This window comes from Pseudomonas sp. DWP3-1-2 (genome assembly GCF_049896285.1).
Classification (GTDB): domain Bacteria; phylum Pseudomonadota; class Gammaproteobacteria; order Pseudomonadales; family Pseudomonadaceae; genus Aquipseudomonas.
Genome location: NZ_JAFCTZ010000006.1, coordinates 115343 through 230685 on the forward strand (window position 1 = coordinate 115343; position 115343 = coordinate 230685).

The following is a 115343-nucleotide window of genomic DNA, read 5'->3' on the forward strand; positions in this document are numbered from 1 at the left end:
AGAAGCGCGACCTGAACAGGTCGTAGGGAAATTCTGAAGGAGGGGGCTGAAGGATCTGTAAGACCCGCTTTCAACAACTGCACATGAAACCTAGGTCCCACAAGGTCAACTATGTGCTGATCGGCGCCTCTCGGTTCTGAAGCCGACCCCATCAAACACCCATAACCCTGAACTGATCAGGATTCGTGGGACCGGCTTTAGCCGGGAAGAGGCCAGGACAATGGCCACACAGGCCAGAATCTGTAGGAAGCGTCTGGCGCTTTTGCGGGACGTTTCTGTGCGCACATAACGTGGTTGGGCGCTAAACACGTCATCCACTGGCCGGTTTTATATAGAGAGCGTAGGAGAAAGTATTGGAGAATATTTATATGGGCTCTAAGTCATGAGCGATATACCGCTGGGGCTCGTTTCGTGTTTTATATTACTCCCGTTGATCATGACTGATAGTTGGCTGATTTACATGATTTGCAACTATACGGAAAAAGCCGAATCCTTTCTGCCCAACAGCAGCTTTGTAGAAGCGAATAGGTTGGCCTACTCTCAGGCGGGGCTTATTGGTAAAGCGATGCGTAACGGTTTTTTGACCGTGGTTTTGATGTTGCCTGAGAGGTGCGCTAAACGAGGGATATTGGATATTTCGGAGGCGAAAAACTTTCCGAAAAAATTGAAGAGAATGTTTTTCCTGTCGTGGGGGCTGAACGGGTTTTTTCTAATTGCCGGGATAGGGGTGGGTATTTATATCAAGCATTTTAGAGGTGTGGCAGTTTGAAGTGCATAAGGTGGTGTGTTGTGGATCAAGAGAGGAACCGTGCAGGAAAGAAGTAAGTTTCAAGGCTCTGGCGAACTTTAGATTCAAGATAAGGGAACTTGAGGGTGGACGAGTTGGCCGCTTTGTTTCGGGATTTCCCGGTGGCGGTCCTGGCGCACTGGCTTCTTTGAACGTTTTAGCCCGCTTCTGTGGGAGCGCCTACGGCGACGTTCCCACAGGAGCTACTGCTATCAAACCCTGAACTTACTCACCAACACCTGCAAATGATTACCCAGTCGCGCCAGTTCGACGCTGGAGGCGGCGGTTTCTTCGCTGGCGGCGGAGGTTTGTTCGGAGACGTCGCGAACATTCAGGATGCTGCGGTTGATCTCCTCGGCGGTGGCGCTCTGTTCCTCGGCGGCGGCGGCAATTTGCTGGTTCATTGCCTGGATGGCCGACACGGTGCGGGTGATGTTTTCCAGCGAGCTGCCCGCACGACGGGTCAGTTCGACGCTGCTGACGGTGAGTTCGCGGCTGTTGTCCATGATGGTTGCCACTTGTTGCGTGCCGCTTTGCAGACCGGAAATCAGTTGCTCGATTTCTTCGGTGGATTTCTGCGTGCGCTGGGCCAAGCTGCGCACTTCGTCGGCCACGACAGCAAATCCACGGCCCGCTTCACCCGCGCGTGCGGCCTCGATGGCGGCGTTCAGGGCCAGCAGGTTGGTTTGCTGTGCCACAGACTTGATCACGTCCAGCACGCTGCCGATCTTGTCGCTTTCGCGTTTGAGTTCGCCCATGGCCTCGGTGGAGTTACCCACTTCCGCTGCCAGACGCTCGATCTGAGCGATGGCTTCGTTGACCACCCGATCGCCTTCGCGGGCTTGCTGATCGGCGGCCACCGCGGCTTCAGACGCTTCTTCGGCGTTGCGGGCAACCTCCTGAACCGTGGCGGTCATTTCGTGCATGGCCGTGGCGACCTGGTCGGTTTCGCTTTTCTGGCTGTTGACCCCGGCGCTGGTTTGTTCGGTGACGGCCGACAGTTGCTCGGCCGCGCTGGCGATTTGTGTGACGCCATCGCGGATGCCGCCAATCAGTTCCCGCAGGCTGACGGTCATGCGCTGGATGCTGCCCTGCAGCCTGCCCAGTTCATCCTTGCGGTCCACCGTCAGGTTGTTGCTCAAGTCACCGGAGGCGACGCGTTCGACAATGTTCAGTGTTTGCAGCAAAGGCGCAACGATTTGACGTGTGATGACCCAGGCGGCTATTACACCAAACAGCAAGGCCAGGACGGTGACGATCGTCAGCATCGATTGGGCTTGCTGACTGTCAGCCTTGCGTTTGGCGTATTGATCGGTGGTCAGCTTTTCGCTGGTATCCAACAGGTCCTCGCCTTCCTTGGTCATGATTGCCAAGGCTTCCTTGCTGGCCTGTTGTGCGTCACGGTATTGCGCCACGGCTGCCTGATAGGCTTTGAGGCCAGCAATGGCGGTTTGCAACTGCCCCAGGTAGACCGGCGGGACACTGCCCGCGAGGGTATTGATGCCGACCAGTGCCTGCTCAATTCCAGCGTTAGCGTTTTTTTCGAACTCGGCTTTGCCGCTGTAGGTGTACCCGCGCACCTGATAACGCGCCTGCTGGATCAGTTTGCTGACCTCGACCGCGTTGTTGAATTGAAGCATGTCGTCGCCCTGCAACAGCGACGCCTCGACCTTGTTAATTTCGTTCACGGCTTTGTCGGCGGCATCGCCCATCAAGCTGCGGCTTGCTTCACGAGACTGGATCGCCTGGGTCATTTGCGCAAAGGCAACCCGATAAGCAGCGGCCGATTTGGCCTGATCTTCCAGCCAACCCACGCTTTCCGGGGTTATTAACCCGGCACGGGCCTGCTTCACGGCACTGTCGAGCTGATCCAGCGAGGACGCGACGCCTGCGGCTGTTTCTGCGTTGTACTGTGTTTCATAAGCCAAACGTTGGATGCGCAGATTCAGCGTCTGTTCACTGACCTTAGAGATCATCGCCAGCTTGTCGCCGCGCTCGATCAGGGACGTGACACTCAGCCAACCGGTAATCGTGATCAGTACGGTCAATAACAGCACCAAACCGAAGCCCAGTGCGAGCTTGAGGCTGACGCTCATATTTCCTAGAGCTTGGGTTAACCAGCGGGGCATGGCGCATCTCCTGACGCAGTTGTTGTAGGCGTATTCCTACATCGGCGGTCAGGAGTGAAACTGAAGGCGCTTACCCTCAAATGAGGGATTAGAAAAGGCGTGCGAGAAGGGCGGTCACAGCGGTCTCAACCCGAAGAATACGCTCGCCAAGCTGTACGGGCTGCAATCCGGCCTTGTGCAGCAGGTCGATTTCGTAAGGAATCCAGCCTCCTTCAGGACCAATCGCAAGTGTTACAGGTTGTTGCGCTACCCTCGGGCAAGGGGGGAACTGACCCGGGTGGCCCACCAGACCGAGCGTGCCTTCTACCCGTTGCGGCAGACGATCCTCCACGAACGGCTTGAAGCGCTTCTCGATGATGACCTCCGGCAAGACGGTGTCACGAGCCTGTTCCAGACCGAGGATCAGTTGTTCGCGAATGGCGGCGGGTTCCAGAAACGGGGTTTGCCAGAAGCTCTTCTCGACACGGTAGCTGTTGAGCAGGATGACTCTCGGCACGCCCATGGTCGCGATGGTCTGGAATACCCGGCGCAGCATCTTGGGCCGGGGCAGGGCCAACAGCAACGTCAAGGGCAGTTTTTCAGGTGGCGGGGTGTCAAGGCTGACCCGCAACTCGGCTTCGTGTCCTTCCAGGCGCAGCAACTCGGCGTTACCCATCAAGCCGCCCACACGGCCCACCCGCAGACTGTCGCCCACCACGGCACGATGCACCTCCTGCATGTGCGTGAGACGTCGGTCGCGCAGGATGACCCGATCAGCCGCAATGAAATCGGCTTCTTCAAGCAGCAGCAGATTCAAGGCTGAGTCGCAGGCGGCTGGTCTTGCTTGTCTTCGTCGGCGGGCTGATCTTCCGGGTGATCACCGCGCTTGGTAATCATCGCGCTGCACAGCACGCCGATTTCGAACAGCAGCCACATCGGCACCGCAAGCAGGGTCTGGGAGAAGATATCCGGCGGGGTAAGGATCATCCCGACCACAAAGCAACCGATGATCACGTAAGGGCGGATCTTGCGCAGGTATTTCACGTCGACGATGCCGATCCATACCAGCAACACCACGGCCACCGGGATCTCGAACGCCACGCCAAAGGCGAAGAACAGCGTCATGACAAAGTCCAGGTAGCTGGCGATGTCCGTCATCATCGACACGCCTTCGGGCGTCACGCTGGCGAAGAAGTGGAAGATCAGCGGGAAAACCAGGTAATACGCAAAGGCCATACCCGAATAAAACAGAATGATGCTCGACACCAGTAGCGGCACGGCGACGCGTTTTTCGTGCTTGTACAAGCCCGGCGCGATGAACCCCCAAATCTGATGCAGGATCACCGGCATGGCCAGAAACAGCGCCACCATCATGGTCAGCTTGAACGGCGTGATGAACGGTGAGGCCACATCGGTGGCAATCATCGTTGCACCTTCGGGCAGGAACACGCGAAGGGGCGCTGACACGAAGGTGTAGATCTTCTGGGTGAAATAAAACAGGCAGGCGAAGATGACGAATACCGCCAGGACGCACCGCAGCAGGCGCGAACGGAGTTCTGTGAGGTGCGAAACCAGCGGCATTTGCTGGTCGTTTTCCGGAATATCGCTCATGGGGCTCGCGGGGGCAGTGACGAATCGTTGGCGGAAGGCGCGTTGGGGTTCGGCGTCGGTTCAACGTGCGGCAGGGCTTCGGCAGGCCGTGCTTCGACAGGCGCTGCGGGCGCGATTGGCGTGCTGCCAGCCGGTGCCGCAGGCCCAAGCTCGGCCGGTGTCGGCGCGGGAGGCGTAACCGGCACCGTCGAGACGACCGGCTCCTCCGGCGAACTGTTCGCTTCGACTGCGGGCGCGGGGGCTGGCGGTGACATGATTTTGCGGGCTTCCTGTTCCAGCGACAGGATGTGCTCGTTATGCAGCTGCCGACGGATTTCGTCGGCGCCGATTTCGCGTTCAACTTCCTGTTTGATCGCATTGAAGCTGCGTTTCAACCGGCCCACCCAGAGCCCGGCGGTACGCGCAGCACCCGGCAGACGCTCCGGCCCCAGCACCAGCAAGGCGACGAGACCGACGAGCAGCAGTTCAGTGAAGCTGATACCAAACATTCGATACGACCTAGTCTTTACGGATTGGCTCTTCGACTTTGTGCGCCTGCGCGTCGATCGTGTGCGGCTGGTTCAGGGGGGAACCCTGTGGCGCAGCTTGTGGCGGCTGTTGGGGCTGTTGGGGCTGCGCGGGCGGTGGCGTTGAATCGGCTTTTTCTTCATCGCTCATGGCCTTGCGAAAGCCCTTGATCGACTCACCGACGTCAGTGCCCAGCCCCTTGAGTTTCTTGGTGCCGAAAATCAGTACCACGACAACCAGGATGACGACCCAGTGTTTCCAGTCAAAAATACCCATGAAGCATTCCTCGTAGAAGTTTCAGCTCGAAAATTGAAAGTCAGTCGTTCGAGCGTGCGGCTTTTTCCGCATGGCCCGACAGGCCGAAACGGCGGTCCAGTTCATCGAGCACCGCTTGTGGATGCTGGCCCAGCGCAGCGAGCATGACCATGCTGTGAAACCACAGATCGGCGGTTTCATAGATGACATCGCTGCAATCGCCACTGACGGCGGCGTCCTTGGCGGCAATGATGGTTTCCACCGACTCTTCGCCGACCTTTTCCAGAATCTTGTTAAGACCTTTGTGATACAGGCTGGCGACGTAGGAACTGTCGGCAGCGGCGCCTTTGCGCGATTCAAGCACTTGCGCCAGGCGGGACAAGGTATCAGTCATGGTCAGTGCCCTGCGTGGTAAATGGAATCCGGATCTTTCAATACCGGGTCTACGGTTTTCCAGCCTGAATTCTCGTAAACACGGTAGAAACAGCTTTCGCGACCGGTATGGCAAGCGATGCCGCCGATTTGTTCGACCATCATGATGATCACGTCGGCGTCGCAGTCCAGGCGCAGTTCATGCAACTTCTGCACGTGGCCTGATTCTTCGCCTTTGCGCCAGAGTTTGCCACGTGAACGCGACCAATAGATTGCCCGATTTTCGGCGGCGGTAAGGCTCAGGGCCTCACGATTCATCCACGCCATCATCAACACACGCCCGGTCTTGTAATCCTGGGCGATTGCGGGCACGAGGCCTTCGCTGTCCCACTTGATTTCGTCCAGCCAGTCTTTCATATCTACTCCGGCAGCCGGGCTTGAGGTCTCGGCGGGGTGAACAGTGTGCCAGCGGTCAGCGCCGCTGGCTATCGGCGCACGACCAGATACAAACCCGCGACGAGCATGATCCAGGCCGGCCATGCAACGGGGGCCACCAGGTGCGTGCCGTCGGTGACCAGGGTTGAAGCCATGACCGCGCCGCCCGCCAGCAATCCTGCGCCCAGCAGGCGCAAGGCCCAGCCGTCACCGCGTTCGCGCCAGGGCGGCGGCGGGTCGGCAGCGTGAGGCTGGGACATGCGTTCCAGCAGGTCGCGGGTCATGTTGGCCAGATGCGGGATCTGCTCGACCTGGGATTGCAGGTTGTGGAACAACGTTTTGGGGCTGACGCGCTCGCGCATCCAGCGTTCCAGGAACGGCTGGGCCGTCGCCCACAGGTCCAGGTCCGGGTACAACTGGCGGCCCAGCCCTTCGATGTTCAGCAGGGTTTTCTGCAGCAGCACCAGTTGCGGCTGGACTTCCATGTTGAAGCGCCGGGCCGTCTGGAACAGGCGCATCAGCACCTGGCCAAAGGAAATGTCCTTGAGCGGTTTTTCGAAAATCGGCTCGCACACGGTGCGGATCGCGGCTTCGAATTCGTTGAGCTTGGTCTCGGCCGGCACCCAGCCTGAATCAATGTGCAACTGCGCCACGCGCCGATAGTCGCGCTTGAAGAAGGCAAACAGGTTGCGGGCCAGATAATCCTGGTCTTCCGGCGTCAGGCTGCCAACGATCCCGCAGTCGATAGCAATGTATTGCGGGCTCCACGGGCTGACCGTGCTGACGAAGATGTTGCCGGGGTGCATGTCGGCATGGAAAAAACTGTCGCGGAACACTTGGGTGAAGAAAATTTCTACCCCGCGCTCGGCGAGCATCTTCATGTCGGTGCGCTGATCGGCCAACGTCGCCAGATCGGTGACCTGAATGCCGTAGATGCGCTCCATTACCAGCACTTTCGGTCGGCACCAGTCCCAGTAGACTTGCGGCACGTACAGCAACTGCGAACCTTCGAAATTGCGGCGCAACTGACTGGAGTTGGCGGCTTCACGCAGCAGGTCCAGTTCGTCGTAAATGGTTTTTTCGTAGTCAGCGACCACATCCACCGGATGCAGCAGGCGCGCATCGGCGGACATGCGCTCGGCGGTACGGGCCAGAATGAACAGCCAGGCCAGATCCTGACCGATGATCGGCTTCAGACCCGGGCGCACCACTTTGACGACGACTTCTTCGCCGGTCTTGAGCTTGGCGGCGTGCACTTGGGCAACCGACGCCGAGGCAAGCGGCGTGACATCAAAGCGACTGAACACTTCGCTGATTTTCGCGCCCAACTGTTCTTCGATGAGCTTGATGGCCAGTTGTGGGTCGAAAGGTGGCACGCGGTCCTGAAGCAGCATCAACTCGTCGGCAATGTCTTCGGGCAACAGATCGCGGCGCGTGGACAGCAACTGGCCGAACTTAATGAAAATCGGCCCCAGGTCCTGCAGCGCCATGCGCAGGCGCGCCCCTCGCGGCAGCTCCGACACCTTGCGCGGGAACCAGCGCCACGGCATGACAAAGCGCAGGGCGAGCATCCACCAGGGCAGCGGCAGGGCGAACAGCAGGTCATCGAGACGGTAGCGGATCACGACACGCTGGATGCGAAACAGACGGCGGACGGCAAGCAACTTCATGCGTTATCGCTGGAATTAAGGGATTGGTTGAGGCGCTCAAAGCGTGCCTCAAGGCGTTCCAGATCAAGTTTGATCTGATCGAGTTCGGCAAAACGAGCTTCTGCTTCGTGCTTGCCTACCAGTGTGCGCGATTCTTCGCTCAGGTAGTCAGCAAGATTCTGACTCAGGCTGGCGAAGCTTTCGCTGCTCCAACGGGCGCGGCTGCGCAAATGATCGCCCAGCAGGGTGCTGGCAACCGGGCCGAGCCAGCGTGACAGCTCGAACTCCCAGTCCAGCTCCAGATCCTGCAGGATGCCGACCAGTTCCAGCAGCACTGAACTGTCGCCATCGAGTTCGACGTCCGGGCCATGGAGTACGGCGGTCTTGTCCTGGCTCAGCGCCAGACGCATGAGGCTCGCCGCCGGTGCGCGCAAGGTGCAATCGGCCTCGACTTCCCAGTGGGCAGCGAGCAGCAAGCCTTCGTCGCTGGGCAGAATGAACAGTTGCAACGCCGGGTTGCGACAATCAACCGCAATCACCTTGCCGCTCAAACGGGCAAGGCGCGGCAGGGCCGTGCTGTCCAGACGCAACACGCGATTCAGACCGTGCTCGACGCTGGCGAGTATGCCGCGCAGCAGCATCAGGGCTTGATGCCGCGGTGCAGCGCGACAACACCGGCTGTCATGTTGTGATAGGTCACGCGATCAAAGCCCGCTTCGACCATCATCGACTTCAGGGTTTCCTGATTCGGGTGCATGCGGATCGACTCCGCCAGATAGCGGTAGCTTTCCGAATCGTTGGTGACCAGTTTGCCCATCAGCGGCATGAACGCGAACGAGTAAGCGTCGTACGCCTTGGACATCAGCTTGTTGGTCGGTTTGGAGAACTCCAGCACCAGCAGGCGACCGCCGGGCTTGAGCACGCGCAGCATGGAGCGCAGCGCGTCTTCCTTGTGCGTGACGTTACGCAGACCGAACGCGATGGTGACGCAGTCGAAATGGTTGTCAGGGAACGGCAGTTTTTCAGCGTCGGCCTGGACAAACTTGACGTTGCCGGCCACACCCAGGTCCAGCAGACGGTCGCGACCGACCTTGAGCATGGATTCGTTGATGTCGGCCAGCACCACCTCGCCGGTCGGGCCTACCAGGTGCGAGAACTTGCGGGTCAGGTCGCCCGTGCCGCCCGCGATGTCCAGCACACGATTGCCCGTGCGCACACCGGAGAGCTCGATGGCGAAGCGTTTCCAGAGTCGATGCATGCCGCCTGACAACAGGTCGTTCATCAAGTCGTATTTGGCCGCAACGGAGTGGAAAACCTCCGCTACTTTTTCGGCCTTCTGGCTTTCCGGCACATTTTTGTAACCGAAGTGAGTCGTAGGTTCGGCATCGCTGCCTTTGCGCGGATCGTTCATATCACGGTCACCGGAATAAAGTGCGGCCATTCTAATCGCCGGGGCTGGCTTTGTCTTGACAAGGCTCATCGTCAACAGTTTCTTCATTCGGAGCGGCTGGTATAGTTGCGCCACGATTTACCTTGCGATGAAGGAGTCAGGAATGGCCCGAATTACCGTTGAACGGCCGCACGCACTGGGCAAAGAAAAGGCCCGGGAGAAGGCTGAAGTGCTGGTGGAAAAACTGGCGGAAAAATACGGCATTGCCCATGAGTGGAACGGCGACAGCGTGGAGCTCAACGGCAAGGGCGCCAAAGGCACCGTGGATGTCGAAGACGCGCTGGTGCGGGTCAACCTTGAGCTGAACTTCTTTCTGTCCGCCATGAGTGGGCAGATTCAGGCCGAAGTCGAAAAGCAACTGGATAGGGCGTTGCTGGCCTGACGGTTTTTTGTGGATCGGCTTTGGGCGGGAAGAGGTTGTGACAGGCGCAGCGCCTTTGTCGCCCGATCAGCAGCCTTCCCGGCTAAAGCCGGTCCCACGGCCGCCGCGCAATCCTGGCGGCACTGGCCTGCGAGGTCTGACAGGTGAGGCCACCAACCTAGGGTGAGCATTCTAATTTTTGCGCCTACTTTGTACCCATGCCCCCTTCCAACGGGGATGACCCTCCAACATTTCGAACGCGAGGTGCACCATGGCCAAAGTCAGGTTGTTGAAGAAAAAAACCGAAACCGAGCAAGACTCGACGCTTTCCGACGTCAGGCTCTATGCGCGCAAAATCTGGCTCGCCGGTCTGGGCGCCTATTCCTGGGCCGAGCAGGAAGGCAGCGAGTACATCAAGGAACTGATCCGTACCGGTGAGGAAACGGAGAAGAAAGCCAAGCATGTCATCGACGAAAAAGTCGAAGCCGCCAACAGCGAAATCATGGCCTTGACCGATGACGTGGTCGAGGTCGCGGAAGATGTTGAAAACCGACTGGAACGCATCGAAAACGCTTTTGATCGTCGAGTGGCCAGTGCCCTGCATCGCATTGGCATTCCATCCAGACATGACGTCGAGACACTCTCTGCTAAGCTCGATGGGCTGACAGCATTGCTCGAACGTGTTGCAAACAAAAAATAAGGAGAGCGGGATGGCTGGCAAGAAAAAAGTTGAAAAGGAAAGCAGCTCCTGGATGGGGGGAGTCGAAAAATACTCCCGTCAAATCTGGCTGGCTGGCTTGGGTGCTTACTCCAAAATCAGCAATGATGGCAGTAAGCTTTTTGAAACCCTCGTCAAAGATGGCGAGAAGGCCGAGAAAGAAACCAAGGCCGACGTCGACAAGCAGGTTGATGAAGTCAAAGGCAAGGCGAAGTCTCGCGTTGACGATGTCAAAGACCTTGCGATGGGTAAGTGGAGCGAACTGGAAGGGGCTTTCGACAAGCGTCTGAACAGCGCCATTTCCCGCCTGGGTGTGCCCAGCCGCAATGAAGTCAAGGCGCTGCACAACAAGGTTGATCTGCTGACCCGGCAGATCGAAAAGCTGACCGGCGAATCCGTACCGACCGTCACACGTGCAGCGGGGGCCAGACCCAAGGCTACGACGAAACCCTTGGTCAAGGCAGCCGCCAAGACCGTCGCCAAAACCGCCGATAAAGCGGCCAGCAAAACCGCGGCGGCCAAACCTGCAGTAAAAGCTGCCGCGGCCAAACCCGTTGCAGCGGCCAACAAGGCGGCGACGGCCACCGCCAGCAAAGCCAAGTCGGTAGCGGCCAAGGCGTCCACGCCGAAAAAACCTGCGCCTGCAAAGGCAGCGGCACCCAAGGTCACCAAACCGGCCGCTACAGAAAGCGCCACACCGGCTGCCAGCAATACGGCAACCGCCCCGGCAGCGTCTTCCGGTTCGACCGCGTCGACGCCCGCCAGCCAGTCCTGATTCTGGACTGTAAAAAACCCGGCCTGTGCAAGCAGGTCGGGTTTTTTGTGGGTTGAAATAAAGGGATCCTGTAGGAGCGAGCTTGCTCGCGATTGGGTTTGCGATGCAACAGATCAGTCAACTGCCCATCAGCCAGTCCTGATCCTCCAACAGTATGTGTATTTTTTGGCGGAAATTACGCCTCCAGATAATGCATCGCCAGCTGCTGCGCCGCGTCCCGAGAGGCGGGGATAAGGTGTGGTGCCACGAGCATCATGATCTGGTAAACCACGACCTGACTCTCGCCTTCACGGCCCAGGATGTGCTGGTAGTCCAGCGAGAACAGCAACGTCATGGTGATCTGCTCCACCAGTTGGCCCAGGGCCTGGGTGTCACTGACGATTTGACCTTCGGCCTTCAGGCGCGCCAGCAACGAGGCCAGGGTGCGCTTGATGGCGTTGAGCACCTGGCGAATCCCCCGCGCCAGTTTTGGCAGGCGTCCGGAAAGGTTGGACAGGTCCTGAAACAGGAACCGGTAGTACGCCAGCCGCTCGACAATGAGGTGCAGGAACAGCCAGTAATCTTCAGCGACCAGGTGCGCATCTTCCGGCGGGCCCAGCAAGGGCGCCAGTTCGGCCTGAAACCGCTCGAACAGCTCAAGGATGACCGGTTCCTTGCCATGAAAGTGGTAATACAGGTTGCCGGGGCTGATCCCCAGTTCGTTGGCAATTTCCAGGGTTGAAACGTTCGGCTCTCCCTGCTCGTTGAAAAGCGTCAGGGCACATTCAAGTATGCGGTCGCGGGTCTTCATCCGGTCTTCTTGTTTGACGGGTTGGCGTGAGCGGGCGGCGTTCCGACGATGTCGTGCCTAACGCACATGCACATACGTCCCGGGTGCGTCCTCCATGGGGGGGTAATTGGCGTTGCCTAAAGTGGTCAGCGTTTCCCGTTGGGTGCCGGAACGTGCCTTGACCCACTCCAGCCAGGTCGGCCACCAGCTGCCATCGTGACTTTTTGCGTCGTAATACCAGGCCCGGGGGTCGCTGCTCAGCTTTCCGTTCTCGACAAACGTCGCTTTGGTATGGCCCGGCGGATTGAGAATGCTCTGCACGTGGCCACTGCTGGACAGCAGAAAGCGCCGCTCCCCGCCCAGCAGCAAGGTCGAGCGATAGACAGCATCCCACGGTGTGATGTGGTCGTTGATGCCTGCGACGTTGAAGCTGTCGACCGTCACTTTTTGCAGGTCAATGGGCGTCCCGCAGACTTCCAGACCGCCCGGATGGGTCAACGGGTTGTGCTTGAAAAAGTCCAGCAAGTCGCCGTGCAATGCCGCGGGCAAACGGGTGCTGTCGTTGTTCCAGTAGAGAATGTCGAATGCGGGCGGCGATTTACCCAGCAGGTAGTTGTTGATCCAGTAGGCCCAGATCAAATCGTTGGGGCGCATCCAGGCAAATATCTTGGCCATTTCGCGTCCGTCCAGTACGCCCTGTTGATAAGACCGGCGCTTGGCGGCCTCCAGTGTCTGCTCGTCAATGAACAGCGTGGCGGGGCTCTCGATCTGGCTATCCAGCAGGCTGACCATGTACGTGGCGCTGGACACGCGGCGCAGTTGGCGCTTGGCCTGCAGGTGGCCTTGCAGTGCCGCGATGGTCAGGCCGCCAGCGCAGGCCCCCACCAGATTCACTTCCCGCGCACCGGTAATGGCGCGGCAGATATTCAGGGCTTCTTCTGCCGCTTGAACGTAGCTGGAAAGCCCCCACTCGCGATGGCGCACGTCCGGATTGCGCCAACTGATGACGAAAGTTTGCAGGCCGTTTTTGAGGCAGTACTGCACGAAGCTGTTATTCGGGCTGAGGTCGAAGATGTAGTACTTGTTGATCTGCGGCGGCACGATCAGGAGGGGGCGCGCGTACTGCTTTTCGCTCATGGGTTTGTACTGGATCAGCTCCATCAGCTCATTGCGGTACACCACCGAGCCAGAGGTGGTCGCCACGGTACGGCCCACTTCGAATGCGTTTCGGGTGGTCTGACGCGGCAGTCCGTTGTTGTGCAGCATGTCATCGAACAGGTGGCCCAGGCCCTTGAACAGGCTGCTGCCTCCGGTATTGAACAGCTCCTTGATGGCCATGGGGTTGAACAGGGTGTTGGACGGCGAAACAGCGTCGTTGATCAACGAAAAAATGAAGTGCGCCCGGGCCCGGTCGTCTTTCGAGAGATCGCTGTCGTCGATCCAGTGCCTGACCTGATGCTGCCAACTCAAATAGGCTTGCAGGCCGCGCCGGTAGAGCGGGTTGAGGCTCCACGTCGGATCATTGAAGCGGGCATCGCGGGGTGGCAGCGCATAGAGCGTCTCGCCCAGCAGCAAGGCCTGCCCCAACTGGCGCCCGAGTATCAGGGTGTGGCGAGCGCTGCGCAGCGGATGTCGCAAACCCTGGGCGACCACGCTACGCAAGGTTGAAAACAGGTCCCGGCCGCGCAATCCGGTGATCGCGCTTTGCGCGTTGATATAGGTCACCGCCGTAATCTCGGTGTTCCTTACTGGTTTTTCTCGCATGGTGGCAACACTCCTTCGTCGGGCCATCGAACCAATACAGCTGCGCAAGCCCCTGTCCGAGCGGGCTTGCGTCGTTCTGTGCTGTCTGCGCCGTGCGACACTCCGATCCTCGTGCGCAGTCAGTGAAGCGTCTTTCTCTCCGATACCGAGTTCAGCGGGTACTCGAAGCAGGATGTGGATGCATGACGGCACGCTGCCGTTCCTGCTCCAGAAATTTCATGATGATGGGCGCTACGGCTTCAGCCCGGGTGATCAAAAACAAATGACCGTCATCGATTATGTGTAGCTGGGCATTGGGTATACGCCAAGCCAGAAGACGCATATTTATCAGCGGTATCAGGGGATCGTCGTCACCGGCCAGCACCAGGGTGGGCTGATGGATCTTGTGCAGCCAGTGAATGCTCGTCCAGCCCATGCCCGCGAACAACTGCCAGTAGTAACCCAGTTTTCCGGACGAACGCACCTTGGCCGCATGGTTGGCCGCCAGATGCGGGTCACGGCGAAAAGCCCCGCCGTAGATTTCCGGTGCGATGCGGATCACGTGGGACGGCTGAATGTAGCGCCGCGGACTGGCCATCAACCACAGCACGCGCGGTTTGCCCGGCACCATGACTGCGCCTGCCGCTGTCGCCGCCAGGACCAGTTTCTTGCAGCGTTCCGGGTAATCGTAGGCGAACTGTTGGGCCAGCGCGCCACCCCACGAAACGCCAATGGCATTGACCTGGCCATAATCCAGGTAGTCGAGCATCCGCGCGGCCAGCTTCGCCAGACCCGGAAAGCGGTAAGGACGATTGGGCGTCGACGAACCGCCCACACCGGGCACATCGAATGCAATGACCTCCAGGTCCGGGTCCAGCGCATCGACGAATGGAAACACCAGCTCAAGGTTGGCACCGATGCCGTTGAAAATCAGCAGCGGTGTCAAATGGGGTTTGCCTGGGCGCACTGCGGTGCGAATGCTATGACCATTCAAATCAATGGTTCGGAAAATAAACGGTTGCGGCATGCGCGAAGCCCTGTGGGTTAAACCGCTGGGAAAGCTGTCCTGCGCTTCTACCAGAGAGACCGGGGGCTGACCCCGGTGTGTAAGTGTCCAATAATTATGTAACGGCGGCGGCGGGTACTTCCTGACGCCATCCGTCGCCATCGTTTAGCGTTCGTGCACGTAGGTGCCGGGTGCCGCCTCGCCTGCCGGGTAGGCCTTGTTGCCCAGGTGCGCCGGGGTTTTCTTCAGCTTGCCCGAGCGTTCGGTCTGCCAGCCCTGCCAGTACAGCCACCAGGAATCAGTGTGCTTGGTGCCGTTCTCCTGCCAGGCTTTGGCGTCGGTCGGCATATCCGGGTTGGTCATGTAGCGCGACTTGGGGTTGCCCGGCGGGTTGAGAATGCTTTGGATGTGACCACTGCTGGACAGCACGAATTCAGTTTTTCCGCCGAACAGCTGCGCCGATTTGTAGCAGGACATCCAGGGCGTGATGTGATCGTTGGTGCCGGCCAGGGAGAACACATCGCTGGTGACTTGCCTGAGGTCGATGGGTGTGCCGCAAACCTCGAGGGCGTTGGGTCGAATCAGCGGATTGTTCTTGAACATCTCGATCAGGTCGCCATGAAACGCGGCGGGCAGGCGCGTGGTGTCGTTGTTCCAGAACAGGATGTCGAAAACGGGCGGTTCGTTGCCCAGCAGGTAATTGTTGACCCAGTAATTCCAGATCAGATCGTTGGGTCGCATCCAGGCAAATACCTTGGCCATGTCGCGCCCCTCCAGGACGCCCGCCTGATAGGAGTGGCGCTTGGCCGACTCCAGGGTCTGCTCGTCGACGAACAGCGCCACGTCGGTGTCCATCGTGGTGTCGAGCACGCTGACCAGCAACGTCAGGGCATTGACCTTCTGCTCGCCCAGCGCCGCGTAGTGCCCCAGCAGCGCGGTGCAGGTAATGCCGCCGGAGCAGGCGCCCAACATGTTGATGTCTTTACTGCCGGTGATGGCCATGACCACTTCCACCGCGTCTTTAAGAGCGTCGATGTAGGTGGACAGCCCCCATTCACGCTGGGCCTTGGTGGGGTTGCGCCAACTGACGATAAACGTCTGCACCTGACTGCGCAGGCAGAAGCGTGCCAGGCTCTTTTCGGGGCTCAGATCGAACACATAGAACTTGTTGATCTGTGGTGGCACGACCAGCAGCGGCCGTTCGTGTATCTGTTCAGTGATGGGTTTGTACTGGATCAGTTCGAGGACGTCATTGCGATACACCACGGCGCCTTCGGTGGTGCCCAGGCTCTTGCCGACTTCGAAGGCGTCCATGTTGACCTGGCTCGGCATGCCGCCGTTGTGTACCAGGTCCTTGGCCAGATGCGACAGGCCGTCGAGGACGCTTTTGCCTCCGGTCTCGAAGAAGCGTTTGACGGCAGCCGGGTTGGCCGCGCTGTTGGTGGGCGACATGGCTTCGGTCAGCAGGTTGATCACAAAGTGACCACGGCTGATGTCCTGGGGCGAAAGATTGCTGTTGCCCACCCAGTCATGCAGCTCCTTGCGCCAGGCCAGGTAAGTCTGCATGTAACGGCGGTACAGCGGGTTCTGGCTCCAGGCCGGATCGACAAAACGTCGATCATCGCTCTCCGGTTGCAGCGTCGATTTGCCCAACAACACATTCTTGAGTTCAAGGCCGAAATGCGCGACATGCCTGGCACTGTGCCAGGGTTGTTTGAGCGCCTGGCGCAATACGGTCCGGGCTGTGGCCAGTAAGTCCTTGCGGCGCAAGCCCACCACGGGGTTAAGGCCCAGGGTGTGTTCAGAAGCTTGGCTTTGCAGGTCATCGTTGCTTTTGCTACTCATCTACGACGCTCCATTGTCCTGAGACGAGCGCTGACTTCCCTGTGAAAAAACAGCGCCACAGGCCAATGCCAGCACTACTGCTCGGGTTACCGATGATGGCTAAAACCGTATGTTCCAGGGGATCTGCGGACACCACCGTCTTGCGCCTCTGAACTGCTGCGCTCCCTGCGACGGTTACGGAGCACACCCCTTTATGCTGCATGTTTCAATGCAGGGAACTTGCCAGAGTCATTGGTTACGCGAGATTTCAAAAAATCGCAAGCAGCGCCAGTCATTGGCCGCTGCGCGGACCATTGAAACAAAAGGAATTAGAAACTGCGTCCTAAAATGCCCGACGGCCAAGAGCTGCGGACTAGAGCGATTACAGCATCAGCTTGATGACTTGCTCGGAAGGATCACGGGATTTACCGGCTTTTTTCAGCTCCAGCAAATAATCGTCCCACAGGGATTCCTGGCGTTGCGCCAGTTGGTAGAGATATTCCCACGTGAACAATCCGCTGTCATGACCGTCGTCGAAGGTCAGTTTTAGTGCGTACTGACCGGCCGGTTCAACCTTGGTCAGACCCACCCCCAATTTGCCGAATTGCAGGATTGGTTTGCCATGGCCCTGCACCTCGGCAGAGGGCGAATGCACCCGCAGAAATTCAGCCGGCAAATGAAACGCCTCATCAGGCCCGTACTTGAGGGTCAGGGTTTTCGAGGCTTTGTGAAGCTGGATGGCGGTGGGGATTTTGGGCATGAATACAATCCCGGCAGGTGATACATAATGCCTGTAGGAGCTCACGAGCAACGCGAGGCAGCGATAGCGGTTCTCCTGACACACCGCTTCGCGGCCGTCGTTACCTCCGGGCGCTCCTACAGGAAATTCATTTCAATTTAGTAGATCGGTTCCCACCTTGTTCCGTTAAAGAATATACCGCGACAAATCTTCGTCTTTCGCCAATTCACCCAAGTGGCCGTTCACGTACTCGGCATCGATTCTGATCAGCTCTGCACCCGGCGCGCTGGCCAGGTCACCGGCGCTGAACGAAACCTCTTCGAGCAAGCGCTCAAGCAGGGTGTGCAAGCGACGGGCACCGATGTTTTCGGTCTTCTCGTTCACTTGCCAGGCAATCTCGGCGATGCGCTTGATGCCATCGGGCTGGAACTCGATGTTCAAGCCTTCAGTCTTGAGCAGCGCGCAGTATTGCTCGGTCAGCGACGCGTGAGGCTCACTGAGGATGCGTTCGAAGTCCTGAGGTGTCAGGGCCTTGAGTTCCACGCGGATCGGCAGACGGCCTTGCAGCTCGGGCACCAGATCGCTCGGTTTGCTCAGATGGAACGCGCCGGAGGCAATGAACAGGATGTGGTCGGTCTTGACCATGCCCAGCTTGGTGTTCACGGTGCAGCCTTCGATCAGCGGCAGCAGGTCGCGCTGTACACCCTCGCGGGACACATCCACGCCACCGGAATTACCGCGCTTGGCGACCTTGTCGATTTCGTCGATGAACACAATGCCATGCTGCTCGACCGCTTCCAGCGCCTTGGCCTTGAGTTCTTCTTCATTGACCAGCCGCCCGGCTTCTTCTTCGCGCACCAGTTTCAGGGCTTCTTTTACCTTCAACTTGCGGCTTTTCTTCTTGCCCTTGCCCATGTTGGCAAACAGGCTTTGTAACTGATTGGTCATCTCTTCCATGCCCGGTGGCGCGGAAATATCGACGCCCACGGTTTCGCTGATCTCGATCTCGATTTCCTTGTCATCCAGCTGCCCTTCACGCAAGCGCTTGCGGAACAGCTGGCGAGTATTGGAGTCGGTGCTGGTCGCTGCGTCGTCGTTGAAACCCATGCGGGCAGGCGGCAACAAGGCATCAAGAATGCGTTCTTCGGCGGCGTCTTCGGCGCGATGGCGGACCTTGACGATTTCCTGCTCGCGCAGCAGCTTGATGGCGGCATCGGCCAGATCACGGATGATCGACTCGACATCACGGCCTACATAGCCGACTTCGGTGAACTTGGTGGCTTCAACCTTGATGAACGGCGCGTTGGCCAGTTTGGCCAGGCGACGGGCAATTTCGGTCTTGCCGACGCCGGTCGGGCCGATCATCAGAATGTTCTTGGGCGTCACTTCAACGCGCAGCTCTTCCGGCAGTTGCATCCGGCGCCAGCGATTACGCAGGGCGATGGCGACGGCGCGCTTGGCATCGTCCTGGCCGATGATATGGCGATTGAGTTCGTGGACGATTTCGCGGGGAGTCATTGACATGGTAGTTGGCGGTCCTCCAGCTGAATCAAGGGCTACGTGGGCGCTTTTACAAGCGGCCAAGGCCGTCTCATTCAGCGAGGTCCTGCTCCTCAATGGTGATGTTGTGGTTGGTGAACACGCAGATATCGCCAGCGATATGCAATGCGGTTTCGGCGATTTCACGGGCCGAGAGTTCAGTCTTCAGCAGCAGGGCGCGAGCAGCGGCTTGCGCAAACGCGCCGCCGGAACCCATGGCGATCAGGCCATCTTCGGGCTCAACGACGTCGCCGTTACCGGTGATGATCAAGGAGGCATCTTTGTTGGCAACGGCAAGCATGGCCTCAAGACGGCTGAGAGAGCGGTCGGTACGCCATTCTTTGGCGAGTTCGACGGCGGCACGCACCAGATGACCTTGGTGCTTCTCAAGTTGCCCTTCGAAGCGTTCGAAAAGAGTGAACGCATCGGCTGTGGCCCCGGCAAAACCGGCGATCACTTCACCGTGATAGAGGCGACGCACTTTCTTCGCGTTGCCTTTCATGACGGTATTGCCAAGTGAGACCTGGCCGTCGCCAGCCATGACGACTTTGCCGTGGCGGCGCACTGAAACGATGGTGGTCAAGGGAGAGTCTCCACGCAGCGGGGCGAAAATGCCCTGGTGCAAACTCATATGGGGGTGGGGAAGGGTATTTCAACCTTGACGAACGTCGGGGGATGAATGGCGGGACCGGCCAACTCTTTTCGCAAGGCAGGACCTGTAGGAGCGAGCTTGCTCGCGATCGGCTGCGAAGCAGGCGTGAAAATGATGAATTCACCCTTGCTTGAAGGTCGTGCCGACCTTATCGCGAGCAAGCTCGCTCCTACACATCAAACGGTTTTACTTGCTGCGCTGCTGCAACAACAGGTTACTAAATCCGCCGCCTGCCAGTTGCTTCTGGGCGATGGTCAGTTGTTCACGGTTGCTGAACGGTCCGACCAGCACGCGGTACCAGGTTTCTTCCTTGACCGTACCTGACTCAACCCCGGCCGTCTGGCCCAGCAGGATGATCTGCGCCCTGACCTTGTCGGCGTCTTCTTTCTTGCGGAACGAGCCCGCCTGCAGGAAGAACTGCGTGACCGCTGCCGGTTTTGCAACCGGTGGCGCGGGGGGCGGTGTCAGGCCGCTGAGGGCGGCCTGAGCCCGGGCGGTATCAATCTTCGCGGCCTGCTCCGGCGTGACCGGAACCACTGGCGCCACCACAGGCGGCGGGGTTTTTTCCGGTACGGCTTCGTTAGGCACGATGACTTCCGATTCCGGCAGCAGCGTGTAGAAGTCGTACTTGGGCTTCACGGGTGCGGTCGGGCTCGGCGGTGTCTTGTTCGCTTCGGCAATTTTGGCGGCCTTGGCATCGGCCTTGACCCGCTTGATGTCGTCGCCGCCGGGTTCGAGCTTCATCAGAAACACCACGAACGCACCGACGCTCAGGCCGATGACCAGCCACAACCATCCTGGAATCGGCTTCTTCGCGGGTGCCTGATAACGGCTGGCGCCGCGCTTGGGAGCCGGTTTCTTTTTTGCAACTGCCAACTTACATGCGCTCCAGAGTTTCCAGGCCCAAAAGATCCAGGCCTTGCTTGAGGGTGCGGCCGGTCAGGGCAGCCAGGCGCAGGCGGCTTTGTTGTTGCTCCGCATTGTCCGCGCCAAGGATCGGGCAGTTCTCATAAAAGCTGGAGAACAGACCCGCCAGATCATAGATGTAGGCACAGAGTACGTGAGGTGTGCCTTTTTCCGCGACGTTATTCAGGACTTCTCCAAACTGCGCCAGACGCGCCGCCAGTTCGGTTTCCTGCGGGGCCTCAAGTACGATCCGGCCTTTGCTGGCGTCAAACGGCGTGCCGAGCTTGCGGAACACACCCGCCACGCGGGTGTAGGCGTACAGCAGGTACGGCGCGGTGTTGCCTTCGAAGCTGAGCATCTGATCGAAATTGAAGCTGTAGTCGCTGGCGCGGTGTTTGGACAAATCGGCGTATTTCACGGCGCTGATGCCCACGGCCCTGGCAATGTTGCGCAATTCGTCTTCGGCCAGCTCCGGGTTCTTCTCTTTGACCAGTGCGTAGGCGCGCTCCTTGGCTTCATCCAGCAGGTCGATCAGTTTGACAGTGCCGCCGTCGCGAGTCTTGAACGGGCGGCCATCGGCGCCGTTCATGGTGCCAAACCCCATGTGCTCCAGTTGCATGCCGTCGTGAACGAAACCGGCCTTGCGCGCCACTTCGAAGACTTGCTGAAAGTGCAGCGCCTGACGCTGATCGACGAAATACAACGCACGGTCGGCCTTCAGGACGTTGCTGCGGTAGCGAATGGCCGCCAGGTCCGTGGTTGCGTAAAGGTAGCCACCACCGGCCTTTTGCACGATGACCGGCAGCGGCGTGCCTTCGGCGGTCTTGAACTCGTCGAGGAACACGCACTGCGCGCCGTTGCTTTCGACCAGCAGGCCAGCGGTCTTCAGGTCCGAAACCACATTGGCCAGATCATCGTTGTAGGCACTTTCGCCCATCACGTCGGCCGGAGTCAGCTTGACGTTGAGCAGGTCATAGACTTGCTGGCAGTGGGAAAGCGAGATGTCCTTGAAATGGGTCCACAGCTTGAGGCATTCAGCGTCACCCGCTTGCAGCTTGACCACCAGGGCGCGGGCGCGCTCGGCAAACTCTTCGGATTCGTCGAAGCGTTTTTTCGCGGCGCGGTAGAAATTCTCAAGATCGGACAGCTCGTCACTGGCGGTCGGCTGCTCCTGCAGATAGGCCAGCAGCATGCCGAATTGCGTGCCCCAGTCACCGACGTGGTTCTGGCGAATCACGGTGTCGCCCAGAAACTCCAGAACGTTGGCCACGCCATCGCCAATGATGGTCGAGCGCAAATGACCGACGTGCATTTCCTTGGCCAGGTTCGGTGCCGACAGATCGACCACCGTGCGCTGGTTCGCGCCAGCCTTGTGGATTGACAGCTTCGGATCGGCCAGTGCTGCGTCCAGGCGTGCGGCCAGGGCTTGGGTGTTCTGGAAGAAGTTGAGGAAGCCGGGACCGGCGATTTCAACCTTGCTGACCTGCTCGTCGGCGGGCAGCGCAGCGATGATTTTTTCCGCCAGGTCACGCGGTTTCATGCCGGCCGGCTTGGCCAGCATCATCGCGATGTTGCTGGCGAAGTCGCCGTGAGTCTTGTCCTTGGCGTTTTCCACCTGAATCGCCGGCGACAGGCCTTCCGGCAAGACGCCTTCGTTGACGAGTCGGGTCAGTGCTTGTTGGATCAGCTGGCGAATGGTGTCTTTCATGGTGCTCTCTTCGACCGCAAGCGCGGCAGCGCCTGGATGCGCGGGTGGAAAAACTGGGCATTATCCGTTGCCGGAGCCGCATTGCCAACCACTGTTGGAGCGAGCGGGCGGCGCTCCAACGGGCTTTGGCTTCAATACAAATCCACCGGATCCACATCCAGCGACCACCTGACCTGTCTTGCGCTGGGCATTTGTTCCAGTGCCAGCAGCCAGGCGCTGAGCAGGCGATGCAAAGGCGTTCGGGCGCTGGCTTGTACGAGCAGTTGTGCGCGATAGCGTCCGGCGCGGCGTTCCATCGGGGCCGGGACCGGGCCGAGCAGTTCAATGCCGCCCAGGTTCATGTCGATCAACAATTGCTCGGCTTCGGCGCACGCTTCGTCGAGGAAACCTTCAGCCTGCCCCGGTTTATGCGCTTCGGCCCGCAGCAAGGCCAGATGGGAGAACGGCGGCAGGCCAGCGGCCCGGCGTTCGCTCAGCGCTTGCTCGGCAAAAGCGAAGTAACCTTGCTCGGTCAACTGGATCAGCAGCGGGTGTTCGGCCAGGTGCGTCTGGATAATCACCCGGCCAGGCTCTTCGGCGCGCCCTGCACGCCCGGCGACCTGCACGATCAACTGCGCCATGCGCTCGCTGGCGCGGAAGTCGCCGGAGAACAAGCCGCCGTCGGCGTCCAGAATCGACACCAGCGTGACGCGAGGAAAGTGGTGCCCTTTGGCAAGCATTTGCGTGCCCACCAGAATGCACGGCTGGCCGCGCTGAATCGTGGTGAACAGCTGATTCATCGCGTCCTTGCGCGAGGTGCTGTCGCGATCGACCCGCAGCACCGGGTAATCGGGAAACAGAATCGCCAGCCGCTCTTCGGCGCGCTCGGTCCCTGCGCCTACCGGGCGCAAATCCACTTTGCCGCACGAAGGGCACTGGCGCGGCACGCGTTCCACGTGGCCGCAATGGTGGCAGCGCAACTCGCCGGAACGTTGATGCACCGTCATCCGCGCATCGCAGCGGGGGCAGCCGGACAGCCAGCCGCAATCGTGGCACAGCAGGGTCGGCGCAAAGCCACGGCGGTTGAGGAACACCAGCACTTGCTGGCCGGCCGCCAGCGTTTGCCCGATAGCCTGCTGCATCGGGCCGGAAATGCCGCTGTCCAACGGACGACTTTTTACGTCCAGGCGCAGGAATTTCGGCTGTTGCGCGCCGCCAGCCCGCTGGTTGAGGCGCAACAGGCCGTAACGACCGGTGTAGGCGTTGTGCAGGCTTTCCAGTGAAGGCGTAGCAGAGCCGAGCACGATGGGAATGTTTTCCTGCCGGGCGCGCACCAGCGCCAGGTCCCGTGCGTGATAGCGCAAACCTTCCTGCTGTTTATAGGAACCGTCGTGCTCTTCATCGATGATGATCAGGCCGGGGTTCTTCATCGGCGTGAACAGCGCCGAGCGCGTGCCGATAATAATGTCGGCGTCGCCGTCCCGAGCGGCAAGCCAGGTGTCCAGCCGGTCACGGTCGTTGACTGCCGAATGCACCAGGGCAATGCGCGCATTGAAGCGATGCTCGAAGCGCGCCAGGGTTTGCGGACCCAGGTTGATTTCAGGGATGAGCACCAGCGCCTGCTTGCCGGCTTCCAGGGTTTCACGGATCAGTTGTAGATAGACTTCGGTCTTGCCGCTGCCCGTCACCCCGGCCAGCAGGAAGGCATGAAAGCTGTCGAAACCTGCGCGAATGGCTTCATAGGCGGCGCGTTGTTCCGTATTGAGGGGCAATTCCGGCTGGGCCAGCCAGTGCTCGTGGCGCGGCGTGGGGGCATGGCCGCGAACCTCTACCTCCACCAGTCCCTTGGCCAGCAACAGGTTCAGGCTTTCCTTGTTAAGCATCAGCTTGCTGAGCAACTGATGCGCCACACCATGAGGATGTTGAGCCAGTGTGGTCAGGGCTTCGCGTTGCTTGGGTGCCCGGGCGATGCGCGGGTCGTGGACGCTGGCACCGGACGCCACCTGCCAGAAGCGCTCCTGGCGCGACTCGGCGGGCTCACCCTGGCGTAGCAGGACGGGCAGCGCCCAACTCAAGGTGTCGCCGAGGCTGTGCTGGTAATACTGGGACGTCCACAGGCACAGCTTGAACAGCGACGGCGGCAGCGGCGCGTGCTGGTCCAGCAGGGCGATGGCGGGCTTGAGCTTTTCGGCGGGCACTTCGCTGTGGTCGGTCACTTCTATAAGAATGCCGATCATTTCCCGGCGCCCGAACGGCACCCGCACGCGCATGCCGGGCATCAACGCACTGCGCAGCACGCCGGCGGGCGCGCGGTAGTCGAACAGTCGACGCAGTGGCGAGGGCAGGGCGAGGCGCAGTATGGCGTCGGGCACGCGGGGTTTCCCTGTTACGGAGTATGACGGATGCGCGATCTTAGCAGACGACCGGTTTAAACGGCGGCTTGCGTGTTCAGAATTCTCTGGTACTATCCGCAGCCTTATTACGTGCGGTATTCGACAATAGTGTTGGATGGCGGCACGCTAGCCCGAGGAAGTACCGATGAAAGCTGATATCCATCCAGTTTACGAAGCCATTGACGCTACTTGCAGCTGCGGCAATGTCATCAAAACTCGCTCCACACTGGCCAAGCCTCTGAGCCTGGACGTGTGCAACGAATGCCACCCGTTCTACACCGGTAAGCAGAAGACGCTTGACGTCGGCGGTCGTGTTGACAAGTTCAAGTCGCGCTTCGGTGCTTTCGGCGCAACCAAAGCTCCTGCTGCTGCAGAGTAAGGTTGGCCGTTCTGGGATCTCCACTGGATTTCTCCAGGCTGCTTAAAAAGGCGTCCCTCGCGGGCGCCTTTTTTATGTCTGCGATTTGGCTGTCCGGTGCTCAAGCGTTTTGTCCGGTGCCCGCCTCGTTGCCGGTTTTTCAGGTCGAACGGGTAGTCGATGGCGACACGCTGCGCCTGACCGATGGCCGCAGCGTGCGCATGATTGGCTTGAACGCGCCGGAGACCGGCAGGAAAGGCCGGACCGCCGAGCCGTTCGCCGAGGCCGCAAAGCGCCGCCTGCAAGGGCTGGTGGCGGAGAATGACAGCCGGATCGGCCTGCAAGTGGGCCAGGAGGCCCGGGACCGTTACGGCCGAACCCTGGCCAACGTCTATGGGCGCAACGGTGCCAATCTCGAAGCGCAACTGCTGAGCGAGGGGCTCGGTTATCGGGTGGCGGTCTCGCCCAATGTGGCGTTGGTGGAGTGCCAGCAGGCCGCTGAGCGCATCGCGCGCCGGGCCAGGATTGGGGTGTGGCGCAATTCTCCCGTGCAATCTGCGGATCAGATCAACAAAGGCGGGTTCGCCCTTGTCTCGGGGCGCGTCGCGGATGTGCAGCAAAACGGCGGCGGTTTGTGGATCGAACTGCAAGGCGGCGTGGTGTTGCGGATCGCGCCAGCGCTGCTGGATCAGTTCGACGCTGCGGCAGTTCGTCGCATGAAAGGCCAGACAATCGAAGCCCGTGGCTGGGTCATTGATCGCTCGAAACGTGGCGGCCTGAGGTCAGGCCAGGCGCGCTGGATGATGCCGATTACGCATCCGGCGATGTTGGACCTCTAAATCCGCCCGCTCCAACGACTGCCTCGCCAACAAGTTGGCCCATGCAACGCCCTCAATATAAGCGTAAAGTCTTAGCTCCCGCCCCTTGACAGTAGTGACTGGCCAGTCTTGTTAGGACTTTGCATCTTGCGTATCCTCGGCGGTCCGTCTGTCCCACAGTAAAAAAAAGCGGAATGCCCACATGTCTGATTTGAAAACTGCCGCGCTCGAATATCACGCCAACCCGCGTCCAGGGAAATTGAGCGTAGAACTTACCAAGCCCACCGCAACCGCTCGTGATCTGGCCCTGGCTTACAGCCCTGGCGTTGCCGAGCCGGTGCGTGAAATCGCCCGTGATCCTGAGTTGGCCTACAAATACACGGGCAAAGGCAATCTGGTAGCAGTTATTTCCGATGGCACCGCCATTCTCGGTCTGGGTAACCTGGGCCCATTGGCTTCCAAGCCGGTGATGGAAGGCAAGGGTGTTCTGTTCAAGCGTTTCGCTGGCATCGACGTATTCGACATCGAAGTCGACTCGGAAAGCCCGCAGGCGTTCATCGACACCGTTAAGCGCATTTCCATCACCTTCGGTGGCATCAACCTCGAAGACATCAAGGCGCCAGAGTGCTTTGAGATCGAGAAAGCGCTGATCGAACAATGCGACATCCCGGTTTTCCACGATGACCAGCACGGCACCGCCATTGTGACGGCGGCGGGCATGATCAACGCGCTGGAAATCGTCGGCAAGACGCTCGCAGATGCCAAAATTGTCTGCCTGGGCGCTGGCGCTGCGGCCATCTCCTGCATGAAGTTGCTGGTGAGCATGGGCGCGCAGATCGAGAATATCTTCATGGTTGACCGCACTGGCGTTATTCACGCCGAGCGCAGCGACCTGAACCAGTACAAGGCCGTGTTCGCGCACGCCACTGAAAAACGCACGCTGTCTGACGCCCTCGACGGCGCTGACGTGTTCGTGGGTCTGTCCGGTCCGAATCTACTGAGCGCTGAAAACCTGAAGCTGATGGCCAAGGACCCGATCGTGTTTGCCTGCTCGAACCCTGATCCGGAAATCGCCCCGGAGCTGGCGCACGCCACCCGCGATGACGTGATCATGGCGACCGGTCGTTCGGACTACCCGAACCAGGTCAACAACGTGCTGGGCTTCCCGTTCATCTTCCGCGGTGCCCTGGACGTTCGCGCCAAGCGCATCAACGAAGAAATGAAAATCGCTGCCGCCAACGCCTTGCGCCAACTGGCCAAGCTGCCTGTGCCTCAGGAAGTCTGCGACGCTTACGGCGGTATCAAGCTGGAATTCGGTCGTGAGTACATCATTCCGAAACCGATGGATGCTCGCCTGCTGGGCCTGATTGCTGACGCCGTAGCCAAGGCGGCTATCGAGAGTGGCGTTGCAACGCTGCCGTATCCAAAGCACTACCCGCTGACCAGCGTTGATGACGTGTTTAACGGCTAAACGCTGAATCGGAAACACAAAAAACCCTGCAACGATGCAGGGTTTTTTTGTGGGTGCAGTTCATGGCCGCGGGACCGGCTTTAGCCGGGAAGGGGTATTTCGGGCGATGCAGATGCAGCGAACGCCCTGGCCTCTTCCCGGTGCGGCAGGCTCACCGCGTTATCGTTCTTCGCGGCCAAGCCTCGCTCCAACAGATCTGCCTGATCAGAACAAGTCGATAGGTGCCGACTCATCCGCTGGCAGCGGGCTGCCCGGTGCGCTGCCGCCCAGTTCATTGACGCTCGGTGGCGTGTCTTCGCTCTTGAACAGTTCGAAGAACGCATTCGGCGTGCTCGGGGTGGCTGCGCGGCCGCTGATCGGGTCGACTCGCAGGCTGAGGAGGCCCTCCGGTTCTGCCTGCTCATGGGGCGGCTTGTCTTTCAAGGCTGCGCTCATGTACGTCATCCAGATCGGCAGCGCGACGGTCCCGCCAAACTCATGACGGCCCAGGCTTTCCGGTTGGTCAAAGCCGGTCCAGACCGTGGTCACGTAGTCGGCGTTATAACCCGTGAACCACGCATCCTTGGATTCGTTGGTCGTACCGGTCTTGCCCGCGATGTCCGGGCGATTCATCGCCAGGGCGCGACGGCCTGTGCCGCGTTTGATCACGTCTTTCAACATGCTGTTGAGGATGTACGTCGTGCGGCCATCGACAATGCGCTCGGCAACGGCAGGCGCTGCTGGCTCTGCAGGCTGGGTGGTCGGCGGCGGACCTTCGGTGGAGGAAGCCACCAGCGCCGGGCCGTTGGGGACCGCCACCACGTTGGTGTTCGGGGCTGTATGGCTGTCCACGGCTGGCACGGTCGGCGGATTGGCTTCAAACAGCGTGGCGCCGTCGCGGCTCTCGATTTTCTGGATCAGGTAAGGGCTGACTTTGTACCCGCCGTTGGCAAACGTACTCCAGCCGCTGACGATTTCCATCGGCGTCAGCGTTGCGGTGCCCAGCGCCAGGGACAGGTTGCGTGGCAGGTCGTCTTTGTTGAAACCGAATCGCGTGATGTAGTTGATCGCGTTGTCGATGCCCAGTTGCTGCAGCAGGCGAATCGACACCAGGTTGCGGGACTTGTACAGCGCTTCGCGCAGCCGGATCGGGCCCAGGAAGGTGCCGGTATCGTTCTTGGGGCGCCAGACTTTATCGAGGTATTCGTCAACGAATACGATAGGCGCATCGTTCACCAGGCTCGACGCGGTGTAACCGTTGTCCAGTGCCGCGCAGTAAAGGAACGGTTTGAAGCTGGAGCCGGGTTGACGCTTGGCCTGCATGGCGCGGTTGTAGTTGCTCTGCTCGAAGGCAAAACCGCCCACCAGCGCCCGAATCGCACCGTTTTGCGGATCAAGGGACACCAGTGCGCTCTGCGCGACGGGGATCTGGCTGAATTTAAGCGAGTCATTTTCCTGGCGTTGCACGCGAATCAGATCACCTACCTGAGCTACGTCAGCAGGTTGCCTTGGATTTGGCCCCAGACTGTTGGTGTTCAGATAGGGGCGTGCCCATTTCATGGTCGCCCAATCGACGGTTTCTTCTTTTTCACCATTACGGGTCAACACGCGCAGACCGGTTTTGTCGACCTGGGTGACGATGGCCGGCTCAAGGGTGCTGATGGTGCGCTGCTTGATGAGCTCCTTCGCCCAGCTTTCGCGGGTCATGCCCGGGAAACGGCTCTCGGGGCCGCGATAGCCATGGCGCTGGTCGTAGTCGATCAAGCCTTCCTGAACCGCGTTGTTGGCGTGTTCCTGAAGGTCGCTTGGAACAGTAGTGGTGACGCGGAAGCCTTCGGTATAGGCTTCGCTGCCATAACGGCCGACCATTTCGGCGCGGGCCATTTCGGCGATGTACGGGGCGTTCACTTCGGGTGTCGGCACGTGGTAGCTGGCGTTGATCGGCTCGCTGAGGGCGGCCTGATAAGCGTTCTGGTCGATCTTGCCGAGCTTGAACATGCGGCCCAGGATCCAGTCGCGACGTTCTTTGGCGCGAACCGGGTTGGCCAGCGGATTGAAGCGCGAGGGGGCCTTGGGCAGGCCTGCGATCATCGCCATCTGCGCCAGGGTTATGTCACGGATGGATTTCCCGTAATACACCTGTGCGGCCGCCTCGATACCGTAGGCGCGGTTACCCAGGTAGATTTTGTTGACGTAAAGCTCAAGGATTTCATCCTTGGTGAGTTGGCGCTCAATTTGCAGTGCGAGGAGAATCTCGGTGGTTTTGCGCGAGAAGCTGCGTTCGCTGGTCAGGAAGTAGTTTTTCGCCACCTGCATGGTGATGGTGCTGCCGCCGGACTGGATGTGGCCGCTCTTGATCAGTTGTGAGGCGGCGCGCATCAGGCTGCCAGGGTCTACGCCGTAGTGATTGGCGAAATTATCGTCTTCGGCGGACAACAGGGCGTTGATGAAGTTGGGTGGTATCTCAGCGAAACGGATGGGAGTACGGCGCATTTCGCCAAACTCTGCAATCAATTTCCCGTCGCTGCTGTATACACGGAGCGGTATTTGCAGTTGGATACTGCGCAGCGCGTCGACTGACGGCAGGCTAGGGCTCAGATAAAGGAATGCACCGCTTAGACCGAGCAACAGCCCGCAGAATATAGCGACGAGAGACCACCAGAAAAACTTCAGCAGGCGTATCAAGGCTTTTGGATTTCCAGAAAAAAGAATGGGTTAAGCGCAGGCCGTTACAAACGAACACGCCTTGAAGCTTGGTTATACGAAAAAAACGCTGGGCATTATAAGCATTTTTCGTCCCCGAGCGTTATTTGCGCTACTGTCAAGGCTGCCGACAGTGGCTTTGGACAAAAAAATCTCCGTAAGTGACGGAAACTCATAGGAATTAGGTTGTGTTCGAACTCTTCAGTAAGAAGGCCAACACCCTTCTAGGGATCGATATAAGCTCCACCTCGGTAAAACTCCTTGAGTTGAGTCGTTCCGGCAACCGATACAAGGTTGAGTCTTACGCGGTCGAGCCGCTCCCGGCGAATGCCGTGGTCGAAAAAAATATCGCCGAGCTCGAAGGTGTCGGTCAGGCGCTGTCTCGCGTTCTGGTCAAGGCCAAGACCAATGTCCGAGGCGTAGCCCTTGCCGTGGCGGGTTCGGCGGTCATCACCAAGACGATCGAGATGGACGCTGGCCTTTCCGATGACGACATGGAAAACCAGCTCAAGCTCGAAGCGGATCAGTACATTCCTTACCCGCTTGAAGAAGTCGCCATCGATTTCGAAGTCCAGGGCTATTCGGTGCGCAATCCCGAGCGTGTCGAAGTGCTGCTTGCCGCCTGTCGCAAGGAAAACGTCGAAGTCCGCGAAGCGGCTCTGGCGCTGGCCGGGCTCAATGCCAAAGTCGTCGATGTCGAAGCCTACGCGCTGGAGCGTGCCTTCGGCCTGTTGTCTGCTCAGTTGGGCAATGGTCACGACAAATTGACGGTGGCTGTCGTCGATATCGGCGCCACCATGACCACCCTGAGTGTGTTGCACAACGGCCGCATCATCTATACCCGCGAACAACTGTTCGGCGGCCGCCAGCTCACCGAAGAGATTCAGCGTCGGTACGGGCTTTCGATGGAAGAGGCCGGGCTGGCCAAGAAACAGGGCGGCCTGCCGGATGACTACAACACCGAGGTATTGCAGCCGTTCAAGGACGCAGTGGTTCAGCAAGTCACCCGCTCGCTGCAGTTTTTCTTCGCTGCCGGGCAGTACAACACCGTTGACTACATCATGCTGGCCGGCGGCACGGCCTCGATTGCCGGCCTCGATCACCTGATTCAACAGCGCGTCGGCACGCCGACCCTGGTCGCCAACCCGTTTGCTGACATGGCGCTGAGCGCCAAGGTCAACGCCGGTGCCCTGGCCAGTGATGCGCCCGCCTTGATGATTGCCTGCGGTCTGGCCTTGAGGAGTTTCGACTGATGGCCCGGATCAACCTTCTTCCCTGGCGCGAACAGCTTCGCGAAGAGCGCAAGAAACGCTTCCTGACGGCGTTGGTCGGCGTCCTGGTCATCGCAGTGGGCGCGCTGTTGCTGTTCGATCAATACGTCAGCCGGGCTGTGACGCATCAGCTCGCGCGCAATGCTTTCATTCAAAAGGAAATTGTCCAGCTGGATGGCCGCATCAAGGAAATCAGCGAATTGCGTGCGCGCCGCAAGCAGCTACTCGAACGCATGAAAATCATTCAGGACCTGCAAGGTAATCGGCCGATCATCGGTCGCATCTTCGATCAGATGGCGCGGACCTTGCCGGATGGCGTGTATTTTTCCGAAGTGAAAATGGCCGGTCAGTTGATCAGCATCAGCGGGGCGGCAGAGTCCAACAATCGTGTCTCGGACCTGATGCGTAATCTCGATGCGTCCGACTGGCTGGACGCTCCGGTCCTGAACGAGGTCAAAGCCAATGCCGACAGCCCGGTAGATCGAGCCAACGTTTTCCAGTTGACCGTGCGCCAGACGCAACCGGCGATTGAAGGAGACAAGCCATGAATCTTTCTGAATCCCTGGAAGGGTTGCGCCGGATTGATATCAGCGAGCTTGACCTGAACAACATCGGGTCCTGGCCTGCTGCGGTCAAGGGCATTTCCGGGGTGCTCCTGCTGGTGGTGGTGCTGGCCCTGGGGTACTTCTTTTTCATCCAGGACCTGGAAGTGCAGCTCGATGCAGCGCGTGCCAACGAAACCACGCTTAAAGAGCAGTTCACCACCAAGGCATTCCAGGCGGCGAACCTGGCGCCCTACAAGACCCAGATGGCCGAGATGGAAAACACCTTCGGGGCCTTGCTTCGTCAGTTGCCCAGCGACACCGAGGTGCCGGGCCTGCTGGAAGATATCACCCGTACCGGTTTGAGCAGCGGGCTCGAATTCGAAGAGATCAAACTGCTCCCTGAAGAGGCCCAGCAGTTCTATATCGAACTGCCGATACAAATCACCGTGGTCGGTGCGTACCACGACCTGGCATCCTTCGCCAGCGGGGTGGCGAGCCTGCCACGTATCGTCACGCTGCATGATTTCGACATCAAGCCAGTGGACCCCAAGAACCCCACCCGGTTGCGCATGAGCATTCTGGCCAAGACTTACCGCTATAACGATCAAGGGTTGAAGAAATGAGGCCGCCGCGACTGCTGTTCATCGTCACGGTGCTGATAAGCCTGGCCGGTTGCGACGGTAATGATAACTTCACCGACCTGACCGGTTTCATGGACGATGCCCGGGCGCGGCCTTCGGGCACTATCGAGCCGTTGCCCAAGTTTCGCCCTTACGAGGTGTTCACCTACAACGCCGCGAGTTTGCGCAGCCCGTTTCAGCCGCCCCTCAAGATCGATCGGGTCAACCGCCCGAAAGGCTCGCGTCTGGTCAAGCCGGATGAAGCACGGCCCCGGCAGTTTCTTGAAGGATTCAATATCGAGTCGTTCGAAATGGTAGGTACCATGGCCAACGACTCCGGTACCTTTGCGCTGCTCAAGGGCGCCGGAGGTGTTCACCGGGTAAAAGTAGGGGATTATCTCGGGCGTAATAACGGTCGGATCATTTCAATCAACGAATCACAGGTCGATGTCGTTGAAATAGTTCCTGACGGAGAGGGGGCATGGTTGGAAAGGCCGCGCAGTATTTCCCTGAAAGAGCGCTCATGAAGTGGGCAAAGCCAAGCACGCAACAGACCCTTGTGTCAGCAGGACGGAATTGAACATGACTAGGATTCTCTCGATTATCGGCATGTCGCTATGGATTGCGATGACGTCGTCGATTCTCCAGGCGGCCAACCTCAAAACGCTGGACGTCGCTGCGCTGCCGGGAGACCGGGTCGAACTCAAGTTGACGTTCGACGCCCCGGTTCCTGCGCCGCGTGGCTATACCACCGACCAGCCAGCGCGCATCGCCCTGGACCTGCCGGGTGTCACCAGCCAGTTGGCGACCAAGACTCATGACCTGGGCACGGGCAATGCACGCAGCGTGGTGGTCATCGAGGCCAAGGATCGAACCCGCGTCATCATCAACCTGACGACGCTGACGCCTTACAGCTCCCGTGTCGAGGGCAACACCCTGTTCGTGGTCGTGGGCCAGGGCGCTTCGGCTGTCCAGGCGTCCCAGCCTTCCACGGCCCAGGGCGCTACACGGGTGGCTGTCCCGCCCGCCAGCCCTGTCAGGCCCTATGTGCCGGTGGGGAAGGCGATCAAGAGTGTCGATTTTCAGCGCGGCGAGTTGGGTGAAGGCAATGTCGTCATCGAGCTGACAGACCCCGGCATCGCGCCCGATATTCAGGAGCAGGGCGGCAGGATTCGCGTTGAGTTTCCCAAGACTCAGTTACCGGAAAAACTCCGTCTGCGCCTGGACGTGAAGGACTTCGCCACGCCCGTGCAGTTCATCAATTCCAGTGTTTCCGGTGATAAAGCCACCGTCAGTATCGAGCCGTCCGGTGCTTTCGATTATTCGGCTTATCAGACCGAGAACAAGCTGACCATCAGTGTGCGTCCGCTGACCCACGAAGACCTGGACCGTCGCAGCGCTGAAAAACCGGTCTACACCGGTGAAAAGCTGTCACTGAACTTCCAGGACATCGATGTGCGGTCGGTGCTGCAACTGATCGCGGATTTCACCAACCTCAATCTGGTTGCCAGTGACACGGTTCAGGGTGGTATCACCCTGCGCTTGCAGAACGTGCCCTGGGATCAGGCGCTGGATCTGGTGCTGAAAACCAAAGGCCTTGATAAGCGCAAGATCGGTAATGTCCTGCTGGTCGCGCCCGCGGACGAGATCGCGGCCCGGGAGCGGCAGGAAATGGAGTCGCTCAAGCAGATTGCCGAGCTGGCGCCATTGCGTCGTGAAGTCCTGCAGGTGAACTACGCCAAGGCGGCCGACATTGCCAAGCTGTTCCAGTCAGTGACCAACGCCGAGGCCAAGGCAGACGAGCGCGGCTCCATTACCGTCGATGACCGCACCAACAACATCATTGCCTATCAGACTCAGGATCGCCTGGACGAGCTGCGCCGCATTGTGTCGCAGCTGGACATTCCGGTACGCCAGGTCATGATCGAAGCGCGGATCGTCGAGGCCACGGTGGGTTACGACAAAGCCCTTGGCGTGCGTTGGGGTGGTTCGAGCACCAACGGCAACTTCACGACCAGCGGTGGCACGGCCACGTCGTCGACCCAGACCGGCCAGAGCACCAGTTCGCCGTACGTAGACCTGGGTGCCAGCGATGCCACATCCGGGATCGGCATCTCGTTCCTCACCGACAATACCTTGCTTGACCTTGAACTCAGCGCCATGGAGAAGACCGGCAACGGTGAGATAGTTTCTCAGCCCAAGGTCGTCACGTCCGACAAGGAAACGGCCAAAATCCTCAAGGGCACGGAAATTCCCTATCAGGAATCCAGCTCCAGTGGTGCCACGTCGGTCTCTTTCAAGGAGGCTTCCCTGTCACTTGAGGTCACCCCGCAGATCACCCCGGACAACCGCATCATCATGGCGGTCAGGGTCACCAAGGATGAGCCGGACTACCTGAACATGGTCAATAACGTACCCCCGATCAAGAAAAACGAGGTTAATGCCAAGGTACTGGTATCCGACGGCGAGACCATCGTGATCGGTGGTGTGTTCTCCAATACGCAAAGTAAAACCGTCGACAAGGTGCCATTTCTGGGCGATGTGCCGTATGTTGGCCGCCTTTTCCGGCGCGATGTGATTTCGGAGGAAAAAACCGAGCTGTTGGTGTTCCTCACTCCGCGTATCATGAACAACCAGGCGATTGCGGTGAGTCGTTGATTCTGTGCGAAATTTAATTCTTGTGGGACCGATGGGCGCTGGCAAAAGCACCATCGGGCGTTTGCTGGCCAAAGAGCTGAGACTGCCGTTCAAGGACTCCGACAAGGAGATTGAGCTGCGGACCGGCGCGAACATCCCATGGATCTTCGACAAGGAAGGCGAACCCGGCTTTCGCGACCGCGAGCAAGCGATGATTGCCGAGCTGTGCGACAGTGACGGTATTGTCCTGGCGACCGGTGGTGGCGCTGTGATGCGTGCCGAAAACCGCCAGGCGTTGCACGCTGGCGGTCGGGTGGTCTACCTGCACGCGTCGGTCGAGCAGCAAGTCGGACGCACGGCCCGTGATCGCAATCGGCCACTGTTGCGCACGGGTAATCCAGCCCAGGTGCTCAACGATCTGCTGGCGATTCGTGATCCGCTTTACCGGGAAATCGCGGATATCGTGATCGAAACCGACGAGCGGCCACCGCGAATGGTGGTGATTGAGATCCTGGCTCGCCTGGCAGAGCTTTCTCCCCGTTAAAGCGCAGACGGAAATGCGCTATTCTCGACGACCACAGAAACAGGGGCGAGAAAAGGCCTTGTGCCGGTTTTTACGTGAGCGCCAAAATGCGGCGCGAACACTCATTCGGTAATCAATGCGGGGACACATGCAGACACTCAAGGTCGAGCTTGGCGACCGAAGCTACCCGATTCACATTGGCGAAGGCTTGCTGGATAACCCTGAATTGCTGGCGCCGCACATTGTTGGCCGACAGGTCGCCATTGTTTCCAATGCCACCGTTGCGCCCCTTTACCTTGAGCGCCTGACGCACACCCTGAGCGGCTATAACGTGTTGCCGGTTGTGCTTCCCGATGGCGAAGCCTTCAAGAACTGGGAAACCCTGCAGACTATTTTCGATGCGCTGCTCACTGCCCGCCATGATCGCCGCACGACGGTTATCGCGCTGGGCGGCGGTGTCATCGGCGACATGGCGGGCTTTGCAGCCGCCTGCTATCAGCGTGGCGTGAATTTCATCCAGATCCCGACGACGCTGTTGTCGCAAGTGGATTCGTCGGTGGGCGGCAAGACCGGCATCAACCATCCGCTGGGCAAAAACATGGTGGGTGCGTTTTATCAGCCCGGCGTTGTCCTCATCGATACCACGACGCTCAACACCTTGCCCGAGCGCGAGCTTTCGGCGGGGCTGGCTGAAGTCATCAAATATGGCTTGATCTGCGATGAGCCGTTCCTCACCTGGCTCGAAGACAATGTCGACCGGCTGCGCGGCCTGGATCAGGTTGCGTTGACCACCGCGATTGCGCGTTCGTGCGCTGCCAAGGCGTTGGTGGTCGGCGCTGACGAACGTGAATCGGGCGTGCGGGCCACGCTCAATCTTGGCCATACCTTTGGCCACGCCATTGAGACCCACATGGGCTATGGCGTGTGGCTGCACGGTGAAGCCGTTGCGGCGGGTACGGTCATGGCGCTGGAAATGTCCTCGCGCCTGGGCTGGATCACCACGGCTGAGCGTGATCGCGGTATTCGGCTGTTCCAGCGTGCCGGTCTGCCGGTATCGCCGCCTGAAGAAATGACCGAAGACAATTTTCTTGAACACATGGCAATCGACAAAAAAGTGATCGACGGTCGTCTGCGTCTGGTGTTGCTACGCCGGATCGGCGAAGCGGTGATCACCGACGATTATCCGAAAGAAGTATTACAGGCCACGCTGGTTGCGGATTACCGCGCTCTCGTGGATCAGCTCAGAGGTTAATGAAAAATCCATGACTAGTTTGCACGCGGACGAGGCCTTCCTCGGCCATTACCAGTTGAGTCATGACCCCTTTGCAGCGCGGGTGCCTGGCTTCAAGTTTTTCCCTGCCCAGCGCAAGCCGGTGCTGGGGCAGCTCCATCATCTGGCCCGTTACAGCCAGTTGTTGCTGGCCGTGACCGGGCCGCAGGGCAGTGGCAAGACCCTGTTGCGTCAGGCGCTCGTCGCGAGCACCAACAAGCAATCGGTGCAAAGCGTTGTCGTTTCCGCCCGTGGCGCCAGCGACGCTGCCGGGGTGTTGCGACAGGTTGCGCAAGCACTCAGCGTTTCCCAGGCCGAGATGCGCGCCATTCTTTCCCAGATCGTGCAGTTGGCGCTGACGGGGCAGGAAGTCTATTTGTTGGTGGATGATGCCGAACAACTTGGCGAATCCGCACTCGAAGCATTGCTGGGTCTGGCCGAGGGCACGCCTGAAGGTCGTCCTCATGTGTTTCTGTTCGGGGAAGCCTCGCTGATTGACCGCCTGGAACAGCTCTGTGCCGATTCAGAAGTCGAGGGTGAGCGTTTTCACGTCATCGAGCTTGAGCCTTACTCCGAGGACGAAACCCGGGAGTACCTGGCGCAACGGCTCGAAGGCGCCGGACAGGGTATCGAGCTGTTTTCGGCCCAGCAGATCACCGATATTCACGAGCATTCCAATGGTTGGCCTGGTGCGATTAACCAGGTCGCCCGGGATTCAATGATTGAAGCGATGATCGCCAGTCGTACGGCGGTCAAGCGTCCAAGTATGGGGTTCAAGATGCCGAAGAAACACGTATTGGCTTTGGGGGCGGTTGTCGCGGTAGGCGTGTTGGCCGCCGTGCTGATCCCTGGCCGCGGCACCAATACCACCGCGCCTGCTACACCGCCCGCCAATGCCCAGGCACAACTGCCTTTGGGGCAGGGCACTCCCGCCACGCAGCAATCGAACAATGGCGCACCGGCCATTGAGTTTGCCGGCAATTCACAGCCAGTGCCTTTGCCTTTGGGCGGTAATTCGCAACCGGTGATGCGCGGTCCTTTGGCCGAAGCAGCGGGCACAGGTGATGGTGATGATGACGGCGTGCCGGTCTCGTCCGTTGCCCAGCCACCGACGGTTACCACCACTGCGCCACCTGCGGGTGAAGAGGCCACCCCTGCGGCACCGCGTTCTTCCATTACGCCGCCTCCAGCGGCGGCGGCCGCTGTGCCAAAACCGGCTACGCCGGCAGCCAAGCCTGCTGCTCCGGCACCGGCACCAGTACAGGTCGCTACAGCCAAACCTGCCCCCGCCGCTGCCAAGCCAGCCGCTGGCGGCACTTGGTACAGCAGTCAGGCGCCGGGCCATTACGTTGTGCAGATCCTCGGCACCAGTTCTGAAGCCACCGCTCAGGCGTATGTTGCGGAGCATGGCGGTGAGTACCGTTATTTCAAGAAAACACTGCAAGGCAAGCCGTTGTATGTGATCACTTACGGTAACTTTTCTGATCGCGCGGCTGCCCTTGCCGCTATCAAGGTATTGCCAGCCAAGGTTCAGGCTGGTAAACCTTGGCCTCGTACCGTCGCCAGCATCCAACAGGAGCTCGGCGCTACCCGCTGATGTCGCAGCGGCCTTATCCAGGCCGCTCACCCAGCAACCCTGTTTAATGCTCAAGCGTGCTGCCCCAACGGCAGCGCGCGTTGTGCTGTCTGCGTCGCAGATGCATTGATATTTCAGGGTGCCCGGTCAATCTCACAAAAAGATTTTGACTAGCACAACATCTCGCTATAAACCTTCATAAATGCGACATGAATTTTCGACTGTTCGTCGTTAAATTTGTGAGGCTTTGTGTCGGTGTGTACAATGACCTCCCTTTTGCTCCCGCAAAGCTGGCGTACGTCCAGCGCGAGATGTAACGGGTTGAATTGAAAAGAAATTTGCCTCGAACAGAGGCAGCCTGGTGAGAAAGTGTCTATGAAAGCAGGTCTGTACCATCCAGATGAATTCAAGGATAACTGTGGTTTCGGCCTGATCGCCCATATGCAAGGCGAGCCCAGTCATCACCTGTTGCAGACGGCCATCCAGGCCCTGACCTGCATGACCCACCGTGGCGGTATCAACGCTGACGGCAAGACCGGCGACGGCTGCGGGCTGTTGATTCAAAAGCCGGACGCCTTCCTGCGCGCCACTGCCAAAGAGCATTTCGGCAGCGAGTTGCCCGGTCAGTATGCCGTGGGCATGGTCTTCCTCAATCAGGATGACGCCCGGGCCGATGCGGCCCGCGAGAACATGAACCGTGAAATCCTCGCCGCTGGCCTGACGTTGATCGGCTGGCGCCAGGTGCCTGTCGATACCAGCGTACTGGGGCGTCTTGCCCTGGAGCGCCTGCCGAAAATCGAGCAGGTGTTTATTGGCGGTGAAGGCCTGAGCGATCAGGAAATGGCGATCAAGCTGTTCAGCGCCCGTCGCCGCTCGTCGGTGTCCAACGCTGAGGACACCGACCACTACATCTGCAGCTTTTCCCACAAGACCATCATCTATAAAGGTCTGATGATGCCGCGCGACCTGACGGCATTTTTCCCGGACCTGAGCGACGAACGCCTGCAAACCGCGATTTGCGTTTTCCACCAGCGCTTCTCCACCAACACGCTGCCGAAATGGCCGCTGGCGCAGCCGTTCCGCTTTCTCGCCCACAACGGCGAGATCAACACCATTACCGGCAACCGCAACTGGGCTCAGGCCCGTCGCACCAAGTTCGCCAACGATTTGATGCCGGACCTCGACGAGCTGGGCCCACTGGTCAACCGCGTAGGCTCCGACTCGTCGAGCATGGACAACATGCTTGAGCTGATGGTAACCGGCGGCATCGACCTGTTCCGTGGCGTGCGCATGATCATTCCGCCTGCGTGGCAGAACGTCGAGACCATGGACCCCGATCTGCGGGCGTTCTATGAGTACAACTCCATGCACATGGAACCGTGGGACGGCCCGGCGGGCGTCGTGATGACCGAAGGTCGCCACGCGGTCTGCCTGCTGGACCGTAACGGTCTGCGCCCGGCGCGCTGGGTGACCACCAAAAACGGCTACATCACCCTGGCGTCGGAAATCGGCGTGTGGGACTACAAGCCTGAAGACGTCATCGCCAAGGGCCGTGTCGGGCCGGGTCAGATCTTTGCCGTGGACACCGAAACCGGCCAGATTCTGGACACCGACGCCATCGACAACCGCTTGAAGTCGCGTCATCCGTACAAGCAATGGCTGCGCAAGAACGCCTTGCGCATTCAGGCGACCATCGAAGACAACGATCATGGCTCGGCTTTCTACAATGCCGACCAGCTCAAGCAGTACATGAAGATGTACCAGGTCACCTTTGAAGAGCGTGATCAGGTGCTGCGTCCGTTGGGTGAGCAAGGCCAGGAAGCGGTCGGCTCCATGGGCGATGACACGCCAATGGCGGTGCTGTCCCAACGTGTGCGTTCGCCTTACGACTACTTCCGCCAGCAGTTCGCGCAGGTTACCAACCCGCCGATCGACCCGCTGCGTGAAGCCATCGTCATGTCCCTGGAAATCTGCCTCGGTGCCGAGCGCAACATTTTTCAGGAATCGCCCGAGCACGCTTCCCGCGTGATCCTCAGCTCGCCGGTCATTTCCCCGGCCAAGTGGCGCTCGCTCATGACCCTGGAGCGTCCGGGGTTCGAGCGGCAGATCATCGACCTGAACTACGACGAGCACATCGGCCTGGAAGCCGCCGTGCGCAACATCGCTGATCAGGCTGAAGAGGCCGTGCGCGCCGGTCGTACCCAGATCGTTCTGACCGACCGTCATATTGCGCCGGGCAAGTTGCCGGCTCATGCGTCCCTGGCTGTCGGCGCTGTTCACCATCGTCTGGTTGAAAAAGGTCTGCGCTGCGACAGCAACATTCTGGTCGAAACCGCGACGGCTCGCGATCCGCACCATTTCGCCGTGTTGATCGGTTTTGGCGCCTCGGCGGTCTATCCGTTCCTGGCCTACGAAGTGCTGGGCGATCTGATCCGTACCGGTGAAGTGCTGGGCGACCTCTACGAGGTGTTCAAGAACTACCGCAAGGGCATCACCAAAGGTCTGCTCAAGATCCTCTCGAAGATGGGCATCTCGACCATCACGTCGTACCGTGGCGCGCAGCTGTTCGAAGCCATTGGCTTGTCCGAGGCGGTCTGCGACCTGAGTTTCCGTGGCGTGCCAAGTCGCATCAAGGGCGCGCGCTTCGTCGATCTGGAAGCCGAGCAGAAAGCCCTGGCCGCCGAAGCCTGGAGCCCGCGCAAGCCAATCCAGCAAGGCGGCCTGCTCAAGTTCGTGTTCGGCGGCGAATACCACGCCTACAACCCGGACGTGGTGAGCATGCTGCAAGCCGCCGTGCAACAAGGCGACTACAGCAAGTTCAAGGAATACACCGCGCTGGTGGACAACCGTCCGGTGTCGATGATTCGCGACCTGTTTCAGGTCAAGACGCTCGAAACGCCGATGGCCATTGATGAAGTCGAACCGTTGAGTGAAATTCTCAAGCGCTTCGACTCGGCGGGTATCTCGCTGGGGGCGTTGTCGCCGGAAGCTCACGAAGCACTGGCCGAAGCCATGAACCGGTTGGGTGCACGCTCCAACTCTGGTGAGGGCGGCGAAGATCCGGCGCGCTACGGCACCATCCGCAGCTCCAAGATCAAGCAGATCGCGACCGGTCGCTTCGGTGTCACGCCGGAATACCTGGTCAATGCCGATGTCCTGCAGATCAAGGTCGCCCAGGGCGCCAAGCCGGGCGAGGGCGGGCAGCTGCCGGGCGGCAAGGTCAACGGTCTGATCGCCAAGCTGCGCTATGCCGTGCCGGGGGTGACGCTGATTTCGCCGCCGCCGCACCACGACATCTATTCCATCGAAGACTTGTCGCAGCTGATTTTCGACCTCAAGCAGGTCAACCCCGCTGCGCTGGTCTCGGTCAAGCTGGTGGCTGAAGCGGGCGTCGGTACGATTGCGGCGGGTGTGGCCAAGGCTTACGCCGACCTGATCACCATTTCCGGTTATGACGGCGGCACCGGCGCATCGCCATTGTCATCCATCAAGTACGCGGGCGCTCCGTGGGAACTCGGCCTGGCTGAAACCCACCAGACCCTGCGCGGCAACGACCTGCGCGGCAAGGTCCGGGTGCAGACCGACGGTGGTCTGAAAACCGGTCTGGACGTGATCAAGGCGGCGATTCTCGGGGCCGAAAGCTTCGGCTTCGGTACCGCACCGATGATCGCGCTGGGCTGCAAATACCTGCGCATCTGCCACTTGAACAACTGCGCCACCGGTGTTGCCACCCAGAACGAGAAGCTGCGCAAGGATCACTACATCGGCACTGTCGATATGGTGATCAACTTCTTCACCTACGTGGCCGAAGAAACCCGCGAATGGCTGGCCAGGCTGGGCGTGCGTTCCCTGGAAGAGCTGATCGGTCGTACTGATCTGCTGGACATCCTGCCGGGCCAAACCGCCAAGCAGCAGCATCTGGACCTGACGCCCCTGTTGGGCAGTGACCACATTCCCGCTGACAAGCCTCAGTTCAGCCTTGTGGACCGCAACCCGCCGTTCGACAAGGGTTTGATGGCCGAGCGCATGGTGGAAATGGCCAAGCCGGCCATTGAAAGCCTGAGCGGTGGCGAGTTCGCCATGGACATTTGCAACTGCGACCGGTCCATCGGCGCGCGGATTTCCGGTGAAATCGCCAAGCTGCACGGCAACCAGGGCATGAACAAGGCACCGATCACGTTCCGCTTCAAAGGCACGGCAGGGCAGAGCTTCGGCGTGTGGAACGCGGGTGGCCTGAACATGTACCTGGAAGGCGACGCCAACGACTACGTCGGCAAAGGCATGACGGCGGGCAAGCTGGTCATCGTTCCGCCCAAGGGCAGCCCGTTCAAGACTCAGGAAAGCGCCATCATCGGCAACACCTGTTTGTACGGCGCAACCGGCGGCAAGCTGTTCGCGGCCGGTACGGCGGGCGAGCGTTTCGCCGTGCGGAACTCCGGTGCTCACACGATTGTGGAAGGCACGGGGGATCACTGCTGCGAATACATGACTGGCGGTTTCGTCTGCGTCCTGGGCAAGACAGGCTATAACTTCGGCTCCGGCATGACCGGTGGTTTCGCCTACGTGCTGGACCTGGACAACACCTTCGTTGACCGGGTCAACCACGAACTGGTTGAAATCCAGCGCATCAGCGGCGAGTCGATGGAAGCCTATCGCAGCCATCTGGAGCGTGTTCTGGCCGAGTATGTCGAGGAAACCGACAGCGAGTGGGGCCGTAACGTCTGGGAAAATCTGGACGATTACCTGCGCCGCTTCTGGATGGTCAAACCCAAGGCTGCGACGCTGAAATCCTTGCTTTCCAGCACTCGAGCAAATCCGCAGTAACTGCAGCTACCCGCGGCATGTTTCATGCCGCACGTGAACAGCAGCGCGTGATTTGCCTGCGAATATGATTCCTGCAGCTTCAGGTCCAAAGCCTGAAGCTGTCGTGTAGAGGTTCCAGAGAATGGCCGAACGTCTCAGTAACGACTTTCAATTCCTCGATGTCGGGCGCAAAGACCCGAAGAAGAAACTGCTGCGTCAACGCAAGAAAGAGTTCGTGGAAATCTACGAGCCTTTCAAACCTCAGCAGTCTGCCGATCAGGCCCACCGCTGTCTGGGTTGTGGTAACCCGTACTGCGAGTGGAAGTGCCCGGTGCACAACTTCATCCCCAACTGGCTCAAGCTGGTGGCGGAGGGCAACATCCTGGCCGCTGCCGAGCTGTCGCACCAGACCAACACCCTGCCGGAAGTCTGCGGCCGCGTGTGCCCGCAGGACCGCCTGTGCGAGGGTGCCTGTACCCTGAACGACGGTTTCGGTGCAGTGACCATCGGTTCGGTGGAGAAATACATCACGGACACGGCGTTCGCCATGGGCTGGCGTCCGGACATGTCCAAGGTCGTGCGCAACGGCAAGCGCGTCGCCATCATCGGCGCCGGCCCGGCGGGCCTGGGTTGTGCCGACGTGTTGGTGCGCGGCGGCGTGACTCCGGTGGTGTTCGACAAGAACCCGGAAATCGGCGGTCTGCTGACCTTCGGTATCCCGGAGTTCAAGCTGGAAAAAACCGTGCTGAGCAATCGACGTGAAGTCTTCACCGGCATGGGTATCGAGTTCCGCCTCAATACCGAAGTCGGCAAGGACGTGACGATCGAGCAACTGCTGGAAGAATACGATGCCGTGTTCATGGGCATGGGCACCTACACCTACATGAAAGGCGGTTTTGCCGGTGAAGACCTGCCGGGTGTGCACGATGCACTCGACTTCCTCATTGCCAACGTCAATCGCAACCTGGGCTTTGAAAAATCCCCGGAAGACTTCGTCGACATGAAGGGTAAAAAAGTGGTGGTCCTGGGCGGTGGTGACACGGCCATGGACTGCAACCGTACGTCGATTCGCCAGGGCGCCAGGTCGGTGACCTGCGCCTATCGCCGCGACGAAGAAAACATGCCCGGCTCACGCAAGGAAGTGAAGAACGCCAAGGAAGAGGGCGTGAAGTTCCTCTACAACCGGCAGCCGATTGCCATCGTCGGTGAAGACCGGGTCGAAGGCGTCAAAGTGGTCGAGACCCGTCTGGGCGAGCCCGATGCCCGCGGCCGTCGCAGCCCTGAGCCGATTCCGGGTTCCGAAGAGATCATTCCGGCAGATGCCGTGGTCATCGCATTCGGTTTCCGCCCAAGCCCGGCGCCATGGTTCGAGCAGTTCAGCATCCAGACCGACAGCCAGGGCCGCGTCATCGCCCCGGAACAGGCGCAGTTCAAGCATCAGACCAGCAACCCGAAAATCTTCGCCGGTGGCGACATGGTTCGCGGTTCCGATCTGGTGGTCACTGCCATCTTCGAAGGCCGTAATGCGGCGGAAGGGATCCTGGATTACCTGGGCGTGTAAAAGGGCCATCGCAATCTGTTGGAGCGAGACTGTCGTGGCAGAGATGTAACAGTATTGAACGCAAAGCCCGTTGGGGCGCGGCTTGCCCGCGAAGAGGCCGGTGCGGTCAGCCGAGGTTACGGATCATGAATCCCTTCGCGGGCAAGCCTCGCTCCAACAGATCATTCGTGCGTGGACAAACCTCGCTCCAACGTGGGGAAGCTGTCGTAGCAGAGATGTAGCGGTATTGAACGCAAAGCCCGTTGGAGCGTGGCTTGCCCGCGAAGAGGCCGGTGCGGTCAGCCGAGGTTACGGCTGATGAATCCCTTCGCGGGCAAGCCTCGCTCCAACAGATCATTCGTGCGTGGGCAAACCTCGCTCCAACGGGTGAAGTGTTGCTGTTCTTATGCGACAAATCGCCACGATAGATAAAAGGCACGGCTCTTGCCGTGCCTTTTGCGTCCGCGTCTGAGAAAATGCCCGCACTTTTTTTGCGGATGCCGACATGACTGCCTTGAAGAACGACCGTTTCCTTCGTGCCCTGCTCAAGCAACCCGTAGACGTCACACCCGTCTGGATGATGCGTCAGGCCGGCCGCTACCTGCCTGAATACCGGGCCAGCCGCGCCAAGGCCGGGGACTTCATGAGCTTGTGCATGAGCCCGGAGTTCGCCTGCGAGGTCACGCTGCAACCGCTGGAACGCTATCCGCTGGACGCCGCCATTCTGTTTTCCGACATTCTGACCATCCCCGATGCCATGGGGTTGGGCTTGTATTTCGAGACCGGTGAAGGCCCGCGCTTCAAGAAAACCGTCAACACCCTAGCTGAAATCGAAGCCTTGCCCATCCCTGATCCTCAAAAAGACCTGGGTTACGTGATGGATGCCGTCAGCACCATCCGCCGCGAGCTGAACGGCCGCGTACCGTTGATCGGTTTCTCGGGCAGCCCGTGGACGCTGGCCACTTACATGGTCGAAGGCGGCTCCTCGAAAGACCATCGCAAGTCCAAAGCCATGCTCTACGAAAACCCACAGGCCATGCACCTGCTGCTGGACAAGCTGGCGCAATCGGTGACTTCGTACCTCAACGGCCAGATCCTTGCCGGCGCACAGGCCGTGCAGATTTTCGACAGTTGGGGTGGCAGTCTTTCCGATGCGGCGTATCAGGAGTTCTCGCTGGCTTACATGCAGAAGATCGTCAACGGGTTGATCCGCGAAAACGACGGCCGCAAAGTGCCGGTCATCCTGTTCACCAAAGGCGGTGGTCAGTGGCTGGAAAGCATGGCCGACACCGGTGCTGACGCGCTGGGCCTGGACTGGACCACCAACATCGGTGACGCCCGTCGTCGGGTGGGGAGCAAGGTCGCGCTGCAAGGCAACATGGACCCATCGGTGCTGTACGCCAGCCCGCAAGCGATTCGCGCCGAAGTGTCACGCATCCTCGAAAGCTACGGCAGTGGCGACGGTCACGTTTTCAATCTGGGTCACGGCATCACGCCAGAAGTCGATCCGGCTCACGCGGGTGCCTTCATCGAAGCGGTGCACGAGTTGTCGGCGAAGTACCACGGCTAAAAGCGGCCTCGCAGGAGCGAACGTGTTCGCGTGACACGCTTCCTGATGACTCAGGATGACGTGTTCGCGGGCAAGCCTCGCTCCACCGGCTCTCTTAAGCCTGCACCCTCACTGCCAAGGGTGGCAGCTTGGCCAGGCGCAATGCCACGGCCAATGCCACCAGCAACAGCGCGCCGATGAACAGACCGATGCCGTTCCAGCCCCCGTAATGCCAGAACACCCCGCCGCCGGTCCCGGCGATGCTCGAACCCGCGTAATAACTGAACAGATATAACGAAGACGCCTGTCCCCTGGCCTTGAGCGCACGCCGTCCGATCCAGCTGCTGGCCACCGAGTGCGCGCCAAAGAAGCCGAACGTGAACAACAGCACGCCCATGATCACCACCGTCAGTGGCGTGAACATCGTCAGGGCGATGCCGATCAGCATGAGCACGATCACGGCCCACAACACTTTGCGACGACCCAGCCTGTCTGCCAGTGAACCGATTTTCGCCGAGCTGTAGATGCCCGACAGGTACACCACCGAAAACAGCCCGACCACCGCCTGACTCAGGTGATAAGGCTCGGCCAGCAAGCGGTAGCCGATGTAATTGAACAGCGTCACGAAGCTGCCCATCAGCAGAAAGGCTTCGAGGAACAACAGCGGCAAGGCGGCGTCGCGAAACTGCATGACGAACCCTTCCAGCAGGCTGCGCGGATGCAGCGAGCGAGCGCGAAAGTTGCGCGATGGTGGAAGAATCCTCCAGAACACGGCCGCCGCCATCAGCGATAGCCCGCCCACCACCATGATCGCCGCATGCCAACTGATGTAATCGATCAGCACCCCGGTCATCAAACGGCCGCTCATGCCGCCTATGGCATTGCCGCCGATATACAGGCCCATCGCCAGACCGATGTGATCGGGGTGAATTTCTTCACTGAGGTAGGTCATGGCCACCGCCGCCAGCCCACTCAGGGACAGACCCACCAATGCGCGTGTCACCAGCACGCCTTCCCAGTTCGGCATGAGGCCGCTGGCGAGCGTAAAAATGGCGGCACAAAACAGCGACAACACCATGACCGGCTTACGGCCAAGCCGGTCGGAAATCGGCCCGGTGATCAACAGGCCAAAGGCGAGCGTCGCGGTGGACACCGAGAGGATCAGGCTGCTCTGGGCCGCATTGATGGCGAACTCACGGGACAACACCGGCATCATCGGCTGCACGCAGTACAGCAGCGCGAACGTCGCGAAGCCGCCGGCAAACAACGCCAGCACGGTGCGCATGAACATCGGTGTGCCTTTTTCGATGTAGGTGTCGCCCAGCGCAGCGGCCGCCATGACAGGGGGCGTTGTGGTGGCGCAGGTGGCAACAGCAGAATTCACGATGGACCTCGCAGGGCGTTTGATCAGGCAATGAGAAAAAGAATATAGTCCGCCAATCATTCTTTCCAATATATTGTTCGACCTGTTTGATATCTAAAACGACCTAATGGAAAGCCCATGGAATTACGCCATTTGCGCTACTTCATCGCGGTGGCCGAAGAGCTGCATTTCGGTCGCGCCGCGCAGTTGCTGGGCATCTCCCAACCGCCCCTGAGCCAGCAGATTCAGGCGCTGGAGCACGAATTGGGCGCACGACTGTTTGACCGCACCAACCGTCGCGTTGAGCTCAGTGAGGCGGGGCGGTTATTCCTCGATGAGGCGCGATTGGTCCTCGCGCAAGTGGACAAGGCCGCCGACGTGGCCCGGCGTGCGCAGTTAGGCGAGTTGGGGGAACTGAAGATCGGATTCACCACCTCGGCGCCTTTCACCTCGAGCATCCCCCAGGCGATTTTCGCTTTCCGTCAGAGGTTCCCGGCGGTGCATCTGGCCTTGCGGGAAATGAGCAGCAAGGAAGTGGCGGCGGGGCTTGAGGACGAGTCCATGCAGGTCGGCATCATGCGCCCGCTGCCGTTGCCCGAGTCGCTGATTGCCGTCGAGTTGTTGCACGAGCCGTTAGTGGCTATCTTTCGTGCCGATCATCCGTTGGCTCAAGGCAGCGAAAACGGTCTGCACCTGTCGGCACTGGCGGCGGAGCCTTTCGTGTTTTTCCCGCGGTCGTACGGCAGCGGTTTATATGCCCAACTGATGGATCTGGCACGGGCGGCGGGCTTCAGCCCCTTGTTCACTCAGGAAGCGGGGGAAGCCATGACCATCATCGGCCTGGTTGCCGCTGGCCTGGGCGTCACCGTGTTGCCTGCGTCCTATCGGCGCATGCGCATCGACGGGGTGGTCTACCGAACCCTTCTGGATCCCGACGCCACGAGCGCGGTCTGGCTCGTACAGCGCAAGGACCAACAATCGCCCATGGCCAAGGCGTTTGTGGACCTGGTGACGCGCCGGGCGGGGTAAGTGGCCTGCCCCCCAAATCCGGCTAGGTGTCCAACTGCAATCCGTGGGACCGGCTTTAGCCGGGAAGGGGCCGATCCTGGTACTCGCTGAATCAACGCCACCGCTTGAAGATCAACGACGTATTCACCCCACCAAACGCAAAGTTATTGTTCATCACGTACTCGTGGCTCATCACGCGGGGTTCGTTGCGCAGGTAGTCGAGGTCGCCGCATTGGGGGTCGATCTGGTCCAGGTTCATGGTGTGGATGTAGCGGTCGCGGTTGAGCATTTCGATGCAGAACCAGGACTCCAGCGCGCCGCATGCGCCCAGGGTGTGGCCGAGGAAGCTTTTCTGCGAACTGATGGGCATGCGTGAGCCGAACAGGCTGCTGGTGGCGTGGGTTTCGGCGATGTCGCCCTGTTCGGTGGCCGTGCCGTGACCGTTCACGTAACCGATGGCTTCAGGCGGCAGATTGGCGTCTTCCAGGGCCAGTTCCATGGCGCGGCGCATGGTGGATTGCTCCGGGCGGGTGCTGTGGGCGCCGTCGGCGTTGCTGCCGAAACCCACCAGCTCGGCGTGGATGTACGCGCCGCGCGCCAGGGCGTGTTCCAGCTCCTCAAGGACCAACATGCCGCCGCCTTCACCGATCACCAGGCCGTCACGGCCGCTATCATAGGGGCGCGGGCTGGTCTGCGGCGCGTCGTTTTTCAGGCTGGTGGCGTAGAGCGCGTCGAACACCATGGCCTCGGTCGGACACAGCTCTTCGGCACCGCCCGCCAGCATCAACGGCAAGCGCCCGAACTTGATGGATTCATAGGCGTAGCCGATGCCCTGGCTGCCGCTGGTGCAGGCGCTTGAAGTGGGGATCAAACGGCCCGTCAAACCAAAGAAGATGCTGATATTGGCTGCCGTGGTGTGAGGCATCATGCGCACGTAGGAATTGGCGTTCAGGCCTTCTGCCACCGAATTGAGCAGCATGTTGCCGAAGGCCTTGATCTCGTCCGTGCTGCCCGTTGACGAGCCGCACGCGGTGCCCATGCGTCCGTCACGAATGATCGGGTCGTTCAGCAAACCGGCACCGATCAGCGCCTGCTCAGCCGCGCCCACGGCCAGGCGCGAAACCCGGCCCATGCTGCGCAGTTGCTTGCGGGTCCAGTGGGACGGCACCACGAAGTCGTCGATAGGCCCGGCGAGGCGGGTATTCAGCTCCGTGAAGCGATCCCACTCGTCCATGCGCCGAATGCCGCTGCGGTTGGCGTTGAAGTTGGCTTCGATGCTGGCCCAGTCGCTGCCCAGGGACGTAATGCCGGCCATGCCGGTGACGACGACGCGCTTCATCAACACAACCCTCCATTGACGGCCAATACCTGGCGGGTGATGTAGGACGCTTCGGCCGACATCAGGAAATTCACCGCCCCGGCGACTTCCTCCGGGGTGCCCATGCGCTGGGCCGGTATCATTTTCATCAGTTCGTCCACCGGTACGTTTTCATCGAGCATGGCAGTGTCGATCAAGCCCGGCGCGACGCAGTTGACTGTGATCTTGCGTTTGCCCAGTTCAATGGCCAGTGCTTTGGCCGCGCCGATGACACCGGCTTTGGACGCGCTGTAATTGACCTGCCCGCGATTGCCGATCAAGCCGGACACCGACGTGATGCAGACGATACGCCCCGCCGCACGCCGACGAATCATCGGCATCATCACCGGGTGCAGCACGTTGTAAAAACCATCGAGATTGGTGCGCAGCACCACGTCCCAGTCGTCCTCGGTCAGCGCCGGAAACGCGCCGTCCCGGGTCAGGCCCGCATTGAGCACTACGCCGTAATAGGCGCCGTGGGTCTCGACGTCCGCTTCAAGAATGGCTTTGCAGCTGGCGCGGTCGGCCACATCGAATTGCAGAATGCGTGCCTGTTGGCCCAGCGCGATGATTTCCGCCTGCACCGCTTCGGCCTCGGCGCGTCCGCTGCGGCAGTGTAGGATCAGGTCGTAGCCGGCTTGCGCCAGACGCAAGGCGATGGCGCGGCCAATGCCACGGCTGGAGCCGGTGACCAGTATCGAGTCAGTCATGTTGCGGCTCCTTCAGCCAGGTACTTCGCAGGTTGTGGCGGGCAATACACGTTCAGGCGGGCGAACGCCTCTATGTCGGGACCGGTCAGGCGGCACTCGAAAATGCCCATGCCGCTGTCGTCCTGCAGGGAGCGCAGGGCGTGGATGATCAGTTCGCTGCCCGCAGGAAAGCGATCAACGTTGCATTCGAACTTGCGGCTGCCGAGCAGAAAGCCCAGCTCGACCGATTCGCCACGCGTTCGAGCGCGACAACCCGCATAGGCTGCGACACTCTGGGCCATCAGTTCGATGCCGACCCATGCCGGAATGCTGCCGTCCTCGTCATTGAACAGACCGCCGGCACGCACGGTCAGGCGGGTTTGAATCTGCTCCTCATCGAAGCTGACGACCTCATCGATAAGGATCATGTCGCCTGCATGGGGGATCAACTCGGCGAGCGGCCAATGGCTCATGGGGCGTCTCCGATAATCAGGCTGATGTTGTTGCCACCGAATGCGAACGAATTACTCATCAAGTAACGGCCCGCTGTGTGCTCCAGGCAGTCGCCGGCGTTCGTCCAGCGCAGGGCGGGCAATTGCGGGTCGGGCTGCCCGTCCCACAATTGCGGGGGCATGGCATGGGCGGTGTTCTCGGGCGCAAGGCTCAACCAGCAGAACGCCGCTTCCAATGCGCCCGCCGCGCCCAGCGTATGGCCCGTGAGCGGTTTGGTCGAGGAGCACGGCACACCCTCGGGGAAAATCGCGTTGACCGCGAGGCTTTCCATGGCGTCGTTGTGGGGTGTCGCGGTGCCGTGCAGGTTCAGGTAAGCAATCTGTGGCGGCTTGAGCCCGGCGTTATCCAGCGCTTGCTGCATGGCCTGACGTGCGCCGCGTCCGGTGGGTTCCGGGGCGGAAATATGGTGCGCATCGCAACTGGCCCCCGCGCCGAGCAGGGCGATGGCATGGGCGCCGTCGGCCTGGCGGGTCATCAGGAACAACACAGCGGCTTCGCCGATATTGATGCCGTCCCGGTTGCGCGAAAACGGATTGCAGCGCTGGGCAGACATCGCTTCCAGCGCCGAAAAACCGTTCAGCGTGAGTTTGCACAGGCTGTCCACGCCGCCACACAGCACGGCGTCGCACAGCCCTTGATCCAGCGCGCGTCGGGCGCTGAGCAAGGCGCGGGCGCTGGAAGTGCAGGCCGTGGAAATCACGTAGGCCGGGCCACTGAGTTGCAGCCAGTCGGCCAGAAAATTCGCCGGGGCGCTGAGTTCCTGTTGTTGATAATCGTAGCCAGCGGGGAATTGTCGGTCGCGCAGCCAGGCGCCAATGCTGGCACTGGCTTCGTCGATGCCTGAGGTGCTGGTGCCGAGAATCACCCCCATGCGTTCAGGGCCGTACCGGTCGATGGCCTGGCGAATGTCGTCTTCGATTTGAAGGGCTGCCGCCAGCAACAGTTGATTGTTGCGACTGGCGTGGGACGCGAGATGAGCAGGGATGGGCGGCAACGCCGACTGGACGGCACCCACCGGCAAGATCTGCTCGGGCACCCAGCCGCTCTCGCTGCGCATGCCGCTGCCGTCGCCGGCAAACAGCCGTCTGGCGACTTCATGGCGGTCGTTGCCCAGGGCGCAGATCAGGCCCAGGGCGTTGAGGTAGGCAGTCATGGCGCGCTCTCGTTGTTCAGCGGGCTGATGCGGAAGGTCAGCGTGTCTTCAGGTCGGGTGTCGGTGCCGGGTTCAGCCCGCAGTCCAAGGGTGAAGACGTCAGCCGTGCGGTATTCGACACCCCAGCGGTCGCCCAGGCTGCGCCGCAGACCCTGACGCCGCGCCGTCGGGTAAGCGTCGCGCAGTTGGGTGTCCGGCGTGAGCGCAAACAGCAAGGCGGCGAACAACTCCCGGGCCTCGGCATTGGGCGGCAACAAACCATCGGCCTGCCACTGACCATTGATCAGCAATTGCCGCGCCAGCGGAATGCCCAGCGGGTCCATCAACGACCAGCGCAAACCGGTCGATTCCTGTTGAATCACCAGCAACCAGTCCTGGCGTTGTTCGCCCTGCTGACGCTGCACATGCAACTGCATCGGCAGCTGCAGGCGCGGCATGGCGTCAGGCAGCGGTGCCTGGCGGCTGGCGCAGGCGCTCAGGAGCAGGATGCAGGCGATCAGCAAGGCACGAATCATTGCGCTACACCGTTCAAGGGTTTGCGGGCCACGACATTGACCAGCGTTTCTTCGCGCTGGCCGACGGGGGCGGGCTTGCGCAGCTTCAGACGTTCAAGCAGGCCGAAATCCTTGGCGCGACTCCACCACAAATACGGGTACGAGACGTTTTGCGGACCGAACTCAAAACCCTGTTCGCGCAGCATGTCCAGGTATTGCCCGGCACTTTTCTGCACGTGCATGGGGTGGCGGAACAACCAGCGGATCACCCAGGTGTCGATGTACGCTTCGGTGGACTCGGCAAACATCAGGTACCCGCCGGGCTTCAGTACGCGATAGAACTCGGCGAGGGCTTTGTCCTGTTCCACCAGGTGATGGAACGTCTGGTGACAGAACACCAGATCAACGCTGGCGTCCGGGACGTGCAGCGCCGCGCAATCACTGCCGATCAGCTCGACATCAAGGCCCAGCGCACGGGCTTCGGCGCGGCTGGTGGTCAGGCTTTGGGGATCAGCATCCACGCCCAGCAGGCGCGAAGGTGCAAAGACCTGACACAAATGCTGGAACGACTTGCCCTGACCGCAACCGGCATCCAGCAACACCGGCTGGCTCGGCGGCGCGCCGTCGAACAGACGGCGCAGATCGTCGATGGCCACGCGCAGGACGCGGTATTGCCAGGTGTAGCTGCGCAGAAACCACAGACCGAAGCGGGTTTCCTCGACGTAGCTGTCACTCAGGAACGGTCCGCTCATGGTTCCATGCCAGCACAGACTTCAGCCAGCATCCGCAGACGACGCTTGGGTTCGGTGACGAAGGGATTGCGTTCGTCCCAGGCGTAACCGGCCAGGATAGAGCAGATCATGCGGCGGATTTCCGGGGTGCCGCCTGCATAGAAGATCACGTCCTGGAATATGCCGGTGTACCAGCCTTCGACGTAAGCCCGGAACGCATCCACGCCACGCTTGAGCGGTACCGCGAATTCGGCCTCCCAGTCCACCGTCTCGCCTTGCAACTGACGGTGCAACGACGCGGCCGCCATGCTCGCCGAGCGCATTGCAATGGTCACGCCGGACGAAAACACCGGGTCGAGGAATTCAGCCGCGTTGCCCAGCAGCGCAAAGCCTGGCCCGTGCAGGGTTTTGACGTTGGCCGAATAACCACCGATGGCCCGCGCCGGGGTATCCCATACAGCATCCTTGAACAGGCCTTTGAGGTTCGGGGTTTCATCGATGAATGCACGCAGGCAGGCGTCCAGATCCTGAGGCTTGTCCTGAAAGCGCTCGGCCGCAGCCACAACACCCACCGAACAGCGGCCGTTGCTGAACGGGATCGACCAGAACCACACGTCGCGATGCTCCGGGTGGATGCTGACCAGGATCTTCTCGCGGTCAAAGCGCGTGCTGTCGATGTGATCTTCAACATGGGTGAACACGGCCTGACGCACCGGGAAGTTCGACGGCGCTTCAAGGTCCAGGAGTCGCGGCAGCACGCGGCCATAACCGCTGGCATCAAGAACAAACTTCGCCTGCACGCTGTACTCGCTGCCGTCTTCACGGCGGGCGCACAGGACCGGCTCCGGGCCGCTGAAGTCGGCGGCGATGATTTCCTGCTGGTAGCGGATCTCAACGCCCTGCAACTCCGCCTGATCGGCCAGCAGCTTGTCGAACTCGCCACGCTGTACCTGAAACGTTGAAGGCTTGCCGTTGCCGAAGGTCTCGCCGAAGTCGAAGGCACTGTAGCGCTCGCCCCAGGCGAACGCGGCCCCGTTCTTCTTCTGGAATCCGGCCGCTTCGACGGCCTCCAGCATGCCCGCTTCTTCGACAAAATCCAGGCAGTGGGCCAGCAGACTTTCGCCGATGGAAAAACGCGGAAACTGCTGACGTTCGATGATCAGTACGTCATGTCCATTGCGCTTGAGCAATGCAGCCGCGATAGCCCCGGAAGGACCCGCGCCGATGACGACGACCGTGCGACGTTCCTTATCAGTTATTGGCACAAGATTTCCTTACCTGTTCGGCAGTGTTTAGAGGAGGTCGAAAGGGTATGCGGCCCATGCCAGCCAGGGCCGGCAGCAAGGTTGCGATCAGGCCCATCAGCATCAGCGCGAAGTACAGTGCCGCACTGATGAGCTGTTGTTGCAACAGCAGATTGAGAAAAACGATCTCACTCAAGCCGCGAATATTGAGCAGCAGGCTTTCCCGCCATCGGCTGGCACCGGCAAACGAGACAGGCACCCACCGCAGTCCCAGCCAGTTGCCCAGCAGTTTGCTGGCAATCGGCAACACGATCAGTGCGCTCAGTTGCAGCCAACTGAGGCTGGCCACGGCGCTGTGTACGTTGATCTGCACGATACCGAACGTGAGGATCAGCGGAATGGCCAGGTTGTTTTGCAGGCGCTTGAACAGTTCCGGATTCACGGGCGGCACCCAGGCCTGCTTGAGTCGTGCCATGCACAACAGATAACCGATGCCGAAAATCAGCGCGTTAAGCTGGTAGTGCTCCGCCGCCACCAGCAATGCGAAAAAGGTCACGCTGTACACCAGCGGCTGTCGCAACTGCACGGCGCGCAACAGCAATGGCACGCAGGCGCCGAGCAATGGCAGCAGCAGGCTGGAAAGGTGCAGGCTGCCCTGGGCAAGGGCGAACAGGCTCCAGCAGGTCAGATCAATGAAGATGGCCGTTTGCACCAACCGTCGGGTGGCGGCGGGCGGATAGTCGATGTGGCGCAGGTAGAGGTACAGCACCGGAATGGCCGTGATGGCGAATACCAGCCCTATCGCCAGCGAACTGAGCCACGCCTGGTCGGGCAGCAACCACACCGCACAGGCCAGCCCGGCCAAAAACGGCACGCAGAAACTCGGAATCGCAATCTTCAGGCTCTGGCGATCCAGCTTGAGCTCGATCACATCGCTGAGAATATGCCCGAGCACCATGGCGAAACTCAGGCCATACAGGGTTTTCAGCCAGACCGGCGCCACCAGTTGCGCCCCGGTCAGCTGCCAATGGGGTTCTATCCAGAACATCATCAACAGTGGCAGGCCGAACGTCGCCAGCAGCAGTTGGCTGACAATCGGGATCAGGCTCAAGTGTCGACCCAGTCGAGTCGCCAGGGCAAACAACATCAGGGCCGCCAGCCAGAACAGCGCGATCATCATGAGGCTGTCTCGCTGGCGTTGACCGATGGCGCACGCACCGCACGGTTTGCAGCCCAGGGTGCCAGCATGAAGCTGAACGCCAGCCCGAGGCTGACGGACAGGCCAAAGTTGCTGATCGCGGGTGTGCCGGAAACCGCCAGCAGGCCGAATGAGAGCCACGTGGTGGTCGCTGCCAGCAAGGTGCCCAACAGACTCACCGCCGCACCGCCGATTTGCTCGCGCATGAGAATCGCATAATCCACGCTGATGGCCGTCACCAGCAGCAGCCCGAACAGGCTGAACAGCGTCAGCGGTTGGCCCAGCCAACCGAGGCTGGCCAGGCTGCACAGCGCGGCCAGTAAAGGCAGAGCGACAATGCGCAACGCACCGCGCAGCCCGAAGGGCAGGATCAACAGCAGCACGATCAACACACAGGACAGCAGCTTGAGTTCAGCGGCGCTGATCTGGGTGGCGGCAAATACAGTGTTCAGTTCGGCCAGACGGTCCACCAGTTGCACGCCCTCAAGGTCCTCGGTTTGCACGCGCAGCAGTGCAGGGTTGTTCAAACCTTGCAGACTGACCAAGCCGGCGACGCCATCCTCAGTAGCCCCCAGCCAGAGTGTGCGCCAAGGCTCACCGAGTGGCCCGGCCAGCACGGAATCAATGTCCGCGTTCGGCAGCGTTTGCAGGTGACTCAGTTCTGCTTGCAAGGCGCTGGCCGGCACGCCGAGATCGATCAGCGGCTGCCAGTGGTTTGCCAGCTTACCGAGCGCGTCACGGGTTGCGTTCTGATCGGCGGGTGTCGCCATCAACTGGTTCAGGGACAGAAACCCTTGCAGTTTTTCCATGCTGACCAATTGATCCAGGCGTTGACTCAACGCGGTCTGGCGTTCGAGCAGTTGCTGCTGATCCTTGCCGCGCACCAGGAAGAACTGGCTGGTGGGCTGAAAACCGGTGATGCGGGCAATGGCCTGGGCTTCGTCCGTCAGCCGTTGGGGCGCAGCAACCCATTGGCGAATGTCGTTTTTGGTGGTCAGTTGCCATAACCCGGCGGCGCAGAATGCCAGTAACAGCGCCAGGAGAATCGGCGTGCCAATCCTGCGCAGCAGGGCTTCGCGGCAGGCCAGCAAGTGTTCGGCCACATGAAGCGGCCATTGCGCGGGACGTAGCTCGACATTGTTCAGCAGCGCGGGCAGCAGGCAAACGGAGGTCAGGTAAGCACCCACCAATCCGGCCGCCGAGAACACGGCAATCTGGGTCAGGGCCGGGAAGGGCGTCCAGGCCAAGGCCAGATAACCGATGCAACTGGTGGCCAGGCTCAACGTCAGGCCCGGCAGTGTCAGGCGCAACGCGGGCCAGCTTCGCCAAGGGTTGAGGGTCCAGCTTTTGGACAGGTAGTGCAGCGGGTAATCCACGGCCACGCCAATCAGGCTGGCACCGAGCACCAGCGTCATCACGTGCATATGGCCAAATAACGCCACGCACGCCACGGCACCGAACAGCATGCCCACGAGCACCGGGGTGAACGCGAGCAGCACGCGCCAGCGGCGGAACGCCAACAGCAGCAGCAACAGAATCCCGACGGCGGCACCACCGCCGACCCAAGTGATTTCGCGGCTGGCCTGACGCTGACCATCAGCGGCGTAGAGCAAGCCGCTGGCGGCGAGCAATTGAGCGTGAGCCTGAGCGGCCTCTTCGCGAGCGGCACTGAGCAAGTCGGCGACCCGCAACGGCAGTTGCATATCGAAGGCATCGCCGTGGGTCTGGGCGCGCAGCACCGCCCAGCTTTTGTCGTCGGCCGTTGCAATCATGGCGCCGCTGCCGATATCCAGTTGCACCGAGCCGTGTTGCCCGATGCCGTTCTGGATGCGGCCCGTCAGGCCGAGCCAGTCATCCTGGCTGGGCACCAGACTGAAACCGGTGAAAGGGTCGAACAGGCTTTGCACCCGTTGTTGAATGAACGCTTGCGGGTGCTGAATCAACTGCGCGCGATCCGCTAAGGGCAGCATCGCCAGCCGACCTTGCAGCAATTGAGTGCGCAGTGCCGGTAAATCGGTCTGCAGGTTCCATTGCACTTTTTCGAACAAACCGCTGGCTTGCCATTGCTCGCCCAGTCGTTTGGCCAGTTCAACGGCTTGCTGGCGATCCGCATGGCCGACCAGCACCACCATTTGCCGGTTGAGCGGTTCCTGCATGCGTTGTTCAGCGCGCAGCTCCAGCGGATCCGGGCTGGCGCCGGGCACCAGCTCCATGAGGTTCGCCGACAGCGGCGCACCGTCGCGCCATTGCCAACCCGCCAGGGCCAACACCGCCAGCAGAATGATCAGGAAAAAGCGCGGTAACAGACGTTCAGTTGGCAAAGGCTTGGCGCTCCACATCGCTCAGGGCAGGCACGCTTTGGCTGTCGATCATCTTCAACAGAGTGCTGTCGCCTTGGGTTTCCAGCAGTTCGATGCGCTGCACCAGATCGCCGCCATCGATGTTGATTTGCTTGAACACCTGCTGGAGCAGCAGCGAGCGAGGGAGCAGGGTGAGTTGCCAGTCCTTGGCATCGCCTTTGAGTTGCAGCTCGAAATCGCGCTGCAACCCGCTGCTGTCGCCTTGCAGCACCGCAAGGAACAACCGGTTCTGCTCAGCCCCGGCGCTCTTGCCAGGCAGTAATTGCCAACCGCTGTTGGCGCCGGTTTCACGGCGGGCGATGCCGGTCGGGGTGATGCGGTAATCCTGTTTGAGGGGCGTGTCCAGCAGCCACAACAGGCCGAACTCTTTGGCCAGCACAAACTTGCCCTTGCTCACCAACGGCTGGGGCAGCGCGCGCAGGTGCTTCTCCTGAATGAACTGGCCGCGCACCACCACTGGCTTCGCCAATTGGTCGCTCAGTTGTTGCAGGTCGAAAGCCTGCGCCAGGGGCGACAGACAGATCAGTGCCAGCATGCCAAGAACGCGGCGAATGGTCTGTTTGAGCGAGGCTTGTCCGCGAAGAACGATTACGCGGCCTACCTGACATACCGCAGCGAATGATTCGCGGGCAAGCCTCGCTCCAACGGCGTCTACTGCTGCATGGATCGCCGGATTCATGACAACACCCGTGCAACAGCGTCGGTGAAGACTTTCGGCGAAGCCAGCTGCATCTCGCGGCTTTCGATATGCACCGCGACCTGGATCGAGCTGGCGCGGGTCATGCGCTCGCCGGTTTCGGCGTCGCTGATCAGGTAGTTGATCTTCAGGCGATTCTCCCATTCCACGAGGCTGGCCCGCACGATCAGTCGCTGGCCGAACGTGGCACCGCGCACGTAGCGCAATTGCAGGTCGATCACCGGCCAGCCGTAGCCCGATTCGAGCATCTGCGTGTAGTTGTGGCCGAGGCGGTCGAGCAGCGCGCAACGGGCGACTTCGAGGTATTTCACGTAATGGCCGTGCCAGACCACGTTCATCATGTCGATGTCGAAAAACGGCACGACGACTTCGGTGTCCGTATGAATGACGCCTTTACTGCGCATGCAACCTCCAGTGGCGATCCGCGATGCGCTGCAGGCACAGGCGCAGTTCGCCTTCCAGTGCGCGGTCTTCGATGACGGGGGGAAAGTCCGCCGCCAGTTGTTCGTGCATGGCCGCCAATGCAGGCGGCAGCGGTCGCGCATCGGCGGCCTTGCTGCGCAGCCAGACGCCCTGGTTGGCGGCGATCAGTGTCGCGGCGGCGACTTGCTCGGTCAGCTCCAGCACGCGGATGGCGTCACGGGCAGCGATGGTGCCCATGCTGACCTTGTCCTGGTTGTGGCATTCGGTGGAGCGGGAGAACACGCTGGCTGGCATGGTGTTTTTCAGGGCTTCCGCCGTCCAGGCGCTGGTGCCGATCTGCACCGCTTTGAAGCCGTGATTGAGCATCGCCCGCTCGGCGGGTGCGCCGGACAGGTTGCTGGGCAAGCCATGGTTGTAACGTTCGTCCACCAACAGCGCGAGCTGGCGATCCAGCAAATCCGCGACGTTGGCGACCAGGTTTTTCAGGCTGTCCATGGCGAAGGCGATGTGCCCGCCGTAGAAATGCCCGCCGTGCAGCACGCGCTCGGCTTCGGCGTCGATGATCGGGTTGTCATTGGCGCTGTTCAGTTCGATCTCAATGAATGAACGCAGCCAGTTCAGGCTGTCGGCCAGCACGCCCAGGACGTGGGGGGCGCAGCGCAGGGAGTAACGATCCTGCAAGCGATGCAGCGGTGCGGTGGGCGCGTCGATGGCCAGATCCTTGCGCAGCCAGGCGGCGACTTGCATCTGGCCCGGATGCGGTTTGGCGGCGAACAGGCGCTCGTCGAAATGCTCGGGATTGCCTTGCAAGGCCACGACGTTCATCGCCGTGATGCGGGTGGCCAGTTGCAGCAGGTAATCGGCGCGGGCGAAGGCCAGGCACGCCAGGCCGGTCATGACGGCCGTGCCGTTCATCAGCGCCAGGGCTTCCTTGGGGCGCAGCGTCAGCGGCTCCCAGCCCAGTTCGCGATGCACATCAATGGCGTCACGACGTTCGCCGCGGAACATGACCTCGCGTTCGCCGGACAGCGTGGCGGCCACATAGGACAGCGGCGTCAGGTCCCCGCTGGCACCCACCGAACCTTCTTCCGGAATCAGCGGGAGCACGTCCTGATCGAGAAACCCCTGCAAGCGCTCCAGCAGTTCGACCCGTACCCCGGAAACCCCTTGGCACAGTGACTGCAACCGGGCCGCCAGCACGGCGCGGGTGGCTTGCGGGTCCAGCAGTTTGCCCAGCCCGCAGCCATGAAAGGTGTACAGGTGACGCGGCAGGGCTTCGACGTGATGCAGCGGCACCGCCACCACGCAGGAATCGCCGTAACCGGTGGTCACGCCATAAATCACGCCTTCCTTGTCCAGCAGCGAATCGAGAAACTGCGCGCCCTTGGCGATGCGCTGGCGAAAGGCACTGTCGCTTTGCAGCGTCGTGGACACTTGGCGGTTGGCCAGGGCCAGCACGTCTTCAATCTGCAACGCACGTTCGCCAAAGGTAACCGGCTCAGGAACTTGATTCGTCATCGGATTTCCAGAAAGGGTAGAAATTGAACCATTGTTGCGGGGCTTGCAGGCAATAGTGGCTGAGGCGGTCGGCGTAACGCTGGGCCCATTGGGCGATGACGTGCTGGCGATCATTGCGTCGCCATTCGATTGCGTCGGCGAAAGGTTCGAGAATGACTTGATAGCCGTTCGCACCCTTGAGGCAGAAAATCAGATGGATCGGGCATTTCAGCAGCCCGGCCAGCAGCCACGGTCCTTGGGGGAACGCCGCTCTGGCGCCGAGAAAGTCCACTTCGGCATTACGCCCGCCGTGCAGCGCCACGCGATCACCGGCAATGGCTAGCCATTCGCCGCGATCCAGACGCTCGCTCAATTGCAGCATGATCATCGGGGTCAGCTCGCTGACCTGAATCAGTCGCAGGTGGGTGGCCCCGGCTTCGCCCAGCAAACGGTTGAAGCGTTCGGCGTGCTTGGTGTGAACCAGCACGTTCATGGTGACTTTTTCACCCAGCTCGGCCAGCGCACGGCAGACTTCGAGATTGCCCAGATGAGCGCCGACCAACATTTGCCCGCGCTGGCCGCGCAACTGGGTGCGCAGCCCGGCGGGGTCGACGATGTCGATCTGTTCCAGGCGCAGTTTGCCGTTCCACACGTCCAGCTTGTCCAGCAACGAGTCGGCAAAGGCCATGAACTGGCCGAACACCCGACGATGCGTGGGCCGCAAGTCAGGGCGGTGGCTCCAGTCGGCCAGCTGCCGCTGGTAGTGCCAGGCGCTTTTGCGTGCCTGACGACCAAACAGAAAGAAGTACAGGACGATGCCATACAGCAGCGGGCTCAAGACCCTTCGCCCCAGGCGTTTGGCGGCCCAGGCGGTAAGTTGCATCAGCAGGAAACTGCCGCGCTCTTCGTGGTCGGCCCAGTGTTTGTCCGGCGGCTGATTGCTCATGGCAGCCACCGCCGCCAGAGGATTAACGGCAAGCGCGTCAACATGCCGAAGAACAATCGGGTGTGCATTTTCGTAATCAACACGTTGTCGTGGAACAGGCGAAAGTGCGAGACGCCGTCCTGCGGGTAGTGAACCTTGACGGGCAACCACTGCATCGGCAGATTGCGCCACGCCAGACGCACCAGAATGTCCGAGTCAAAATCCATGCGTTTGCCAATGTGTACCGTGTCGATCAGTTGAACCACCGGTTTGAGCGGGTAAACCCGAAAACCGCACATGGAATCCTTTATCTGCAGCGACAGCGTGTTCACCCAGACCCAGAAATGCGTCAGGTAACGGGCATACAAACGGCCCTTCGGTACGCTGGCATCGTATTCCGGGTAGCCGCAGATGACGGCGTCAGGCTGCGCGCGAGAGGTCTCCATGAACAGGCTGATATCCGTCAGGTCGTGCTGGCCATCGGCATCGACCTGCAAGGCGTGACTGAACCCCATGCGCAGGGCTTCGCGAAAACCCGCCATGACCGCGCCGCCCTTGCCCTGATTGACGGGCAGGGTCAGCAGATAGACGTTCTCGGCTTTGGCCAAGTTGCGCAACACCGCTGCACAGGCCGGGGTGCTGGCGTCATCCACCAACACACAGGGCAAACCCGCCGCCAACACTGCCGCAACGACGGCAGAAATGGCGTGTTCATGGTCGAACACCGGGATGATTGCGCAGGGGTTATGCATAAAATGGAGAGCCCGTTGGAGCGAGGCTTGCCCGCGAATGCAGTGCTCTTGATCCGGAAACACTTGTGAATGCACCGGCCCCTTCGCGGGCAAGCCTCGCTCCAACGGGTTTGGGTGATGAGCTGTTATGGGCTCGAACGCCTGAGTCTGTAGGAGCGAGGCTTGCCCGCGAAGACACTGTTTCTGCTTCAAAAAATGCTGTGGATGTACGGGCCCCTTCGCGGGCAAGCTCGCTCCCACAGGTTTTGTTGCGCTTAAACATCCGCCACCTCCAGCACTATCCGTCCGCTGGAGCACGCCGCTTCACCGCTGCGATAGGCGAAGTACAGCTTTCCCCGTTCGCTGTCGAAACGCAGGGTCAGGCTGAGGGTGTCACCGGGGCGGACCAGTTGCTGGAACTTGAGCACTTCCATGCCCGCGAACCTGGGCGGCAGATCCAGCAGGCGCTGGCCCAACGCGATGGCCCATTCCACCTGTACCACGCCGGGCAACACCGGCGCGGACGGGAAGTGACCACTGAAATAGGCAAGGTCAGGCGGCACGTTCAGATCCAGATGCAACACGCCGTCGATCATCTGTTGTGTGAGAACGTCCGGCTGCCGCACGCGCGGAGCCAGAAGCATCGTCTGAACGTCGGCCTGGGGCAGTTTGCCCTGCGGGTTGAGGGGTAACTGAAGCAGAAACCGCCAGCGGCGGGGCAGGGCGATGGCTTCGCAATTGGGGCTCAGGTGCTGACGCAGGGTTTGAGTCAGGCTGCGTCGGCCCTGATTGCGCAATGCATTCAAACCCGCCGCCGTGAGCACGACCAAAGCGCCCAGCGAAGCGCGATTGCCCTGAATGACGCCAAATCGTGCCTCGCTCACCCAAGGGTGAGTGGCCAGAGACTGCTCCAGAAGCGGCAGGGAAATGCGTTTTTCTTCAAGTTTGACGATGCGGTCCAGCCTGCCCAGCAACTGGAAACGATCCCCTTCGCTTATGCGCACGGCATCGGCGGTGTGCTCGATATGGCCCGGTGGCATGTAAGTCGAGCTGATGAGCAATGCGCCGTCCGTATCCTGGTCCAGTCGGACGCCATCGAACGCCTGCCAAAGGTCATCGCCCTGCCGCCAGGCAATGCCGCCGGTTTCCGAACTGCCCAGAATCTCGGTCGGCCATTGCCCGAGCCGTTGGTGCAGGCTCACGGCGGCCTCGGCGGGCAGCGCGCCGCCTGAGGAAAATACCCGACGCACCGCACTCAGGGCGGTCCAGTCCAGGTTGTCGCCCATACGCTTGAGCAGCGCGGGGCTGGCGATCCAGGCAAACGCCGGATGTTCGCGGCTGGCGCGCTGCAAATCTTCCGAGAACGGCAGTTGTTTACGCACAAAGCTACGACCAGCGCTCAACGGCCACAACACCCGAAACAACAGGCCGTAGATGTGCTGGCTCGCCACGCTGCCGATGATGCAGGCCTGGCCCAGTTCAGCGCCCCACAGGTGTTCCAGCGCATGGATTTCGTTGGCCAGTTGGCGCAGACGTTTTTCGATCAGCTTGGGTTCGCCGCTGGAGCCGGAAGTGCACAGGCTCAAACGGCATTCGTCCAGATCAAGCTCGGCGGGCGGCAGCGGCTCGGCCTGTAGATCACCGAAGCGCAAGTCGCCGGGTTGATCGGTCAGCCAGGCATCAACGTGGCTTGCCCAACGTTCACGGGTTTGCGTGTGCAGGTCAGCGGGCAATAGCACGCTCACGCCTGCGCGCCAGGCACCGAACAGCGCGATAGCCAGCTCACCGGCGTCTTCCAGGTGCACCGCCATGCGCTCGATGCCTCGGGCTCGAAGTGCCGCCGCGAGACTCAAGGCCCGGGTGCAGAATTGCGCGTGATCAAGGTCGGGCGACCGGGTCAGCTCCCGTTGCGCATCGGGGTGGAACAGCAGGTGCTCAGGCTTGATCCAGTTGGGTAACATCGGGTTCACGTATTCCATTTGAGTGCGCCGCTTCTGACGTGCCGGCGGACTGCCCATTCGCCTGCAAACAGCAAGCCCATCAATGCGTAGGAAATCAGCCCGGTGTACAGCGTCCACCATGACAACGGCGCCCACAGGGTCAGCGCCGCCGCCATCAGGCCGTTGCCCAGGAAAAACCAGCACCAGACCTGGGTGACCTGGCGGGTGTAGCGAATCGCGACCTCAGGCAAATCCTGTTCACGCATTCGCGCCAGACGCTCGACGACCGGCGGGCCATAGACCAGGCTTGAGCCAAACAGACCCAGCATTGAGGCGCTGATCAGGACCGGATACCAGCGCAGCAACTGCGGGCTGTCGAACAGGGCCAGCAACAGGCAGAAACCGAGGGCAATCAGGGGCGTGATCAGGCCGCCGGGGCGGTTGAGTGTCGTCAGCGCACGGCCCAGCCACAGGCAGCCCAGTAACGCGGCGAACTGCCACGGCGCGAAGTGTTCGGTGCCGTAATACACCGCAAAGGGATACACCACGCCTGCCAGCAGGAGGCCAACGCCGATCAGCCGCTTCATGCGGCGGCGTTGACCAGACGGTAAACCGCCTCAACCACGTCGTCGACGGTTCGCACGGATTTGAACTCTTCGGCGGCAATCTTCTTGCCGGTCTTGCGCTTGATGTGATCAATCAGGTCCACGGCATCGATGCTGTCGATTTCCAGATCCTGATAGAGACTGGCCTGCAGGCTGACGCGCTTCGGCTCAAGTTCGAACAGCTCAACCAGCGCCTCGCGCAGGATGACGAAAATGTCTTCACGAGTTTGCATGTTTATCCCTCAGGCCACGTGTCTGGCGCTGACGAACGCCGCAAGGCTGTCCACGCTGGTGAAATGATTGCGGGTGTCCTTGGCGTCGGCATCTATCTTGATGCCGTAGCGCTTCTGTATAGCCAGACCCAGCTCCAGGGCGTCGACAGAATCCAGTCCAAGGCCTTCGCCGAACAGGATCTGATCGTTGCCGATGTCCTGGGTGCTGATGTCCTCAAGACCCAGTGCGTCGATGATCAGTTGCTTAATGTCCCGGTGTAGATCGCTCATCTGCGGCGAGCTCCTTCATGAAATAGTGATGCAGGTAATCGTTAAGCTTGCGCGAGGCGACAGGCGCCGGCCCAAGCGCAGCAAAGGCTTGTGGGTCTATATCGGGTCCGACGCGCAGGCTGAAATGCACGCGACGCTGGGGGATTCGGTACCAGGGCTCGGCCTTGGTCAAGGTGGTCGGGTTGACCTGGATGACCACCGGGGTGATCACGCGGGCCCCACGCAGGGCGATGGACGCTGCGCCGCGATGAAACTCGGGTGCTTGCCCCGGCTGGGTGCGGGTGCCTTCCGGAAAGATGATCAGCGTCTGGCCAGCGCGCAGGACGTCGGCGGCGTTGTCCAGCATGTCGACATTGCCGTCGTTGCTGATGTATTCGGTGGCGCACACCGGGCCACAGGTAAACGGGTTTTTCCAGAGGCTGCGTTTGACCACGCAGTTGGTGTCGCGAACCAGGCCGATCAGAAACACCACGTCGATCAGCGACGGGTGATTGGCAATGATCATCTGGCCTGGACGCCCCAGCCCTTGCGCGCCCTGAACGTCATACGTCAGGACGCCGAGCCGGGCCATGATGCGAATGAACAGCCAGAACAGCCAGCTGATGGTGCGTCTGGCCCGACGCCTGTGGGTCTGCGCATCACCCGGCAGCCAGCTCAGGAAGGGGAAAACCACCAAACGCAGGCACAGCCCGCCCACCCCGAACAGAGCAAAGGACATTGCCGTGGCCAGTAGACGCCAGTAATAGGCGTCGCGGCCTTTATTCAGCGGCTGCGTTGCCAATTCCATAACCGGTTTTTCCAGGGATGTTGGCAGGCTGCCTGAGCGGTATTAAGGGCGCACAGCAGATTCAGGGCGTGAGGCCATCGGGTGGCGGGAAGCTCGGCGTGATTGGCACTCAATGACAGCTGCCATTCGTCACCCTGGGTCAGCAACAGGCCCACCGCGTAGGGGAACGGCACGTCGTCGATCCAGTCTGCATAGGCTTGTGGCGGTTGCTCCTCGGTCACCACCAGCAATACGGCCGGCGCGCCCTCGGCCAGCAGCGCGGCGGCTTCGAACACGCCGTGCTCCAGGCCATCGCCCGTGGCGGCCAGTGCTGTCATTTCGCTGGTTTCGCCGCGCATGATCGACCAGAGACCAATCACCGAGTTGTGCACCGACAAGCTGAATTGGGTGGGGGACAGCGGCTGTTGAGTGGCCACATCACAGAGGATTTCGAACGTGCGAGGTGTTTCGCCGTGACGGGAAACGAAAACCAGCGGCAAGCGCTCATGACCTTCAGCCAGCGGCCAGCCCACCGCAAATGCCATGCGAGCCATACGTCCCAGCCGCCTGCGCTGCATGGCGGGCAGGAACGACACGTCCGGAGCCTCATCGCTGCCGTGTAATAGCGTCGGTTGCCGGCTCCACTGCTGCCACTGGTTGACGTCCGCCAGGCCAGGGGCCCAGGCGCGCCATTGCGCGATGTTGAACGTGATCAATGATTCTCTTCCCGCCCCTGCGGGCTACTTCTTGCTGCGGTACTACCAGGGATATTGCCGACTGCGTGCGGCACCCGCCGAATGGCTGGCATTATCCGGGGTGATGGTGGTCAGTAGCAATTTGTAAAGTAAGAAATATCCATATGAACTGCGGCTTTTGTCGTATTCACGTGTCTGAAGTGGCGAAGTACTCGCTCTGGTCACATGCATTGCATAGACTCGTCCCATTCATCGGTTTGTCTCATATCTATAAGGAGGTCCGTCCATGCGTCGGGTGGTATTCAATCAGAAGGGCGGCGTTGGCAAGTCCAGCATTGCTTGCAATCTGGCAGCGGTCAGCGCACATCAGGGTTATCGGACGCTTCTGGTCGATCTTGATGCCCAGGCGAACTCTACCCAATACCTGACCGGCCTCACGGGCGACGACATCCCCATGGGGATCGCTGACTTCTTCAAGCAGACCCTTTCTTCCGGGCCTTTCGCCAAAAAAAATCAGGTCGACATCTACGAGACGCCCTTCGATAACCTGCATGTGGTGACAGCCACCGCCGAATTGGCTGATCTGCAGCCCAAGCTGGAAGCCAAGCACAAGATCAACAAGCTCCGGAAGCTGCTCGATGAACTGGATGGGGATTACGAACGGATTTACCTGGATACGCCGCCCGCGCTGAATTTCTATGCGGTTTCAGCGCTTATTGCGGCTGATCGCGTGCTGATCCCGTTTGACTGCGACAGTTTTTCCCGTCAGGCCCTGTACGGCCTGATCAAGGAAGTCGAAGAGTTGAAAGAAGATCACAACGAAAAGCTGATGGTGGAAGGGATCATCGTCAATCAGTTCCAGCCCAGAGCGAGTCTGCCCCAGCAGATTCTGGATGAAATGATCGCCGAAGGCCTGCCGGTTTTGCCGGTCTACCTGAACTCATCGGTAAAAATGCGTGAGTCCCATCAGGCCAGCATGCCGCTTATCTACCTCGACCCGCGGCATAAGCTGACCCAGCAGTTTGTGGAGCTGCACACGCTGCTTGAGACGAATGCCTGACGCCATCGCGAGCATTTGCATGCCACTGAGTTCACAGCGTATCCGGAATCGGCGCAAACAAATGGCAGCGCATCGTTCCGTCCTTGATTGAGCGGTTTATCCGGTCGGCTTGGGATTTGGCTTGCTCGGCGAGGTCGGCAGGGATCGCGATGGCCGCGTCCATGTCTGCCTGGATGACTTGCTGGGAGGCGATGAGCGTGTTGGTCCCGGGTTTGCACCCGCAGTGGACCAGGTGCCCATGAGTGGCGACGGCGATGAGTTCGTCGATGTAGGTGGGATTGCCCTCGGCGATATACCCGACGCTTGCGCACGCTGAGCACCAGACCGGATCACCCATGCGGGCAAACCGGCGCAGCTCCATCAATTCCGTGGCGGACGCGCTCAGGACAAAACCGCCGTTGGTGGTTGGATCGCCTTCCCTGACTATGTATGGCATGGCGTTTACTTCTCTCGTCGCTGGCTGGAATGCAAATGCTAGGTCGAAAAAAGCGTGTCAGGGGTGTCAGAAATGCTTTTCGGACACGTCCTACGACAAGTTCGGCAAACTGTCACAACGGATTGGCAAATATCCTTCGTGCAGGTTCAAATTCCTTGGCTTTTTAGCCAGGCAAGCAACTGCTGCAAGGGGAAGGCACCGCTTTGCCGGGCCACTTCCTGGCCATTCCTGAACAGGATCAGGCTGGGAATCGAACGAATGCCCAGTTGCGCCGAAAGCTGTGGGTTGGCTTCGCTGTCCAGCTTGGCCAGACGGCAGCGCCCGGACAACTGAGCCGCCGCCTGTTCAAAGACGGGCGCGAACGATTTGCACGGCCCACACCACTCAGCCCACACGTCCACCAGTAACGGCAGATCGCCCTTGATCTGACTGGCGTAATCGCCCTGCGTCAGGTTGAACGGCTTGCTCAGCAACACCGGCTGCTTGCAGCGCCCGCACTTGGGCTGGTCGCCCAGGCGCTCGGCAGGGATGCGGTTCAGCCCGTTGCAGTGGGGGCAAGGGATCATCATTGGCTCGGACATGACGGCTCCAGAGGAATCGGGTTCAGGTGCTGCGAGTGTACCGCCCTGTCGACGGTATTTGATGCGCGAACAGCGCGTGTCAGGCAGATAAAGCTTTGGTAGAACGATTCGCTGTTCCGGTGATGGTGTTATTTAGTACATGGTTATTGCTTTAAATAAGTCGTTTTTTCTGCAGGTTAACTAATTCTTGTAGGCGTCTTCTTACGCTTAAAAGGCCACTGTCTGAAATTCAGTTGTTTTTATCATGCGTCGCCCGGTAAATACGGGGGTGGTGTAAAAAACTATCCGTTCGGATAGTTGTCAGCGCTTATTGGTTTGGGTACCGTTTTTTCATTGTTTTACATATTTGAAAGGTGTCCAGAGATGAATGACAAAAAACTGTTGAAGGTGGCCATCGCCACTGCGCTGTTGACGGGGGCAGGCATTGCACAGGCGGGGCCAGAAGTTACGATTACCTTTAAAAATACTGGAAATATGGAGGCCGTTTACGATGTGGTTGGCAGCAGCGCTTTCAGTTATGCCGAAGCTAATCCAAAACCTGATCCTGGCGTTAAATCTGGGGAGTTGGATGTATATCGGGTAAAAGGGTCCCAGTCCCCGGACGTTACGTCTGTCGTATTTCAGTACACGATGGGGCCGAAAATCTGCAAGTTTAAAACCAGCTATCTCAACCTTCCAGGTCGAAGTGGAAAAGCCCCGAAGTGGAATAAAAGCGCGCAGGCCAGTGGGGGTGCCCGGTGTGATGTAAACATCACTTCCGCGAATATGGCGACTCACGATTGGGCGGTTGAGTTCACGATGAGGTGATCCCGCAAATGAACTCACTGGATAGCCGTTTACTGCTAATTGCAACTTCAGTCATCGGCTATTCAGGCTTCCATGTTTCAACTATAGGGGTCTAATCCATGATTAATCGTATTTCTGGCAGCTTACCGGCACCCACGGTTGCCCCGGTGAAACTGAAGGGTGTTCCCACCGCACCCGTCCCGCAGCAAGCCCCTTCAAGCAGCCCGACATTATCGACACTCTCTCGTCAGCTCGCTGACAGCGCCCTGCGTGCGGATGCCCGGGACAGTACTCTGGACCGACCACAACTGCGCGTCGAAGCAGACCGACTCTTGAGTCAAATCTTTGGTCATCACTATCAGGTTAACAAGGAACTGCATAACAGTGAGGTGCCTGATACAAACGATCCTGAGTTATTGGAGCGGGCCAGGCAAGCAACGCTTTATATCATCCGCACGGACAAGCGTGATCACCGACTGGAAAATCCTTTTGCGGGACTGTCCCGTGAACAGCTGAACCTGATTGCCTATGACGAAAAGGGTCCCTACACGATCAATGAAAGACGGGCAGCCTATTATGGGGTGAGTGATATGGAGACCCGTTGGAATCGCACGCTATGGGGGCCGGCAGAGTTGGAGTCGGCGGCCAATGACGGAAGAACGCCCGGATTTTATACGGCAGTGCTCAATCATTACAAAACGCTGCCAACCATTGAGCAATCCCGATACCCGGAAGACTATGAACAACGAACGCTGGCAATAATAAAAGAGGAGAGCAACCCTGACTCCACCCAGAAAAAGAAGTTTCGAATCCTGACTCTTTTCGAGATTCTCGCCAAGATCAAGCACTTCAAGGAAAAGCCCGGAGGTCTGTCCGGTGTCACGGCAAACCCGGCGGATCAACCCAAGGAAAGCCCGGTTAAAACTTCTGCTGTTAATGTTTCAGCCAGCACTACGTCCGCGACGAAAGACGCCTCATAACACTAAAAAACACGGTTGTCGGTCTTTCTCTTTTTAATTAAAAGGCATTGCCAATGCTTACGATCATCCCGAATACCCAAGTGCCTGTCGTTTCAAAATCCACGAAATCCTCGCAAGGAACTTTATTAGTGGGGCCGCCCGGCAATCTGGCGGGCACGGTGGGATTACATTCAGATAAGGCGAGCATGTCTTCCTTATCCCGCCAATTGGGCGAGAGTGCCGTTCGTGCAGAAACCCGGGCTAAAACCCTCAGTCGCAGTGAGCTGGGGGCCGAGGCAAAGCGAGTGCTGGTTACGCTGGTGGATAACTACGAGGCGAACCAGACTATTCATAACCGCGAAGTCCCCAAGACCGACGATCCCGGTCTGTTGAATCGCGCCAGGCATGCCACGCAGTTTCTGACGCAGAGCTTATCCGGCAATCAAGGGGGTAAAAGCCCTTTTTCCGGTTTGTCTCGGGAGCAACTTGTATTGATCGCCTATGACGACAAAGGGCCGTATACGGTGAATGAGCGGAGAGTGGCGTGGGGGGATGTGCAGAAGATCGAGTCCGATTGGCGGTTCAAGGCTATCGCTCAGGGAAGCCTGGAGACCAGTGTCACCGACCCACGCGCCAGGTTTCTGACTGAGGCTCTGGCGCATTACAGAGGCTTGCCTGCAATCGAGCAGGCCCAATACGATGAGGGCTACGAAGCCCGATTACAGCACAACATCGAACAGGACGGTGGCCCGCCTAGGCAGGACGACCACCTTCCGAATCTGTTTGAAGTCCTCGCCGGTTATCAGCGGCCTCCCAGGAAGGCTCAAACGCCTGTGCCCAAGGCCCAGACGGCAACGCCCGATGCGCTCGAAAAACCCAAGGCAAATCCTCCCGTGGCGACGCAAACACCAGCCCTCAAGACGAGCAGCTTATCTCCAGATGCTTGCCCCACTCCGGCGGCCGTTGCGCGTAGCTAGCCATGCCGGTTTGTTCGGTGAACGGGTTGCATAGCACGTTGTGCAGACGGCGGACTTCGTCATAATTGCCGTCTTCGGCGGCATCGATGGCGTTTTGCGCCAGGTAATTGCGCAGGATGTACAGCGGGTTGACGGCGTGCATGCGGGTCTGGCGTTGTTGTTCGGTGCTGGTTTCTTCCCGGGCGCTGCGGGCGATCAATTGCTCACCCCATGCGTCGAAGCTTTTGATGTCGACGAAGTCGTCGCGCAGTGATGCCAACGCCACGGCGGCAGGATCGTCACCCAGGCGGCGGAAGAACAGGGTGTAATCCACGCCGCTGTTCTGCATGAGCGTGAGCAGGGTACCGATCAGTTTTTCGTCACCGTCTTCGGCGCGGGTCAGGCCCAGGCGTCGGCGCATCAGATCCAGGTAGTGCGCCTGATACAGCGGCAGGAACAACCCCAGTGTCTCGCGCAAGGCTTCAACGTTGATGAAGGGTGTCAGCGCCTGGGCCAGGGCGCTCAGGTTCCACTGTGCAATGGGTACCTGATTGCTGAAGGAGTAGCGGCCTTCGTGATCGGAGTGGTTGCAGATAAAGTTCTGGTCGAAATCATCCAGAAACGCGAACGGTCCGAAGTCGAAGGTTATGCCCAGAATCGACATGTTGTCGGTGTTCATCACGCCGTGGCAGAAACCGTAGGCTTGCCATTTGGCGATCAGCTCGGCGTTGCGTTCGACGATTTCCCGAAACATCGCCAGATAGGGTTCGGCGTGTTCAAGGCATTGGGGAAAGTGCATCGACAGCACGTGCTCACCCAGGCGCTTCAGCTGTTCCGGCTGCTGGGTGTAATAGAAATATTCGAAGCTGCCGAAGCGAATATGGCTGGGCGCCAGGCGCAGGACCATCGCGGCGCGTTCCTGTTTCTCCCGCCAGACCGGCGTGCTGGAGCCCATCACGCAGACGGCGCGGCTGCTGGGAATGCCCAGGGCGTGAAGTGCTTCGCTGGCGAGAAACTCGCGGATCGAGGAACGCAGAACGGCCCGGCCATCGCCCATGCGCGAATAAGGCGTCTGGCCTGCGCCTTTGAGGTGCAGGTCCCAATGCTCCCCGGCCTCGTTGTAAACCTCGCCCAAGAGCAACCCGCGACCATCACCCAGGCGCGGATTGTACGAACCGAACTGGTGCCCCGAATACACCATTGCCCTGGGATCAGCGTCGGCCCATAGCTTTTGGCCGCTGAAGATTTCGGCGAAGACGGGCGATTGAGCGTCTGCCGGGGCCAGGTCCAGCAGCGCCAATGCCGCATCGCTAGACACCACCAGACGCGGATCGGCGATGGGTTCGGGTAGCACCGAAGTGGAGAACGCATCGCCAAGGCGGGCGAAGCGGTTATCGAAGGTCAGTTCGTCGAGGGCTTTCAAGGGCCATCTCCAGCAGAATGTCCGACCATTCTGCTGGGATTAGACGCGCGGCGTCCACCCGTCCGTCAGTCCAGGCGCAGTTCCGGTGGCTCAGGTGCGTCTTTGGACGCTGGTTTTATCGAGGTGGTGACGACCGGCATGGTTTGAGGTGCCGATGTCGGTGCGGGTGCCTCATCGGACGGTGGCCGTTCGTTCCCGGCGCGCATCAGCTTGTATTCCTGGCCGTCGATGTTTTTCAGGTGGACTTCCAGCTGCCGGAACGAAATGTTGATGTGCTGCTTCTTGAACTCGCTGTTGATGAAGCGGTTGATCTCGTCCAGCACCGGGTTGCGGTCGCCCAGGTCGCGCACGTGCACACGCAGCTCGTGGTCCAGGGTGCTTTCGCCAAAGTTCAGGAAGTAGACGAGGGGTGCCGGGTCCTTGAGCACTCGTGGGTTGTCCTGCGCGGCCTTGAGCAGCAGTTGACGCACCAGTTCCAGGTCTGAGCCGTAATCGACCCCGAGCTTCAGGGTCACGCGGGTCACGGTGTCGGTCAGCGACCAGTTGATCAACTGGCCGGTGATGAACGTCTTGTTCGGAACAATGATGTCCTTGCGATCAAAATCGGTAATGGTTGTGGCACGAATGCGAATCTTGCTGACCGTGCCCGACAGGTTGCCGATGGTGATGGTGTCGCCGATACGCACCGGGCGTTCGAACAGGATCATGATGCCGGAGATGAAGTTGGCGAAAATTTCCTGCATGCCGAACCCCAGGCCCACCGACAGCGCCGCGACCAACCATTGCAGCTTGTCCCAGCTCACGCCCAGTGCTGACAGGGTCGAGACAAAGCCGATGCCGGCGATGGCGTAGGACAATAGCGTTGTGGTGGCGTAAGCACTGCCCTGCGCCAGATTCAGGCGCGACAGGACCAACACCTCCAGCAGGCCGGGCAAGTTGATCGCCAGCACAAACGTGATGCCGATGATCACCAGCGCGCCAATCATGTCACCCAGACTGATGGGCACCATGCTCATGGTAGCGCCGGTGCCGCTGGTGTATTCGTACAGGGTGATGTTGTCCAGGTACGAAAACACGGTGATCAGGTCGTGCCACACCCAGTACAGCGCGCAGACGAAGCCAGCCAGCAGCGCCAGACGAACCAGGCGCAGCGATTGCTGGTTGACCTGCTCGATGTCCAGCGTCGGCTCTTCAACCGCTATCTCGTTATCACCGCTTTCCTTGGCGGCCTGGCGCTTGGCCAGTGCCCGTTGATACGCCAGACGCCGCGCCGCGACGCTGAGGCCGCGCACGAACGCCGCCTCGATTACCAGCCAGAACATCAGCAGGTAGAGGGTATCAATCAGGCGATCGCTGAGTTTCAGGGCGGTGTAGTAATAGCCGAAGCATACGCCCACGAAGAGGGCGACGGGCAGGGCGGTGAACGCCAGGCCCATGGCTTTGCGAAACAGTGAGGCATTGTGGTGGGTCGGGCTGACCAGCAACAGACGACTGAGAAGTAAGGCCATCAGTGCATAGCACGTCAGGACCACACCGATGCCCAGCACATCGTCGGCCAGCGACGCCGGTTGATGCTCGGCGACGGCCACCACGGCCACCAATGCCAGAACCACCAGGCCCAGGCGCCGGATCCAGCGTTGCAGGAACTCGACTTGCGCCTTCTCCCAGCGAAAATGCAGCTGCGCAACGCCGCCCGGCGCCAGGATCCGGTAAGCGGTGTAGAACACCTGCCACGCCAAAGCGATTTGCAGCAACGCCGCGCCCAGATTGGCGTTCTGTCCCCGTGCATCGATCTGCAATGCATAACCGCATAACGCCAACGCGAGGGTCAGCGGCATGGCCAGCAAAATATTGAGCAGGATGGCCAGCGGCGTTTTCCACTGGCTGTCGCGTTTGAAATGGCCAATGTCAGCGTGCAGCCGGGTGAGCTTGGCGTAGAGCGCCTTGCGTCTCCACATCAGCACGCCGATCAACAGCAGCAGTGGCAGAAACAGTAATGGGCGCTGGGTCAGGCCATCACTCAGTTCGCTGACGCTTGAAGCCCACGGCAAGGTCGCCACTTGCTTTTGCAGGCGCGGCCAGATGCCTTGAAACCATTCCAGATCCAGCGGTTTGTTGCTGGGAATCCAGAACATTTGCTCGTCCAGCGTCTCGCGCAGGCTCAAGGCTGTGCTGACCAGTTGCTTCTGACTGAGCTGGAGGGTGATGGATTCGTTGAGCAACGAACTCAGTTCGCGGTTCAGGCGTTCCAGCAGGTCGCTGCGAGTCACCGCCATGTCCAGCAGGGTTTTGCGCAGTTGCGGGGTGATCTCTTCAGGCGGTTGGGTAGCGAGCAGCTTTTCGACGTAGGCCGCCGGGGTGCTCATCTGTTCGCGCTGTTGATTGACCTCGAACTGGTACAGGCGAATGTCGGCAATTTCGTCGGCCAGACCTTTGTCCAGTTCCAGGTGGGGCAACGCCTGTTTTTGCTTATAGAGGATCTTGGACAGCAACAAGCTGCCGCGTAGCACGTTGATCTGTTCGTCCAGCGCCTGATCGCTCTGGGTCAGGTTATCCAGTTGTTGCTTGGTCTTGAGGTTCTGCTGAGTCAGCTCATTGAGGCGGTCGGTGCCACGCAGCAAATAGTCGGAGAGCTTGAGGTTGGCGGCACTTTCGGTGGCCAGCAAGCTGCTGCTGCCCGCTTTCTCCGCTGCCAGGGACTGCTGGGCGACGGTCTGCTGTGACTGGGCGCGTCGCTTGTCGTTGATCAGGGTTTGCAGTTCCTGAATTTCCTGCTCCTGACGTGCGACCTTTTCGGTCAGCAGGTCATTTTGGCTGCTGCCCAGATCCTGCAATTGGCTGTTGCCCATCAGTTCCTGGCGACGCAATACCGCCAGGGCGTTGATAGCACCCAGTTCGGCATTGAGCAGATTGCGCTGGTCAGTGCTGATGGTCTTGCCGTTTTCCTTGCCGGTTTTCAGGATCGTGTTGATCTGCTGCACACGGACCTGATTGGTGCTGATTTCAGCCTGGGCACGCTCGGGTCGGGTCTGGGCGGTGATGACCATGCTGCTGGCGTCATTCAGGGCTTTTTGCAGATCGCTCAGTTGAGTGCTGCGCTCGCTCAACATTTGCTCGAGCTGGGGCACGTCCAGATTGTTGTAGCGCTGGACGACAGGAACGACTTTGCTGGCTTTGAGGCGTGCCAGTTCCCGCTGGTTTTCAGTGGTCTGCCTGGGGGCTTGCGTCAGTTGCTGCTTGAGCGAGGTGAGCTTTTGCTCATCATCGCGCTGGTTGTCCAGGAACGTCAGGGTCTGTTCAAGCACTTGCTGCAAGGCTTTCTGATCGGCGTCCGGGAGTTTGCGGTCGGCGATCTTGTCCAGACTTTGCTGCACGGCTTCGCGGGTGGGCGGATCGGCAGCCAGAACCGGGAATGAGGTAAGGCACAGGCCGAGCAGGATGGCGGCAAAAAAAGTACGCAAGGGCAACATAGACACCGGTCGAGCTGATCGAATAGAAAGGCAGTTTAGAGGAACAACCCGGGGCCCGGGCGGCTTCCTTCGGGGAATCTGACGCCGACCTTGAGGATCTTGTTCCCGTCCATCACTGCAACTGTCCAAATAGTTCCATTCCATTCAATCTGATCACCCACCACAGGCTCGCCGCGATTTTTCTGCACGATGAACTGGCTAAGCGGCATATTCGCGTCCAGACCCTCCAGTTTCAGGCCGTACAAGGCCGCCACCGCACCCAGTTGGGCGTCCCCTTCGAGGACAAAATCGCCAAAGAAACGCAGGTCCAGACCCCGTTGAGGTGCCTGGCTGAACAGTTTTCCCAGGGCCGACAGATTATGTTCATGGCCGATCACGCAGAGCAGGTCGCCCACTTCCAGCGTCGTGCTGCCAGACGGATGGAGCAATTGCTGGCCACGAAACAACGCAGCGATACGCGTGCCCTCAGGCATTTTCAGTTCACGCAGGGCCGCGCCGATGCACCATTTTTCCGAGCCGAGCCGATAAACGAACAGTTCCCACTCACTGGTGGGATGAACTTCCAGCGGTGAGCGCGAAATCGGTGCGGGTTCCGGCGGCACGGTGACTTTGAGCAGCTTGGCCATCCACGGCAGGCTGGTGCCTTGCAGCAACAGCGAGACCAGCACGATGAAGAACGCCAGATTGAAATACAGCTGCGCGTTGGGCAATTTGGCCATCAACGGGAATACCGCGAGGATGATCGGCACCGCGCCGCGTAACCCGACCCAGGCGATAAACGCTTTTTCACGCCCGTGAAACGCCTTGAAAGGCAGCAAGCCGACCATGACCGACAAGGGTCGCGCCACGAAAATCATCCACAGCGCCAGGCCCAGCGCCGGGACGGCAATCGGCAGCAAGTCGTGCGGCGTGACCAGCAAACCCAGCACCAGGAACATGCCGATCTGCGCGAGCCAGGCCATGCCGTCGAGCATGTGCAGAATGCCGTGGCGGCTGCGGATCGGCCGGTTACCCATCACCAGACCGCACAGGTAAACGGCCAAAAAGCCGCTGCCGTGAATGGTGTTGGTCAAGGCAAACACTGCCAGCCCACCGGCAATGACCAGAATCGGGTACAGACCGTTTGCCAGATTGATCCGGTTGACCATTTGCAGCATCAGCCAGCCACCACCCAGGCCAATGATGCCGCCAATGCCGAACTCGCGAATCAGGTGGCCCAACAGGCTCCATTCCAGGCCGGTCTGACCGCTGGCGAGCATGCCGATCAGGGTCACGGTGAGAAACACCGCCATCGGGTCATTGCTGCCGGATTCGATCTCCAGGCTGGCGGTGACCCGTTCGTTCAGGCCCTTGCCGCCCAACAGCGAAAACACGGCGGCGGCGTCTGTCGAGCCGACGATGGCACCGATCAGCAGGCCCTGGATCATGTTCAGGTTGAACAGCCAGGCGGCCATCATCCCGGTCAGCCCCGTGGTGATCAGCACGCCCACCGTTGCCAGCGACAAGGCAGGCCATAGCGCTACCCGGAAACTCGACACTCGGGTTCGCAGCCCGCCGTCCAGGAGGATCACCGCCAGCGCGAGGTTGCCCACCAGGTACGCCGTGGCGTAGTTGTCGAAGATGATGCCGCCGCCATCGACGCCCGCCAGCATGCCCACCGCCAGGATGATCACCAGAATCGGGATGCCAAGGCGTGATGACAACGAGCTGACCAGGATGCTTGCCCCTACCAGCAACGCGCCGATCAGGAACAGGCTGTTGATGGTCGCAGCATCCAAGGGCGGTACTCCAGACAAAAAACGACGATAAAAAAGATAAGGACGCGAAATGACCATGCAGTCCGCGTGCCAAGGATTCTAACCTGTTGAATTGGCTGGCTGTCAAAAAAGGTTACAACATCCCGGAACACTAAATAAATAGCCGCTCACATCCGACAGTTTTTGATCACGTGCATGACTTCTCTTGAAGCAAGGAAAGAACGTCATGCCCTTGATTGGCACCCCAGCTCCGCCGGCACCTGCCGAGAAATCAACGCTCGGCGATGAGCTGCGTCTGAAGAAAATCGCTCGCCGGTACATAGAGGATTACCCGGATGTCCACGGCACGGCCTATGCCGTCGCACTGCAAATCCTGAAGAAGCACACGACGCGTCGTCTTGACCCGAACACCGTCCATTGGCATCGGTTCAGCGATGCCGTCAGCAGCAGCCGAACGTTTACCGGCTGGGAACACTCCGGGACGCCCACAGAGTCCATGACCCTTGTCGAACTGGTCATGCATCGTTTCAGCGCCGTGGATCAGGAGGCGTCCGATGAGTTGCAGGTCTATGGCGGCTTCTATACCGACGGCCCGCAGCATGGGATTTATGATGAGCGCAACGAAGTGGCCATGCTGCCTCAGGTGGTTCTGCAGGACTTCTGGGCCGTGGACTTCGGCGCGGCTTACCAACGCAGGGTTGACCGGTTCTGGGCCACCCACGGCGAACACTGTCGCACCCTGACCAAGGCGTATTTCCTGGCGGCAGCCGGGCAGGCTCAGCGCGCCGGCACGTTGCTCGACGCCGATTATCAAAGCGTCATCCATGCCGTGGCGGTATCGCTGCCCTCGGTGATGACCTTGAGCCTGTTGCAGGCAAGGGATGCGTCGCAACCGGGCATCAGCCTGCGCAGTTTTGATATCGGTGAATACGTGGCCCACGACATCGTCCGGATTGTCGACGGCAGTGGTGCGCAGATCCTCTATGTGCCCGGCACAGCGCCGGCTTTTCTGCGATTTTCCAGCGACGGGCAGTTACGCGCCTGGGTTCTGGAGCGTTGTGCAACCGAGGTGTCGCGCACCGCTTTTACGTTGCACTTTTTTCCTTCGCAAGCGGCCAAGGATCAGGAGGGTGGCGCATTCGACCGTTGGATCGGTCAGTTGCAACGCAATGAGTGGTCTGATCAAAAAGTGCTCAATCGACTCGACAGGGCTATCAAGGGCGATGTGTTCGAGCACTTGCGTGATCTGGCCCGGCAGAACATGCATGCGCAGGCCCGCTTGCTGACCTCTAACGCCAGCCTGCGCAAGCAGATGTGGATCGGCTATCTGAACGCCTTCATACGGGTGCTGGGGGCCTCCGCGCCGCTGGGCTGGCCGGTCGCGCTCACGCTGGTGGGGGCGGGGCTGGCCAATGTCGGTTTGAATATCGATCAAGCCGTTAATGGCAATACGCCGGGGCTACGCAAGGCCGGCGTGCTCGGCGCTGTTTTCAACTCGGTTTTCGTGGCGTTCAACCTGCCGATGCTGGCGGCAGCTGACGGCGTGGTTTCAGTCGAGGATTGGGTGCCTGTGGCTGATGACGACGCATCCCTGGCGGACTTGCACGGCAATCTCATTCTTGAGGATGCCGCGCCGAAAACAGGGGTCGGACGCTTGCGGGGTGTTGTGGCGCTTTCCAATGGCGAAACCTGGATTGAAATACGCGGCCTGCCTTATCGGGTGCTTTTCAGCGAGGAGCTGCACACCTGGACCGTTGTCGACCCTCTGAAGCCTTTTGCCTTTCAGGGCGCACGACCCGTGAGGCTCAATGCCCTTGACGAATGGGAACTGCTGGAACCGCCGAAGCTCAAGGGCGGTGCGCCGATGCAGGATGCAGCGGGTCCCTCGTCCGCCGAAAGTGTGCCCGGCAAGCCTTATGTGACGACGAAGTCTTCGTTCTGGGACCTGTACATGAAATTTGACCTGGCCGAAGAGGAACGCCTGTCCGTGGTGGCGCGTGAGCGGCAAAAAGCATGTGTGGATGAAACCGTTCGGGAGTGCGACTCTGACTCGGATACCGATTCCGATACAGCCAGCAATCCGGACGAATACATCACCACCAACTCTGAAGGGGAAAGGGTGCTGATCGATGCCTGGGGAGACGAACACCGCCTGTTCAAGACCGGTACCGAATACATCGGCGGTCGCGTTGCCGACTACACCCAGTACGACGAGATGTTCAACACGTTCCTGCGCACAGGTGAGTCGCAGTCGGCAAGACAGTTGCAACTGATCGAAGAGCTGGCCGAGGATATCGACAGCATCGGCTGCAACAACGATGTGGACCTGTATCGCGGCGGCAGCGGTCATCGCGGCACTTCGGGCGTGGTATTCAGGACCGGCAAGATCAAGCCGGGGGACATTCTGGTCAACACGGATTTCACCTCATTCAGTGAAAATCCTTACTTGGCGCGGGTGTTTTCCAGCAGTCAGGCCGGGGTGCAGTCCCACTTGTTTGAAGGCGACATACTGGCAGGCGCGCAGATTACCTTTGACGACACTTCGGTGGTTTTCGAACTGCCGAAGAAGTCCTACCACTCTGCCACCCCGATAGCGCCGTTTTCCGGGGATTGGGAAGAAGCCGAGTCAGTGTTCAAGCCTGGGGCGTATTTCCAGATCTACAGCGTTGAGGAAGTCGTGGGCGAGCATTACGCATTCATCAAGGTGCAGATGAAACAAACCCACCTTCAAATGCAACGCGCTGCCCAGTCCCAGGGGCGGATCTTCGACTTGCGTACCGGCGAGCCTTTCAACCGGGAGCAGTACGCCGCCCGGCTCGGCCCTCAAGGTAAGGCCGTGCTGGAGCTGTTTTTTCCTCAATGATTCGCAGCTCCAGACATAGTTAACGCAACGAACGATTAAATCCTGCTCACGTACATGACTTTTTCAAGCAAGGAAAAGTCATGTCCACTTCCATCCACAACCGCTCCGGCTATCCCTATCAGCCCGATGAATTCACGCTCAAACAAAAGGCGCTTCGTCTGGTGGAAGACTATCCGGACGTCTACGGCATGGCCTATGCCGAAGCCCGCACCATCTTGCACAAGCACACCGGCAAGTTCATGGACCCTTCCAAGGTGTATTGGCACCGTTTTGACGGCGCCAGAAGCAGCGCCAGGACGTTCACCGGGTGGGATCATTTCGGCACGCCCATTGAATCCCTTACCCTCGTCGAGCTGGTCATGCATCGCTTCAGCGCCAGGGATCAGGAAGCCACGGACGAGCTGCACATGTACGGCGGTTTCTACACCGACGGCCCCGAGCACGGCACGTATGACGAGCGCAACGAGGTGCCGGTACTGCCGGGGGACGTGCTGGAGGATTTCTGGGCGTTGAATTTCAGCGCACATTTCAAAGCCAGCAGCCTGCTGTTCTGGAATGACCACGGAGATACCGTCGCCACTCTGGCCCGAGCGAAGTTTCTGTCGGCCGCCGTCCTGCAACGTGGCAAAGGCAAGTTGTCCCGTCAGGATTTCAAGCTTCTGACTGAGGCCGTCATTGGCGACGTGCCGGCGGTGATGACGCTGGAAAAACTGCGCGCCAACCACATGCCTCGGCCCGGCATTGCGGTGCGAACCTTTGATGTCGGTGGGCACGTCAGCGCGGAATGTATCCGAGTGGTGCGCGCCGATGGCCGACAGATCCTTTATATCCCGGGCGAAGAAACGGCATTTTACCCATTCAGCTCCGATGATGAGCTCTATCAATGGGTACGAACCCGTCTGGTCAATGAACAATCAACCCTGCGTTTTGTGAAACTGTTCCTGCGGTCTGAGTCGGCCAGGCAGCAGCATGGCCAGGAGTTTCAACGAGTTTTACAGCGCTTGCGCACGTTGCCGCTGGACCCGCAACGGCCCGTCGTCAATCAGCGTAACATTGCCATTGCCGATGATGCGTTCGTCTACCTACGGGATATCGCCAGGCGCGAGATGGACGATGACGCGGTCGCACTGCTGACTTCCAACGGCGACCTGCGCAAACAAATGTGGATGGCTTATCTTGATGCCTTCATCCATGTGTTCGGCCCTGCGGCACCGTTGGCGTGGCCCGTTGCGCTAACCCTCATAGGCGCAGGCTTTGCCAGTCTGCAACTGAACGTCGATCAGGCAATCCATGGGCGAACGGCCCGGCAGCGCAAGTCCGGAATGATTGGCGCCATCGGCAACTCGATTTTCATCCTCTTCAACCTGCCGATGCTGGCCGGTCTCGCCAGGGCGGGCGAGCTGGCGCGGGCGGGAGAGGCGCTGGACGTCGAGACCTCGCAAGCCGCCCCCCAAACCCCAAGCCATGAATCCATTGAGATGGTTGAGCTGCACGGGGAGCCGCACGCCCTTACAGAGGCCGAGCTGTTGATGCGGGGGATCGAACAACTGGATAACGGCGATACCTGGATCACCCTCAACGAAATGCCGTATCCCGTGCGTTATAACGCAGGGTTGCAGACCTGGGAGGTTGTCGACGCCACTGAATTCGCATCCCGGAACGCTCGTGCGGTGCGCTTGAACGCTTCAAACGACTGGGAATGGTCCGCGCCCCGGATCGCGCAGCCTGAAGAGCGTGCGAGTGCTGCCGGGATCGCAGACAACCAGATGCCCGCCCTGACGCATTACAGAACTGTCCGCTCGCCCTTCTGGGACACCTATATGCAATTCAACTTGCAAGACGAGGAGCGTCTGTCAGCGCAGGGTCTGGCGCGCCAAGAGGCGGCGCTCAGCATCCGCGAGGTCGAAGCGGGTGCTGAAATCGGCACGGACAGTGACGGGAACGAGGGCTATATCGACTCATGGGGCGATGTGAACCCTGTTTACAGGGCTTCGAACGGGCGCTATGTCAGCAGCAGTATCCCGATCTATACCGCCAGAAGTGAAGCGTTCAATCAATTCCTGCGGACGGGCGTCGCAGAGGCACCTCAACAAGCCCGGTTGATCTGGCAACTGGACAACGACCTGCTTGCCATCGGACGCAACAACGATGTGACGCTGTATCGCGGTGGCAGCAGTGCTCGCGGCACCTCGGGGCTGGCCTATCGCAGTGGAAAAATCCACAGCGGTGACGTGCTGGTCAATACTGATATCACCTCATTCAGCGAAAATCCCTACCTGGCTCGGGTATTCGCCAGCAGCCAGGCCGGCCGGCAATCTGCAGGCTTCGTGGGCGAAATCACCTTTGACGACAGCGCAGTCGTCTTTGAACTGCCCGCAGGTAAATACCTGGGTGCGGCACCTATCGCGCCGTTTTCCGGTGATGAACAGGAAGTCGAGTCACTGTTCATGCCCGGCCATTATTTCGAGATCGAAAGCATCCGGCAGGTCCACGGTATCCATTACAAGTTCATGCATGTGCGCCTGATGGAAGTTACGCGCCCCAGACCCGAGCAGGTGATCTATGACCTGCGCACGGGGGAGCGGTTCAGCCGCAGCCAGTACGCCGGTATGCTCGGCCAGGAAGGGGCCGAGCTGGTTGACCGGTTTTTCCCCCTTGAAGACTGATCAAACAGGCGACTAGAACCATCGGTCCTGCATGGCCAGGCACGTGTCATCCCGAGCTTCCAGAATGGCCAGCTCGTGATGGCAGGCCGGTACTTCCCAGGTCAGGAAATACCGGGCGGCCTGCAGTTTGCCCTGATAGAAATCCGCATCGGTAACGTTGCCTGTCGCCAGACCTTGCTCGGCGCGAATGGCTTGTTCCAGCCAACGCCAGCCAATCACGGCATGACCGAAGGCTTTCAAGTACAGCGCCGAGTTGGCCAGCGTGGACGTGACCTTGCCTTGGGCCAGATCAGTCAGTAAACCCAGCGTCACTGTTTGCAGGCGCGCCACCAGTTGCTCCAGAGGGGCGCGCAGTGCATCGAGGTTTTCGTGAGTCTTGGCCCGTTCCGCGGTACCAGCAATCAGCCGGATCAGTTGCTTCAACCCCGATCCGCCGTTTTGCGCCAGCTTGCGGCCCAGCAAGTCCAGCGACTGGATGCCGTGGGTGCCTTCATGGATCGGGTTCAAGCGGTTGTCGCGGTAATACTGCTCCACCGGATAGTCGCGGGTGTAACCATGCCCGCCGAGGATCTGAATCGCCAACTCATTGGCCTTCAGGCAGAACTCCGAAGGCCATGACTTGACGATAGGGGTCAGCAGATCGAGCAGTTCCTGGGCGTGTTGGCGCACCTCGGCGGTTTCGCCGGTGGTGGTGTCGTCGAACAGGCGCGCGGCGTACAACCCTAGATCAAACGCGCCTTCCACGTAGGCTTTCTGAGTCAGCAGCATGCGCCGGACGTCGGCGTGCTCAATGATCGCCACCTGCGCGCTGTCCGGGCTTTTGTTGTCGGGCAAACGGCCTTGCGGGCGCTGACGGGCATAGTCCAGCGAATACAGATAACCCGCGTAACCCAGCATCACGGCGCCCATGCCGACGCCGATACGCGCCTCGTTCATCATCTGGAACATGCAGCTCAAGCCTTGATGCGCCTTGCCCACCAGATAGCCGACACACGCGCCGTTATCACCGAAGTTGAGCGCCGTGGATGTCGTGCCGCGCCAGCCCATCTTGTGAAACAGCCCGGCCAGCAGCACATCGTTGCGCGGCCCGAGGCTGCCATCGTCGTTGACCAGGAATTTGGGAACGATGAACAGCGAAATCCCCTTTACCCCGGCGGGCGCGTCCGGGAGCTTGGCCAGCACCATGTGTACGATGTTTTCCGAGAGCGGGTGATCGCCGCCGGAGATAAAAATCTTGCTGCCACGCAGGCGATAGGTTCCGTCTTCGGCAGGCTCGGCGCGGGTGCGGATGTCAGACAGCGACGACCCGGCATGGGGTTCGGTCAGCGCCATGGTGCCGAAAAAGCGACCTTCGATCATGGGTTGCAGGAAGCGGTGCTTCTGTTCATCGCTGCCAAAGCTTTCGATGAGATTGGCCGCGCCCATGGTCAGGAAAGGGTAAGCGGTGGTGCCTGCGTTGGCCGCCTGGAAATGCGCAAAACAGGCCTGGGAAAGCAGCGTCGGCAGTTGCATGCCGCCGTCTTCAAAGCTGCGATTGGCATTCAGGAAACCCGCTTCGAGAAACGCGTCAACCGCCGGTTTCACCTCCGGGATCAGCACCGCCTCGCCGTTTTCATAACGCGGCTCGTGTTCGTCGGCCTTGCGGTTGTGTGGCGCGAAATACTTCTCGGCAATGGCCCGGGCGGTGCCAATGGCCGCATCGAACGTCTCGCGATTGTGCTCGGCGAAACGCTCACGTTGCGTCAGGGCTTCGGCATCCAGCACCTCATACAGCTCGAAAGCCAGATTGCGGGAACTGAGCAGCGTCTCGGACATGGTGGCAGACCTTTGATTGGAATGATCCGAGTCTAGATCCGCGCAACCACAGCGAACAGGAAGATTGATTTGAGTGATGGTGGGGAAGAACTCTGATGCGGATATCCGGCCTTTCAAATCGCTTGGCCATCGTCACCGGATTTCCAGTCCCCATTTGTAGGTCACGAGCAACGCGAGGCCGCGATAGCTTTATGAGGCCCATCGTATCGACCGACGCACCGCATCTCCTGTAGGAGCTACCGGGGTGGCGATAGCGGTTTGCCTGACAACCGCTTCGCGGGCGTCGTAACCTCCGTGCGCTCCTGCAGTAGATTCCTTGCGGTAATCGCGAATCACCGAGTGACCAAGGTAGGAGCTCACGAGCCACGCGAGGCAGCGATAGCGGTTTGCCTGACATACCGCATCGCGGCCGTCGTAACCTCCGCGCGCTCCTACAATGCGTTTCGCTTGCGATGAAGGCAACGCCAGCACAGGTTATCCACAGTCCGTTCGATGAGGGTGTTCGGGATGTAGTTTCCGTAATCCAGGAGGGATCGGGTATAAAAAAAGAGAGCCGAAGCTCTCTTTTTTATCGCCATTGAAACGATCAGCCGATGGTCATCAAGCTCGCATTGCCACCCGCCGCAGCGGTGTTGACGCTCAATGCACGTTCAATCACCAAACGCTCCAGTGGCACGTTGGTTTCGCCGTGGGACAGGCCGTTGACGCCGACAATGGCACCGGCGCGCTGGGCCACTTGCTCGCAGACTGCGCGCAGTTGGTCGGAGTCGCCGTGATGCAGCACAGCGTCGATCAGCACGTCGTCCTTGGTCCAGTCAGCCACCAGTTTGATGCGCGATTGCACGTCTTTGGGCAGACGATTGCGCAGGGTTTTGCCCAGCTCGTTGTCTGGCCAGATTGCGGTGCTGCCAACGGCCAGAACAGCGGCCAGTTGAATCAGCAGGTCGCTTTCGGCTTCCGCCAGGCACAGCACGTGTTCCCGAGGCAGGATGCTGTAGCTGTTGCGCTCCCCGGTCGGACCGGTCAGCAAACGGGTGACACCGCTTTGCGATTGCTCGGCAAACTGGTCGCACAGCGTGGCCAGCTCTGGCTGTTGATTGCTGGACGCCCAGGTTTTCAGTGCGTGCAGCGGTTTGCTCAGGGCTTCGCGCATCCGGGTATCCGGTGCCACCAGCGCATCGCTGCGCACGAAAGATTGCTCGATGGCATCCACCGGACGCGTGGACAGCAGGCGATACAGATACAGCGGACCCCCGGCTTTCGGGCCGGTGCCGGACAGGCCTTCGCCGCCGAACGGCTGCACGCCGACCACGGCCCCGACGATATTGCGGTTCACGTAGACGTTGCCAGCGTTGACGTTGTCGATGACCTTGGCGATGGTCTCGTCAATGCGGGTATGCACGCCGAGAGTCAGGCCGTAGCCGGAAGCGTTGATCTGGCCGATCAGTTGGTCCAGTTCTTTGCGCTTGTAGCGCACGACGTGCAGCACCGGGCCGAAGATCTCCCGTTGCAGTTCATCGAAGCTTTCCAGCTCGATCAAGGTCGGCATCACGTAAGTACCGCGCTTGAGTTCGGCGCTGTCGGCGATGGCAACCTGATAAACCGTGCGGCCTTTGTCGCGCATGGCCTGGATGTGTTTCTCGATGCTGGCCTTGGCTTCAGCGTCGATCACCGGGCCGATGTCTACGGATAGGCGTTCCGGGTTGCCGAGGCGGCATTCAGCCATGGCACCTTTGAGCATTTCGATGACGCGATCAGCAGAATCTTCCTGCAGACACAGCACGCGCAGGGCCGAGCAACGTTGACCGGCGCTGTCGAAGGCTGAAGACACCACGTCGATGACCACTTGTTCAGTCAGGGCCGAGGAGTCGACGATCATTGCGTTCTGGCCGCCGGTTTCAGCGATCAGCGGGATCGGGCGACCTTGGGAATCCAGGCGACCGGCAACATTGCGTTGCAGCAGGCGCGCCACTTCAGTGGAACCGGTGAACATTACGCCCTTGACGCGATCATCACCCACCAGACGGGCGCCGACGGTTTCGCCGCGACCCGGCAGCAGTTGCACGACGCCTTCAGGAATCCCGGCTTCCAGCAGGATGCGCACAGCCTGGGCGGCCACCAGCGGGGTTTGTTCAGCGGGTTTGGCCAGTACCGGGTTGCCAGCAGCCAACGCCGCAGCGACCTGACCACTGAAAATCGCCAGCGGGAAGTTCCACGGGCTGATGCAAACCACCGGACCCAGCGGGCGGTGGGCGTCGTTGGTGAAATCGTTGCGGGCCTGCACGGCGTAGTAGCGCAGGAAATCCACGGCCTCGCGCACTTCCGCGATGGCGTTGGCGAAGGTCTTGCCGGCTTCACGAGCCAGCAGGCCCATCAATGGCTGGATCTCGGCCTCCATCAGATCGGCGGCGCGCTCCAGGATTGCGGCACGTTCGGCGGGCGGCGTGGCTTGCCAGATCGGGCCTGCCTTCAGCGCGCATTGCAGGGCGTTGTCCACGTCTTCCAGGCTGGCTTCCTGCACATGACCGACCAGATCACGCAAATCGGACGGGTTCAGCAGGGGTGTCGAAACACCTTCGCTGGCCGGGCTGCCCAGCATCGGGCCGGCTTTCCAGTCGTTGTGTGCGGTCGCCAGCAACGCCGATGAGAGCGACCCCAGGCGATGCTCGTTGGCCAGGTCGATACCGCTGGAGTTGGCGCGTTCCGGGCCGTACAGGTCGCGGGGCAGGGGGATGCGCGGGTGCGGCAGACCGAAGCCGCCTTCCTGCGTGGCCATCTGCTCGATCTGGGCTACCGGATCGGCTACCAGCTCCTGAATGGAGATGGACTGGTCGGCGATGCGGTTGACGAATGAGGTATTGGCGCCGTTTTCCAGCAGGCGACGAACCAGATAAGCCAGCAGCGTTTCGTGGGTGCCGACCGGCGCGTACACGCGGCACGGACGGTTCAGCTTGCCATCGGCCACTTTGCCGACGACCTGCTCGTAAAGCGGCTCGCCCATGCCATGGAGGCACTGGAATTCGTACTGGCCAGGGTAATAGTTCTGACCGGCAATGTGATAAATGGCCGACAAGGTATGGGCATTGTGGGTGGCGAACTGCGGGTAGATGACTTCCGGCACCGACAGCAGTTTGCGGGCGCAAGCAATGTAGGACACGTCGGTGTACACCTTGCGGGTATAGACCGGATAGCCTTCCAGACCTTCAACTTGAGCGCGTTTGATCTCGCTGTCCCAGTACGCGCCTTTTACCAGACGAATCATCAGGCGATGGCGGCTGCGGCGGGCCAGATCGATCACGTAGTCGATCACATACGGGCAACGCTTTTGATAGGCCTGGATGACAAAACCGATGCCGTTCCAGCCGGTCAACTGTGGCTCGAAGCACAGGCGCTCCAGCAGATCCAGCGACAGCTCCAGGCGGTCGGCTTCTTCGGCATCGATGTTCAGGCCGATGTCGTATTGCTTGGCCAGCAGGGTCAGCGACAGCAGGCGCGGGTACAGCTCTTCCATCACGCGCTCGTACTGGGCGCGGCTGTAGCGCGGGTGCAATGCCGACAACTTGATGGAAATGCCCGGACCTTCATAGATGCCACGGCCATGGGATGCTTTGCCGATGGAGTGAATCGCCTGCTCGTAGGACGCCAGGTATTTCTGCGCATCGTGCTCGGTCAGTGCGGCTTCGCCAAGCATGTCGTAGGAGTAGCGGAAACCCTTGGATTCAAAGCGACTGGCGTTGGCCAGGGCTTCGGCGATGGTTTCGCCGGTGACGAACTGCTCGCCCATCAGGCGCATGGCCATGTCCACGCCTTTGCGGATCATCGGCTCGCCGCTCTTGCCGATGATGCGGCTTAGGGAGGAGGTCAGCCCGGCTTCGTTGTGGGTGGCAACCAGTTTGCCCGTCAGCAACAAACCCCACGTGGCAGCGTTGACGAACAACGACGGGCTGTTGCCCAGGTGCGGATGCCAGTTGCCGGTGCTGATCTTGTCGCGGATCAGCGCGTCGCGAGTGCCTTTGTCCGGAATGCGCAACAAGGCTTCGGCCAGACACATCAGCGCCACGCCTTCCTGGGATGACAGGGAGAATTCCTGCAGCAAGCCCTGGACGATGCCTGCACGGCCACCGGCGCTTTTCTGATTGCGCAGCTTCTCAGCAATAGAAGCGGCCAGTTTGTTGGTGGCTTCAGCCATCGTGACCGGCAGGCGCGCCTGCTCGATGAGCATGGGCACAACTTCTGGCTCGGGGCGGCGGTACGCTGACGTGATGGAGGCACGCAGCACCGATTGCGGCAGGATGCTTTCGGCGAATTCGAGGAAGCACTGATGAACAGCTTCGGCTGGCAGCTCGCCAAGGTCATCGCCGTCTTTGCTGATCAGGCCATTGAGTTCAGCCAGGGTTGCACCACCTTCGAGCTTTTCCAGGTAATTGAAAATCGCCTGCTTGATCAACCAGTGCGGCGTGCGGTCGATGGAGTGGGCGGCGGCTTTCAATCGCTCGCGGGTCGGGTCGTCGAGTTTGACACCCAGGGTGGTGGTCGCCATGTGCTGTCCTCATTTTCGCCACTGTGGGTGTGGCCTTGGTTGTCGGACAAGATTAGCGGTGCGGGAACAGAGGTGCAACCGGGTGCAACCCCTTTTTTCTTGAATATTTTGCTGTTGGCCAGAATTCGATTTCGCGATTGGCTTTGCGCTCGGTCCCGGTGCTCTTAATCTGACGAAGCGATACCTTTCGCCCTAAAACGGGGCATAAAATGCTTATTTCAGCTCCCTTGTCGATAAGGTGCAACTTCACTGCAAATAACGGTTGCACCTGTTCGGCGTTCTTGAATAGGATTCCCACGTCTTAGTGCAACCTCGCTTGAAATTGCACAATCGATCGTCGTTTTTGTACGAAAACGCAGTCAGACACAGCCGTCTGCCATCAATGGCCCGCCAGGTTCATTGATCACGAGATCAGTCGGCGTTAAATAAAAACAATGCCAGGGCATAATCCAATGAGTGTCAGCAATCCCACCCTGATCACCTTCGTGATCTACATCGCAGCGATGGTTTTAATCGGCCTCATGGCCTATCGCTCCACTAACAACCTGTCGGACTACATTCTGGGCGGCCGCAGCCTGGGCAGTTTTGTCACTGCGCTTTCGGCCGGTGCTTCGGACATGAGCGGCTGGTTGCTCATGGGCTTGCCTGGCGCGATCTACATGTCCGGCCTGTCGGAAAGCTGGATTGCCATCGGCCTGATCATCGGTGCCTATCTGAACTGGCTGTTCGTGGCCGGTCGTCTGCGAGTGCAGACCGAACACAACGGCGATGCCTTGACCCTGCCGGATTACTTCACCAGCCGTTTTGAAGATCAGAGCGGCCTGCTGCGCGTGATCGCCGCCGTCGTGATTCTGGTGTTCTTCACCATCTATTGTGCTTCCGGGATTGTGGCGGGTGCGCGGTTGTTCGAAAGCACCTTTGGCATGTCTTACGAGACCGCATTGTGGGCCGGCGCTGCCGCGACCATCGCCTACACCTTCGTGGGTGGGTTCCTGGCCGTAAGCTGGACTGACACCGTTCAGGCGACGCTGATGATCTTCGCGTTGATCCTCACACCGATCATCGTGCTGCTGGCCACCGGTGGCGTTGACGCCACATTCCAGGCTATTGAAGCCAAGGATGCAACCAGCTTCGACATGTTCAAGAACACCACCTTCATCGGCATCATTTCCTTGATGGGCTGGGGTCTGGGTTACTTCGGTCAGCCGCATATCCTGGCGCGTTTCATGGCCGCCGATTCGGTGAAGTCCATTGCCAGCGCCCGTCGTATTTCCATGGCCTGGATGATCCTGTGCCTGGTCGGTACGGTTGCCGTGGGCTTCTTTGGTATCGCTTATTTCTCCGCACACCCCGACGTCGCCGGTCCGGTCACGGAAAACCCGGAGCGCGTATTCATCGAACTGGCCAAGCTGCTGTTCAATCCGTGGCTTGCCGGTGTGCTGCTGTCAGCCATTCTGGCGGCCGTCATGAGTACCTTGAGCTGCCAGTTGCTGGTGTGCTCCAGTGCGCTGACAGAAGACTTCTACAAAGCCTTCTTGCGTAAAAACGCTTCCCAGAAGGAATTGGTCTGGGTCGGCCGGGCGATGGTATTGCTGGTTGCGGTGATCGCCATCCTGCTGGCCGCCAACCCTGAGAACCGTGTTCTGGGTCTGGTGAGTTATGCCTGGGCAGGCTTCGGCGCGGCGTTTGGTCCGGTCGTGCTGATTTCGGTGCTGTGGAAAGGCATGACCCGCAACGGCGCACTGGCCGGTATTCTGGTCGGCGCTATCACCGTTATCGTCTGGAAAAACTTCAGCATCTGGGGTCTGTACGAAATCATCCCGGGCTTCCTCTTCGCCAGCATCGCTGTCGTCGTCTTCAGCCTGCTGGGCAAAGGCCCGTCGGTTGGCATGCAGACGCGCTTTGAGTTGGCCGAGAAAGAGTTCAAGGACGCTACACGCTAATCTGTTGGTGTAAAAACCATAGAAGCCGCTCGTTGACGAGCCCGTGTGTCTGACACACCGTCTCGCCAGCGAGTGGGCTCCTGCTGAAATCTGCTGCTTCCCTGCCTACACCTCTCCGTTCTCAGGCTCGCCCTGAAGCCGCGATACGATCTTTCCAATAAACTGGCCTCCCTCGGGAAGTGCTTATTTGAAGTGTCAGTACAAGTCGCACACCTCCTGCAAGAACCCGCTTATTGGCGATAGATACGATCGTTGAGGCATCGCTACGCCCGCCACTTTATTGTGGGCCGGGATCAATCCGGAAAGTTGTTACCGCCCCATTTGCGGGCAAGCCTCGCTCCGGCCAGGGCGGTATGGGTTTCTCAGGTCTTATTGTGATCAATGTCCAGGGTATAGAAGGTCGCTTTGCCGCCTTCATTGCTGTAACCGGAATGATCCTGGGTGTAAACGCCCGCCTTGAAGTACAGCGGCTTGTCGCGCCAGGTGGCGCTGATGGAAGTGCTCCAGTTCATGTCCTTGGCGCTGATACTGAGTTCGCCGCCGGGGCTGAGGTGGATGATGTATTTGAACTTCTCGTTCAGTGGCACGCCTTCGGCGATCTGGATGACGCGGCTCTTCTTGTCATCGTAACGGCTGCGCACCTTGGCGACGATGTCCCCGGATCCGGTGCTGTCCTTATACTGGTACTCGACCTTCAGCATCGGCTTGGTGCTGTTATAGGCGTGAATCTGGCCGATCACGATTTTGCCGGAGGACGGAACCTGATTGACCTCCAGGGTCGCGTTCAGATAATTGTCGGCGTCCGGATACAGCCAGTTGTGCAGCGATCCGTCTGACCAGGTTTCACGCAATTCGCTTCGCGGGTAAATAGCATTGGCTGTACGCGAGCCCGTGACCGGTGCCCAGAAGAAAATCGACTTAGAGCCCGAATTGAAGTACTTGCCGTCGTAGCCTTTAACCAGTTGCGCCGTTTCGATGGTTTTAGGTGGCGAACCTACCGGGATGCTCAGATTCCATGAAGAAAGATCAATCATAATTTCAGTCGTCCACTATGTCTCATTGCCAGCACCAAGCGTCTAGCTCGCGGCTTTGGGCGGTATTGGTTATACGGTCTGAAAAAAGATTTGTTAATGGAATTTTGTCGAATCGCTGACGTCAAAGTGCCTCCATTTTTGCTGGGCCACCTTTAGTACAAGGGTTTTAGCGATATACCGTTAGTCGGGTCACAGTCAATTTAGAGATGGCATTTGGCTAGCTCGCTTCTGGTTTAGATGATATGGGTCTACAGTAAAAGCCATTCGATTGAGTGTATTCTTCGACACTCGAGCGTCAGGCCATAAAAGAGAAGCAGCATGGAATGCGTGCAACCCCAGCCAGATGATCGCTGTTCGGTTTTGTTAGTCGTGGATGACTATCCGGAAAATTTGGTGACGATGCGCGCCGTTCTGCAGCGCCAGGATTGGTGCATTGTGACTGCCAGCTCCGGGCTAGAGGCGCTGACCATCCTGCTTGAAAGAGAGGTGGATCTGGTCCTGCTTGATGTTCAGATGCCCGACATGGACGGTTTCGAAGTCGCACGTCTGATGCGCGGCAGCCAACGCACCCGTTTGACACCCATTATCTTCCTGACTGCCAATGAGCAATCCAGAGATGCTGTCCACAAGGGCTATGCCAGTGGGGCAGTGGACTATCTGTTCAAGCCTTTTGATCCCAATGTTTTAAAGCCCAAAGTGCAGGCACTGCTGGAGCAGCAGCAGAGTCGGCGCGCCCTGCAAAGGTTGACGCTGGAGTTGGAGGAGGCCCGGGATTTCAATGCGTCGGTGCTGGACAACATCGACGAAGGCATCCTGGTTATCAGTGAAAAGGGTTTGATCAATTTCGCCAATCCGGCCATTTGCCGCTTGCTGGACACCAGTAACGGGAAGCTTTGCGGCACCCAGCTGCTTGATTACCTGATCGAACCCAACGTTGTGGACTGGCGTGAGTCGGGGTTTTATCGCCACTACCGCAATGGTGATTCGTATCGCGTGCACGATGCGATCCTGCGGACAGCATCCGGCGGTCAACTGCCTGTGGCACTGTCCTGCGCGCCTTTGCCGGCAGAGCGCAAGGCGATGGTGTTGAGCATTCTGGACATGTCGGTGGTGCGCGACCTGTACCGCCAACTCGAACATCAGGCGGTTACGGACACATTGACCGGGCTGCTCAACCGACGGGGGTTCTACCAGACCGTTGAAAGCATGCTGCTGCGTCACGCGCAGACCGGGAAGTTTCTGGTGGTGCTGTACCTTGACCTGGACGGCTTCAAGCGCATCAACGATTCCCTTGGCCACGATGCCGGAGACCAGGTGCTGCTCTGGGTTGCCCGGCAGCTCAAGGATTGCCTGCGCCCGTATGACGTGTTGGCGCGGGTGGGCGGCGATGAGTTCACGGTGGTTATTGAGGGCCTGGAATTTCCTGAGCATGCCGCCAAGGTGGCGGAAAAACTGATCGATCGCCTGTCGCTGAGACGGCAGATCGATGGTCTGGAGATTGCCCTTGGCGCCAGTATCGGTATCGCCACTTTCCCGGACTGCGGCTCGAATCTGGACGCTCTGTTGCGTGCGGCTGATATCGCCATGTATGAAGCCAAGCGCGCCGGCCGCCAGCAGTACCGTTTCTTCGATCAGGAAATGAATGGCCGCGCCCGTTCCCGGCTGATGCTCGAAGACAGTGTGCGAACCGCCATTGATGGCAGCGACTTTTCCATGGTCTATCAACCTCAAGTCTTCATCGAGGACGGTCGTCTCCGGGGATTTGAAGCGTTGTTGCGCTGGCAGCATCCCAGTGCGGGCGACGTTCCGCCCGGGTTGTTTATTCCGTTGCTGGAAGAAACCCGCTTGATCAACAGGCTGGGCGGATGGATTTTTGAGCAGGGCGCGGCGCAGCGTCAACGCTGGAACGACGTCTTTGATGACAGTCTGGTGCTCAGCGTCAGTGTCAGCGCGATCCAGTTCAGCATGCCCAACCTCGCGAGCGAGTTGCACCGTGCGATGCAGCGGTTTGACCTCAAGCCCGGCCAGCTTGAGGTCGAGATTACCGAAAGTTCGCTGGTCAATAACGCGCATCAAAGCCGCGTGCAGATTCAGTTGCTGCACGACATCGGCGTGCGGGTGGCGCTGGACGACTTTGGTGTAGGCGAGTGCTCGCTGTCGCATTTGCGCAATCTGGATATCGACACCTTGAAGATCGATCGGCATTTCATCGCCGGCATGATGGGCTCGGTGCGGGAGCTCGCCATCGCCAAGAGCATTATCGATCTGTGCCGTAATCTCGATGTGCTGGTGGTGGCCGAGGGCGTGGAAACCGTCGAGCAATACGATTGGCTAAGAGACAATGGCTGTGAATTGATCCAGGGCTTTCTGGTGGCGCACCCGATGCCCCCTGAAGAGGCCGTGCGCTTTGCCCAGCCGTTTGACTGGCAAAGGCTAAAACACGGTTGAGTTCTGTACACTGGTGCCTTTCAAATCTGTGTTGCAGCCCATGACAGCTTTGGCTCTTGCCCCACTCAAATACCTTCAGGCCTATCCTGAAGCCCTTCAGGCGCAGGTCCGGCAACTGATTGCCCTGGACAAACTCGGCGACTACCTCAAGCAGCGCTATCCGGAGCGCCATGGAATCCAGAGCGACAAGGCGCTTTACGCCTATGCGCTGGCGCTCAAGCAAGAGTATCTGCGCAATGCCCCCGGCATCGATAAAGTGCTGTTCGACAATCGTCTGGACCTCACTCATCGCGCCCTGGGCCTGCATTCGAAGATTTCACGGGTGCAAGGCAACAAGCTCAAGGCCAAAAAGGAAATACGCGTTGCGTCGCTGTTCAAGGAGGCCGCGCCGCAGTTTCTGAAAATGATCGTGGTGCATGAACTGGCGCATTTCAAAGAGTCGGACCACAACAAGGCGTTCTACCAGTTGTGCGAGCATATGCAGCCGGGGTATCACCAGCTGGAATTCGATCTGCGGGTCTATCTGACGTGGCGGGATATGGCGCAGGACCGGCCGGGTGGTGCTGCGCTTTAACCGCAAGACGATCAGGCGATGTGTTCAGCGCAGCGACTCATTCAACAGACAAGGATCCCGAGAGTGGACGTCAGCAAGACCAAAAGCAGCTTCTATCGCCGATTGTACGTGGCGTACCTGATCGACAGTCAGCAGGCCAACAGCGTACCGGCCTTGACCGAGCTCACGGGCATGCCGCGCCGCACTGCGCAGGACACCATTGCCGCGTTGGCGGATCTGGATATTCAGTGCGAGTTCGAACAGCAGGACGGCGCCCGCAATCATGCCGGGCATTACCGTATTCGAGACTGGGGCGCGATTGACCGGGGCTGGATCACCGCGCATCTGGCGCAGATCAAGTCGGTGCTGGGTTACCCCTGACTTCCCGGGGTCGCGCTATTCGAGGTCGCGACGCATGCCGATGTGGGGGATTGCGTCTTCCAGGTACACCTCGCCCACCGGTTCGAAACCGTAACGGCTGTAATAGCCTTGCAGATGCGCCTGGGCGGACAGATAGATCGGCTGGTCGGGCCATTGTTTCTCGGCATTTTCCAGCGCCTGCTCCATCAGTTCATGGCCAATGCCCCGGCTACGAATGGAAGGGGCGGTCACGACCCGGCCGATGGTCACGTCACCGCCTTGCTGAATGGGGTCGAGCAGGCGCAGGTACGCCACCAGCTCGCTGTTTCGCCAGGCCATTAAATGGCAGGTGTCGCCCATCAGGTCCAGCCCGTCCACGTCCAGATACACGCACTGCTGCTCGACCACGAACACCTCGGCGCGCAATTGCAGGATGGCGTAAAGGTGTTCTTTACTGAGATCGGTATGGTGCTTGCAGATCCATTTGATAGACATGTGGCTGACCCGGAGAAGAAACCTGACGCGAATACTAAACGCATCCGCGAACTTACCCAATAAAACCCTGTAGGTGTCGCCCGGGCGACCACTTTTTGTGCAAGCGGCCTCCCCGTCATTTGCGTTGAACCTTGCCCCGATGCATCACTCATTTGAGTTGTGAAAAGCGCCGATACAGTCTTCAATACAGGCTACTCGCCATTAGTCGTGCGGCGCTACCAGAGCGCACAGTGAGCGAGACTGCTTTGCCTAACTCAGGGAAATGAGCATGCCGTATTTGCTTCGAACCGTGGGTCTTCTGTGCTGGTTACTGGTAGCACCTGCCAGCGCAGGAGAAAAGCTGCGCCTGGTTGCCGATGCCTGGCCACCCTTCACCGACAGCACCTTGCTCAATGGTGGGCTGGCGACTGATTTGGTTGGCACTGCCTTGCGCCGGGCCGGGTATGACACCGAGTACCAGCAATTACCCTGGGCTCGGGCGTTGAATGGTCTGGGTGAAGGTCGCTATGACGTGCTGGTCAACGCCTGGTATAGCGAGGACCGAAAAAAAGTAGGCCTGTATTCCACCGAGTATTTAATCAACCGCGTGCGCTTCATCAAGCGCTCGCGATCCAGCGTCGAATATCACGGGCTGTATCAACTGTATGGAAGGCCCATCGCTGTCGTGCGCGGATATGCCTATTCGCCAGAGTTCGACGGCGACGAAATGCTGGAGAAGGTTCCGGTAAACAGCTTTTCCATGGCGGTGCGTATGGTGCTCGCCGGACGCGTGGACCTGACGCTGGAAGATGAATATGTCGCCCGTTTCTATCTATCCCGCGAACCCCAGGCGGTGCGCGATGCGCTCGAATTCCTGCCCCAGTCACTGAGCGAGAACAGCCTGCACATTCTCGTCAGCCTGAAAAACCCCGATCGGGAAGCAATTGTCGCTGGCTTCAATCGGGAGATCGCCGCCATGAAAGCTGACGGCAGTTACGCCGAGATCCTCAAGCGGCATGGCTTGTAGCGTCTTCCGGGCCTTTGATCAAATGTGCCGCGAGGGTTCGCAGTGGCCCCAGTTGGCGACAGATCAAGGCCAGTTGGGTTTGCACCAGACGCTGGCTTTCATCCAGGTCGTCGGGCATCTGCTCCAGTTCAACGGCCAGGTTTTCCTCGGCATCACTTTGAATCGAGACGGGTTTTTTCTCGGCCAGACTCTGGGCAATTTCATCGATGCTGGCGGCCAGCGCCGCGCCTGCACCGGCGATCAACTGTTCACGCACTTCGCTGGGCAACTGGGCGTCACGATGCGCGCCCAGGCCTGACAAATAACTGAGCAAGGTGTGCGAGAGCACCAGAAAACGAAACCCGACATCGGCTTCCTTGCGGAAATGCCCCGGCTCCATGAGCATATTGGCCAGCGTGGTGGACAGCGCCGCGTCGGCATTATGGGCGTTGCGGCGTGCCAGACGATAAGCCAGATCGTCGCTTTTGCCGTTGGCGTATTGCTGCATGATCTGGCGCAGGTAAATGCTGTTGCACGTCAGGGTATTGGCCAGCACCTTGTTCAGGCGCCGCCCTTGCCAGTCCGGCAGGAACAGGAACACCGCCAGCCCCGCGATCAGGCTGCCGAGCAAGGTATCGAACAGGCGTGGCAGGAACAGCCCGTATCCGTCGCCCACCTGATTGAAACAGAACAGCACCATCACCGTGATCGCGGCGGTGGACAAGGTGTAGCGCGTGGTGCGGTTGACGAAGAACACCACACCGGCGATCACCGCAACCATCGACTGCAGAATCGGGCTGGTGATCAGGTCGAACAGCGCCCAGCCCGCCGTCAGGCCAATGGCCGTGCCGATAATCCGTTGGCCGAGTTTGCGACGGGTTGCGCCATAACTGGGCTGACAGACGAATACCGTGGTCAGGATGATCCAGTAGCCCTGTGACGGGTGGATCAGGTGAACCATGGCGTAGCCGACGGTGAGCGCCAGTGGCAGGCGCAGGGCGTGGCGAAACAGCAATGACGTGGGGGTCAGTTGCAGACGCAGGCGATTCCAGGCGTCCTTGAAGGTACGCGGCGAGCGGTCCAGCAGTGAGCTGTCGGTGGCGGCCGCCACGGCATCCGGATTGCTGGCGTCCTTGAGGAGCCGATCAAGTGTGCCCAGGTTGGCGGCCAGGGCGCGCAGTGATCGCAACAGCCCGCGCCATGCCGGGTTGCTCTGGATGCGCAAGTGTTCCAGAGACGCCTGCAAATCTTCCATGGCATACGCAAAACTGTCGGTGTACGTGAACGGCTGACGCAACTGGATGGATTCGGACAGCGCCTGGCAGGCCACACCTTGCTGACGCAGCAGGCGCTGACAGCGGAACAGCACATCGCTGTGAAAGAACGCCTCGGCCAGCGAGTTGTAGGGGTAATGCGACGAACTGGCGCGCTCGTGGATGTCCTGAGCGATGAAGTACAGCTTCAGGTAGCGGCTGACCTTCGAGCCTGGACGACCATTGCCTACACGGTGCAGGATGATTTCCTTGGTGGCATTGAGCGCCGCCACAACGCGCCCGTTCTGCTGCGCAAGCTCAAGACGTCGGGCTTCAACGTCCAGTTGGCGGATGGGTTCGAACAGGCTCGACTTTAGCTTCAGGTATTGCCCCAGTTCGCGGAACAAGCGTGCCAGCGCCTGCTGCACCGGCTGGTTGGAAAACAACATCTGCCACAGCACCGACAGCAAGCCGTACCACGCCGCACCCGCGACCAGCAGCATCGGCTCGTGCCAGAAATCCAGCACCTCGCCGCCGCGCTGATCGACGCCGATCATGGTGTATATGGACAGAATCAACGTGCCATAGGCGATGGCGCTATAGCGCTCACCCAAGGCTCCCAGCATGGTCAGGCAAAACGCAGCCAGGGCGAGCGAACAGACAAAGAGAATCGGGTAAGGAAACAGCAACTCCACCGCCATGGCGGCGATGCTGAAGCACACCAGCGTTACCGCCAGGGCATTGAGACGACCTTGCCAACTGTCGTCGGTTTCGGCCAGGGCGCAGGCGATAATCCCCAGAAACAGCGGGATCAGCAACGCCATTTCGTTCTGATACCAGCACAGCGCCATGCTGCCGGTCAGCGCGATGAAGACACGGACGCTGTAGCTGAATTTATCCAGCGCCCACAGACGACGGAACGTGAGACGTAGAGATGTCGATGCCATAGAAGAGCTGACGGCCTTGTTCGCGATTGATCGATCCTGCTGGATATGTACAGGCCTGAGTCGGGTCTGTACATCCACCACGCAAAATTTATTCCGTAATGGGGGGGCAGTTCAAACTGTGGGACCGGCTTTAGCCGGGAAGAGGCCAGTACACCCGACGCATCAGCGCGGCAGGAAAGCAGCATTCCCGGATTCAACAGGTACACCGCGTCATCGTTCTTCGCGGGCAAGCCTCGCTCCAGCGGATCAGGGGCGCTTCACTCAAACAAACTGCGCCGCCGCATACCCCGACGCCCAGGCCCACTGGAAATTGAAGCCGCCCAGATGGCCGCTGACGTCCAGCACCTCGCCGATGAAGTACAACCCCGGCGATTTCAGCGATTCCATGGTCTTGGAGGAGACTTCCCGGGTGTCGATACCGCCCAGGGTCACTTCAGCCGTGCGATAGCCTTCAGTGCCCGCCGGGACCACCTGCCAGCTCGACAGCTTGCTCGCAATCTCCGCCAGTTCGGCATGGGTGTATTGCTTCATGGGCTTGGACACGAACCAGTGTTCGGCGATCAGGTTGGCCATCTTCTTGGTGAAGATTTCCCCCAGCAGGGTCTTGAGCTCGCTGTTGGGCCGCTCGGCTTGCTGCTCGCTGAGCCAGCTGGCGACGTCATGATCGGGCAGCAAATTGATCTCGACCGCATCACCGGGATGCCAGAAAGAAGAAATTTGCAGAATTGCCGGACCGCTGAGGCCGCGGTGGGTGAACAGGATGTTCTCGCGGAAACTCATGTCGTTGCAGCTGACCAGACAGTCCACCGATGTGCCGGACAGCTCGGTGCAGATGTCCTTCAGTTGGTCGGTAATGGTGAACGGCACGAGCCCGGCGCGGGTTGGCAGCAAGGTGTGGCCGAACTGCTTGCCGACTTGATAACCGAAGCCGGTTGCGCCCAAGGTCGGGATCGACAGGCCGCCGGTGGCGATCACCAGCGATTGGCAGCTCAAGTGGCCGAGCGTGGTCGCCAGCGTGTAGCCGGTCTCGGTTTTTTCGATCTGCTGCACCGAGGTGTCCATGTGCAGGCTGACGCCCGCCTGCTGGCATTCGTCCAGCAGCAGTTCGAGGATGTCGCTGGATTTGTTGTCGCAGAAAAGCTGACCGAGCTTTTTCTCGTGATACGGCACGCCATGCTTGGCCACGAGCGCGATGAAATCCCACTGGGTGTAACGCGCCAGGGCTGATTTGCAGAAATGCGGATTCTGCGACAAAAAGTTGGCCGGTTCGGTGTACATATTGGTGAAATTGCAGCGACCGCCGCCGGACATGAGGATTTTTTTGCCGGGCTTGTTGGCGTGATCGATCAGCATCACCTTGCGCCCGCGACTGGCGGCGGTCAGCGCGCACATCAAACCTGCGGCGCCAGCGCCAATAATCACAACGTCAGTAACGGGCACAGCGATTTCCTCGGTATGTAGGTCGTTCGAGCGAGGCTTGCCCGCGAACGATTGCGCAGCAGTCGCAAAAAAAGGTGGCTTGCGATCGCCGGAAAGTCGTTCCGACTTTTTCGCGGGCAAGCCTCGCTCCAACGATAGAAAGCGGGCCGCCTGTCAGCGTTTATTCAGTTCAAAGAATCCGCACGCGCAACGATTTGCCTTTGATCTTGCCGTTGTTCAAGCGCTCCAGCGCTTGTTTGGCGACGCCGCGCTCAACCGCCACATACGCCTGGAAATCAAAGATCGCGATCTTGCCCACTTGTGTGCCAGGAATCCCGGCATCGCCTGTCAGTGCGCCAAGAATGTCGCCGGGGCGCAGTTTGTCCTTGCGGCCAGAGCCGATGCACAAGGTGCTCATGGTCGGAATCAGCTGCGAGCCACCGGCATTTTTCAGGTTGTCGAGCTGATCCCAGCGCAACGAAGCTTTCTGGATTTCTTCGATGGCGCGGGCGCGCTGGCTTTCCGACGGGGCCACAAGGCTGACCGCGATGCCTTTTTCACCGGCGCGACCGGTACGGCCGACGCGGTGAATGTGCATCTCGGAATCACGGGCCAGTTCGACGTTGAGCACCATGTCCAGTGCATCAATGTCCAGACCGCGCGCGGCGACGTCGGTGGCAACCAGCACCGACGTACTGCGGTTGGCGAACATCGCCAGCACTTGATCCCGATCCCGTTGTTCCAGATCGCCATGCAGGCCCACGGCAGAAATGCCCTTGGCGGTCAGGTGATCCACCACTTCCTGGCACTGCTGCTTGGTGAAGCAGAATGCTACGCAGGATTGCGGGCGGAAGTGACCAAGCACCTTCACCACGGCGTCGAGGCGATCTTCAGGGGAAATCTCGTAGAAAATCTGCTCGATCTGGCTGTCGGCATGCAGCGCTTCGACCTTGACGGTCTGCGGGTCGCGCATGAACTTGGAGGACAGTTGTTTGATGCCCACCGGATACGTGGCGGAGAACAGCAGGGTCTGACGCTTTTTCGGAGTCTGCTCGATGATGTCGGCGATGGAGTCATAGAACCCCATGTCCAGCATGCGGTCGGCTTCGTCGAGGATCAGCGTGTTCAGGCCATCAAGCACCAGCGAGCCTTTGCGCAAATGCTGCTGAATGCGCCCTGGCGTACCGACGATGATGTGCGCGCCGTGCTCAAGCGAGCCGATCTGCGGGCCGAAGGACACGCCGCCGCACAGGGTCAGGACCTTGATGTTGTCTTCCGAACGGGCCAGACGGCGGATTTCCTTGGCCACCTGATCCGCCAGTTCGCGGGTGGGGCACAGCACGAGAGCCTGGCAACCGAAATAACGCGGATTGATCGGGTTGAGCAGGCCGATGCCGAATGCCGCGGTCTTGCCGCTGCCGGTCTTGGCCTGGGCGATGAGGTCCATGCCCTTGAGAATCACCGGCAGGCTCTGCGCCTGGATCGGCGTCATTTCGGCATAACCAAGCGACTCCAGGTTAGCCAACATGGCGGCGGACAGGGGCAAAGTATTGAAAGCGGTGTTAGTCACGGGATGAGCCTGCAAAACAAAATGTCGCGCAGTGTATCAGGTCCCGAGCAAGCCGGGCTGACTCCCGCCGGGCGGCCGTCTCGTCACCTTTCCCCGTAGGAGCGAGGCTTGCCCGCGAATCAGGCAGCTCGGTTCAACAGGTACACCGCGTCATCGTTCTTCGCTGGCAAGCCTCGCTCCAGCGATCTAAGGTGCCGGTGCTGGCTTCACCTCACGCGACGGCAACTGCAGGAAAATCCCCGCTGCGAACATGGCCATGACGCCCACGGTCAGGAAGGTCAGTTGAAAGGCCCCCAGCACGCTGCTCACTTCGCCGGTGGCGACCTGATCGGTAAACCCGCCCAGCAATGCCGCCGCGCACGCCACGCCGAAGCTCAAGGATAACTGCGCGACCACCGACAACAGGCTGTTGCCGCTGGCCGCGCTGGCGTCGTCCAGGTCGATCAGCGTCACGGTGTTCATGGCGGTAAATTGCAGGGAGTTCACCGCGCCGATCAGGCCTAGATGCACCAGCAGGACCCAATACGGTGTCTGGGCATCCACCAAGGCAACGCTCGCCAGCAAAATGCCGAGCAACAAGGTGTTGCCGGTGAGGATGACGCGATAACCCAGGTGTTCGATCAGCCAGCGCGCCACGGACTTGGCGAACATCGCCGCAGCGGCCAGCGGCAACATGCTCATGCCCGCCTGCGAAGGGGAATAACCCAGTGCAACTTGCAGCAACAACGGCATCAAGAACGGCAACGCGCCGCTGCCAAGCCGGGCGAACAGATTGCCGAGAATGCCCACGGCAAAGGTGCGGGTGCGGAACAGCGAGGGCGCAAACAGCGGCTGATCCACATGCCCGGCACGCAACCAGTAAGCGGCCAGGCAACCGAAGCCGCCGAACAGCAGCAACACCACCCGCAGGTGCGGCAGGTGCAGCTCGCCCAAGCCTTCCAGCGCGATGGTGATCAGCACCATGGCGGCGCCGAACAGCGCAAAACCGACACCGTCAAAGCGTGTGCGACCACCCCCGGGCAAGTTGGGGATGAAATGGTGCACAGCGTAGCAACCGATGAGGCCCACCGGAATGTTGATCAGGAAAATCCAGTGCCAGCTCAGGTATTCCACCATCCAGCCGCCCAGGGGCGGGCCCATCAGCGGACCGAGCAGGCCGGGCAGGGTGATGAAACTCATGATCCGCACCAGCTCCGAACGCGGATAGGCGCGCAACACGATCAAGCGCCCGATGGGCAGCATCAAGGCACCGCCAAGCCCCTGGACAACGCGAGCGCCGATCAACATGGTTAGCGTGCTGGACAGTGCGCACAGCAGCGAACCAAAGCTGAACAGCAGGATGGCACTAAAGAAAATCTGCTTGATGCCAAAACGGTCGGCGATCCAGCCCGAGGCCGGGATCAGCAAGGCGATGGTCAGCATGTAAGCGATGACCACCGACTGCATGCGCAGCGGGTCTTCGGCCAGCGACCGCGCCATGGAAGGCAGCGCGGTATTGAGGATGGTGCCATCCAGACTCTGCATGAAGAACGCGATGGCCACGACCCATGGCAACCAGCGCAGGGCTTTTTCATCCAGAACCGGGGCGGTGATTGGCATAGGGGTCCTTATCTTGTTGTCACCCCGTTGGAGCGAGGCTTGCCCGCGAAGCGGTTGGCACAAGCGATAACTAGATCGCCTGCACTGACGCCTTCGCGGGCAAGCCACGCTCCAACGGGCTTGTGGCTGGCGGTTACAACGTTAACGCCACCGACTGATCCCTAGGTACTTGTCGAGAGAATCAGTGTTTTGTTATCACCTCGTTGGAGCGAGGCTTGCCCGCGAAGCGGTTGCACAAGCGATAACTAGATCGACTGCACTGACGCCTTCGCGGGCAAGCCACGCTCCAACGGGCTTGTGGCTGGCGGTTACAACGTCAACGTCAACCGACTGATCAAAGCACCCGGCAGCTGACTGGAAGCTGTCTGGCGCTGACTATAGGTACTTGTCGAGAGAATCAGTTCCCGCTCTTTCGTCAATTCTTCCAGTGCGCTGCCCAGCAGGCTGTAGGCGCTGTCGTCGAAACGCATGGTGCTGACTGGCGCCTGAATCTTGCCGTCTTCAACCCAGAACGTCGCGAAACGGGTCATGCCCGTCAGGCGTGCCGCGGCCTGGTCGGAGTAGTTCAGGTACCAGAGATTGCCGATATACAGGCCGGTGCCGATTTTCTCCAGAATCTCCTCTAGCGCCAATGTGCCTGCCGCCATGCTCAGGCAATTGGGCGACTCGCCCGAATCAGCGCCATTGGTGCTCAAACCGTATTCAGCGGCGCTGGCCGAATCCACCAGTTGTTCGCGAGCCTGCCCGGCCGCGACCAGTGACAGGTCCTTGCGTGGATAACCTTCGCCGGAAAACGCCGGGGAGAGCGAACCCGTGACGTGCTCGTCAAGACTCACCAAAGGGCTTAACTGTGCGTCGCCGCTGTACAAGCGCTGCAACGGACTGGTCTTGTTCGCCAGTGATTGAGCGGAAAAGCCGCCCCAGCACAGCATGCCAATGATCTCGTCCATGGCTGCGGGGGCCAGGTACGCACGGTATTGACCGGGAGCGAGGGTTTTCAGCGGTCGGCCCAGGAACTCGAGTTGTTCGCGCGCCTGTTCGAAGCGTCGGGCGAAGGCCTCATCGCTCCAGTCATGCCCAGCGTAATTGGCTTTCACTGCCTGGCCGTTTTCGTGAAACAGGCTCCAGTCGAAGTTGAAGCTGTTGGCCTGATGCCAGCCCTGAGCGCCCCACGAACTGGCAAAGCCGCGATACAACGGGCCTGCCGCGTAGAAGCCCACCAGATCCAGCCCCTGGGCCAGACGATTGATCTGCCCCACCACGTCAGCGCTGTCCGGCAAGGGCTGGGCCTGAATATTGTCGGTCCGCCAGGCTTCGGTATTGGGTTGCAGGTACGGGTCTTCGGGCAGCAACGTCAGGGTTTCGCGCAACTGGTGCAGTGCTTCGCTCAAGCGCTGTTGGTCAAGCCCGGCATCCCCCGACAGCGTCAGTTGCAGGTTGGCGTGACGCCCGTCGTCAATCAGCTTGAAGGTCACGCTGGCCTGCTGCACATGGCCCATCTGGCGAACCTTGGCGTGATTGAAGCGAATGAAATCCGATGCCTCGGCGTGGTAGGCGAGGGTGAATTGTTCCTGATGGGTGAGCGCGCCTTTGAGGCTTGCCACCAGTGCCTGGAATTGCTCTTGATGCGTCATCAGGCATCTCCTCCGAATACGTCGACCTGGCTGAACACACAGGCCGGAGACGCGTGGCCGACCCGGATCACCTGATTGGGCTCGCCCTTGCCGCAGTTGGGTGTGCCCAGCACTTTGAAGGTGCTGGCGTCGCCCACGGCGCTGAGACTCTTCCAGAACTGCGCGGAAATGGCGCGGTAGTTGGGGTTCTTGACCACGCCTTTAAGCTCGCCGTTTTCGATCAACTGGGCCCATTCGCAACCGAACTGGAATTTGTTGCGCGCGTCGTCGATGGACCACGAGCGGTTGGTGGACATGAGGATGCCGTGTTCGATGTTGCCGATCAGTTGCGCCAGCGGTTGATCCCCCGGCTCGATGTTCAAGTTGGCCATGCGGTCGATGGGCGGGCGGTTCCAGCCGCAGGCACGACTGTTGGCGACGCCTTCCATGCCCGCACGGTGTTGCGACAAGCCGCCGCCCAAGGGGCGCTCCAGCTTGCCTTCACGAATCAGGAATTGCTTGCTCGCGGCCGTGCCGTCGTCGTCATGGCTGTAGCTGGCCAGTTGCTCGGGGATGTCCGGGTCGAAGGTGACGTTGAGCAGTTTCGAGCCATATTGCAGGCTGCCGAAGTCACTGGCCTTGACGAAGCTAGTGCCCGCGTAATTGCGCTCATCACCCAGAATGCGGTCCAGTTCCAGCGGATGGCCGATGGATTCGTGAATTTGCAGCATCATCTGGTCCGGCATCAACAGCAGATCCCGCGGGCCTTGTGGCGCGTTGGGCGCCATGATCAGTTGCAGCGCCTGATCGGCCACCTTGCCCGCCGCGCCGACCAGGCCGCAATTGGCGATGACTTCCGCGCCGCCTTGCTGGCCAAAGTTATCCCGGCCCAGACTGCGGGTCTGGCTGTCGCTACCGTCGTAAGCGGTCACGCTCATGCCCGGATAAACAAAGCGCTGGGCTCGACGAATCAGCGCCCCCGCGTTATTCAGGTAGATCTGCTCGACGTTTTCCAGGCCGAGGCTGACTTGCCAGTTCACCAGTCGCTCATCCTGGGGCACTGCCGTGGACTCGCTCATCAGCAGATGCAGGCAGTCGCTCAACGGCGGGAAGGCATCGTTCAGGTGGGGCGATACGTAATCGGCGCGAGCGGTTGCGACGGCGTGCCCGGTCAAATCCAGCAGCGCGTAGGGCCCCAGGCGCAGGGCATGGGCTTCGGCTTGTTCCAGCGCCGCTTGCAGGCCCCGTTGCGAGAGGTCTTGGGTCGCCGCGTAGGCTTCCACGCCATTGAGGCGCACGGTCAGCATCGCGCCTTCATCGCTGCTCAGATGAGGCGGTTCAGCGACATTCTTGCGCACGCACAAATGCTGGCTGGTCTGGCGTACATACCGCAGGGAAAAGAACTGGGCGCGGCTCTGCAGGGCGGCAAACCGCTGCGAAAGCTGAGCGGAGAGATCGAACATGCAGGGTGGCCTCTTGGAGTGTCATGTCAGGAACGTGTCGGTGGATGACCCGACGCCTTCGCGGATAAACCCGCTCCCACAATGGAAATGCGTTCCCCTGTAGGAGGTCATCGGGGTTTGATCCGACGCCTGCGCGGATAAATCCGCTCCCACAGTGAACATGCGGTCTCCAGTGGGAGCGAATTTATTCGCGAAGGGGGCGACGCGGTTTCTGAATTAAACCGGGCAACCCTTGCTGCGCAGGATCGCGTCGAAACGATCAGGGTCCAGCGTGCCGGCTTCAATGGCGGCCAGGGTGGCTTTTTCACGGGCCAGCAGGTCGTGGCAACGCACCAGCAGTTCGGGCAACTCGGCGCGGGCAGCGGCAACGACGCCGTCACCGTCGCCAATCATCAGGTCGCCGGGCATGACCAGCATGCCGGCGCAGGAAATCGGTACGTTGATTTCGCCGCCGCCGTCGGTGCTTGGCCCACGATGGACGCCGCCGATGGCATACGCAGGCAGTTCGCCGGTCTGCCATTCGTCCAGGTCACGCAGTGCGCCGTTGATCACCACGCCGACGATGCCGGCCTTGAGCGCCATGGCACGCATGATGCCGCCGAACACGGCACGGGTCAGGTCGGCGCTGCCGTCGATGACCAGCACGTCGCCAGGACGGGCCATCTGCATGGCCTTGAGAATCATCAGGTTGTCGCCGGGGCGTACACGCACGGTCAGCGCGCTGCCGAGCATCGGGGCGTTGCCGTGAAACGCTTTCAAACCCAGCCCGCCCACGTTGCGGCCCAGGCAGTCACTGACGGCGGCAGCAGGAATCTTGCTGAAGGCGGTCAGCCATTTCGGGTCCAACGGCTCGGCGTTGGGGTTGATCAGGTATCCGGTGGGCCATTTGCTCGAAGAAACTACATCAAACATGTGTAAGCCTCGTGGCCAGTCATTGCCGGCTTGTCGATTGTTGCGGGGGGGTTGATCGTTTGCGTAGCGCTAGATTAGGCCCGTGGCCATGTCGGGATCAAGCGCGGCGGGTGCAGGTTGGCGATAGAAACTTGTTGGAGCGAGGCTTGCCCGCGAAGGCGTCAATTCAGGCGATACCTGTATCAGCCCGAAAATTGTTTCGCGGGCAAGCCTCGCTCCTGCGGGGTTTGCAGTTACTGCGCGGTACGGCTCACTTCCCGCACGGGCTTGCCACGCGCCGGCTTGTCGCCCGCCACGAAGTAATCGGCGGTGCTACGCGGCAGTGGCGCACGGCCACGGATCTTGTCGGCGATTTTCTCGGCGATCATGATCGTGGGTGCGTTGAGGTTGCCGGTGGTGATCAGCGGCATGATCGACGCATCCACAACCCGCAAGCCCTGCAAGCCATGCACCCGGCCTTCGCCATCAACCACCGCCATCTCGTCAGTGCCCATCTTGCACGAGCAGGACGGATGGAACGCAGTTTCAGCGTGATCGCGCACGAACTTGTCCAGATCTTCATCGGACTGCACGTCAATGCCGGGGCTGATTTCGCGGCCACGGTACGGGTCAAGCGCGGGTTGCTGCATGATTTCCCGGGTCAGGCGGATGCCGTCGCGAAATTCCTGCCAGTCCTGTTCGCTCGCCATGTAATTGAAGAGGATGCTCGGGTATTCCCGAGGGTTCTTCGATTTGATCTGCACGCGACCACGGCTGGGCGAACGCATTGAACCCACGTGGGCCTGGAAACCATGCTCTTTTACGCCATTGCTGCCGTTGTAGTTAATCGCCACCGGCAAGAAGTGGTACTGAATGTTCGGCCATTCGAAAGCCTCGCTGGAGCGGATAAAACCGCCGGCTTCGAACTGATTGCTGGCGCCGATGCCTTTGCCGAGGAACATCCATTCGGCACCAATGGCCGGCTGATTCCACCACAGCAGGGAGGGGTACAGGGAAACCGGTTGAGTGCAGGCATATTGCAGGTACATCTCCAGGTGATCCTGAAGATTCTGGCCAACGCCCGGCAAATCGTGAACCACTGGAACGTCCAGCTTGTTGAGCACTTCAGCCGGGCCGACGCCGGAGCGCTGCAGGATCTGCGGCGAAGCGATGGCGCCACCGCACAGCAGGACTTCCTTGCGTGCACGGGCTTCAACCCGCGAATCGTTATCGCCGACCAGATAAGTCACGCCAACGGCGCGCTTGCCCTCGAACAGAATCCGATCCGTCAGGGCGTGAATCACAATGGTCAGCGTCGAGCGTTTTTTCGCTTCATCCAGGTAGCCGCGTGCGGTGCTGGCGCGACGACCATTAGGCGTCACGGTGCGGTCCATCGGGCCGAAACCTTCTTGCTGATAGCCGTTAAGGTCGTCGGTGCGCGGATAGCCTGCTTGCACACCCGCCTCGACCATGGCGGCGAACAGCGGATTGTTGCCGGCTTTGGGCGTGGTCACGCTGACCGGACCGTCGCCACCGTGGTAGTCATTGGGGCCGATGTCGCGGGTTTCTGCCTTGCGAAAATACGGCAGGCAATCCAGGTAGCTCCAGTCTTCCAGGCCAGGGTTTTTCGCCCAGCCGTCGTAGTCCATGGCGTTGCCACGGATGTAGCACATGCCATTGATCAGCGACGAACCGCCCAGGCCCTTGCCACGGCCACATTCCATGCGACGGCCGTTCATGTGCGGTTCCGGATCGGTTTCGTAGGCCCAGTTGTAGCGACGGCCCTGCAGTGGGAATGCCAGTGCGGCGGGCATTTGTGTGCGGAAATCCAGACGATAGTCCGGGCCGCCAGCTTCAAGCAGCAAAACAGTGACGCCTGCGTCTTCGGTGAGACGGGCTGCCAGGGTATTACCGGCCGAGCCCGCGCCGATGATGATGTAATCGAATTCTTGGGACATTACTGCACCCTCTTTTGAAAATAGTCGGAGCCATGTGGCGAAAGCACGTCGTGGGACCGGTTTTGGCGGGGAAGGCTGCATCACGGATGACGCAGATGCGGTGAATGTACCGACCTCTTCCCGGCTGAAGCCGGTCCCACGGGAATCACATTGCCGTTAAAAAACCGACGCGTAATCACCCAGCTCAACCTGCACGGACTTGATCCGCGTGTACTGCGCCAACGAGCTGATCCCGTTTTCACGACCCACGCCCGATTGCTTGTAGCCGCCCACCGGCATTTCTGCCGCTGATTCACCCCAGGCGTTGATCCAGCAAATGCCGGCTTCAAGCTGGTGAATCACGCGGTGGGCGCGGCTCAGGTCCTTGGTGACGATACCGGCGGCCAGACCGAACTCGGTGTCGTTGGCGCGGCGGATCACTTCTTCTTCGGTGTCGTAACCGAGGATGCTCATCACCGGGCCGAAGATTTCTTCGCGCACGATTTTCATGTCGTCAGTGCAATCGGTGAACACCGTAGCGGCCACATAAGCGCCTTGGGCGAATTCACCTTCGGTCAGCCGCTCGCCGCCAATCAGCAGGCGCGCGCCTTGCTCTTTGCCGGAGGCGATGTAACCCAGCACGTTTTCCATGTGGGCGAAACTCACCAGCGGGCCGAAGTTGGTGTTGTCGTCTTGCGGGTTGCCCACACGGATGCGTTTAACGCGCTCGACGATCTTGGCTTCAAATGCGGCTTTGAGCGCATTGGGCACAAACACACGGGTGCCGTTGGTGCACACCTGGCCGGAGCTATAGAAGTTGGCCATCATGGCGATGTCGGCGGCGCGATCCAGATCGGCGTCGTCGAAGATGATCAGCGGCGATTTACCGCCCAGCTCCATGGTCACTTCCTTGAGGGACGAGCCCGAAGCGCTGGCCATGACTTTCTTGCCGGTGGTGACACCGCCGGTGAACGAGATCTTCTCGATGCGCGGGTGTTCGGTCAGCCAGCTGCCGACTTCGGCGCCAGTGCCGGTCAGGACGTTGAACACGCCGTCCGGAACGCCAGCCTCGGTGTAGATTTCTGCCAGCTTCAAGGTGGTCAGCGACGTGACTTCGCTGGGCTTGAAGATCATCGCGTTGCCCGCCGCCAGGGCCGGAGCGGATTTCCACAGGGCGATCTGGATCGGGTAGTTCCACGCGCCGATGCCGGCGACAACGCCCAATGGCTCGCGGCGGGTATAGACGAAGGACGACGTGCGCAGAGGGATCTGCTCGCCTTCGATGGCGGGCACCAGGCCTGCGTAATATTCCAGCACGTCGGCGCCGGTGACGATGTCGACGTATTTGGTTTCGGAGAACGCCTTGCCGGTGTCCAGGGTTTCCAGCGCGGCCAGCTCATCGTTGCGCTCGCGCAGGATGTCCACGGCGCGGCGCAGGATGCGCGAGCGCTCCATGGCGGTCATGGCGGCCCAGATTTTCTGGCCTTTCTCGGCGCTGATCACGGCGCGTTCAACGTCATCTTTGGAAGCGCGCTGGACTTGAGCCAGAACCTCGCCGTTGGCCGGGTTGATAGCGTCGAAAGTCGCCTTGCCGGTGGCGTCGACGTAGCCGCCGTCGATGTAGAGTTTTTGCAGTTCGAAACGGGCCATAAAGTCCTCGCGAATTCTTGAGTGGTGGGCGATGACTCAAGTCAGGTTGCCTTGAAAGATTGGGCAACGCGGGTGCTGAGTCGTTCGATGCTCGCTGAGGTTTTGATTAACCGTTTCAGCTGACCGATTTCGCCAATTGGAAATCCATATATTCGTACGCGATCCGTTGCGCTTGCTCGGTGTCGAAGGCATCGCCCGACAGCGCTCCGCGCAACCACAAACCGTCGATCAATGCCGCCAGCCCGCGGGCCGCGCTGCGCGCCTGCTCCAGTGGCAGGACTCGGCGAAACTGACAGCACAGGTTTGAATACAGGCGGTGATCGTTGATCCGCTGCAGCCTGTGCAAAGACGGTTGATGCATGCTGGTCGCCCAGAAGGCCAGCCAGGTTTTCATTGCCGGGCCGTTGACCTGGCTGGCGTCGAAGTTGCCCTCGATGATGACTTGCAGATGCGCTCGCGGGCTGTCATCGGTCAGCGCCTGTCGGCGTTCACTGACATTGGCGATCAAGGCGTTCATCAGATGTCGCATGGTGGCTGCGATCAGGCCGTTCTTGTCCCGGAAGTAATGGCTGATGATGCCGTTGGAGACCCCCGCCAGACGGGCGATCAACGCGATGCTGGCGTCGCCCATTCCGACTTGATCCACCGCTGTAAGCGTGGCCTGGATCAGCTGTTGACGTCGAATGGGTTGCATACCGACCTTGGGCATATCGTTGAATCTCCTGGTTCGCCGGACTGATCGCACTGCCACAAAGGCAGGGCCAGTCTAAAGATTTTTTATTGAACGTTCAATCAATAATAAAAGAGGGGCGTGCAGGGAGCCCAATAGTCGATCAATTGGGGAGCCCATTTCCTGTTGAAGCGAGGCTTGCCCGCGAAGAACGATAACGCGGGGAGCCTGATCTACCGTTGCGACTGATTCGCGGGCAAGCCTCGCTCCAACGAGACGAGGCACTGCGCTTAACCCAGGTTTTTGCCTAGCAGCGCGTGGTACAGCTCGCTGTCACCCAGAATCCCGACGACCTGATTGCCGTCCTGCAGCACCAGTTTGTTGCCGGTCTGGTAGCGGATTTGCAGGGCGTCGCGCATGCCGATATTGGAGTCGACCAGCGTCGGACGTCGGTTGAGGCTGTTCACCGGTTGGCCGGGCACCCAGTTTTGCAGGTCGAGCTGACTGGTGCCCTGGCGTGCGCCTTTGATGGTGTTGCCCTCGGCCAGATCGAGCCATGAGTCGCCACCTGGATCAAGGCAGACAGAGCCGTTGAGTCGGGTGCAGTCGTCCAGCGTGCGCATCAGGCTGCGGCCGCACAGCACATTGAGCGGATTGGTATGGGCAACGAAGGTGCGCACATAGTCGTCGGCCGGGTTGAGAACGATTTCCTCCGGCACGCTGTATTGCACGATGCGGCCGTCTTTCATGATGGCGATGCGGCTGCCGAGCTTCAGGGCTTCATCCAGGTCGTGACTCACGAACACGATGGTTTTGCTCAGCTTGCTTTGCAGTTCCAGCAATTCGTCCTGCAAACCCTGGCGGATCAGCGGGTCCAGGGCCGAGAAAGGTTCGTCCATCAGCAGGATGTCAGCATCCATGGCCAGCGCGCGGGCCAGGCCCACCCGTTGCTGCATGCCGCCGGACAGCTCATCGGGCTTCTTGTTGCGCCATTGGGTCAGGCCCACGAGTTCGAGCTTTTCGTCCACCAGCTTGCGGCGTTCCTTTTCCGGGCGGCCCTGCATTTCCAGACCGAAGCTGATGTTCTCGCGCACGGTCAGCCAGGGCATCAAGGCGAATTTCTGAAAGACCATGGCGATACGCTTGGTGCGCATCATTTTCAGTTCAGCGGGGGTGCAGGAGGCGATGTTGATCTGCGACCCTTCATGCTCCACGTACAGCGCGCCACGGCTCACGGTGTTCAGACCGTTGATGCAGCGCAACAGGCTGGATTTGCCGGAGCCGGACAAGCCCATCAGTACGCAGATTTCACCTTTCTGGACTTCCAGGCTGGCCTTTTCCACGCCGACGATCTGGCCGGTCTTTTTCAGAATCTGGTCACGCGTCAGGCCTTCATCCAGCAGCTTGAGGGCCTCACGCGGGTCCTTGGAGAAGATAACGTCAACCTTGTCGAATTTGATGATGCTCATGCGTCAGCCCTCACCTTGGCGTCGGGTTGTTTGCAAATACGGTCGAGCATGATTGCCAGCAGTACGATCGCCAGCCCGGCTTCGAAGCCCAGGGCGATATCAGCGGTGTTCAATGCGTTGACCACGGGTTTGCCCAGGCCATCTGCGCCCACCAATGCAGCGATCACCACCATCGAGAGCGACAGCATGATGCATTGCGTGATGCCTGCGGCGATGCTCGGCATGGCGTAAGGCAGTTCGATTCGCGTCAGCAGTTGGCGTCGGGAAGAGCCAAAGGCTTTGCCCGCGTCGAGCAATTCCTGGGGGACATCCCGGATACCCAGATACGTCAGGCGGATCGGCGCGGCAATGGCGAAGACCACCGTTGAAATCAGACCGGGCACAACGCCCAGGCCGAACAGCGTCAGGGTAGGGATCAGGTAAACGAAGGTGGGAACCGTCTGCATCAAGTCCAGGACCGGACGCATGAGGGTGAAGAAAAGGGGTTTGTGCGCCGCGATGATGCCCAGCGGCACGCCGATCATCACGCAGACCAGGGTCGCGAAAAGCACTTGTGCCAGGGTTTCAAGGGTCTGTACCCAGTAACCCAGGTTCAGGATCAGCAGAAACGATGCGATCACGAAGATCGTCAGGCCCCACTTGCGCTGGATGAAATGCGCGAGCAAGGCAATCAGGCCGATCAACACAAAGGGATTGAACCAGGTCAACGAAAACGTCAGGCCGTGGATCATGGTTTCCAGCGTATACGCGATCGCATCGAAGGTACTGGCGCCATGTTGGGTCAGCCATTCGACAAAGGCCGCAATGTATTCGCCAAGAGGAATTTTATGATCTGTCAGCATGGTATCGGTTGTCCGCTTGCGGGAGGAAATGAGGACAACAGGCGGGCGA

93 protein-coding genes are annotated in these 115343 nt (G+C 59.9%); 30 read left to right on the forward strand and 63 right to left on the reverse strand.

Annotated elements, in window-relative coordinates:
* The first annotated feature begins 382 nt into the window (after positions 1–382).
* Positions 383–769 carry a hypothetical protein gene (locus tag ACP7B0_RS15420; protein ID WP_426142270.1) on the forward strand — a complete coding sequence of 129 codons (387 nt, stop codon included), beginning with the start codon at positions 383–385 and terminating at the stop codon, positions 767–769.
* A gap of 230 nt (positions 770–999) precedes the next feature.
* On the opposite strand, the gene ACP7B0_RS15425 is transcribed toward ACP7B0_RS15420, so the two are convergent.
* From ACP7B0_RS15425 to ubiE, 10 genes are all read right to left on the reverse strand, one after another.
* Positions 1000–2916: a methyl-accepting chemotaxis protein gene (locus tag ACP7B0_RS15425; RefSeq protein ID WP_426142271.1), complete on the reverse strand. Its 1917-nt coding sequence runs from the start codon at positions 2914–2916 to the stop codon at positions 1000–1002.
* 88 nt (positions 2917–3004) lie between these two features.
* Positions 3005–3712: a 16S rRNA (uracil(1498)-N(3))-methyltransferase gene (locus tag ACP7B0_RS15430; RefSeq protein ID WP_426142272.1), complete on the reverse strand. Its 708-nt coding sequence runs from the start codon at positions 3710–3712 to the stop codon at positions 3005–3007.
* Positions 3709–4506 carry a twin-arginine translocase subunit TatC gene (gene tatC / locus ACP7B0_RS15435; protein ID WP_426142273.1) on the reverse strand — a complete coding sequence of 266 codons (798 nt, stop codon included), beginning with the start codon at positions 4504–4506 and terminating at the stop codon, positions 3709–3711. Before tatC ends, ACP7B0_RS15430 begins: the two co-directional genes overlap by 4 nt.
* Positions 4503–4994, reverse strand: coding sequence for a Sec-independent protein translocase protein TatB (gene tatB, locus ACP7B0_RS15440; RefSeq protein WP_426142274.1), 492 nt, complete (start codon positions 4992–4994; stop codon positions 4503–4505). Before tatB ends, tatC begins: the two co-directional genes overlap by 4 nt.
* Before the next feature lie 10 nt (positions 4995–5004).
* Positions 5005–5289, reverse strand: coding sequence for a twin-arginine translocase TatA/TatE family subunit (locus tag ACP7B0_RS15445; protein WP_426142275.1), 285 nt, complete (start codon positions 5287–5289; stop codon positions 5005–5007).
* 40 nt (positions 5290–5329) lie between these two features.
* Entirely contained in the window at positions 5330–5662 is a 333-nt protein-coding gene (locus ACP7B0_RS15450) for a phosphoribosyl-ATP diphosphatase (RefSeq protein ID WP_426142276.1), read from the reverse strand.
* A gap of 2 nt (positions 5663–5664) precedes the next feature.
* On the reverse strand, positions 5665–6057 hold the full coding sequence (gene hisI, locus ACP7B0_RS15455) for a phosphoribosyl-AMP cyclohydrolase (RefSeq protein ID WP_426142277.1): 393 nt from the start codon (positions 6055–6057) through the stop codon (positions 5665–5667).
* A gap of 68 nt (positions 6058–6125) precedes the next feature.
* A complete protein-coding gene (ubiB, locus tag ACP7B0_RS15460; RefSeq protein WP_426142278.1) occupies positions 6126–7745 on the reverse strand; it encodes a ubiquinone biosynthesis regulatory protein kinase UbiB in 1620 nt (539 codons plus the stop codon).
* Complete coding sequence (locus ACP7B0_RS15465; protein WP_426142279.1) at positions 7742–8365, reverse strand: ubiquinone biosynthesis accessory factor UbiJ; 624 nt, start codon at positions 8363–8365, stop codon at positions 7742–7744. Before ACP7B0_RS15465 ends, ubiB begins: the two co-directional genes overlap by 4 nt.
* Complete coding sequence (gene ubiE / locus ACP7B0_RS15470; protein ID WP_426142387.1) at positions 8365–9135, reverse strand: bifunctional demethylmenaquinone methyltransferase/2-methoxy-6-polyprenyl-1,4-benzoquinol methylase UbiE; 771 nt, start codon at positions 9133–9135, stop codon at positions 8365–8367. Before ubiE ends, ACP7B0_RS15465 begins: the two co-directional genes overlap by 1 nt.
* A 142-nt stretch (positions 9136–9277) precedes the next feature.
* Here ubiE and ACP7B0_RS15475 point away from each other — a divergent pair, with 142 nt between their 5' ends.
* The 3 genes from ACP7B0_RS15475 to ACP7B0_RS15485 all read left to right on the forward strand — a co-directional run bounded on the left by ACP7B0_RS15475 (position 9278) and on the right by ACP7B0_RS15485 (position 11028).
* Positions 9278–9556, forward strand: a complete 279-nt coding sequence (locus ACP7B0_RS15475; RefSeq protein WP_426142280.1) for a polyhydroxyalkanoic acid system family protein — start codon at positions 9278–9280, stop codon at positions 9554–9556.
* Positions 9557–9806: 250 nt separating this feature from the next.
* On the forward strand, positions 9807–10235 hold the full coding sequence (locus ACP7B0_RS15480) for a phasin family protein (RefSeq protein ID WP_426142281.1): 429 nt from the start codon (positions 9807–9809) through the stop codon (positions 10233–10235).
* A 10-nt stretch (positions 10236–10245) separates the two neighbouring features.
* Positions 10246–11028 carry a phasin family protein gene (locus ACP7B0_RS15485; protein WP_426142282.1) on the forward strand — a complete coding sequence of 261 codons (783 nt, stop codon included), beginning with the start codon at positions 10246–10248 and terminating at the stop codon, positions 11026–11028.
* A gap of 175 nt (positions 11029–11203) precedes the next feature.
* Here the strand turns inward: ACP7B0_RS15485 and ACP7B0_RS15490 are convergent, their stop codons facing one another.
* The 10 genes from ACP7B0_RS15490 to ACP7B0_RS15535 form a co-directional block, all read right to left on the reverse strand.
* The gene (locus ACP7B0_RS15490; RefSeq protein ID WP_426142283.1) at positions 11204–11818 is read right to left on the reverse strand and encodes a TetR/AcrR family transcriptional regulator; all 615 of its coding nucleotides are present in this window, start codon (positions 11816–11818) and stop codon (positions 11204–11206) included.
* Positions 11819–11875: 57 nt separating this feature from the next.
* Positions 11876–13561 (reverse strand): class II poly(R)-hydroxyalkanoic acid synthase, encoded by a 1686-nt coding sequence (phaC, locus tag ACP7B0_RS15495; RefSeq protein ID WP_426142284.1) that lies wholly within the window; start codon positions 13559–13561, stop codon positions 11876–11878.
* A 151-nt stretch (positions 13562–13712) separates the two neighbouring features.
* Positions 13713–14567 carry a poly(3-hydroxyalkanoate) depolymerase gene (gene phaZ, locus ACP7B0_RS15500; protein WP_426142285.1) on the reverse strand — a complete coding sequence of 285 codons (855 nt, stop codon included), beginning with the start codon at positions 14565–14567 and terminating at the stop codon, positions 13713–13715.
* 144 nt (positions 14568–14711) lie between these two features.
* Positions 14712–16391: a class II poly(R)-hydroxyalkanoic acid synthase gene (phaC, locus tag ACP7B0_RS15505; RefSeq protein WP_426142286.1), complete on the reverse strand. Its 1680-nt coding sequence runs from the start codon at positions 16389–16391 to the stop codon at positions 14712–14714.
* A gap of 361 nt (positions 16392–16752) precedes the next feature.
* Positions 16753–17130 carry a gamma-butyrobetaine hydroxylase-like domain-containing protein gene (locus tag ACP7B0_RS15510; RefSeq protein WP_426142287.1) on the reverse strand — a complete coding sequence of 126 codons (378 nt, stop codon included), beginning with the start codon at positions 17128–17130 and terminating at the stop codon, positions 16753–16755.
* A gap of 165 nt (positions 17131–17295) precedes the next feature.
* Positions 17296–18633, reverse strand: a complete 1338-nt coding sequence (gene hslU, locus ACP7B0_RS15515; RefSeq protein WP_426142288.1) for an HslU--HslV peptidase ATPase subunit — start codon at positions 18631–18633, stop codon at positions 17296–17298.
* Positions 18634–18700: 67 nt separating this feature from the next.
* Entirely contained in the window at positions 18701–19231 is a 531-nt protein-coding gene (gene hslV, locus ACP7B0_RS15520) for an ATP-dependent protease subunit HslV (RefSeq protein WP_426142289.1), read from the reverse strand.
* Positions 19232–19486: 255 nt separating this feature from the next.
* Positions 19487–20176, reverse strand: coding sequence for an SPOR domain-containing protein (locus ACP7B0_RS15525; RefSeq protein ID WP_426142290.1), 690 nt, complete (start codon positions 20174–20176; stop codon positions 19487–19489).
* A 1-nt stretch (position 20177) separates the two neighbouring features.
* A complete protein-coding gene (gene argS, locus ACP7B0_RS15530) occupies positions 20178–21914 on the reverse strand; it encodes an arginine--tRNA ligase (protein ID WP_426142291.1) in 1737 nt (578 codons plus the stop codon).
* 131 nt (positions 21915–22045) lie between these two features.
* Positions 22046–24265: a primosomal protein N' gene (locus ACP7B0_RS15535; protein ID WP_426142292.1), complete on the reverse strand. Its 2220-nt coding sequence runs from the start codon at positions 24263–24265 to the stop codon at positions 22046–22048.
* Between the two features lie 166 nt (positions 24266–24431).
* On the opposite strand from ACP7B0_RS15535, the gene rpmE reads away from it, so the two are divergent.
* From rpmE to ACP7B0_RS15550, 3 genes are all read left to right on the forward strand, one after another.
* Positions 24432–24665 (forward strand): 50S ribosomal protein L31, encoded by a 234-nt coding sequence (gene rpmE / locus ACP7B0_RS15540; RefSeq protein ID WP_020293533.1) that lies wholly within the window; start codon positions 24432–24434, stop codon positions 24663–24665.
* Between the two features lie 23 nt (positions 24666–24688).
* The gene (locus ACP7B0_RS15545) at positions 24689–25483 is read left to right on the forward strand and encodes a thermonuclease family protein (protein ID WP_426142388.1); all 795 of its coding nucleotides are present in this window, start codon (positions 24689–24691) and stop codon (positions 25481–25483) included.
* A 181-nt stretch (positions 25484–25664) separates the two neighbouring features.
* A complete protein-coding gene (locus ACP7B0_RS15550) occupies positions 25665–26933 on the forward strand; it encodes a malic enzyme-like NAD(P)-binding protein (protein WP_426142293.1) in 1269 nt (422 codons plus the stop codon).
* A gap of 204 nt (positions 26934–27137) precedes the next feature.
* Here ACP7B0_RS15550 and ACP7B0_RS15555 read toward each other — a convergent pair whose 3' ends face one another.
* Positions 27138–29594: a penicillin-binding protein 1A gene (locus ACP7B0_RS15555; protein WP_426142389.1), complete on the reverse strand. Its 2457-nt coding sequence runs from the start codon at positions 29592–29594 to the stop codon at positions 27138–27140.
* A gap of 209 nt (positions 29595–29803) precedes the next feature.
* On the opposite strand from ACP7B0_RS15555, the gene ACP7B0_RS15560 reads away from it, so the two are divergent.
* The 11 genes from ACP7B0_RS15560 (at position 29804) to hemE (ending at position 45970) form a co-directional block, all read left to right on the forward strand.
* A complete protein-coding gene (locus ACP7B0_RS15560; RefSeq protein WP_426142294.1) occupies positions 29804–30868 on the forward strand; it encodes a pilus assembly protein PilM in 1065 nt (354 codons plus the stop codon).
* Entirely contained in the window at positions 30868–31434 is a 567-nt protein-coding gene (locus tag ACP7B0_RS15565; RefSeq protein ID WP_426142295.1) for a PilN domain-containing protein, read from the forward strand. The genes ACP7B0_RS15560 and ACP7B0_RS15565 overlap by 1 nt, the downstream gene beginning before the upstream one ends.
* On the forward strand, positions 31431–32054 hold the full coding sequence (pilO, locus tag ACP7B0_RS15570) for a type 4a pilus biogenesis protein PilO (RefSeq protein WP_426142296.1): 624 nt from the start codon (positions 31431–31433) through the stop codon (positions 32052–32054). Before ACP7B0_RS15565 ends, pilO begins: the two co-directional genes overlap by 4 nt.
* The gene (locus ACP7B0_RS15575; protein ID WP_426142297.1) at positions 32051–32578 is read left to right on the forward strand and encodes a pilus assembly protein PilP; all 528 of its coding nucleotides are present in this window, start codon (positions 32051–32053) and stop codon (positions 32576–32578) included. Before pilO ends, ACP7B0_RS15575 begins: the two co-directional genes overlap by 4 nt.
* 55 nt (positions 32579–32633) lie before the next feature.
* Complete coding sequence (gene pilQ, locus ACP7B0_RS15580) at positions 32634–34709, forward strand: type IV pilus secretin PilQ (RefSeq protein ID WP_426142298.1); 2076 nt, start codon at positions 32634–32636, stop codon at positions 34707–34709.
* A 4-nt stretch (positions 34710–34713) separates the two neighbouring features.
* Positions 34714–35232, forward strand: coding sequence for a shikimate kinase AroK (gene aroK, locus ACP7B0_RS15585; protein WP_426142299.1), 519 nt, complete (start codon positions 34714–34716; stop codon positions 35230–35232).
* 127 nt (positions 35233–35359) lie between these two features.
* A complete protein-coding gene (gene aroB / locus ACP7B0_RS15590; RefSeq protein ID WP_426142300.1) occupies positions 35360–36463 on the forward strand; it encodes a 3-dehydroquinate synthase in 1104 nt (367 codons plus the stop codon).
* A 10-nt stretch (positions 36464–36473) separates the two neighbouring features.
* Positions 36474–38078 (forward strand): AAA family ATPase, encoded by a 1605-nt coding sequence (locus ACP7B0_RS15595; RefSeq protein ID WP_426142301.1) that lies wholly within the window; start codon positions 36474–36476, stop codon positions 38076–38078.
* A gap of 354 nt (positions 38079–38432) precedes the next feature.
* Positions 38433–42881 carry a glutamate synthase large subunit gene (gene gltB / locus ACP7B0_RS15600; RefSeq protein WP_426142302.1) on the forward strand — a complete coding sequence of 1483 codons (4449 nt, stop codon included), beginning with the start codon at positions 38433–38435 and terminating at the stop codon, positions 42879–42881.
* A gap of 121 nt (positions 42882–43002) precedes the next feature.
* Positions 43003–44421, forward strand: coding sequence for an FAD-dependent oxidoreductase (locus tag ACP7B0_RS15605; protein WP_426142303.1), 1419 nt, complete (start codon positions 43003–43005; stop codon positions 44419–44421).
* Positions 44422–44905: 484 nt separating this feature from the next.
* On the forward strand, positions 44906–45970 hold the full coding sequence (hemE, locus tag ACP7B0_RS15610; protein WP_426142304.1) for a uroporphyrinogen decarboxylase: 1065 nt from the start codon (positions 44906–44908) through the stop codon (positions 45968–45970).
* 94 nt (positions 45971–46064) lie between these two features.
* Here the strand turns inward: hemE and ACP7B0_RS15615 are convergent, their stop codons facing one another.
* Complete coding sequence (locus tag ACP7B0_RS15615; protein WP_426142390.1) at positions 46065–47288, reverse strand: MFS transporter; 1224 nt, start codon at positions 47286–47288, stop codon at positions 46065–46067.
* Positions 47289–47450: 162 nt separating this feature from the next.
* Between ACP7B0_RS15615 and ACP7B0_RS15620 the strand changes: the two genes are divergently transcribed.
* Positions 47451–48341 (forward strand): LysR substrate-binding domain-containing protein, encoded by an 891-nt coding sequence (locus ACP7B0_RS15620; protein WP_426142305.1) that lies wholly within the window; start codon positions 47451–47453, stop codon positions 48339–48341.
* Between the two features lie 91 nt (positions 48342–48432).
* On the opposite strand, the gene ACP7B0_RS15625 is transcribed toward ACP7B0_RS15620, so the two are convergent.
* The 20 genes from ACP7B0_RS15625 to ACP7B0_RS15720 all read right to left on the reverse strand — a co-directional run bounded on the left by ACP7B0_RS15625 (position 48433) and on the right by ACP7B0_RS15720 (position 66862).
* Positions 48433–49659 (reverse strand): beta-ketoacyl-ACP synthase, encoded by a 1227-nt coding sequence (locus tag ACP7B0_RS15625; protein ID WP_426142306.1) that lies wholly within the window; start codon positions 49657–49659, stop codon positions 48433–48435.
* Positions 49659–50387: a 3-oxoacyl-ACP reductase FabG gene (fabG, locus tag ACP7B0_RS15630; RefSeq protein ID WP_426142307.1), complete on the reverse strand. Its 729-nt coding sequence runs from the start codon at positions 50385–50387 to the stop codon at positions 49659–49661. The genes ACP7B0_RS15625 and fabG overlap by 1 nt, the downstream gene beginning before the upstream one ends.
* On the reverse strand, positions 50384–50839 hold the full coding sequence (locus ACP7B0_RS15635; protein ID WP_426142308.1) for a 3-hydroxylacyl-ACP dehydratase: 456 nt from the start codon (positions 50837–50839) through the stop codon (positions 50384–50386). The genes fabG and ACP7B0_RS15635 overlap by 4 nt, the downstream gene beginning before the upstream one ends.
* The gene (locus ACP7B0_RS15640) at positions 50836–52032 is read right to left on the reverse strand and encodes a beta-ketoacyl-[acyl-carrier-protein] synthase family protein (RefSeq protein WP_426142309.1); all 1197 of its coding nucleotides are present in this window, start codon (positions 52030–52032) and stop codon (positions 50836–50838) included. The genes ACP7B0_RS15635 and ACP7B0_RS15640 overlap by 4 nt, the downstream gene beginning before the upstream one ends.
* Entirely contained in the window at positions 52029–52547 is a 519-nt protein-coding gene (locus ACP7B0_RS15645; protein ID WP_426142310.1) for a hypothetical protein, read from the reverse strand. The genes ACP7B0_RS15640 and ACP7B0_RS15645 overlap by 4 nt, the downstream gene beginning before the upstream one ends.
* Positions 52544–53278, reverse strand: a complete 735-nt coding sequence (locus ACP7B0_RS15650; protein ID WP_426142311.1) for a class I SAM-dependent methyltransferase — start codon at positions 53276–53278, stop codon at positions 52544–52546. Before ACP7B0_RS15650 ends, ACP7B0_RS15645 begins: the two co-directional genes overlap by 4 nt.
* On the reverse strand, positions 53275–54522 hold the full coding sequence (locus ACP7B0_RS15655) for an NAD(P)/FAD-dependent oxidoreductase (RefSeq protein ID WP_426142312.1): 1248 nt from the start codon (positions 54520–54522) through the stop codon (positions 53275–53277). Before ACP7B0_RS15655 ends, ACP7B0_RS15650 begins: the two co-directional genes overlap by 4 nt.
* Entirely contained in the window at positions 54509–55681 is a 1173-nt protein-coding gene (locus ACP7B0_RS15660; protein WP_426142313.1) for a sodium:proton antiporter, read from the reverse strand. The genes ACP7B0_RS15655 and ACP7B0_RS15660 overlap by 14 nt, the downstream gene beginning before the upstream one ends.
* Positions 55678–58020 (reverse strand): MMPL family transporter, encoded by a 2343-nt coding sequence (locus tag ACP7B0_RS15665; protein WP_426142314.1) that lies wholly within the window; start codon positions 58018–58020, stop codon positions 55678–55680. The genes ACP7B0_RS15660 and ACP7B0_RS15665 overlap by 4 nt, the downstream gene beginning before the upstream one ends.
* Positions 58010–58594, reverse strand: coding sequence for an outer membrane lipoprotein carrier protein LolA (locus ACP7B0_RS15670; protein WP_426142391.1), 585 nt, complete (start codon positions 58592–58594; stop codon positions 58010–58012). Before ACP7B0_RS15670 ends, ACP7B0_RS15665 begins: the two co-directional genes overlap by 11 nt.
* 140 nt (positions 58595–58734) lie before the next feature.
* Positions 58735–59160: an acyl-CoA thioesterase gene (locus tag ACP7B0_RS15675; RefSeq protein WP_426142315.1), complete on the reverse strand. Its 426-nt coding sequence runs from the start codon at positions 59158–59160 to the stop codon at positions 58735–58737.
* On the reverse strand, positions 59150–60697 hold the full coding sequence (locus ACP7B0_RS15680) for an HAL/PAL/TAL family ammonia-lyase (protein ID WP_426142316.1): 1548 nt from the start codon (positions 60695–60697) through the stop codon (positions 59150–59152). The genes ACP7B0_RS15675 and ACP7B0_RS15680 overlap by 11 nt, the downstream gene beginning before the upstream one ends.
* Complete coding sequence (locus ACP7B0_RS15685) at positions 60678–61622, reverse strand: glycosyl transferase (RefSeq protein WP_426142317.1); 945 nt, start codon at positions 61620–61622, stop codon at positions 60678–60680. The genes ACP7B0_RS15680 and ACP7B0_RS15685 overlap by 20 nt, the downstream gene beginning before the upstream one ends.
* Positions 61619–62353: a glycosyltransferase family 2 protein gene (locus tag ACP7B0_RS15690; RefSeq protein WP_426142318.1), complete on the reverse strand. Its 735-nt coding sequence runs from the start codon at positions 62351–62353 to the stop codon at positions 61619–61621. The genes ACP7B0_RS15685 and ACP7B0_RS15690 overlap by 4 nt, the downstream gene beginning before the upstream one ends.
* 254 nt (positions 62354–62607) lie before the next feature.
* On the reverse strand, positions 62608–64311 hold the full coding sequence (locus tag ACP7B0_RS15695; protein WP_426142319.1) for an AMP-binding protein: 1704 nt from the start codon (positions 64309–64311) through the stop codon (positions 62608–62610).
* Positions 64299–64859 carry a hypothetical protein gene (locus ACP7B0_RS15700; protein ID WP_426142320.1) on the reverse strand — a complete coding sequence of 187 codons (561 nt, stop codon included), beginning with the start codon at positions 64857–64859 and terminating at the stop codon, positions 64299–64301. Before ACP7B0_RS15700 ends, ACP7B0_RS15695 begins: the two co-directional genes overlap by 13 nt.
* On the reverse strand, positions 64856–65110 hold the full coding sequence (locus ACP7B0_RS15705) for an acyl carrier protein (RefSeq protein ID WP_426142321.1): 255 nt from the start codon (positions 65108–65110) through the stop codon (positions 64856–64858). The genes ACP7B0_RS15700 and ACP7B0_RS15705 overlap by 4 nt, the downstream gene beginning before the upstream one ends.
* A gap of 9 nt (positions 65111–65119) precedes the next feature.
* Positions 65120–65380 carry a phosphopantetheine-binding protein gene (locus ACP7B0_RS15710; RefSeq protein WP_426142322.1) on the reverse strand — a complete coding sequence of 87 codons (261 nt, stop codon included), beginning with the start codon at positions 65378–65380 and terminating at the stop codon, positions 65120–65122.
* On the reverse strand, positions 65355–66167 hold the full coding sequence (locus ACP7B0_RS15715; RefSeq protein WP_426142323.1) for a lysophospholipid acyltransferase family protein: 813 nt from the start codon (positions 66165–66167) through the stop codon (positions 65355–65357). The genes ACP7B0_RS15710 and ACP7B0_RS15715 overlap by 26 nt, the downstream gene beginning before the upstream one ends.
* Positions 66143–66862 carry a beta-ketoacyl synthase chain length factor gene (locus tag ACP7B0_RS15720; RefSeq protein WP_426142324.1) on the reverse strand — a complete coding sequence of 240 codons (720 nt, stop codon included), beginning with the start codon at positions 66860–66862 and terminating at the stop codon, positions 66143–66145. The genes ACP7B0_RS15715 and ACP7B0_RS15720 overlap by 25 nt, the downstream gene beginning before the upstream one ends.
* 265 nt (positions 66863–67127) lie before the next feature.
* On the opposite strand from ACP7B0_RS15720, the gene ACP7B0_RS15725 reads away from it, so the two are divergent.
* Positions 67128–67901 carry a ParA family protein gene (locus ACP7B0_RS15725; protein ID WP_426142325.1) on the forward strand — a complete coding sequence of 258 codons (774 nt, stop codon included), beginning with the start codon at positions 67128–67130 and terminating at the stop codon, positions 67899–67901.
* 31 nt (positions 67902–67932) lie between these two features.
* On the opposite strand, the gene ACP7B0_RS15730 is transcribed toward ACP7B0_RS15725, so the two are convergent.
* Both ACP7B0_RS15730 and trxC read right to left on the reverse strand, forming a co-directional pair.
* Positions 67933–68337 (reverse strand): PAAR domain-containing protein, encoded by a 405-nt coding sequence (locus ACP7B0_RS15730; protein WP_426142326.1) that lies wholly within the window; start codon positions 68335–68337, stop codon positions 67933–67935.
* A 146-nt stretch (positions 68338–68483) separates the two neighbouring features.
* On the reverse strand, positions 68484–68918 hold the full coding sequence (gene trxC, locus ACP7B0_RS15735; RefSeq protein ID WP_426142327.1) for a thioredoxin TrxC: 435 nt from the start codon (positions 68916–68918) through the stop codon (positions 68484–68486).
* Between the two features lie 363 nt (positions 68919–69281).
* On the opposite strand from trxC, the gene ACP7B0_RS15740 reads away from it, so the two are divergent.
* The 3 genes from ACP7B0_RS15740 to ACP7B0_RS15750 all read left to right on the forward strand — a co-directional run bounded on the left by ACP7B0_RS15740 (position 69282) and on the right by ACP7B0_RS15750 (position 71640).
* The gene (locus ACP7B0_RS15740) at positions 69282–69725 is read left to right on the forward strand and encodes a hypothetical protein (RefSeq protein WP_426142328.1); all 444 of its coding nucleotides are present in this window, start codon (positions 69282–69284) and stop codon (positions 69723–69725) included.
* 98 nt (positions 69726–69823) lie between these two features.
* A complete protein-coding gene (locus ACP7B0_RS15745) occupies positions 69824–70684 on the forward strand; it encodes a hypothetical protein (RefSeq protein ID WP_426142329.1) in 861 nt (286 codons plus the stop codon).
* A 53-nt stretch (positions 70685–70737) separates the two neighbouring features.
* Positions 70738–71640 carry a hypothetical protein gene (locus tag ACP7B0_RS15750; protein ID WP_426142330.1) on the forward strand — a complete coding sequence of 301 codons (903 nt, stop codon included), beginning with the start codon at positions 70738–70740 and terminating at the stop codon, positions 71638–71640.
* Here the strand turns inward: ACP7B0_RS15750 and selO are convergent.
* The 3 genes from selO to ACP7B0_RS15765 all read right to left on the reverse strand — a co-directional run bounded on the left by selO (position 71579) and on the right by ACP7B0_RS15765 (position 78290).
* Positions 71579–73042 carry a protein adenylyltransferase SelO gene (gene selO, locus ACP7B0_RS15755; protein WP_426142331.1) on the reverse strand — a complete coding sequence of 488 codons (1464 nt, stop codon included), beginning with the start codon at positions 73040–73042 and terminating at the stop codon, positions 71579–71581. The two genes, ACP7B0_RS15750 and selO, sit on opposite strands and share 62 nt — an antisense overlap.
* 65 nt (positions 73043–73107) lie before the next feature.
* Positions 73108–76512: a mechanosensitive channel MscK gene (gene mscK, locus ACP7B0_RS15760; RefSeq protein WP_426142332.1), complete on the reverse strand. Its 3405-nt coding sequence runs from the start codon at positions 76510–76512 to the stop codon at positions 73108–73110.
* Between the two features lie 35 nt (positions 76513–76547).
* Positions 76548–78290 carry a potassium/proton antiporter gene (locus tag ACP7B0_RS15765; RefSeq protein ID WP_426142333.1) on the reverse strand — a complete coding sequence of 581 codons (1743 nt, stop codon included), beginning with the start codon at positions 78288–78290 and terminating at the stop codon, positions 76548–76550.
* Positions 78291–78495: 205 nt separating this feature from the next.
* On the opposite strand from ACP7B0_RS15765, the gene ACP7B0_RS15770 reads away from it, so the two are divergent.
* The gene (locus ACP7B0_RS15770; protein WP_426142334.1) at positions 78496–81132 is read left to right on the forward strand and encodes a dermonecrotic toxin domain-containing protein; all 2637 of its coding nucleotides are present in this window, start codon (positions 78496–78498) and stop codon (positions 81130–81132) included.
* 80 nt (positions 81133–81212) lie between these two features.
* Positions 81213–83798, forward strand: coding sequence for a dermonecrotic toxin domain-containing protein (locus ACP7B0_RS15775; RefSeq protein ID WP_426142335.1), 2586 nt, complete (start codon positions 81213–81215; stop codon positions 83796–83798).
* 12 nt (positions 83799–83810) lie between these two features.
* On the opposite strand, the gene ACP7B0_RS15780 is transcribed toward ACP7B0_RS15775, so the two are convergent.
* Both ACP7B0_RS15780 and putA read right to left on the reverse strand, forming a co-directional pair.
* Positions 83811–85613, reverse strand: coding sequence for an acyl-CoA dehydrogenase (locus tag ACP7B0_RS15780; protein ID WP_426142336.1), 1803 nt, complete (start codon positions 85611–85613; stop codon positions 83811–83813).
* A 586-nt stretch (positions 85614–86199) separates the two neighbouring features.
* Positions 86200–90153 (reverse strand): trifunctional transcriptional regulator/proline dehydrogenase/L-glutamate gamma-semialdehyde dehydrogenase, encoded by a 3954-nt coding sequence (putA, locus tag ACP7B0_RS15785; RefSeq protein ID WP_426142337.1) that lies wholly within the window; start codon positions 90151–90153, stop codon positions 86200–86202.
* Between the two features lie 452 nt (positions 90154–90605).
* Between putA and putP the strand changes: the two genes are divergently transcribed.
* A complete protein-coding gene (gene putP, locus ACP7B0_RS15790) occupies positions 90606–92096 on the forward strand; it encodes a sodium/proline symporter PutP (RefSeq protein WP_426142338.1) in 1491 nt (496 codons plus the stop codon).
* 362 nt (positions 92097–92458) lie between these two features.
* Here the strand turns inward: putP and ACP7B0_RS15795 are convergent, their stop codons facing one another.
* A complete protein-coding gene (locus tag ACP7B0_RS15795) occupies positions 92459–93130 on the reverse strand; it encodes a polysaccharide lyase family 7 protein (protein ID WP_426142339.1) in 672 nt (223 codons plus the stop codon).
* Between the two features lie 318 nt (positions 93131–93448).
* Here ACP7B0_RS15795 and ACP7B0_RS15800 point away from each other — a divergent pair, with 318 nt between their 5' ends.
* The 3 genes from ACP7B0_RS15800 (at position 93449) to ACP7B0_RS15810 (ending at position 96512) form a co-directional block, all read left to right on the forward strand.
* On the forward strand, positions 93449–95578 hold the full coding sequence (locus ACP7B0_RS15800) for a two-component system response regulator (RefSeq protein WP_426142340.1): 2130 nt from the start codon (positions 93449–93451) through the stop codon (positions 95576–95578).
* A 40-nt stretch (positions 95579–95618) separates the two neighbouring features.
* Positions 95619–96152, forward strand: coding sequence for a YgjP-like metallopeptidase domain-containing protein (locus tag ACP7B0_RS15805; protein ID WP_426142341.1), 534 nt, complete (start codon positions 95619–95621; stop codon positions 96150–96152).
* 63 nt (positions 96153–96215) lie between these two features.
* Positions 96216–96512, forward strand: a complete 297-nt coding sequence (locus ACP7B0_RS15810) for a winged helix-turn-helix domain-containing protein (protein WP_426142342.1) — start codon at positions 96216–96218, stop codon at positions 96510–96512.
* 15 nt (positions 96513–96527) lie between these two features.
* On the opposite strand, the gene ACP7B0_RS15815 is transcribed toward ACP7B0_RS15810, so the two are convergent.
* Positions 96528–96986, reverse strand: a complete 459-nt coding sequence (locus ACP7B0_RS15815) for a GNAT family N-acetyltransferase (RefSeq protein WP_426142343.1) — start codon at positions 96984–96986, stop codon at positions 96528–96530.
* A gap of 268 nt (positions 96987–97254) precedes the next feature.
* Here ACP7B0_RS15815 and ACP7B0_RS15820 point away from each other — a divergent pair, with 268 nt between their 5' ends.
* Positions 97255–97992, forward strand: a complete 738-nt coding sequence (locus tag ACP7B0_RS15820; protein WP_426142344.1) for a substrate-binding periplasmic protein — start codon at positions 97255–97257, stop codon at positions 97990–97992.
* On the opposite strand, the gene yccS is transcribed toward ACP7B0_RS15820, so the two are convergent.
* From yccS to choW, 12 genes are all read right to left on the reverse strand, one after another.
* Positions 97973–100171, reverse strand: coding sequence for a YccS family putative transporter (yccS, locus tag ACP7B0_RS15825; RefSeq protein ID WP_426142345.1), 2199 nt, complete (start codon positions 100169–100171; stop codon positions 97973–97975). The genes ACP7B0_RS15820 and yccS overlap by 20 nt on opposite strands.
* A 261-nt stretch (positions 100172–100432) precedes the next feature.
* Entirely contained in the window at positions 100433–101611 is a 1179-nt protein-coding gene (locus tag ACP7B0_RS15830) for an NAD(P)/FAD-dependent oxidoreductase (protein ID WP_426142346.1), read from the reverse strand.
* 169 nt (positions 101612–101780) lie between these two features.
* Entirely contained in the window at positions 101781–103160 is a 1380-nt protein-coding gene (dbpA, locus tag ACP7B0_RS15835) for an ATP-dependent RNA helicase DbpA (protein ID WP_426142347.1), read from the reverse strand.
* A gap of 186 nt (positions 103161–103346) precedes the next feature.
* Positions 103347–104759 carry a multidrug transporter subunit MdtD gene (gene mdtD / locus ACP7B0_RS15840; RefSeq protein WP_426142348.1) on the reverse strand — a complete coding sequence of 471 codons (1413 nt, stop codon included), beginning with the start codon at positions 104757–104759 and terminating at the stop codon, positions 103347–103349.
* A 308-nt stretch (positions 104760–105067) separates the two neighbouring features.
* Complete coding sequence (locus ACP7B0_RS15845; RefSeq protein ID WP_426142349.1) at positions 105068–106393, reverse strand: TldD/PmbA family protein; 1326 nt, start codon at positions 106391–106393, stop codon at positions 105068–105070.
* Positions 106393–107835: a TldD/PmbA family protein gene (locus tag ACP7B0_RS15850; protein WP_426142350.1), complete on the reverse strand. Its 1443-nt coding sequence runs from the start codon at positions 107833–107835 to the stop codon at positions 106393–106395. Before ACP7B0_RS15850 ends, ACP7B0_RS15845 begins: the two co-directional genes overlap by 1 nt.
* A 216-nt stretch (positions 107836–108051) precedes the next feature.
* Positions 108052–108747, reverse strand: coding sequence for an RraA family protein (locus tag ACP7B0_RS15855; protein ID WP_426142351.1), 696 nt, complete (start codon positions 108745–108747; stop codon positions 108052–108054).
* A 233-nt stretch (positions 108748–108980) separates the two neighbouring features.
* The gene (betA, locus tag ACP7B0_RS15860) at positions 108981–110684 is read right to left on the reverse strand and encodes a choline dehydrogenase (protein ID WP_426142352.1); all 1704 of its coding nucleotides are present in this window, start codon (positions 110682–110684) and stop codon (positions 108981–108983) included.
* Positions 110685–110840: 156 nt separating this feature from the next.
* A complete protein-coding gene (gene betB, locus ACP7B0_RS15865; RefSeq protein WP_426142353.1) occupies positions 110841–112313 on the reverse strand; it encodes a betaine-aldehyde dehydrogenase in 1473 nt (490 codons plus the stop codon).
* Between the two features lie 115 nt (positions 112314–112428).
* Entirely contained in the window at positions 112429–113022 is a 594-nt protein-coding gene (gene betI / locus ACP7B0_RS15870) for a transcriptional regulator BetI (RefSeq protein WP_426142354.1), read from the reverse strand.
* 251 nt (positions 113023–113273) lie between these two features.
* On the reverse strand, positions 113274–114452 hold the full coding sequence (gene choV / locus ACP7B0_RS15875; RefSeq protein ID WP_426142355.1) for a choline ABC transporter ATP-binding protein: 1179 nt from the start codon (positions 114450–114452) through the stop codon (positions 113274–113276).
* The gene (choW, locus tag ACP7B0_RS15880) at positions 114449–115294 is read right to left on the reverse strand and encodes a choline ABC transporter permease subunit (RefSeq protein ID WP_426142356.1); all 846 of its coding nucleotides are present in this window, start codon (positions 115292–115294) and stop codon (positions 114449–114451) included. The genes choV and choW overlap by 4 nt, the downstream gene beginning before the upstream one ends.
* Between the last annotated feature and the right edge of the window lie 49 nt (positions 115295–115343).

Bases quoted from the DNA above. Each gene is read 5' to 3' on its own strand.
- ACP7B0_RS15420 (WP_426142270.1), top strand. From the start codon at position 383: ATGAGCGATATACCGCTGGGGCTCGTTTCGTGTTTTATATTACTCCCG.
- ACP7B0_RS15425 (WP_426142271.1), bottom strand. From the start codon at position 2,916: ATGCCCCGCTGGTTAACCCAAGCTCTAGGAAATATGAGCGTCAGCCTC.
- tatC (WP_426142273.1), bottom strand. From the start codon at position 4,506: ATGAGCGATATTCCGGAAAACGACCAGCAAATGCCGCTGGTTTCGCAC.
- tatB (WP_426142274.1), bottom strand. From the start codon at position 4,994: ATGTTTGGTATCAGCTTCACTGAACTGCTGCTCGTCGGTCTCGTCGCC.
- ACP7B0_RS15445 (WP_426142275.1), bottom strand. From the start codon at position 5,289: ATGGGTATTTTTGACTGGAAACACTGGGTCGTCATCCTGGTTGTCGTG.
- ACP7B0_RS15450 (WP_426142276.1), bottom strand. From the start codon at position 5,662: ATGACTGATACCTTGTCCCGCCTGGCGCAAGTGCTTGAATCGCGCAAA.
- hisI (WP_426142277.1), bottom strand. From the start codon at position 6,057: ATGAAAGACTGGCTGGACGAAATCAAGTGGGACAGCGAAGGCCTCGTG.
- ubiB (WP_426142278.1), bottom strand. From the start codon at position 7,745: ATGAAGTTGCTTGCCGTCCGCCGTCTGTTTCGCATCCAGCGTGTCGTG.
- ACP7B0_RS15465 (WP_426142279.1), bottom strand. From the start codon at position 8,365: ATGCTGCTGCGCGGCATACTCGCCAGCGTCGAGCACGGTCTGAATCGC.
- ubiE (WP_426142387.1), bottom strand. From the start codon at position 9,135: ATGAACGATCCGCGCAAAGGCAGCGATGCCGAACCTACGACTCACTTC.
- ACP7B0_RS15475 (WP_426142280.1), top strand. From the start codon at position 9,278: ATGGCCCGAATTACCGTTGAACGGCCGCACGCACTGGGCAAAGAAAAG.
- ACP7B0_RS15480 (WP_426142281.1), top strand. From the start codon at position 9,807: ATGGCCAAAGTCAGGTTGTTGAAGAAAAAAACCGAAACCGAGCAAGAC.
- ACP7B0_RS15485 (WP_426142282.1), top strand. From the start codon at position 10,246: ATGGCTGGCAAGAAAAAAGTTGAAAAGGAAAGCAGCTCCTGGATGGGG.
- ACP7B0_RS15490 (WP_426142283.1), bottom strand. From the start codon at position 11,818: ATGAAGACCCGCGACCGCATACTTGAATGTGCCCTGACGCTTTTCAAC.
- phaC (WP_426142284.1), bottom strand. From the start codon at position 13,561: ATGCGAGAAAAACCAGTAAGGAACACCGAGATTACGGCGGTGACCTAT.
- phaZ (WP_426142285.1), bottom strand. From the start codon at position 14,567: ATGCCGCAACCGTTTATTTTCCGAACCATTGATTTGAATGGTCATAGC.
- phaC (WP_426142286.1), bottom strand. From the start codon at position 16,391: ATGAGTAGCAAAAGCAACGATGACCTGCAAAGCCAAGCTTCTGAACAC.
- ACP7B0_RS15510 (WP_426142287.1), bottom strand. From the start codon at position 17,130: ATGCCCAAAATCCCCACCGCCATCCAGCTTCACAAAGCCTCGAAAACC.
- hslU (WP_426142288.1), bottom strand. From the start codon at position 18,633: ATGTCAATGACTCCCCGCGAAATCGTCCACGAACTCAATCGCCATATC.
- argS (WP_426142291.1), bottom strand. From the start codon at position 21,914: ATGAAAGACACCATTCGCCAGCTGATCCAACAAGCACTGACCCGACTC.
- rpmE (WP_020293533.1), top strand. From the start codon at position 24,432: ATGAAAGCTGATATCCATCCAGTTTACGAAGCCATTGACGCTACTTGC.
- ACP7B0_RS15550 (WP_426142293.1), top strand. From the start codon at position 25,665: ATGTCTGATTTGAAAACTGCCGCGCTCGAATATCACGCCAACCCGCGT.
- ACP7B0_RS15565 (WP_426142295.1), top strand. From the start codon at position 30,868: ATGGCCCGGATCAACCTTCTTCCCTGGCGCGAACAGCTTCGCGAAGAG.
- pilO (WP_426142296.1), top strand. From the start codon at position 31,431: ATGAATCTTTCTGAATCCCTGGAAGGGTTGCGCCGGATTGATATCAGC.
- ACP7B0_RS15575 (WP_426142297.1), top strand. From the start codon at position 32,051: ATGAGGCCGCCGCGACTGCTGTTCATCGTCACGGTGCTGATAAGCCTG.
- pilQ (WP_426142298.1), top strand. From the start codon at position 32,634: ATGACTAGGATTCTCTCGATTATCGGCATGTCGCTATGGATTGCGATG.
- aroB (WP_426142300.1), top strand. From the start codon at position 35,360: ATGCAGACACTCAAGGTCGAGCTTGGCGACCGAAGCTACCCGATTCAC.
- ACP7B0_RS15595 (WP_426142301.1), top strand. From the start codon at position 36,474: ATGACTAGTTTGCACGCGGACGAGGCCTTCCTCGGCCATTACCAGTTG.
- gltB (WP_426142302.1), top strand. From the start codon at position 38,433: ATGAAAGCAGGTCTGTACCATCCAGATGAATTCAAGGATAACTGTGGT.
- ACP7B0_RS15605 (WP_426142303.1), top strand. From the start codon at position 43,003: ATGGCCGAACGTCTCAGTAACGACTTTCAATTCCTCGATGTCGGGCGC.
- hemE (WP_426142304.1), top strand. From the start codon at position 44,906: ATGACTGCCTTGAAGAACGACCGTTTCCTTCGTGCCCTGCTCAAGCAA.
- ACP7B0_RS15615 (WP_426142390.1), bottom strand. From the start codon at position 47,288: ATGGCGGCCGCTGCGCTGGGCGACACCTACATCGAAAAAGGCACACCG.
- ACP7B0_RS15620 (WP_426142305.1), top strand. From the start codon at position 47,451: ATGGAATTACGCCATTTGCGCTACTTCATCGCGGTGGCCGAAGAGCTG.
- ACP7B0_RS15625 (WP_426142306.1), bottom strand. From the start codon at position 49,659: ATGAAGCGCGTCGTCGTCACCGGCATGGCCGGCATTACGTCCCTGGGC.
- fabG (WP_426142307.1), bottom strand. From the start codon at position 50,387: ATGACTGACTCGATACTGGTCACCGGCTCCAGCCGTGGCATTGGCCGC.
- ACP7B0_RS15635 (WP_426142308.1), bottom strand. From the start codon at position 50,839: ATGAGCCATTGGCCGCTCGCCGAGTTGATCCCCCATGCAGGCGACATG.
- ACP7B0_RS15640 (WP_426142309.1), bottom strand. From the start codon at position 52,032: ATGACTGCCTACCTCAACGCCCTGGGCCTGATCTGCGCCCTGGGCAAC.
- ACP7B0_RS15645 (WP_426142310.1), bottom strand. From the start codon at position 52,547: ATGATTCGTGCCTTGCTGATCGCCTGCATCCTGCTCCTGAGCGCCTGC.
- ACP7B0_RS15650 (WP_426142311.1), bottom strand. From the start codon at position 53,278: ATGAGCGGACCGTTCCTGAGTGACAGCTACGTCGAGGAAACCCGCTTC.
- ACP7B0_RS15660 (WP_426142313.1), bottom strand. From the start codon at position 55,681: ATGATGATCGCGCTGTTCTGGCTGGCGGCCCTGATGTTGTTTGCCCTG.
- ACP7B0_RS15670 (WP_426142391.1), bottom strand. From the start codon at position 58,594: ATGCTGGCACTGATCTGTCTGTCGCCCCTGGCGCAGGCTTTCGACCTG.
- ACP7B0_RS15675 (WP_426142315.1), bottom strand. From the start codon at position 59,160: ATGCGCAGTAAAGGCGTCATTCATACGGACACCGAAGTCGTCGTGCCG.
- ACP7B0_RS15680 (WP_426142316.1), bottom strand. From the start codon at position 60,697: ATGACGAATCAAGTTCCTGAGCCGGTTACCTTTGGCGAACGTGCGTTG.
- ACP7B0_RS15685 (WP_426142317.1), bottom strand. From the start codon at position 61,622: ATGAGCAATCAGCCGCCGGACAAACACTGGGCCGACCACGAAGAGCGC.
- ACP7B0_RS15690 (WP_426142318.1), bottom strand. From the start codon at position 62,353: ATGCATAACCCCTGCGCAATCATCCCGGTGTTCGACCATGAACACGCC.
- ACP7B0_RS15695 (WP_426142319.1), bottom strand. From the start codon at position 64,311: ATGGAATACGTGAACCCGATGTTACCCAACTGGATCAAGCCTGAGCAC.
- ACP7B0_RS15700 (WP_426142320.1), bottom strand. From the start codon at position 64,859: ATGAAGCGGCTGATCGGCGTTGGCCTCCTGCTGGCAGGCGTGGTGTAT.
- ACP7B0_RS15705 (WP_426142321.1), bottom strand. From the start codon at position 65,110: ATGCAAACTCGTGAAGACATTTTCGTCATCCTGCGCGAGGCGCTGGTT.
- ACP7B0_RS15710 (WP_426142322.1), bottom strand. From the start codon at position 65,380: ATGAGCGATCTACACCGGGACATTAAGCAACTGATCATCGACGCACTG.
- ACP7B0_RS15715 (WP_426142323.1), bottom strand. From the start codon at position 66,167: ATGGAATTGGCAACGCAGCCGCTGAATAAAGGCCGCGACGCCTATTAC.
- ACP7B0_RS15725 (WP_426142325.1), top strand. From the start codon at position 67,128: ATGCGTCGGGTGGTATTCAATCAGAAGGGCGGCGTTGGCAAGTCCAGC.
- ACP7B0_RS15730 (WP_426142326.1), bottom strand. From the start codon at position 68,337: ATGCCATACATAGTCAGGGAAGGCGATCCAACCACCAACGGCGGTTTT.
- trxC (WP_426142327.1), bottom strand. From the start codon at position 68,918: ATGTCCGAGCCAATGATGATCCCTTGCCCCCACTGCAACGGGCTGAAC.
- ACP7B0_RS15740 (WP_426142328.1), top strand. From the start codon at position 69,282: ATGAATGACAAAAAACTGTTGAAGGTGGCCATCGCCACTGCGCTGTTG.
- ACP7B0_RS15745 (WP_426142329.1), top strand. From the start codon at position 69,824: ATGATTAATCGTATTTCTGGCAGCTTACCGGCACCCACGGTTGCCCCG.
- ACP7B0_RS15750 (WP_426142330.1), top strand. From the start codon at position 70,738: ATGCTTACGATCATCCCGAATACCCAAGTGCCTGTCGTTTCAAAATCC.
- mscK (WP_426142332.1), bottom strand. From the start codon at position 76,512: ATGTTGCCCTTGCGTACTTTTTTTGCCGCCATCCTGCTCGGCCTGTGC.
- ACP7B0_RS15770 (WP_426142334.1), top strand. From the start codon at position 78,496: ATGCCCTTGATTGGCACCCCAGCTCCGCCGGCACCTGCCGAGAAATCA.
- ACP7B0_RS15775 (WP_426142335.1), top strand. From the start codon at position 81,213: ATGTCCACTTCCATCCACAACCGCTCCGGCTATCCCTATCAGCCCGAT.
- ACP7B0_RS15780 (WP_426142336.1), bottom strand. From the start codon at position 85,613: ATGTCCGAGACGCTGCTCAGTTCCCGCAATCTGGCTTTCGAGCTGTAT.
- putA (WP_426142337.1), bottom strand. From the start codon at position 90,153: ATGGCGACCACCACCCTGGGTGTCAAACTCGACGACCCGACCCGCGAG.
- putP (WP_426142338.1), top strand. From the start codon at position 90,606: ATGAGTGTCAGCAATCCCACCCTGATCACCTTCGTGATCTACATCGCA.
- ACP7B0_RS15795 (WP_426142339.1), bottom strand. From the start codon at position 93,130: ATGATTGATCTTTCTTCATGGAATCTGAGCATCCCGGTAGGTTCGCCA.
- ACP7B0_RS15800 (WP_426142340.1), top strand. From the start codon at position 93,449: ATGGAATGCGTGCAACCCCAGCCAGATGATCGCTGTTCGGTTTTGTTA.
- ACP7B0_RS15805 (WP_426142341.1), top strand. From the start codon at position 95,619: ATGACAGCTTTGGCTCTTGCCCCACTCAAATACCTTCAGGCCTATCCT.
- ACP7B0_RS15815 (WP_426142343.1), bottom strand. From the start codon at position 96,986: ATGTCTATCAAATGGATCTGCAAGCACCATACCGATCTCAGTAAAGAA.
- ACP7B0_RS15820 (WP_426142344.1), top strand. From the start codon at position 97,255: ATGCCGTATTTGCTTCGAACCGTGGGTCTTCTGTGCTGGTTACTGGTA.
- yccS (WP_426142345.1), bottom strand. From the start codon at position 100,171: ATGGCATCGACATCTCTACGTCTCACGTTCCGTCGTCTGTGGGCGCTG.
- mdtD (WP_426142348.1), bottom strand. From the start codon at position 104,759: ATGCCAATCACCGCCCCGGTTCTGGATGAAAAAGCCCTGCGCTGGTTG.
- ACP7B0_RS15845 (WP_426142349.1), bottom strand. From the start codon at position 106,393: ATGACGCATCAAGAGCAATTCCAGGCACTGGTGGCAAGCCTCAAAGGC.
- ACP7B0_RS15850 (WP_426142350.1), bottom strand. From the start codon at position 107,835: ATGTTCGATCTCTCCGCTCAGCTTTCGCAGCGGTTTGCCGCCCTGCAG.
- ACP7B0_RS15855 (WP_426142351.1), bottom strand. From the start codon at position 108,747: ATGTTTGATGTAGTTTCTTCGAGCAAATGGCCCACCGGATACCTGATC.
- betA (WP_426142352.1), bottom strand. From the start codon at position 110,684: ATGTCCCAAGAATTCGATTACATCATCATCGGCGCGGGCTCGGCCGGT.
- betB (WP_426142353.1), bottom strand. From the start codon at position 112,313: ATGGCCCGTTTCGAACTGCAAAAACTCTACATCGACGGCGGCTACGTC.
- betI (WP_426142354.1), bottom strand. From the start codon at position 113,022: ATGCCCAAGGTCGGTATGCAACCCATTCGACGTCAACAGCTGATCCAG.
- choV (WP_426142355.1), bottom strand. From the start codon at position 114,452: ATGAGCATCATCAAATTCGACAAGGTTGACGTTATCTTCTCCAAGGAC.
- choW (WP_426142356.1), bottom strand. From the start codon at position 115,294: ATGCTGACAGATCATAAAATTCCTCTTGGCGAATACATTGCGGCCTTT.